101 protein-coding genes and 2 pseudogenes (2 of these 103 only partly in view) are annotated in these 113,462 nt (G+C 72.0%); 40 read left to right on the top strand and 63 right to left on the bottom strand.

Going from position 1 to position 113,462, the window contains the following annotated elements; translation table 11 throughout:
- Nucleotides 1-970 carry the 3' portion of a VOC family protein gene (locus DJ476_RS27670; RefSeq protein WP_112492643.1) on the top strand. 65 nt of this gene lie to the left of the window's left edge, so the window shows 970 of its 1,035 coding nt (coding positions 66-1,035); its start codon lies off the left edge, out of view; it ends in the stop codon at nt 968-970.
- Here DJ476_RS27670 and DJ476_RS27665 read toward each other — a convergent pair.
- Nucleotides 946-2,016: an alkene reductase gene (locus DJ476_RS27665; protein ID WP_103418764.1), complete on the bottom strand. Its 1,071-nt coding sequence runs from the start codon at nt 2,014-2,016 to the stop codon at nt 946-948. The two genes, DJ476_RS27670 and DJ476_RS27665, sit on opposite strands and share 25 nt — an antisense overlap.
- Nucleotides 2,017-2,253: 237 nt before the next feature.
- Here DJ476_RS27665 and DJ476_RS27660 point away from each other — a divergent pair, with 237 nt between their 5' ends.
- Complete coding sequence (locus tag DJ476_RS27660) at nt 2,254-2,766, top strand: MarR family winged helix-turn-helix transcriptional regulator (RefSeq protein WP_103418763.1); 513 nt, start codon at nt 2,254-2,256, stop codon at nt 2,764-2,766.
- Here the strand turns inward: DJ476_RS27660 and DJ476_RS27655 are convergent.
- From DJ476_RS27655 to DJ476_RS27640, 4 genes are all read right to left on the bottom strand, one after another.
- Nucleotides 2,763-3,845, bottom strand: a complete 1,083-nt coding sequence (locus DJ476_RS27655; RefSeq protein ID WP_112491799.1) for an aminotransferase class V-fold PLP-dependent enzyme — start codon at nt 3,843-3,845, stop codon at nt 2,763-2,765. The two genes, DJ476_RS27660 and DJ476_RS27655, sit on opposite strands and share 4 nt — an antisense overlap.
- Before the next feature lie 146 nt (nt 3,846-3,991).
- On the bottom strand, nt 3,992-4,708 hold the full coding sequence (locus tag DJ476_RS27650) for a DsbA family oxidoreductase (protein WP_112491798.1): 717 nt from the start codon (nt 4,706-4,708) through the stop codon (nt 3,992-3,994).
- A 159-nt stretch (nt 4,709-4,867) separates the two neighbouring features.
- Nucleotides 4,868-6,427, bottom strand: coding sequence for a hypothetical protein (locus DJ476_RS27645; RefSeq protein WP_162638800.1), 1,560 nt, complete (start codon nt 6,425-6,427; stop codon nt 4,868-4,870).
- A gap of 51 nt (nt 6,428-6,478) precedes the next feature.
- Nucleotides 6,479-7,999, bottom strand: a complete 1,521-nt coding sequence (locus DJ476_RS27640; RefSeq protein ID WP_103418812.1) for an aldehyde dehydrogenase (NADP(+)) — start codon at nt 7,997-7,999, stop codon at nt 6,479-6,481.
- A gap of 144 nt (nt 8,000-8,143) precedes the next feature.
- On the opposite strand from DJ476_RS27640, the gene DJ476_RS27635 reads away from it, so the two are divergent.
- The 3 genes from DJ476_RS27635 (at nt 8,144) to DJ476_RS27625 (ending at nt 11,564) form a co-directional block, all read left to right on the top strand.
- The gene (locus DJ476_RS27635) at nt 8,144-8,914 is read left to right on the top strand and encodes an IclR family transcriptional regulator (RefSeq protein WP_070203764.1); all 771 of its coding nucleotides are present in this window, start codon (nt 8,144-8,146) and stop codon (nt 8,912-8,914) included.
- A 96-nt stretch (nt 8,915-9,010) separates the two neighbouring features.
- A complete protein-coding gene (locus DJ476_RS27630; RefSeq protein WP_112491796.1) occupies nt 9,011-10,462 on the top strand; it encodes a peptidoglycan D,D-transpeptidase FtsI family protein in 1,452 nt (483 codons plus the stop codon).
- A gap of 163 nt (nt 10,463-10,625) precedes the next feature.
- Complete coding sequence (locus tag DJ476_RS27625; protein ID WP_112491795.1) at nt 10,626-11,564, top strand: alpha/beta fold hydrolase; 939 nt, start codon at nt 10,626-10,628, stop codon at nt 11,562-11,564.
- A 158-nt stretch (nt 11,565-11,722) separates the two neighbouring features.
- Here the strand turns inward: DJ476_RS27625 and DJ476_RS27620 are convergent, their stop codons facing one another.
- Both DJ476_RS27620 and DJ476_RS27615 read right to left on the bottom strand, forming a co-directional pair.
- The gene (locus DJ476_RS27620; protein WP_112491794.1) at nt 11,723-12,877 is read right to left on the bottom strand and encodes an LLM class flavin-dependent oxidoreductase; all 1,155 of its coding nucleotides are present in this window, start codon (nt 12,875-12,877) and stop codon (nt 11,723-11,725) included.
- Between the two features lie 26 nt (nt 12,878-12,903).
- Nucleotides 12,904-13,869: pseudogene (locus DJ476_RS27615) on the bottom strand (SfnB family sulfur acquisition oxidoreductase); the annotation flags it as partial.
- A gap of 6 nt (nt 13,870-13,875) precedes the next feature.
- Here DJ476_RS27615 and DJ476_RS27610 point away from each other — a divergent pair.
- On the top strand, nt 13,876-14,202 hold the full coding sequence (locus DJ476_RS27610; protein ID WP_404827596.1) for a LysR substrate-binding domain-containing protein: 327 nt from the start codon (nt 13,876-13,878) through the stop codon (nt 14,200-14,202).
- Between the two features lie 79 nt (nt 14,203-14,281).
- Nucleotides 14,282-15,490 carry a TerD family protein gene (locus tag DJ476_RS27605; protein ID WP_208853536.1) on the top strand — a complete coding sequence of 403 codons (1,209 nt, stop codon included), beginning with the start codon at nt 14,282-14,284 and terminating at the stop codon, nt 15,488-15,490.
- A gap of 62 nt (nt 15,491-15,552) precedes the next feature.
- Here DJ476_RS27605 and DJ476_RS34660 read toward each other — a convergent pair whose 3' ends face one another.
- From DJ476_RS34660 to DJ476_RS27590, 4 genes are all read right to left on the bottom strand, one after another.
- Complete coding sequence (locus DJ476_RS34660; protein ID WP_003969918.1) at nt 15,553-15,783, bottom strand: hypothetical protein; 231 nt, start codon at nt 15,781-15,783, stop codon at nt 15,553-15,555.
- 261 nt (nt 15,784-16,044) lie between these two features.
- Nucleotides 16,045-17,517 (bottom strand): hypothetical protein, encoded by a 1,473-nt coding sequence (locus DJ476_RS27600; RefSeq protein ID WP_112491793.1) that lies wholly within the window; start codon nt 17,515-17,517, stop codon nt 16,045-16,047.
- A 97-nt stretch (nt 17,518-17,614) separates the two neighbouring features.
- Nucleotides 17,615-18,325, bottom strand: coding sequence for an antibiotic biosynthesis monooxygenase (locus tag DJ476_RS27595; protein ID WP_112491792.1), 711 nt, complete (start codon nt 18,323-18,325; stop codon nt 17,615-17,617).
- A gap of 182 nt (nt 18,326-18,507) precedes the next feature.
- Nucleotides 18,508-19,116 (bottom strand): DUF4232 domain-containing protein, encoded by a 609-nt coding sequence (locus DJ476_RS27590; protein WP_112491791.1) that lies wholly within the window; start codon nt 19,114-19,116, stop codon nt 18,508-18,510.
- Between the two features lie 218 nt (nt 19,117-19,334).
- On the opposite strand from DJ476_RS27590, the gene dapA reads away from it, so the two are divergent.
- Entirely contained in the window at nt 19,335-20,222 is an 888-nt protein-coding gene (gene dapA / locus DJ476_RS27585; RefSeq protein WP_112491790.1) for a 4-hydroxy-tetrahydrodipicolinate synthase, read from the top strand.
- A 19-nt stretch (nt 20,223-20,241) separates the two neighbouring features.
- On the opposite strand, the pseudogene dapD reads toward dapA, so the two are convergent.
- Nucleotides 20,242-21,239: pseudogene (gene dapD, locus DJ476_RS27580) on the bottom strand (2,3,4,5-tetrahydropyridine-2,6-dicarboxylate N-succinyltransferase).
- A gap of 10 nt (nt 21,240-21,249) precedes the next feature.
- Nucleotides 21,250-22,494, bottom strand: coding sequence for an MFS transporter (locus DJ476_RS27575; RefSeq protein WP_112491789.1), 1,245 nt, complete (start codon nt 22,492-22,494; stop codon nt 21,250-21,252).
- Between the two features lie 118 nt (nt 22,495-22,612).
- On the opposite strand from DJ476_RS27575, the gene DJ476_RS27570 reads away from it, so the two are divergent.
- Nucleotides 22,613-23,488, top strand: coding sequence for a winged helix-turn-helix transcriptional regulator (locus DJ476_RS27570; RefSeq protein ID WP_103418745.1), 876 nt, complete (start codon nt 22,613-22,615; stop codon nt 23,486-23,488).
- Nucleotides 23,489-23,588: 100 nt separating this feature from the next.
- On the opposite strand, the gene DJ476_RS27565 is transcribed toward DJ476_RS27570, so the two are convergent.
- Nucleotides 23,589-24,161, bottom strand: a complete 573-nt coding sequence (locus tag DJ476_RS27565) for a TetR/AcrR family transcriptional regulator (RefSeq protein WP_103418744.1) — start codon at nt 24,159-24,161, stop codon at nt 23,589-23,591.
- A complete protein-coding gene (locus tag DJ476_RS27560) occupies nt 24,161-24,487 on the bottom strand; it encodes a DMT family transporter (protein ID WP_018488143.1) in 327 nt (108 codons plus the stop codon). The genes DJ476_RS27565 and DJ476_RS27560 overlap by 1 nt, the downstream gene beginning before the upstream one ends.
- Nucleotides 24,488-24,861: 374 nt before the next feature.
- Here DJ476_RS27560 and DJ476_RS27550 point away from each other — a divergent pair, with 374 nt between their 5' ends.
- A complete protein-coding gene (locus DJ476_RS27550; protein WP_112491787.1) occupies nt 24,862-25,845 on the top strand; it encodes a hypothetical protein in 984 nt (327 codons plus the stop codon).
- A 9-nt stretch (nt 25,846-25,854) separates the two neighbouring features.
- On the opposite strand, the gene DJ476_RS27545 is transcribed toward DJ476_RS27550, so the two are convergent.
- The 9 genes from DJ476_RS27545 to DJ476_RS27505 form a co-directional block, all read right to left on the bottom strand.
- Entirely contained in the window at nt 25,855-26,220 is a 366-nt protein-coding gene (locus DJ476_RS27545; RefSeq protein ID WP_103418741.1) for a VOC family protein, read from the bottom strand.
- 52 nt (nt 26,221-26,272) lie between these two features.
- Complete coding sequence (locus DJ476_RS27540) at nt 26,273-26,611, bottom strand: metal-sulfur cluster assembly factor (protein WP_003969897.1); 339 nt, start codon at nt 26,609-26,611, stop codon at nt 26,273-26,275.
- Complete coding sequence (gene sufU / locus DJ476_RS27535; protein ID WP_277627680.1) at nt 26,608-27,063, bottom strand: Fe-S cluster assembly sulfur transfer protein SufU; 456 nt, start codon at nt 27,061-27,063, stop codon at nt 26,608-26,610. The genes DJ476_RS27540 and sufU overlap by 4 nt, the downstream gene beginning before the upstream one ends.
- A 10-nt stretch (nt 27,064-27,073) precedes the next feature.
- Nucleotides 27,074-28,342, bottom strand: a complete 1,269-nt coding sequence (locus DJ476_RS27530) for a cysteine desulfurase (RefSeq protein WP_103418739.1) — start codon at nt 28,340-28,342, stop codon at nt 27,074-27,076.
- Nucleotides 28,339-29,103 (bottom strand): Fe-S cluster assembly ATPase SufC, encoded by a 765-nt coding sequence (gene sufC / locus DJ476_RS27525; protein WP_018488138.1) that lies wholly within the window; start codon nt 29,101-29,103, stop codon nt 28,339-28,341. Before sufC ends, DJ476_RS27530 begins: the two co-directional genes overlap by 4 nt.
- 7 nt (nt 29,104-29,110) lie before the next feature.
- Nucleotides 29,111-29,428: a bifunctional 3-phenylpropionate/cinnamic acid dioxygenase ferredoxin subunit gene (locus tag DJ476_RS27520; RefSeq protein WP_018488137.1), complete on the bottom strand. Its 318-nt coding sequence runs from the start codon at nt 29,426-29,428 to the stop codon at nt 29,111-29,113.
- Nucleotides 29,428-30,609 carry a Fe-S cluster assembly protein SufD gene (gene sufD / locus DJ476_RS27515; RefSeq protein ID WP_103418738.1) on the bottom strand — a complete coding sequence of 394 codons (1,182 nt, stop codon included), beginning with the start codon at nt 30,607-30,609 and terminating at the stop codon, nt 29,428-29,430. Before sufD ends, DJ476_RS27520 begins: the two co-directional genes overlap by 1 nt.
- A gap of 100 nt (nt 30,610-30,709) precedes the next feature.
- Nucleotides 30,710-32,131, bottom strand: a complete 1,422-nt coding sequence (gene sufB, locus DJ476_RS27510) for a Fe-S cluster assembly protein SufB (protein ID WP_103418737.1) — start codon at nt 32,129-32,131, stop codon at nt 30,710-30,712.
- A complete protein-coding gene (locus DJ476_RS27505) occupies nt 32,128-32,871 on the bottom strand; it encodes a helix-turn-helix transcriptional regulator (RefSeq protein ID WP_070203746.1) in 744 nt (247 codons plus the stop codon). Before DJ476_RS27505 ends, sufB begins: the two co-directional genes overlap by 4 nt.
- A gap of 136 nt (nt 32,872-33,007) precedes the next feature.
- On the opposite strand from DJ476_RS27505, the gene DJ476_RS27500 reads away from it, so the two are divergent.
- From DJ476_RS27500 to DJ476_RS27490, 3 genes are all read left to right on the top strand, one after another.
- Nucleotides 33,008-33,934: an ABC transporter ATP-binding protein gene (locus tag DJ476_RS27500; protein WP_103418735.1), complete on the top strand. Its 927-nt coding sequence runs from the start codon at nt 33,008-33,010 to the stop codon at nt 33,932-33,934.
- Entirely contained in the window at nt 33,931-34,698 is a 768-nt protein-coding gene (locus tag DJ476_RS27495; RefSeq protein ID WP_112491786.1) for an ABC transporter permease, read from the top strand. The genes DJ476_RS27500 and DJ476_RS27495 overlap by 4 nt, the downstream gene beginning before the upstream one ends.
- Nucleotides 34,699-34,784: 86 nt before the next feature.
- Nucleotides 34,785-35,792: a COX15/CtaA family protein gene (locus DJ476_RS27490; RefSeq protein ID WP_093749370.1), complete on the top strand. Its 1,008-nt coding sequence runs from the start codon at nt 34,785-34,787 to the stop codon at nt 35,790-35,792.
- A 58-nt stretch (nt 35,793-35,850) separates the two neighbouring features.
- Here DJ476_RS27490 and DJ476_RS27485 read toward each other — a convergent pair whose 3' ends face one another.
- Together DJ476_RS27485 and DJ476_RS27480 are read right to left on the bottom strand one after the other, a co-directional pair.
- Nucleotides 35,851-36,228 (bottom strand): hypothetical protein, encoded by a 378-nt coding sequence (locus DJ476_RS27485; protein WP_093749371.1) that lies wholly within the window; start codon nt 36,226-36,228, stop codon nt 35,851-35,853.
- A gap of 97 nt (nt 36,229-36,325) precedes the next feature.
- Nucleotides 36,326-37,279: a heme o synthase gene (locus tag DJ476_RS27480; protein ID WP_029395063.1), complete on the bottom strand. Its 954-nt coding sequence runs from the start codon at nt 37,277-37,279 to the stop codon at nt 36,326-36,328.
- 288 nt (nt 37,280-37,567) lie between these two features.
- Here DJ476_RS27480 and tkt point away from each other — a divergent pair, with 288 nt between their 5' ends.
- The 6 genes from tkt (at nt 37,568) to DJ476_RS27450 (ending at nt 44,585) form a co-directional block, all read left to right on the top strand.
- On the top strand, nt 37,568-39,655 hold the full coding sequence (gene tkt / locus DJ476_RS27475; protein WP_112491785.1) for a transketolase: 2,088 nt from the start codon (nt 37,568-37,570) through the stop codon (nt 39,653-39,655).
- 34 nt (nt 39,656-39,689) lie between these two features.
- The gene (tal, locus tag DJ476_RS27470; protein ID WP_070203741.1) at nt 39,690-40,808 is read left to right on the top strand and encodes a transaldolase; all 1,119 of its coding nucleotides are present in this window, start codon (nt 39,690-39,692) and stop codon (nt 40,806-40,808) included.
- 5 nt (nt 40,809-40,813) lie between these two features.
- Nucleotides 40,814-42,346 carry a glucose-6-phosphate dehydrogenase gene (zwf, locus tag DJ476_RS27465; protein ID WP_103418732.1) on the top strand — a complete coding sequence of 511 codons (1,533 nt, stop codon included), beginning with the start codon at nt 40,814-40,816 and terminating at the stop codon, nt 42,344-42,346.
- Complete coding sequence (gene opcA, locus DJ476_RS27460) at nt 42,343-43,371, top strand: glucose-6-phosphate dehydrogenase assembly protein OpcA (protein WP_103418731.1); 1,029 nt, start codon at nt 42,343-42,345, stop codon at nt 43,369-43,371. Before zwf ends, opcA begins: the two co-directional genes overlap by 4 nt.
- On the top strand, nt 43,368-44,150 hold the full coding sequence (pgl, locus tag DJ476_RS27455; RefSeq protein WP_112491784.1) for a 6-phosphogluconolactonase: 783 nt from the start codon (nt 43,368-43,370) through the stop codon (nt 44,148-44,150). The genes opcA and pgl overlap by 4 nt, the downstream gene beginning before the upstream one ends.
- 72 nt (nt 44,151-44,222) lie before the next feature.
- Entirely contained in the window at nt 44,223-44,585 is a 363-nt protein-coding gene (locus DJ476_RS27450; protein WP_103418729.1) for a VOC family protein, read from the top strand.
- 21 nt (nt 44,586-44,606) lie between these two features.
- Here the strand turns inward: DJ476_RS27450 and DJ476_RS27445 are convergent, their stop codons facing one another.
- From DJ476_RS27445 to DJ476_RS27375, 15 genes are all read right to left on the bottom strand, one after another.
- Nucleotides 44,607-45,446 (bottom strand): poly-gamma-glutamate hydrolase family protein, encoded by an 840-nt coding sequence (locus DJ476_RS27445; RefSeq protein WP_103418728.1) that lies wholly within the window; start codon nt 45,444-45,446, stop codon nt 44,607-44,609.
- A 71-nt stretch (nt 45,447-45,517) separates the two neighbouring features.
- Nucleotides 45,518-47,083 (bottom strand): PH domain-containing protein, encoded by a 1,566-nt coding sequence (locus DJ476_RS27440; protein WP_112491783.1) that lies wholly within the window; start codon nt 47,081-47,083, stop codon nt 45,518-45,520.
- Complete coding sequence (locus DJ476_RS27435; RefSeq protein WP_103418726.1) at nt 47,080-47,589, bottom strand: PH domain-containing protein; 510 nt, start codon at nt 47,587-47,589, stop codon at nt 47,080-47,082. Before DJ476_RS27435 ends, DJ476_RS27440 begins: the two co-directional genes overlap by 4 nt.
- Before the next feature lie 4 nt (nt 47,590-47,593).
- Nucleotides 47,594-49,255: a glucose-6-phosphate isomerase gene (gene pgi / locus DJ476_RS27430; RefSeq protein ID WP_112491782.1), complete on the bottom strand. Its 1,662-nt coding sequence runs from the start codon at nt 49,253-49,255 to the stop codon at nt 47,594-47,596.
- A gap of 167 nt (nt 49,256-49,422) precedes the next feature.
- Nucleotides 49,423-49,758: an RNA polymerase-binding protein RbpA gene (locus DJ476_RS27425; protein ID WP_073217477.1), complete on the bottom strand. Its 336-nt coding sequence runs from the start codon at nt 49,756-49,758 to the stop codon at nt 49,423-49,425.
- Between the two features lie 107 nt (nt 49,759-49,865).
- The gene (gene secG, locus DJ476_RS27420) at nt 49,866-50,102 is read right to left on the bottom strand and encodes a preprotein translocase subunit SecG (RefSeq protein WP_026237546.1); all 237 of its coding nucleotides are present in this window, start codon (nt 50,100-50,102) and stop codon (nt 49,866-49,868) included.
- Nucleotides 50,103-50,219: 117 nt separating this feature from the next.
- Entirely contained in the window at nt 50,220-50,996 is a 777-nt protein-coding gene (gene tpiA / locus DJ476_RS27415) for a triose-phosphate isomerase (protein WP_112491781.1), read from the bottom strand.
- 5 nt (nt 50,997-51,001) lie between these two features.
- Nucleotides 51,002-52,213 (bottom strand): phosphoglycerate kinase, encoded by a 1,212-nt coding sequence (locus tag DJ476_RS27410; RefSeq protein ID WP_112491780.1) that lies wholly within the window; start codon nt 52,211-52,213, stop codon nt 51,002-51,004.
- Nucleotides 52,214-52,325: 112 nt separating this feature from the next.
- Nucleotides 52,326-53,336 carry a type I glyceraldehyde-3-phosphate dehydrogenase gene (gene gap, locus DJ476_RS27405; RefSeq protein WP_018488114.1) on the bottom strand — a complete coding sequence of 337 codons (1,011 nt, stop codon included), beginning with the start codon at nt 53,334-53,336 and terminating at the stop codon, nt 52,326-52,328.
- Between the two features lie 240 nt (nt 53,337-53,576).
- Entirely contained in the window at nt 53,577-54,566 is a 990-nt protein-coding gene (gene whiA, locus DJ476_RS27400; RefSeq protein WP_026237545.1) for a DNA-binding protein WhiA, read from the bottom strand.
- Nucleotides 54,557-55,591 (bottom strand): gluconeogenesis factor YvcK family protein, encoded by a 1,035-nt coding sequence (locus tag DJ476_RS27395; RefSeq protein ID WP_053561695.1) that lies wholly within the window; start codon nt 55,589-55,591, stop codon nt 54,557-54,559. Before DJ476_RS27395 ends, whiA begins: the two co-directional genes overlap by 10 nt.
- Entirely contained in the window at nt 55,588-56,607 is a 1,020-nt protein-coding gene (rapZ, locus tag DJ476_RS27390; protein ID WP_241565590.1) for an RNase adapter RapZ, read from the bottom strand. The genes DJ476_RS27395 and rapZ overlap by 4 nt, the downstream gene beginning before the upstream one ends.
- Nucleotides 56,604-58,832: an excinuclease ABC subunit UvrC gene (uvrC, locus tag DJ476_RS27385; protein WP_112491779.1), complete on the bottom strand. Its 2,229-nt coding sequence runs from the start codon at nt 58,830-58,832 to the stop codon at nt 56,604-56,606. Before uvrC ends, rapZ begins: the two co-directional genes overlap by 4 nt.
- Nucleotides 58,833-58,988: 156 nt before the next feature.
- Complete coding sequence (locus DJ476_RS27380; RefSeq protein ID WP_112491778.1) at nt 58,989-59,906, bottom strand: hypothetical protein; 918 nt, start codon at nt 59,904-59,906, stop codon at nt 58,989-58,991.
- A 4-nt stretch (nt 59,907-59,910) separates the two neighbouring features.
- Entirely contained in the window at nt 59,911-60,522 is a 612-nt protein-coding gene (locus DJ476_RS27375) for a papain-like cysteine protease family protein (protein WP_103418719.1), read from the bottom strand.
- Nucleotides 60,523-60,749: 227 nt separating this feature from the next.
- Between DJ476_RS27375 and DJ476_RS27370 the strand changes: the two genes are divergently transcribed.
- The gene (locus DJ476_RS27370) at nt 60,750-61,676 is read left to right on the top strand and encodes a hypothetical protein (RefSeq protein ID WP_103418718.1); all 927 of its coding nucleotides are present in this window, start codon (nt 60,750-60,752) and stop codon (nt 61,674-61,676) included.
- A 121-nt stretch (nt 61,677-61,797) separates the two neighbouring features.
- Here the strand turns inward: DJ476_RS27370 and DJ476_RS27365 are convergent, their stop codons facing one another.
- Together DJ476_RS27365 and uvrA are read right to left on the bottom strand one after the other, a co-directional pair.
- A complete protein-coding gene (locus tag DJ476_RS27365; protein WP_019764263.1) occupies nt 61,798-62,226 on the bottom strand; it encodes a Rieske (2Fe-2S) protein in 429 nt (142 codons plus the stop codon).
- Between the two features lie 229 nt (nt 62,227-62,455).
- Complete coding sequence (gene uvrA / locus DJ476_RS27360; protein WP_112491777.1) at nt 62,456-65,455, bottom strand: excinuclease ABC subunit UvrA; 3,000 nt, start codon at nt 65,453-65,455, stop codon at nt 62,456-62,458.
- A gap of 176 nt (nt 65,456-65,631) precedes the next feature.
- Between uvrA and DJ476_RS27355 the strand changes: the two genes are divergently transcribed.
- Together DJ476_RS27355 and DJ476_RS27350 are read left to right on the top strand one after the other, a co-directional pair.
- Nucleotides 65,632-66,321, top strand: coding sequence for a maleylpyruvate isomerase family mycothiol-dependent enzyme (locus DJ476_RS27355; protein WP_103418716.1), 690 nt, complete (start codon nt 65,632-65,634; stop codon nt 66,319-66,321).
- A gap of 28 nt (nt 66,322-66,349) precedes the next feature.
- Nucleotides 66,350-67,006 carry an MBL fold metallo-hydrolase gene (locus DJ476_RS27350; RefSeq protein ID WP_070203722.1) on the top strand — a complete coding sequence of 219 codons (657 nt, stop codon included), beginning with the start codon at nt 66,350-66,352 and terminating at the stop codon, nt 67,004-67,006.
- Between the two features lie 169 nt (nt 67,007-67,175).
- Here DJ476_RS27350 and DJ476_RS27345 read toward each other — a convergent pair whose 3' ends face one another.
- From DJ476_RS27345 to DJ476_RS27325, 5 genes are all read right to left on the bottom strand, one after another.
- Complete coding sequence (locus DJ476_RS27345; RefSeq protein WP_112491776.1) at nt 67,176-68,195, bottom strand: TerC family protein; 1,020 nt, start codon at nt 68,193-68,195, stop codon at nt 67,176-67,178.
- A 243-nt stretch (nt 68,196-68,438) separates the two neighbouring features.
- A complete protein-coding gene (locus DJ476_RS27340) occupies nt 68,439-70,496 on the bottom strand; it encodes a TerD family protein (protein ID WP_112491775.1) in 2,058 nt (685 codons plus the stop codon).
- Between the two features lie 116 nt (nt 70,497-70,612).
- Nucleotides 70,613-71,191 carry a TerD family protein gene (locus DJ476_RS27335; RefSeq protein WP_026237542.1) on the bottom strand — a complete coding sequence of 193 codons (579 nt, stop codon included), beginning with the start codon at nt 71,189-71,191 and terminating at the stop codon, nt 70,613-70,615.
- A gap of 193 nt (nt 71,192-71,384) precedes the next feature.
- Nucleotides 71,385-73,532: an excinuclease ABC subunit UvrB gene (uvrB, locus tag DJ476_RS27330; RefSeq protein ID WP_112491774.1), complete on the bottom strand. Its 2,148-nt coding sequence runs from the start codon at nt 73,530-73,532 to the stop codon at nt 71,385-71,387.
- Nucleotides 73,533-73,643: 111 nt separating this feature from the next.
- Nucleotides 73,644-74,354: an MHYT domain-containing protein gene (locus DJ476_RS27325; RefSeq protein WP_112491773.1), complete on the bottom strand. Its 711-nt coding sequence runs from the start codon at nt 74,352-74,354 to the stop codon at nt 73,644-73,646.
- 192 nt (nt 74,355-74,546) lie between these two features.
- Between DJ476_RS27325 and DJ476_RS27320 the strand changes: the two genes are divergently transcribed.
- The 3 genes from DJ476_RS27320 (at nt 74,547) to DJ476_RS27310 (ending at nt 77,663) form a co-directional block, all read left to right on the top strand.
- Nucleotides 74,547-75,458, top strand: a complete 912-nt coding sequence (locus tag DJ476_RS27320) for a glycerophosphodiester phosphodiesterase family protein (RefSeq protein WP_112491772.1) — start codon at nt 74,547-74,549, stop codon at nt 75,456-75,458.
- 109 nt (nt 75,459-75,567) lie between these two features.
- On the top strand, nt 75,568-76,125 hold the full coding sequence (locus tag DJ476_RS27315) for a methylated-DNA--[protein]-cysteine S-methyltransferase (protein WP_112492641.1): 558 nt from the start codon (nt 75,568-75,570) through the stop codon (nt 76,123-76,125).
- Between the two features lie 326 nt (nt 76,126-76,451).
- Nucleotides 76,452-77,663 carry an MFS transporter gene (locus DJ476_RS27310; RefSeq protein ID WP_112492640.1) on the top strand — a complete coding sequence of 404 codons (1,212 nt, stop codon included), beginning with the start codon at nt 76,452-76,454 and terminating at the stop codon, nt 77,661-77,663.
- A 95-nt stretch (nt 77,664-77,758) separates the two neighbouring features.
- Here DJ476_RS27310 and DJ476_RS27305 read toward each other — a convergent pair whose 3' ends face one another.
- Nucleotides 77,759-78,121 carry a cupin domain-containing protein gene (locus DJ476_RS27305; protein WP_103421391.1) on the bottom strand — a complete coding sequence of 121 codons (363 nt, stop codon included), beginning with the start codon at nt 78,119-78,121 and terminating at the stop codon, nt 77,759-77,761.
- A 105-nt stretch (nt 78,122-78,226) separates the two neighbouring features.
- Between DJ476_RS27305 and DJ476_RS27300 the strand changes: the two genes are divergently transcribed.
- Both DJ476_RS27300 and DJ476_RS27295 read left to right on the top strand, forming a co-directional pair.
- Nucleotides 78,227-79,159 (top strand): pseudouridine-5'-phosphate glycosidase, encoded by a 933-nt coding sequence (locus DJ476_RS27300; RefSeq protein WP_103421390.1) that lies wholly within the window; start codon nt 78,227-78,229, stop codon nt 79,157-79,159.
- A 56-nt stretch (nt 79,160-79,215) separates the two neighbouring features.
- Entirely contained in the window at nt 79,216-80,148 is a 933-nt protein-coding gene (locus tag DJ476_RS27295) for a carbohydrate kinase family protein (protein WP_112492639.1), read from the top strand.
- Between the two features lie 196 nt (nt 80,149-80,344).
- Here the strand turns inward: DJ476_RS27295 and DJ476_RS27290 are convergent, their stop codons facing one another.
- Complete coding sequence (locus DJ476_RS27290) at nt 80,345-80,989, bottom strand: nucleoside/nucleotide kinase family protein (RefSeq protein WP_112491771.1); 645 nt, start codon at nt 80,987-80,989, stop codon at nt 80,345-80,347.
- Nucleotides 80,990-81,142: 153 nt separating this feature from the next.
- Complete coding sequence (locus DJ476_RS27285; protein ID WP_318294806.1) at nt 81,143-81,820, bottom strand: winged helix-turn-helix transcriptional regulator; 678 nt, start codon at nt 81,818-81,820, stop codon at nt 81,143-81,145.
- A gap of 86 nt (nt 81,821-81,906) precedes the next feature.
- On the opposite strand from DJ476_RS27285, the gene DJ476_RS27280 reads away from it, so the two are divergent.
- Both DJ476_RS27280 and DJ476_RS27275 read left to right on the top strand, forming a co-directional pair.
- Nucleotides 81,907-83,118, top strand: coding sequence for a pyridoxal phosphate-dependent aminotransferase (locus DJ476_RS27280; protein WP_112491769.1), 1,212 nt, complete (start codon nt 81,907-81,909; stop codon nt 83,116-83,118).
- Nucleotides 83,115-83,762, top strand: coding sequence for a cysteine peptidase family C39 domain-containing protein (locus DJ476_RS27275; RefSeq protein ID WP_112491768.1), 648 nt, complete (start codon nt 83,115-83,117; stop codon nt 83,760-83,762). Before DJ476_RS27280 ends, DJ476_RS27275 begins: the two co-directional genes overlap by 4 nt.
- 376 nt (nt 83,763-84,138) lie before the next feature.
- Here DJ476_RS27275 and DJ476_RS27270 read toward each other — a convergent pair whose 3' ends face one another.
- The 3 genes from DJ476_RS27270 to DJ476_RS27260 all read right to left on the bottom strand — a co-directional run bounded on the left by DJ476_RS27270 (nt 84,139) and on the right by DJ476_RS27260 (nt 89,479).
- A complete protein-coding gene (locus DJ476_RS27270; protein ID WP_019763392.1) occupies nt 84,139-84,870 on the bottom strand; it encodes a DUF7873 family protein in 732 nt (243 codons plus the stop codon).
- 111 nt (nt 84,871-84,981) lie between these two features.
- Nucleotides 84,982-86,403, bottom strand: coding sequence for an SWIM zinc finger family protein (locus DJ476_RS27265; protein ID WP_404827549.1), 1,422 nt, complete (start codon nt 86,401-86,403; stop codon nt 84,982-84,984).
- Nucleotides 86,404-86,434: 31 nt separating this feature from the next.
- Nucleotides 86,435-89,479, bottom strand: coding sequence for a DEAD/DEAH box helicase (locus DJ476_RS27260; RefSeq protein ID WP_103421398.1), 3,045 nt, complete (start codon nt 89,477-89,479; stop codon nt 86,435-86,437).
- Between the two features lie 461 nt (nt 89,480-89,940).
- Here DJ476_RS27260 and DJ476_RS27255 point away from each other — a divergent pair, with 461 nt between their 5' ends.
- Nucleotides 89,941-90,297, top strand: coding sequence for a hypothetical protein (locus tag DJ476_RS27255; RefSeq protein WP_103421383.1), 357 nt, complete (start codon nt 89,941-89,943; stop codon nt 90,295-90,297).
- Between the two features lie 9 nt (nt 90,298-90,306).
- Here DJ476_RS27255 and DJ476_RS27250 read toward each other — a convergent pair whose 3' ends face one another.
- On the bottom strand, nt 90,307-91,038 hold the full coding sequence (locus DJ476_RS27250; protein WP_103421382.1) for a class I SAM-dependent methyltransferase: 732 nt from the start codon (nt 91,036-91,038) through the stop codon (nt 90,307-90,309).
- A gap of 56 nt (nt 91,039-91,094) precedes the next feature.
- Here DJ476_RS27250 and DJ476_RS27245 point away from each other — a divergent pair, with 56 nt between their 5' ends.
- On the top strand, nt 91,095-91,427 hold the full coding sequence (locus tag DJ476_RS27245; RefSeq protein ID WP_053561673.1) for a DUF6343 family protein: 333 nt from the start codon (nt 91,095-91,097) through the stop codon (nt 91,425-91,427).
- Nucleotides 91,428-91,469: 42 nt separating this feature from the next.
- Here the strand turns inward: DJ476_RS27245 and DJ476_RS27240 are convergent, their stop codons facing one another.
- From DJ476_RS27240 to DJ476_RS27230, 3 genes are all read right to left on the bottom strand, one after another.
- Nucleotides 91,470-91,838, bottom strand: coding sequence for a tetratricopeptide repeat protein (locus DJ476_RS27240; protein ID WP_070203119.1), 369 nt, complete (start codon nt 91,836-91,838; stop codon nt 91,470-91,472).
- Between the two features lie 189 nt (nt 91,839-92,027).
- A complete protein-coding gene (gene coaE / locus DJ476_RS27235) occupies nt 92,028-92,636 on the bottom strand; it encodes a dephospho-CoA kinase (RefSeq protein ID WP_112491767.1) in 609 nt (202 codons plus the stop codon).
- 31 nt (nt 92,637-92,667) lie between these two features.
- Nucleotides 92,668-93,606 (bottom strand): PAC2 family protein, encoded by a 939-nt coding sequence (locus tag DJ476_RS27230; protein ID WP_026237535.1) that lies wholly within the window; start codon nt 93,604-93,606, stop codon nt 92,668-92,670.
- A gap of 269 nt (nt 93,607-93,875) precedes the next feature.
- On the opposite strand from DJ476_RS27230, the gene DJ476_RS27225 reads away from it, so the two are divergent.
- The gene (locus tag DJ476_RS27225; RefSeq protein ID WP_103421380.1) at nt 93,876-94,835 is read left to right on the top strand and encodes a right-handed parallel beta-helix repeat-containing protein; all 960 of its coding nucleotides are present in this window, start codon (nt 93,876-93,878) and stop codon (nt 94,833-94,835) included.
- Between the two features lie 110 nt (nt 94,836-94,945).
- Here the strand turns inward: DJ476_RS27225 and rpsA are convergent, their stop codons facing one another.
- Nucleotides 94,946-96,457 (bottom strand): 30S ribosomal protein S1, encoded by a 1,512-nt coding sequence (gene rpsA / locus DJ476_RS27220; protein WP_018512105.1) that lies wholly within the window; start codon nt 96,455-96,457, stop codon nt 94,946-94,948.
- 424 nt (nt 96,458-96,881) lie between these two features.
- Between rpsA and DJ476_RS27215 the strand changes: the two genes are divergently transcribed.
- Nucleotides 96,882-97,712, top strand: coding sequence for a class I SAM-dependent methyltransferase (locus DJ476_RS27215; RefSeq protein ID WP_103421379.1), 831 nt, complete (start codon nt 96,882-96,884; stop codon nt 97,710-97,712).
- 87 nt (nt 97,713-97,799) lie between these two features.
- A complete protein-coding gene (locus tag DJ476_RS27210; protein WP_112491766.1) occupies nt 97,800-100,469 on the top strand; it encodes an ATP-dependent RNA helicase in 2,670 nt (889 codons plus the stop codon).
- Here the strand turns inward: DJ476_RS27210 and DJ476_RS27205 are convergent.
- From DJ476_RS27205 to DJ476_RS27195, 3 genes are all read right to left on the bottom strand, one after another.
- Nucleotides 100,456-101,436 (bottom strand): DUF3068 domain-containing protein, encoded by a 981-nt coding sequence (locus tag DJ476_RS27205; protein WP_103421377.1) that lies wholly within the window; start codon nt 101,434-101,436, stop codon nt 100,456-100,458. The genes DJ476_RS27210 and DJ476_RS27205 overlap by 14 nt on opposite strands.
- A gap of 25 nt (nt 101,437-101,461) precedes the next feature.
- Nucleotides 101,462-101,599: an SPW_0924 family protein gene (locus DJ476_RS27200; protein ID WP_103421376.1), complete on the bottom strand. Its 138-nt coding sequence runs from the start codon at nt 101,597-101,599 to the stop codon at nt 101,462-101,464.
- Between the two features lie 207 nt (nt 101,600-101,806).
- Nucleotides 101,807-103,540, bottom strand: coding sequence for a lytic transglycosylase domain-containing protein (locus DJ476_RS27195; protein ID WP_103421375.1), 1,734 nt, complete (start codon nt 103,538-103,540; stop codon nt 101,807-101,809).
- Between the two features lie 203 nt (nt 103,541-103,743).
- On the opposite strand from DJ476_RS27195, the gene DJ476_RS27190 reads away from it, so the two are divergent.
- The gene (locus DJ476_RS27190; RefSeq protein WP_103421374.1) at nt 103,744-104,622 is read left to right on the top strand and encodes a DUF4184 family protein; all 879 of its coding nucleotides are present in this window, start codon (nt 103,744-103,746) and stop codon (nt 104,620-104,622) included.
- Between the two features lie 96 nt (nt 104,623-104,718).
- Here DJ476_RS27190 and polA read toward each other — a convergent pair whose 3' ends face one another.
- A complete protein-coding gene (polA, locus tag DJ476_RS27185; protein ID WP_103421373.1) occupies nt 104,719-107,430 on the bottom strand; it encodes a DNA polymerase I in 2,712 nt (903 codons plus the stop codon).
- Between the two features lie 208 nt (nt 107,431-107,638).
- Between polA and DJ476_RS27180 the strand changes: the two genes are divergently transcribed.
- The 5 genes from DJ476_RS27180 to DJ476_RS27160 all read left to right on the top strand — a co-directional run.
- Nucleotides 107,639-109,939, top strand: coding sequence for an FdhF/YdeP family oxidoreductase (locus DJ476_RS27180; protein WP_112491765.1), 2,301 nt, complete (start codon nt 107,639-107,641; stop codon nt 109,937-109,939).
- Between the two features lie 89 nt (nt 109,940-110,028).
- Nucleotides 110,029-110,499, top strand: coding sequence for a PaaI family thioesterase (locus DJ476_RS27175; RefSeq protein WP_103421371.1), 471 nt, complete (start codon nt 110,029-110,031; stop codon nt 110,497-110,499).
- Between the two features lie 651 nt (nt 110,500-111,150).
- Nucleotides 111,151-112,383 carry a branched-chain amino acid ABC transporter substrate-binding protein gene (locus tag DJ476_RS27170; RefSeq protein WP_070203129.1) on the top strand — a complete coding sequence of 411 codons (1,233 nt, stop codon included), beginning with the start codon at nt 111,151-111,153 and terminating at the stop codon, nt 112,381-112,383.
- A gap of 99 nt (nt 112,384-112,482) precedes the next feature.
- Nucleotides 112,483-113,412 (top strand): branched-chain amino acid ABC transporter permease, encoded by a 930-nt coding sequence (locus DJ476_RS27165; protein WP_028419266.1) that lies wholly within the window; start codon nt 112,483-112,485, stop codon nt 113,410-113,412.
- Nucleotides 113,409-113,462 carry the 5' portion of a branched-chain amino acid ABC transporter permease gene (locus DJ476_RS27160; protein ID WP_181006681.1) on the top strand. It continues 1,785 nt past the right edge of the window, so 54 of the gene's 1,839 nt are visible here — the first part of the coding sequence; its start codon is at nt 113,409-113,411; its stop codon lies off the right edge, out of view. Before DJ476_RS27165 ends, DJ476_RS27160 begins: the two co-directional genes overlap by 4 nt.

Genomic DNA, 113,462 nt, shown 5'->3' with positions numbered 1-113,462 from the left:
GTCCCGGGTGCTCGGCGCGCCGCTGGCCTCGGACGACTTCCCCGGCGACCCGGAAGCCCTGCTGGAGACCCCCGGCGCGGCGATCCTCTTCGTCCGGAGCGACGACCCGAAGACCGTCAAGAACCGGGTCCACCTGGACATCCAGCCGCAGGACCGCACCCGGGACGAGGAGGTGGAGCGGCTGCTGGTGCTCGGGGCCACCTTGGTGGGCGACCACCGCAGACCGGACGGGCGTGGGTGGGCGACCCTGGCGGACCCTGAGGGGAACGAGTTCTGCGTGGAGTGTTCGGCCGCCGAGCGGGCCGCGCTGACCGGGGGCCGGCTGCCGGTGACCGCCGACGATGTGACCACCGCCGTGCGGCTCGCGGTGGATGCGCTGGCCGGGGCCCCGGCGGAGGGGTGGGAGACGCCCGCGGGGACGCTGGAATGGACCTGCTGGGAGACGGTGGAGCACCTGAGCGACGATCTCTTCGCGTACGCCGTCCAGTTGGGCCCGCGTACGCCCCCGCTCGACGGTGAGGTGCCCTACCGGTGGGCGCCCGAGCGGCAGGGCGGGCCGTACAACGCGGTCTTCGCGGACCGGGCGGCCGGACCCGCCGGGCTGCTGGCCACCCTGGAGGCGAGCGGTGCGCTGCTGGCCTCGATGGCGCGGACGACGCCGCCGCAGGTGCGCTCGTACCACGGGTTCGGCATCTCCGACCCGGAGGGGTTCGCCGCGATGGGGGTGGTGGAGACCCTGGTGCACACCCATGACGTCGCGGAGGGGCTGGGGCTGGACTGGGCGCCGCCCGCCGCGCTCTGCGACCGGGCGCTGGCCCGGCTCTTCCCCGACGCCCCGGCGGGCGGCGACCGGTGGACCGTGCTGCTCTGGGCCACCGGCCGCGCCGGACTGCCGGGCCACCCGCGCCGCACGAAGTGGCGGTGGGACGGGCGGCCCCTGGGGGATCAGACGGCGTCGAGCGCCGGGTAGTCCGTGTAGCCCTTGGCGTCGCCGCCGAAGAAGGTCGACGGGTCGGGGGTGTTGAAGGGGCCCCCGGCCTTGAGGCGGGCGGGCAGGTCCGGGTTGGCGAGGAAGAGCGCGCCGTACGAGATGAGGTCGGCGATCCCGTCCTCGATCACGGTGAGGTGGTCCGGCCCGGTCGGCCCGTCGGAGTGCACGTTGATCAGGACGGGGCCGGTGAACACCTTGCGCAGGGCGAGGGTCAGCTCGCGGATCGGGGCGCCTTCCAGGATGTGCAGGTAGGCGAGGCCGAGCGGCTCGATCTCCTGGGCCAGCGCGGTGTAGACGGCTTCCGGGGCGGGCTCGTCGATGTCGTTGTAGCCGTTCGAGGGCGAGATGCGCAGGGCGGTACGGGCCCCGCCGATCTCGGCCGCGACCGCCTTGACGACCTCCGCGGCGAACCGGACGCGGCCCTCGTCGGAGCCGCCCCACCCGTCGGTGCGCAGGTTGGTGTTGGGCGCGAGGAACTGGTGGATCAGATAGCCGTTGGCGCCGTGCAGCTCCACCCCGTCGAACCCGGCCTCGATGGCGTTGCGGGAGGCGGAGACGAAGTCGGCGATGGTCTGCCGGATCTCGGCGTCGGTCAGCTCGTGCGGCTCGACGAAGTCCTTGGGGCCCTCGGCGGTGAAGACCTGGCCCGCGGCCCTGACCGGGGAGGGGGCGACCGGGACGAGTCCGTCGGGGAGCAGGACCGGGTGGCCGATGCGGCCCGCGTGCATGATCTGGGCGAAGATCCGGCCGCCCTCGGCGTGCACCGCGTCGGTGACCTTGCGCCAGGAGGCGACCTGCTCGGCGCTGTGCAGTCCGGGGGTGAAGGGGTAGCCCTGGCCGACCACGGAGGGCTGGATGCCCTCGGTGACGATCAGCCCGGCGGAGGCGCGCTGGGCGTAGTAGGCGGCGGTCAGCTCGGTGGCCGTACCGCCCTCGCCCGCCCGGCTGCGGGTCATCGGGGCCATCACGATGCGGTTGGCCAGGGGGGTGCCGGCCAGGTCGATCGGGTCGAAAGCGGTGGTCATGCGGACTCCCGGAAAAGGTAGGTAATTGACCGATCAACGAAGTATGTGGTCGGCCAAGTATTAGCACTGCCGTCACTGTAGCTCATTAATTGGCCGACCAAGGTAAAGTGTGGGCAAGCCGCGGGCGTCATCGGGCCCCGGAAGCCGCCATCAGCCCTCAGGCCCCGAAACCGCCAGGAACCGAACCCGTCAGGAAACACCGGAAGCCCCGCCGGAGCCGTATCGAAGGAGCACGCCATGAACACCGGTCACGCCAGCACCGCGGAAGCCGCCTGTACCGACGCGCTGCCCGGAGCAGCGCTCAGCGGGCCCGTGAGCCACGCCGTCTCCCGCGTCGCCCGGCTGCACAGGATCGCGGCGGGGAAGCTGCTGAAGGGGCTGGGGCTCTACCCGGGGCAGGAGCTGCTGATGATGCACCTGTGGGACGCGGGGCCGGTACGCCAGTCCGAGCTGATCAGGACGCTGGACCTGGACCCGTCCACGGTGACCAAGATGCTCCAGCGCCTGGAGCAGACCGGCCATGTGCGCCGCCGCCCCGACCCGGACGACCGGCGGGCCGTGCTGGTCGAGGCGACGGAGGCGAGCTGCGCGCTGCACCGGGCGGTACGGGACGCGTGGGGCAGCCTGGAGGAGCACACGCTCGCCGGGCTGGACGACGGCGAGCGTACGGAGCTGACGCGGCTGCTGGCGAAGGTGGAGGCGAACCTCTGCCAGGAGACGGAGGGCTGCCCGGAGCGTCAGGCCCTCTAGGCGCTTGGCCGGGGCTCCCGGTGGCCCAGGACCTCCAGCACCCGGTCCACATCGGCCTCGGTGTTGTAGAGGTGGCAGGAGATCCGCAGGTTCCCGGCGGGCGCCGAGACCGCGATCCCGGCCTCGGCCAGCTCCGGCTGCCGGCCCTCCAGCCCCGGCACGGAGACGATCGCGGACTCCCCCGGCACCACCTCGTACCCCCGCTCCACCAGCCCCGCCCGCAGCCGGGCGGCCAGCGAGGTGGCGTGGGCGTACAGCGCGTCGGTGCCGATCTCCCCGAGCAGCGCGAGGGAGTGCTCGGCCCCGTGGTACGAGAGGAAGGCGGGCGGCTCGTCGAACCCCCGGGCCCCGGGGGCGAGATGCTCCAGCGGACCGTAGTTGCTCGTCCAGGGCGCCCCGGCGGCGACCCAGCCCGCGAAGAGCTTCGGCAAGGTCTCCTGCGCCTCCTCGGTCACGGTCAGGAACGACGTACCCCGGGGGCAGAGCAGGAATTTGAAGCCGCCCGCGACGGTGTAGTCGTACGCCCCCGCGTCCAGCGGGAACCAGCCCGCCGACTGCGTGGCGTCCAGCAGGGTCCGGGCCCCGTGGGCGGCGGCGGCCGCGCGGACGGCGGCGAGATCGGCGACCCGGCCGTCGGCCGACTGGACCGAGGAGAAGGCGACGAGCGCGGTCGTGGGGCGTACGGCGTCGGCCAGCTCCGCGAGGGGGACGTACCGCATCCGCAGATCCCCCCGGAGCGCGAACGGGCTGACGACGGAGGTGAACTCCCCCTCGGGCGCCAGGACTTCGGCCTCGGCCGGGAGCGAGGCGGCGACCAGCCCGACATGGACGGTGACCGAGCTACCGGTGGCGACCCGGTCCGGCCGGACCCCGGCGAGCCGGGCGAAGCCGGCCCGGGCCGCCTCCACCGCATCGAAACTGCCCGCGCCGATCCGGCGGCCGACGGCGTTCTCGTCGGCGAGGGCCTTGACGGCGGCGATGGTCCGGCGGGGTAGCAGCCCCCAGCTGGAGGTGTTGAGGTAGGTGACCTCGGGCGCGAACTCGGCGGCGGCGGCCCGGCTGAGCGGAGAGATCGTCATGGGCTCAGCCTGGAGCCGCCGCACCTCATAGTCAATAACCGAATTTTACGTCGCAAACCCAAGGATTCCTTATGAGGGCGAGGGTTGCCCCCGCGCGGGACGAGGGTTCAGCCGCCCGGAGCGGGGTCAGCCGCGCGACACGGGGGTCAGCCGCGCGGGACCTCGCAGGCGCCGTCCTTGTCGCAGGCCTCCGCGTCGCCGCCGACGGTGGTGAGGGCGGTGACCGGACGGTCCTTCCATGCCTGCTCCAGCGCCTGGACGAAGACCTCGGAGGGCTGGCCTCCGGAGATGCCGTACCGGCGGTCGAGCACGAAGAACGGCACCGCGTTGGCGCCCAGTTCGGCCGCCTCCCGCTCGTCCGCCCGGACCTCGTCCGCGTACGCCTCGGGGTCGGCCAGCACCGCCCGCGCCTCCTCGCCGTCGAGCCCGGCCTCCACGGCGAGGGCGAGCAGCACGTCGTCGTCGAAGACGGACCGCTCCTCGGCGAAGTTGGCCCGGTAGGCGAGGGTCAGCAGCTCGTCCTGGCGGCCGCGGGCCTTGGCCAGGTGCAGCAGCCGGTGGATGTCGAAGGTGGAGCCGTGGTCCCGGCCCTCGGTCCGGTACCCGAGCCCCTCGGCCCGCGCGTTGGCCGCGACGTTGGCCTCCATCCCGGCGGCCTCCTCGCGGGTCCGCCCGTACTTGGCGGCCAGCATGTCGATGACCTGCTCCCGCTCGCCCTTGGCCCGCCCGGGGTCCAGCTCGAACGACCGGTGCACGACCTCGACCTGGTCCCGGTGGGCGAACTCGGCGAGCCCCTTCTCGAAACGGGCCTTGCCGATGTAGCACCAGGGACAGGCGATGTCCGACCAGATCTCGACGCGCATGACTCTTCTTCTCTCCAGGGGCCGCGGACGGGCGCGGCGGACAGTGGGCGGTGTGTGGGGCGCGGTGGGCGAAGGGTCGCTCCGCCGTACCGGCCTCCCGTGCGAACACCGAACCTGACCTGGTCATTCCCCGGGTCCGTCCGTGCCTGCCGGGACGGTTCACGACGAGGGTGCGCAACTCTTCGGGGGCTTGTCCACCGGGACGATACGGAGCTTGTCCATGGGCAGCTTGAGCGCGCCCTTCTCGGCGGGGTCCCAGAGCACCACGGTCCCCGACGCGTCACCGATCCTCAGATACGGGCGGGCCGGGCGGAACTCCCCTCCGTCGGCATGGATGCCGTCCGCCGGGCCGACGGGGCGCACGCACACCCACTGCGGGCCGATGCCGTAGTAGGCGTCCACGGCCTGCCGTGATGCCGCCGCCCTCACCGCGTCGTTCCCGGCGCGAGCGGCTGTTTCGAGCCCGAGGCCCCAGCCGCCGGTCCACAGCAGGAACAGGGCGAAGAAGCCCAGCAGGGTGTAGGCGGGCCATCGGTCGCGTACGCACCAGTGGAGATGCTGCAGATACCCGAACCCGGCCAGGGCGATGAGCCAGAGGTTGACCGCGAGCCCCAGCCTGACCGTCGCGATGAGCTGCCAGAGCCTCGGGATCTCCACGTCCTCCAGGTTCAGGCCGAAAGCATCGAGGTAGAGCGCGTGGAGTCCCAGGCCCAGGGAGGGGAAGAAGCCCAGGACGAGCGGCAGCAGCGCGGGAAGCAGCCAGGGGGCGACGATGCGCCAGCTCCACTGGCGTACCAGCAGGCGGATCCCCGTGAAGACCACATAGCCGGCGGCGACGAAGACGAGACCCAGGGCCCCCGAGGGCCCGCCGGACCCCCCGGAGGCCTCGATCATGGTCCCGATCGCGGCGGTGAACACGCCGAGCCCCAGGGCCGCTCCCAGGGCGGCCCCGGGCTTGCCGGGCATGAACCTGATCAGCCAGTGGGCGGCCAGCCCCAGAGTCGTCACCGCCACCAGGCCCAGCACCCACCACGCGGCGTAGCCCTGCGGCCAGAGACGGGCGATCAGCGACGACGTGACCAAGAGGACCGCCGCGGCGTGGCAGAGCCGGAAGATCTCGCGGTCCGCTCCCCGCCTGCGCCCGGTCACGGCCCCGGGTTCCGGGTCCGGGGTCCCGATGGGCCGGCGGACCGTGACGCGCGGCGAGGGCGTGGCCGTGCCCGGCAGCGTGCGCGTGGCGAGTTCCTGGGCGCGCGTGCGGTTCAACGCGGAGATATGGCGTCCCGTGCGGTAGGGCGCGAGCCGCTCCGCGCACCACCGCCGGACCCGCCTCCGCCACCGCGCCCGGCGCGTCGGAGGGCCGGCCGGAGGATCGTCGGCCGCCGGACGCTCGTAGGCGAACCAGGCAGGTCGCTCCTCGGGGTCCCTGACCACCAGGTCGGTGACCTCCACGTTGAGATCGAGCTGCAGCTCGTCCCCCACCACCTCGATGCGCTCCCGCGCTCCGCGCCGGGCGTTGGTCCGGCTGCCGGGGAACCGGCACTCCAGCAGATACCGGGTCGTCCGTGCGGTCATCGCCGTGGCGGGGCCGCCCTCCTTCTGGAGAACCGGCCACCCTCTCTCCTCCAGCGCCTGCTCGAAGTCGTCGCACTCCGTCGTCGTTCCCAGCAGCTCCACCACGGCTGTCGCCCGCTGGTCGAATCTCCGTCTCGCCGGCACCCGCCGACCCCCCGTTCTCTCCGCGTGCTCCGGGCCGTGTTCAGCCCGGGATCAGGCCCGGCGGCCGTCGACCAGCCGGGGCAGAGCCAGCGGGTTGGCCTCGCGCAGCTCCGGCGGGAGGAGTGCGTCGGGGGTGTTCTGGTACGTCACCGGGCGCAGCCAGCGCTCGATCGCCGTCGCGCCGACCGAGGTGGTGGGCGAGGTGGTGGCCGGGTACGGGCCGCCGTGGTGCTGGGCGGGGGCGACGGCGACCCCGGTGGGCCAGCCGTTGACCAGGATGCGCCCGGCGAGCGGGGTGAGGGCGGCCAGCAGCCCGGCCGCCCCTGGGTCCTCGCCCTCCGTCGCGGTCTGGAGGGTGGCGGTGAGGTTGCCGGGGAGCCGGGCGAGCACGGCGGCGACCTCGTCCCGGGTGGCGTACCGGGCGATCACGGTGACCGGGCCGAAGCACTCCTCCAGGAGCGCGTCGTGCGGGCCGTCGGCGGTCAGGCGGTCGGCGGGCACCGTGAGGAACCCGGCCGAGACCGTGTGCTCACCTGCCGCGCCGGGGGTGACGGGCGCCTCGACGCCGGGGAGCCCGGCCCTCTCCCGTACGCCCGCGAGGAACGCGTCCCGCATCCGGTGGTCCAGCATCACGCCGGAGCCGGTGGAGCTGACCGTCTCGGTGAGGGCCTTGACCAGCCGGTCGCCCGCACCGCCCGCCGGGGCGAGGACGAACCCCGGCTTCGTGCAGAACTGGCCGGTGCCCAGGGTCATGGAGGCGCCGAGCCCCGCGCCGATCTCCGCCGCCCGCTCGGCGGCGGCCGCCTCGGTGACCACGACCGGGTTGAGCGAGCCGAGTTCGCCGTGGAAGGGGATCGGGACGGGCCGGGCGGCCGCCGCGTCGAACAGGGCGCGGCCGCCGCGCACCGAGCCGGTGAACCCCGCCGCGCTCACCAGCGGGTGGCGGATCAGCCCGACGCCCGCGTCGAACCCGTGGACCAGGGTCACCACGTCCTCGGGCAGCCCGGTGCGGGCGGCGGCGCGGCGGAGGACCGAGGCGCAGAGTTCGGAGGTGGCGGGGTGGCCGGGGTGGGCCTTGATCACGACCGGGCAGCCCGCGGCCAGCGCGCTGGCGGTGTCGCCGCCGGGGACGGAGAAGGCGAGCGGGAAGTTGCTCGCCGCGTAGACGGCGACGACCCCGAGCGGGATCTTCCAGCGGCGCAGGTCGGGCCAGGGCGGGGTGCGGGAGCCGTCCTCGTGGTCGATGCGGATGTCGAGGTGCCCGCCCTCCTCCACGACCTCCGCGAAGGCCCGCAACTGGGCTGCCGTGCGCGCGAGTTCCCCGGTGAGACGGGCCGGGCCGAGGGCGGTCTCCGCGTCGGCGGCCTCGATGATGTGTGCGCCGGACTCCTCCAGCAGCTCCGCCGCCGTACGCAGGAACGCGACGCGTGCCGTGCGGTCGGCCAGGGCGTCCCGTACGGAGTGGGCCGCCCGGACCGCCCGGTCGACCTCCTCGGCGGTGGCCTCCACCGCGACCTGTTCACGCGGGTTCCCGCTGCGGGGGTCGACGCTCCAGACTGGTGCTGCGCTCACCGTGGTTCCCCTCGGGTCCTGGAACACCGGCCGGAAACGTTCGTTATTCTGAACGGAGTTCCTGATCGTGAATGTCCTCGGACTCTATTTCCGGGCCTTCCGTGTTGGCAATGGCCGCAGAAGCCGAAGAAGGAGCGTGGGGCGATGTCGGTCGCCGAGTCCGGTGGTGCACCGGTCAAGTCCGCGGTACGCACGGTGGAGTTGCTGGAGTACTTCGCGGGGCGCCCCGGGATGCACTCGCTCGCCACCGTCCAGGAGGCCGTGGGCTACCCCAAGTCCAGCCTCTACATGCTGCTGCGGACCCTGGTCGAGCTGGGCTGGGTGGAGACGGACGCCACGGGCACGCGGTACGGGATCGGGGTGCGCGCCCTGCTGGTGGGCACCTCCTACATCGACGGCGACGAGGTGGTGGCCGCCGCCCGCCCCACCCTGGACCGGCTGGCCGACGACACCACGGAGACCATCCACCTGGCCCGGCTCGACGGCACGAACGTGGTCTACCTCGCCACCCGCCAGTCCCAGCACTATCTGCGCCCCTTCACCCGGGTCGGCCGCCGGCTCCCCGCCCACTCCACCGCGCTCGGCAAGGCGCTGCTGGCCACCCACACCGACGAGCAGGTCCGCAAGCTGCTCCCCGAGACGCTGCCCGCACTGACCGAGCACACCGTCACCGACCGCGAGCGGCTCATCGAGGAGCTGCGCCTGGTCCGTGAGCAGGGGTACGCGGTGGACCGCGAGGAGAACACCCTCGGCCTGCGCTGCTTCGGCGTGGCCATCCCGTACCGGACCCCGGCCCGTGACGCGGTCAGCTGCTCGGTGCCGGTCGCCCGGCTCACCCCCGGCCATGAGCAGACGGTCAAGGACGCCCTGCTCGACGCCCGCGACCGGCTGACCCTGGCGACGCGCAGGCTCTGAGTCCCGTCGGCGGCGCCTCCGTACGCCGGGTGAGAAATCGGTGAGAAGCGGCACAAGCGGGAACGGGCGGAACGGCCCCGCTCGTCCTCCAGCGGGATGAACAAGACAATCAGGCGCGCTTCGGTCTGCTGCCTGCTCGCGGTGCTCGCCCTGCTGGTGCGGGCGACGTGGGTGCAGGGCTACCAGGCCAAGGCGCTCGCAGACGACGAGCACAACCGGCGGAACATCATCGCGCAGTACGCGCAGCCGCTCGGGGACATCATCGTGGCCGGTTCGCCGGTCACCGGATCGAAGGGGACCAGTGGCGGCGACCTCCGGTACAAGAGGACCTACCCCCAGGGCGAGCTGTACGCGGCCGTCACGGGGTACAGCTCGCAGGCGTACGGGGCGACCCAGCTGGAGGGCATCTACAGCCATGTCCTGGACGGCACGGACGACCGCCTGAAGAACCCGGCCGACCTGATCACCGGCAAGCAGGCCGCCCCGGGCAACGTCCTGACCACCATCGACCCGGACGTCCAGAAGGCGGCGTACGAGGCGCTCGGCGGCGACAAGGGCGCGGCGGTGGCCATCGACCCGAAGACCGGCCGCATCCTGGGCATGGTCTCCACCCCTTCGTACGATCCCTCCACCATCAGCGGTACGGACGACGGCGACACCTGGAAGAAGCTGCTGGCCGACGAGGACAAGCCACTGGTCAACCGGGCGCTGCGGCAGCCGCTGGCACCGGGCTCCACGTTCAAGCTGGTGGTCGCGGCGGCCGCGCTGGAGAACGGGCTGTACGGCTCGGTCGACGAGGCCACCGACAGCCCCGACCCGTACACCCTCCCCGGCACCCGGACGATCCTGCGCAACGAGAACGCCTCCGCCCCCTGCGAGAACGCCACCCTGCGCACCGCCCTCCAGTACTCCTGCAACAACGTCTTCGCCAAGGCGGCGGCCGATCTCGGCCAGGACAAGGTCAAGGAGATGGCGGACGCGTTCGGGTTCGACACCGAGAAGCTGGACGTCCCGGTGCGGGCGGCCAAGAGCGTCTACCCGACCGGCATGGACAAGGCGCAGACGGCGCTGACCGGCATCGGCCAGTTCGAGGTCACCGCGACCCCGCTGCAGATGGCGATGGTCACCGCGGCCCTCGCCAACGGCGGTGAGCTGGCCGCGCCGCACATGGTCTCGTCGGTGGCGGACGGCGACGGTTCGACGCTGGAGGAGACCGACGGCGGGAAGACCGAGCGGGTGGTGAAGGAGTCCACCGCCGAGCAGCTGCGCAGCGCGATGGTGACCGTCGTCGAGAAGGGCACCGGCACCAACGCGAAGATCGCCGGGGCCGAGGTCGGCGGAAAGACCGGGACCGCGCAGAACGGCGTGGACAACAGCAACACCCCGTACGCCTGGTTCACCTCGTACGCGAAGGACGACAGCAGCGGCAAGGAGGTCGCCGTCGCGGTGATCGTCGAGGACTCCGGCTCGGCGCGCTCCGAGGTCAGCGGCAACGGGCTGGCGGCGCCGATCGCCCAGAAGATGATGAAGGCGGCGCTGGAGCGGTGAGCGGGACGCACGGAAACCCGAGCAGGGCACCCCGGAACCCGAGCGGGACACTCCGGAACCTGAACGGCACACTCCGGCGCGCAACTTAGGTTACCCTTGCCTTACTTGGCGCCCCGGACGGTCCCGGGGCGCCAACGCACGGACGCGTGCGGGAGGTACGGGGATGGGTCCGGCGGAGCACGGTACGGGGCCCGGCACCGACGCCCCGGTCCACAGCCAGGGCGAGGCGGGCCGGGCCCGCACCCGCGACGGGCGCGAGCTGTACTACCAGCGGCTGCCGGGGCCTGCCGGTGCGGAGACCGTGCCCACCGTGGTCTTCGAGGGCGGGCTCGCCGCGGGCCGCTCGTACTGGGCAGGGGTCCAGGCCGCACTGGCCGATGTCGCGCCGACGGTGGTGTACGACCGCAGCGGTCTCGGCCGCAGCCCCGCCGCCCCGCCCGGGGTCTCGCGCCGACTGCACGCCCTCGCCGACGACCTGGGCGATCTGCTGGACCACCTGGACGGCCCCGACGGTGACCGTCAGGGCCCGTACGTCCTGGTCGGGCACAGCTGGGGCGGGCCGCTGGTGCGGCTGGCCGCCGCCGCCCGGCCCGCACGGGTGGCCGGGCTGGTGCTCGTGGACCCCTCCGACGAGGCGTGCGAGCTGCTGTTCCAGCCCGCGATGCGGCGGGCCGAGCGGGTCGGCCAGCTGGCCACGGTCTGGCTGGCCCGGCTCGGGCTGCTGGGCCGCGCCTACCGCCCGCTCACCGCCGCCCTGCCGCCCGACGCCGCCGCCGACATGCGCGCCGAGGGGTTCACGGTCGCCATGACCCGCACCCGGGGCCGCGAGCTGGAGGACGCGGCGGGCGACCTGCGGGCCCTCCTGGAGAACCCGCCGGGGCTGGCGGGGCTGCCGGTGACGGTGGTGTCGGCGGGGCGGGTCTCCCCCGGCATGCCGAAGGCCGTACGGGAACGGGCCACGGTCTCGCACGCGTACCGGGCCCGTCAGTCGCCGCACGGACGGCATATGGTGCTGCCGGAGGCGGACCACATGGTGCTGACCACCTCGGCGGCGGAACTGGCGGAGGAGGTAAGGCGGCTGGTGGTCCCAACCGGCGGCTAGCGCCGACGGCCGGTACACCGCTGGCAGCCGACCCCGGCAGCCGGGTACACCGCTGGCAGCTGGCCCCGGCAGCCGGGAGGCCGTTCACCGCGCCCCGTGCTCCTGCCACTCGCCGCCTGCGCCCACCTCCCGCCTCCCGCCTCCCGCCGAATCCCTGCCTACCGCGCCGCGCCCGCGAACGGGATCTCCGTGGCGGGCGCCGGGCCGACCGGGCCCGCCGGGTGCGTCCAGAGGCCCGCCTCCGCCAGCCGGGGCAGCACGCCCTCCCCGAACCAGTACGCCTCCTCCAGATGCGGGTAGCCGGAGAGCACGAACTCGTCGATGCCCAGGGCGTGGTACTCCCGGATCCGGTCCGCGACCTCCGCGTGGCTGCCGACCAGGGCCGTGCCCGCGCCGCCCCGGACGAGGCCGATACCGGCCCACAGGTTGGGGTTGACCTCCAGCCCGTCCCGGCCGCCGCCGTGCAGCTCCAGCATCCGCCGCTGGCCCTCCGACTCGCTGCGCCGCAGCCCCTCCTGGACCGAGCGTACGGTCTCCGGGTCGAACCCCGCGAGCAGCCGGTCCGCCTCCGCCCAGGCCGCCTCGGAGGTGTCGCGGGTGATCACGTGCAGCCGGATGCCGAACCGCAGGGTACGGCCCTGCTCGGCGGCGAGCTTCCCTATCCACGCGATCTTCTCCGCGACCTGGGCCGGGGGTTCGCCCCAGGTGAGGTAGACGTCCGCGTGGCGGGCGGCGACCTGACCGGCGGCCGGGGAGGAGCCGCCGAAGTAGACCTCCGGCACGGGGTCGGGGAGCCGGGTGAGCCGGGCCTGCTCGACGCGCAGGTGGTCGCCGTCCAGGTCGACGGTCCTGCCGTCCCACAACTGCCGGACGATCTGCAGGAATTCGCCGGTGCGGGCGTAGCGGGCGTCCTTGTCCAGGAAGTCGCCGTACGCGCGCTGCTCCTGGCTCTCGCCGCCGGTGACGACGTTGAGCAGCAGTCGGCCGCCGGTCTGCCGCTGGTAGGTGGCGGCCATCTGGGCGGCCAGGGTCGGGGAGACGAAGCCGGGGCGGAAGGCGACCAGGAACTTCAGCCGTTCGGTGTGCTGGCTGACCATCGCGGTGGTGAGCCAGGCGTCCTCGCACCAGGCGCCGGTGGGGGTGAGCACCCCGGTGAAGCCGACGTCCTCGGCGGCGCGGGCGATCTGGGCGAGGTAGCGGACGGTCGGCGGACGGTCGCCGCCCGCCGCCGTGACCGGGGTTCCGTGACCGCCGCCGACGACATGGCGGCTGTCGCCGTTGGTGGGCAGGAACCAGTGGAAGGTCAGGGACATCGTTTCTCCGAACAGGGGGTGGGAGGTCAGAGCAGGCCGTGGCGGGGCGGGCGGGTGCCGTTGAGGACGTACCGCCCGAGGTGCTGGATCTTCCAGCGCGCGGGGTCGTGCGGGGTGTGGGTGCGGGCGTCGCGCCCGTGCCGGTGAAGGTTGAGGCTGTCGAGCGCGGCCCGGGTGCCGGAGACCTCGAAGAGCGCGTCCGCGATCTCCAGGGCCGCGCTCCCGGCGTACGCCTTCGCCGCCGCGACCGCGATGGACGCCTCGGCCGCGCTGTCGTCGTCGAGGTCCGCGCGTGCCGCGTCCACGGCCCGGGCGGCGGTGGCGAGCAGGGCGTCGGCGGCCCGGCGGCGGAGGTCGAGTTCACCGAAGCGCTGGATGAGGAGGGGGTCCTCGGCGGCGGTGTCGTACCCGCTCTCGAACCAGGACCGGCTCCGCGTCCTCACGAATTCCACCGCCTCGGCCAGCGCGCCCGCCGCGATCCCGACGCCGATGGCGGTGTGCAGCAACTGGGCCAGGGCGCCGTGGAGTTGGGGGCCGGTGAAGGTGAGGTGGTGCGGGACGACGTGGGCCGCCGGGACCGTGACGTCCGCCAGCTCGACCGTGCCGCTCGCGGTCGTGCGCTGGCCCATGCCGTCCCAGTCGTCGGTGACGATGAGGCCGGGGGCGTCGGCGGGGACGTACGCGACATGGAGCAGGTCGTCGTCGGCGCGGGCGAGGACGGGGATCCAGTCGGCGAAGAGGGCGCCGGTGGAGTAGTTCTTCACGCCGGTCAGCAGGTACGAGCCGTCTTCGCCGCGCACCAGCCGGGTGCGGATGTCCTGGAGGTGTCTGGTCCCGGCCTCGGACTGGGCGTTGCCGAAGCGGCGGCCGGCCAGCACCTCCGCGAAGAAGAAGGCCTGCTGCTCCGGACTCCCCTGCTGCCGCAGGACGTTGACGTACGCGAAGTGGCTCTGCGGGATCTGGGCGAGGCTGGCGTCGGCGGAGGCGAGCAGATCGTGATGCGCTCCGGCTATCTGATGCACCGCTTCACGCACCGGCTGCTGAAGGGCCGGACGCCCTCGTTCTCGTACTCCGCCGACGGCGCGGAGATGGGCAAGCTGATGGTGGCGGAGGGGCTGGGCGTCACCGTGCTGCCGGACTACAGCGTGATCGGGGACCCTCTGGAGCGCACCGGCGCGATCACCGCACGCCCGCTGCGGGACGACACCACCACGGTCCTCCTGGTGGTGCAGCGCAGCCGCTCGGGCTCGGTGACCCGGGCCGCCCGCGATCTGCACCGGATCTTCGTGGAGCGCGCGGAGGCGCACCGTACGAGCGGCTCGTAGCTGCCGCGGTGGCGCTCGGGGACGAGGATGAGGGGAAAGGTAAGGGAACGGCAAAGCGGGGTCGTTCGTTACCCCGTGCATGACCGCAATGACCCCCGGCTCGAACATTCCTCTCTCCGCCGCCCGTGTGGCGGTGGACGTCGCCGCTCCGGTGCGGCTCGACGTCTCGGGCCTGCTGCTCACCGCCGACGGCAAGGTGCGCTCCGACGACGACTTCATCTTCTACAACCAGCCCTCGGGCCCGGGTGTGACCTATCGCGGCGGTGGCGGCTCCGCGCCCGACGCGATCGTGGTGGACACCGCCGCGGTCCCGCCGGGCATCGAGAAGATCGTCGTCACCGCGAGCCCCGACGCCGCAGGACAGACCTTCCAGGGCATCGAGCCCACCGCCACCGTGCGCAACGCCGACGACGGCACCCCGCTGGCCACGTTCACCCCGCCTCAGCTGAGCGACGAGACGGCGCTCGTGGTCATCGAGATCTATCTGCGCAACGGTGCCTGGAAGGCCCGCGCGGTGGGCCAGGGCTATGCGAACGGGCTGGCGGGCATCGCCACGGACTTCGGCGTCTCGGTCGAGGAGGAGCCGGCCGCCCCGCCGGTCCCGGCCGCCGTCCCGCCGGCTCCGGTGGCCGCGCCGGTCGACCCGCGGATCGCCCCTCCGGCCCCCGCCGCTCCCCCGGCCCCGCCCGCCGCGCCGCCCGCGGCCGCCGGGAAGATCAACCTCGACAAGGGCCGGGTCAACCTCCAGAAGAACCAGACCGTCTCCCTGGTCAAGGGCGGCGCCCCGCTCCTCTCCCGGGTCCGGATGGGCCTGGGCTGGGAGCCGGCGTTCCGGGGCAAGGACATCGACCTGGACGCCTCGGTCATCGCCTACGGCCCCAACCGCAACCACCTGGACAGCTGCTACTTCGGCAAGCTGACCATCCTGAACGGGGCGATCAAGCACTCCGGCGACAACCTCACGGGCGAGGGCGCGGGCGACGACGAGACGATCGTCGTGGACCTGGGCCGGATCCCGGCCGAGGCGACGGGCCTGGTCTTCACGGTCAACTCGTTCACCGGCCAGAAGTTCAACGAGGTCGCCAAGGCCTACTGCCGCCTGATCGACGACGCCTCCGGCGAGGAGCTGGTCCGCTTCGACCTCACCGGCGCCGAGCCGCAGACCGGCGTCATGATGGCCAAGCTGATCAAGCAGTTCAGCGGTGAGTGGGAGATGACGGCCATGGGCGAGTTCGTGAAGTCACGCACCGTACGCGGCATGGTGAAGCCCGCCGCCCAGGCGCTCTAGACGCGTCCGGGGCACCTGAACCAGTGGTTCAGGTGCCCCGGACCGGACGGAAGACGGGCTTCTCAGAGCTTGGTGAGCTTGGAGTAGGGGCTCAGGATCCTTCCCTGGCGCCCCGAGAAGTCGATGAGGACCGCGTCGTTGTCGCCCTCGACAGCAAGAATCCTGCCGAGTCCGAACTGGTCGTGCGACACCCTGTCGCCCACATCGAAGCATTCGACCGGTGGGGCCTCCTGGGCCGGGCGGTTGAAGGGACTGGACGGCAGGTGACGCCGGGAGCCGGCTGATTGTTTCATCAGGTCGAGTATGCGCCTTGTGAAGGCCCGACGCCATGCCCGTTTGCCGCCCGACCCCCAGACGTACCGCATTCGTGACCCGCACCCACCGGCGCCGGTCAGCGCTTTCCCCGGGCCCTGAGCGGCGGAACCACACGGAACGGGGCCCCGGAAAGCACCCCCGAACGTGTGGCGTTTCCGCCGCCGACATCGGCTTCACCACCGACATCTGCTTGGTAGGAGCAGAGCTCGGCAGCAGAGCTACGCCCTGCGCTCCCCTCCTCAGCCGCCCGCCCGCGACCGCGCCTTGAACGCGGCCTTCCGGGCGTCCTTGGCCGCCTTCTTGTCGCTGTGCAGGCGGCCCATGGCCTCCAGCACCTCGGCGGTGGCCGGGTGGTCGACGCGCCAGACCTCGTCGAAGAAGCCGGTGTGCTGGGCGGAGAGGCCCTCGACCAGACCCTGGAGTTCGTCGAGTTCGCCGTCGGCGTCGAGCTGGGCCGCGATGGTGTCGATGGCCAGCCAGAAGACCATGGTCTCCGAGGGGGCCGGGACGTCGGTCGCGCCGTGCTCGGCCAGCCAGACCCGGGCCAGGCCACCCAGTTCCGGATCGCCGAGGACCGCGCGTACGGCGGGTTCGGCCTCCTCACCGGCGAGGGCGAGCGCCTGCTGGCAGTGGAGGCGGCGCAGCGGCGCGCCCTCGTCCGTACCGCGTGCCGCAGCCAGCAGCTCGGCCGCCGCCGGAACCGCTCCGTCGGCGCCGCGCCCGGCCAGCCAGAGCTGGATCTCGGCGCGGGCGGCGGCCTCGGGGTAGTAGGCGATGCCGTCGAGGAGGGCGTCGGCGCCCTTGTCCGCGAGGTCACCGACGGCGGGAGCGGCCGCCCCGGCCTCCAGCATCCGGGCCCGGATGCCGTACAGGCCGAGGGGGGTGAGCCGGACCATCCCGTACCGGGTGACGTCCTCCTCGTCGGCCCCGGCGGCGGTGTCCGCCGGGTCGCCCGCCTCGGCCATCAGCGCCTCGTCCACCGGCTGGTACTCGACGATCCCGATGGGTTCGAGCAGCCGGAACTGGTCGTCGAGGCGCATCATCGCCTCCGAGACCTGCTCCAGGATGTCGTCGGTGGGCTCGCCCATGTCGTCGGGGACGATCATGGACGCGGCGAGAGCGGGCAGCGGCACGGGCGCGTCGCCCGCGCCGTTGTCCGCGAGGGTGAGGAGGTAGAGGTTGCCGAGGACCCCGTCGAGGAACTCCGCCTCCTCCTCCGGGTCCCAGTCCAGGGCGTCGAAGTCGATCGACCCGTCCTCGCCGACGAGGTCCGCGAAGTCGTCCAGGAGGGGGGCGGTGGCGTCGGCGTGCACGGCGTCCAGGCCGTCCAGCCAGATGGCCAGGATCTCCTGCGGGGAGCCGGTGGTGAGCAGCGCCAGGTTCTCGCCCGCGGTGACGGTGCCCTCGGCCTCGTCGTCCTCCCCCTCGCCCTCGGGGTCGGTGACGTCGAGGAGGCCGGTGTCGACGGCGAGGCGCCAGGCCTCGCTGGCGTACGCGGCGCCCTCATCGTCGGCCGGGAGGCCGAGGTGCTCGGCGGCGGCGGGCAGTTGGGCCTCGACGAGTTCGCCGCCCGCGCCGACCCGGGTCTCGGGACCGGCCCAGCGGGCGAGGCGGACGGCCCGGACGAACAGCGGCGCGGCGAGCGCGTCCCGCGCCAGTTCGGCCTCGGAGTTCAGCCGTACCGGCGGCAGGACGGGGCGCTCTGCGGACATCGGGGGTTCTCCTCGGTGCGTGCTCGGGGGCGTACGGAGCGCGTACGCGTTCAGCCGCCCCAGCCTATGCGCATTTCGCCGTGCGCCGACCCGGCTCTCACCCCGCCCGCATGCTGAGCGCGGGCGTGTACCGGTGCACGCCCCCACCGGTCATCCCCGGGTACGTCTGGACGCGTTCCCACAGCGGTGACGGGGAGCCGATCCCCTCACCGGGTGCGGCGAGGGCCGCGATGTGGTGCCCGGCACTCTCCCACTCCGCGTAGTTGAGGACCCGGGTGCCGTCGGTGCCGGTGTGGAAGTACGCGGCGATGGCCCCCTCGGGCGACCGGGCCTCGCTGCCGAGCGCCTCGAACACGGCGTCGATCCAGGCGCGTTGCCGGTCCGGGTCGGGCCCGTCGAACTCCACGTCCACGATCACGACGCACCCGGGCTCACGGATGTCGCCCTCGGCCCGGAACCCGGAGCGGTACAGCTCGTACGTGTGGAGCGCCAGGCGTTCGATGCCGGGAACGGCCGCGTCGATGTCGGCGTTGCGGGTGTCCCGGCCCTCCCGGACGAAGTCCTGGTAGGCCTGTTCGCCGGTCCACTGGGAGTAGTGCAGCAGGGTCGTCCCGTTCTCGCCCGCGTGGACGCTGTACGAGAGCAGCCCGGGGTGCGGCCACTCCCGGCCCTCCCACGCCGTCCGGATGGCGTCGACGGCCTGCCGCTGCCGCTCGGGCGTACCGACGTCCCAGGTGCTGACCTTGGCGATGGCGGCATCGGCGCGGGCCGGATCCGGGCGGTCGGTGAACTGCGTGGTCGCGGTCATGGTGGCGCTCCCCTGGTATCGCGCTGTCGCGCGCACCGGTCGGTGCGGCGTCACCACCACCGTCACACCTCAAGTCCGGTCGAGGTCAAGGGCGGTCGCTGGGGGGGGCAGGGACGGTCACTGAGAGGACAGGGTCGCTCACTGGAGGGGAGGCAGGGTCGGTCACTGGGGGGCAAGGACGGTCACTCGGGCAGCTCGGCCCGCCAGGCCGTCATGTTCAGCTCGTCCATGTACCGGATGTCGTGGCCCTCCAGCCGGTAGACCCGCGCCCCGGCGTCGGGAGCGGCGGCCAGCTCCAGGGCGTCGGCCATGACGAGTTCGCCGCCCTCCTGGGTGGAGACCCAGGCGAGGACCGACCGCGCGGTGCCGCCCGGTTTCAGGGTGAGCGCCTCGGGACCGTGGTCGCGGCCGAACTTCGAGCCCGCCGGGTTGACCTTCACCGGGAGGCGCTCGCCGTCCTCGCCGAGCGCCTGGACCGAGGGGTAGCCGTCGACCCGGTAGGGCGTGGAGCCGCAGTTGGTCAGGGTGAGGACGACCGCGCGGCTCATCAGCAGGGCCTGCACCTCCCCCATGGTCACCACGGCCCCGGAGGCGGGGCACTCCTCGGTGGGGGTGGGGGACGGGTCGGGTTCCTCCGCGACCGGCGCAGCGGCAGCGGGCGGACGGGGCGTAGCGGCGGCGGAGAGAGTGGGTGCGGGCGTCGGGGTGGGCTCGGGTTCCCCCTCGCCGGCCGGAACCAGAAATCCCGCACAGCCGGTCAGCACCAGGGCGGCCACCGCCGCCAGCAGCACCCCCGCCGGAGGAACCGGCCCCCGCGTCCGCTCGCCCGTACCGTTCACCGTTGCTCGCCCGCCCCTCACCGCAGCCCCCGCCGTACACGCCGTACGCCGTCCAGTTGTTCGATCATGTCAGTGCCGGGCGCCCCCATCACACTGTTCAGCATCTCTTCTCGATCCCGGCAAGCAGATCTAAGTGGACCTTCACGGTCGCCGGAGCCGACACTTCGGGCATGACTCCCACCGCGCCCCGCCCCCGCCCCTTCGGCCGCACGCTCTGCGCCATGATCACGCCGTTTACCGCCACCGGGGCGCTGGACCTCGGTGCCGCCCGCGCCCACGCCGCGCATCTGGTGGCCGAGGGGTGCGACGGGCTGGTGCTCAGCGGGACCACCGGCGAGTCGCCCACCACCTCGGACGCGGAGAAGGCTGAGCTGCTGCGGGCCGTGCGGGCGGAGGTCGGTGCCGGGGTGCCGCTGCTCTCGGGCGTCGGCAGCGCGGACACCGCGCACGCGGTACGGCTGGCGCGTGAGGCCGAAGAGGCGGGCGCGGACGGGCTGTTGGTGGTGCCCCCGTACTACAGCCGACCGCCGCAGGGGGCCGTGGAGGCGTACTTCCTGCGGATCGCGGAGGCCACCGGCGTACCGCTGATGCTGTACGACATCCCCGGCCGCACCGGCGTCCGGATCGAGCCGGAGACCCTGCTGCGGCTGGCGGACCATCCGCGGATCGTGGCGGTAAAGGACTGCGCGTACGACCTGCTCGGGTCGACGAAGGTGCTGGCGCGGACCTCGCTGGCGTACTACTCGGGGTGCGAGGAGCTGAACCTCCCGCTGTACGCGGTCGGCGGCGCGGGCTATGTGAGCACCGTCGCCAACGTGGCCCCGCGCCGCATGCGGGCACCGCTGGACGCGTTCGACGCGGGGCGCACCGCCGAGGCCACCCGGCTCAACGGGCTCACGGTCCGGCTGGTCGAGCTGATGATGGCGGGCGGCCTGCCCGGCACCGTCACCGTGAAGGCCCTGCTGGACGCGGGCCCGGTCCGGGAACCGCTGCAGCCCGCCGGCCGCGAGGCGGTCGACGGGCTGCGCGCGGCGTACGAGGAACTCCTCGCGGCCTGATCCTGACCCCGGGAAGGGGTCAGTTGTGGGCGTGCAGGACCTCGTTCAGCCCGCCCCACACCGCGTTGTTCGGGCGGGCCTCGACCGTGCCGGTGACCGAGTTGCGGCGGAAGAGGATGTTGGAGGCGCCGGAGAGTTCGCGGGCCTTGACGACCTGGCCGTCCGGCAGCGTGACGCGGGTGCCGGCGGTGACGTACAGCCCGGCCTCCACGACGCACTCGTCGCCGAGCGCGATGCCGACGCCCGCCTCGGCGCCGACCAGGCAGCGCTCACCGATGACGATGCGGACGTTGCCACCGCCGGAGAGGGTGCCCATGGTGGAGGCGCCGCCGCCGATGTCGGAGCCGTCGCCCACGACGACGCCCGCGGAGATGCGGCCCTCGACCATGGAGGTGCCGAGCGTGCCGGCGTTGAAGTTGACGAAGCCCTCGTGCATGACGGTGGTCCCGGCGGCGAGGTGCGCGCCGAGGCGGACCCGGTCGGCGTCCGCGATGCGCACGCCCTTGGGGCCACGTAGTCCGTCATGCGCGGGAACTTGTCGACCGAGGTCACCTGGAGGTGCAGCCCCTCGGCGCGGGCGTTGAGGCGGACCCGCTCCAGGTCGTCGACGGCGACCGGGCCGAGCGAGGTCCAGGCGACGTTGGCGAGCAGGCCGAAGAGGCCGTCCAGGTTCTGGCCGTGCGGCTGGACGAGCCGGTGCGAGAGCAGGTGCAGGCGCAGGTACGCGTCGTGCGCGTCGAGGGGCTTGTCCTCCAGCGAGGAGATGACCGTGGAGACGGCGACGACCTCGACCCCGCGCCGGGCGTCCACGCCGATGGCCTTGGCGGCGCCCTCACCGAGGCGGTTGACGGCCTCGTCCGGGGTGAGCCGCGTCGTACCGGCCGGGCCGGGCTCGGGCGTGAGCTCGGGGGCGGGGAACCAGGTGTCGAGGACGGTGCCGTCACCGGCGACGGTGGCGAGGCCGGCGGCGACGGCGCCGGTGGTACGGGAAGTGGCCTGGGAAGTCGTGTCGGTCATGGACAGAAACCTAACCGGCCGGGGCCCGCTCGGGCGAACCGGTCTCAGCTTCCGGCACGTTCGCCGCGATCCGCGCCTTCTCCCCCGGTCCGGGCAGCCGCCGCGCCGCCAGCACGGCCGCCCCGGCGCCCGCCGCGAGCAGGGCGCACACCGGCCAGAGCAGGGCGGGAGCCACCGCGTACAGGGCGGCGCCCAGGGGTGGCGCGAGGACCTGGCCGCTGATCGATGCACCGGCGTACAGGCTCTGGAAGCGGCCCTGTGCGTGGGCGGGCGCCTGGTCGGCGACGTACGCGGTGGCGGGCGTCTTGTAGAGGACCTCCCCGAGCGTCAGCGAGAGCATCATGGCAACAGCGAAGAGCACGCCCGCCCCGGGGATGAGCACGGCGTAGCCGAGTCCGACGAGGAGCAGCCCCACCCCGACCACACCGAGCGGAGCGCGTCTGCGCAGCACGTGGGCGGCGGGCAGTTCGAGGCAGAGGATGACCCCGCCGTTGATGGCGAGCAGCCAGCCGTAGAGCTGGGGGCCGTGCCCGTGGTCCGCGAGGAAGACAGGCAGGGTCGCGTACTGCTGGCGGTAGACGAGGTCGACGCAGACGATCGCGGCGAGCAGCACCAGCACCGCGGGCCTGGCCCGCAGTTCGCGCCACACGCCCGGCGCGTCCGGGTCGTGGGAGGGCGCGGAGTGGGCGCTGCTCCGGGCGGGCAGGATGCGGGCGGCGTACAGGGCGAAGAGCAGGGTGCCGGCCCCGTCCGCGACGAAGAGCCAGTCGTACGAGAACCGGGTGGCGACCAGAGCGCCGAGCGGCGGGCCGATGGCGAAGCCCCCGTTGGCGGCGAACCGGGTGAGGGCGAAGCTCTGGCGCCGGTCCCCGCCCTCGGGCACCGAGACCGCGACGAGGGCCGCGTTGGCGGAGCGGACGACCCCGGCGGCGTACTGGGCGAACGGCAGCACCCCGTACAGCGCGGCGACCGGCAGGACGGGCAGGACCACGAGGGCGGCCCCGCTGACGCAGGCACCGGCCAGCAGCGCCCGGCGGTGGCCGAGGCGGTCCCCGAACCAGCCGCCGGTGAAGTTCCCCGCGACCAGGCCGATGCCGCCGATCCCGCTGATCACCCCGGCCTGGGTGGTGGAGAGGCCGCGCGGACCGACGAGGTAGAGGAAGAGAAAGACGAACGTGATGCTGACGACGGCGTTGAGGAACACCCCGAGCGCCAGCAGCCGTACTGTCCGCGGCACTCCGCGCACCATGCCCATGGTCGTGACGCCCCCCGTAGTAAGTTCCCTGAGGGAACGGACTATGGCAGCATGGTTCCATCAAGGTCAACCGCATGACGGAGGGCGGTACGCGACAGCGACGGAGAGGACGGGGCCCATGGCTCAGCGCACCAGCCTGGCCGATGCCGACTGCTCGATCGCCCAGGCGCTCGACGTCGTCGGTGACTGGTGGACCCTGCTGATCGTGCGGGACACCGCACGCGGGGTGCACCGGTTCGACGCGCTCCAGCAGGAGCTGGGCGTCTCGCGCAAGGTCCTCACGGAGCGGCTGCGGCTGCTGGTGGAGGCGGGGGTGCTGGCGCGGGAGCCGTACCAGGAGCGCCCGGTGCGGTACGAGTACCGCCTCACCCCGCGCGGCCGCGCGCTGCTGCCCGTCCTGATCGCGCTCCAGGACTGGGGCGACGCGTGGGTACTGGGGGAAGGGGAGACGATGGCGACGACGGCGGAGGCCTCACGGGAGGCGGACCGGGTGGCCGGACTGCTGGGGACGCGGGTGCCGGAGCTGGCGCTCACGGGGGCGGACGGGGAGCGGCACGATCCGGTGGCGGACACCCCGTACACCGTTCTGTACTGCTTCCCCAGCGCCTACGCCCGCGCGGACGCCTATCCGCCAGGGTGGGCCGGGATCCCGGGGGCGAGCGGCTGCACCCTCGAATCGTGCACGTACCGCGACCAGTTGGCCGAGTTCACGGCCGCCGGAGCCACCGTGCACGGGGTCTCCGTGCAGCGCCCGGACGAGCAGCGCGCCTTCGCGGAGAAGGAGGGGCTGCGCTTCCCGCTGCTCTCGGACGCGGACCTGACGCTGACGGCGGCCCTGCGGCTGCCGACGTTCCGGGCGGCGGGGGTGAGCCGGCTCAAGCGGCTGACGCTGGTGGTGGACCGGGAGCGGACGGTCCGGCAGGTGCTGTACCCGATCACGGACATCGAGGCGAGCGTGCGGACGGCGCTGGAGACGGTACGGGCGCTGGGCTGACCCCGCACGGGGCGTGGCCGGACGGGCCAGTGGGGCCGGGCGGACCGGTGGGGACAGGCGGGATCACCCCGCCGAGCAGCGCCGGTCCAGGCGAACCCCCTCAGGCGCACCCGTCCACGACCCGGGTCAGCATCTCGCGGGTGTACTCCGCGTCGAAGGCGGAGCCGGTCAGCAGCACCTGGAGGCAGACGCCGTCCATCAGCGCGACCAGCGCCCGCGCGGTGGCCGGGTCGGTCCGCGTGGACAGCAGCTCGACCGCCGACGTGGTCCACTCGGCGGCGACGGGGCGCAGGGCCGGGCGGCGCAGGGCGGCGAGATACAGCTCGTACTCCAGCTCGATCGCACCCCGCTCCCCCGCGAACCACTCCCCCAGCAACCGGGTCAGCTCATCGGCGAGCCGGGCACCGGAGGAGGCACCCTCACCCCCGTCCGCGTCACCGGCGCAGACCTCGCTGTCACGCAGCGCCTGGGCGAAGTTCTCGTTGGACCGGCGCAGGGCGGCCGTCAGCAGCTCGTCGAGCGAACCGAAGTGGTACGTGGTCGAGCCGAGCGGCACGTCCGCCTCGGCGGCCACGGACCGGTGGCTGAGCCCGGCTATCCCGTCGGCCACGATCACCCGCAGCGCCGCGTCGATGATCCGCGTACGCCGGTCGGGGTCGTACCGGCGGGCCATCAGTGCGCTCCCCCCAGATTGAGCACGACGACCCCGACGACGATCAGACCGACCCCCACGATCTTGACCAGACTGCTGGACTCCCCCATGAACAGGATGCCGATGAGGGCCACGGCCGCTGTGCCGACACCGGCCCAGATCGCGTAGGCGGTGCCCACGGAGAGGGTCTTGAGGGTCTGGGCGAGCAGGGTGAAGGCGATGAGATAGCCCACCGCCGTGCCGATCGAGGGCCAGAGCCGGGTGAAGCCCTCGCTGTACTTCATGGCCGTCGTCCCGGCCACCTCCGCCGCGATCGCAGCGGCCAGCAGTCCGTATGCGTATCCCATGTGTACGAGAGTACGCATCGTTGCGTACGAATGTACATATCATCGGCCCACGTCGGGGGCGCTACGGTGTCCCGACCGACGGAACGGAACGGCCCGGCACCCAGCACGGGCCGACGAGATCACGGGGAGACGCAGTGGCGCAGGACGCAGGGTGGGGCGGTGGCCCGCAGGGGGCCGCGCCCCACGGTGGGGGACCCTCCCACGGGGGTGCGCAGGGACCGGGCGGACCAGGACAAGGCGGACCAGGACAAGGCGGACCAGGGCCGGGCGGACCGGGCGGGTACGGCCCCGGCCCGGGGCCCGGCGGCTGGTACGGCGGCTGGGCGCCGCCCAAGCCGGGGGTGATACCCCTGGCGCCGCTGAGGGTCTCGGACATGCTCAGCGGCGCCTTCACCACGATCGGCCGCTACTGGAAGCCGCTGGTCGGCATCGCCCTGGCGCTCTTCGGCGCGGCGACGGTGGTGATGGGCATCGGGGTGGCCATCGCCTTCTCCACCGTCGCGGCCAACTGGGACGACCTCACCGGCCCCGGCGACCCGGACACCGCCCAACTGGTCCCGCTGGGCATCGCGTTCGGCGTCCTGATGGTCCTGGGCGTCCTCGCCTACCTGCTGGCGTCGGCCGTCGTCCAGGCGGCGGTCCCGGTGGTCCTCCAGGAGGCCGTCCTCGGCCGCCCGATCGGCTTCGGCACCGTCTGGCGCCGCGCCTGGTCCCGGGTCTGGGCGATGATCGGGACGGTGTTCCTGGTGGGGCTGATCATCTTCGTCCCCTTCGTGCTCGCGATGGCGACGATGGTGGCGGCCGTGATCTACCTGGTCACCCTGGGCGACACGGACTCCGTGCTTCCGCTGCTGCTCTCCGCCCTTCTCGGCTGGCTCGCCCTCACCCCGCTCGCCGTCTGGCTGATGGTGAAGTTCTCGCTGGCCCCCACGATCGTGGTCTTCGAGGGACAGCGGCCGGTCGCGGCCCTGCGCCGCTCGGCCGAGTTGGTCCGCGGCGACTGGTGGCGGGTCTTCGGCGTCGGCCTGCTCGCCTACGCCCTCGCCTCCATGGTCGGCTACCTGGTCCAGCTGCCGTTCCAGGCGATGGGGATGCTCCCCGGCGCGTTCGAGGACCCCAACACGATGGGTGAACCGAGCGGCGGCGAGATCATCGCCCTGTTCGCGGGCTTCATGGTGCTGTCCATGGTCAGCGGCCTGGTGAGCCAGCTCTTCTCGTCGATCTTCCCGCCGCTGGTGACCGGCCTGCTCTACGTGGACCTGCGTATCCGCAAGGAGAACCTGGCCCAGGTCCTGACGGAGGCGGCGGCCCAGCCCCCGCCCGAGCAGTACGGCCCGCCGCCGGCCGCCCCCGCGTAGGGCCCGGTCTCAGTCCGTCAGCGTCCGCTTGGGCCGCAGCACGCAGAACTCGTTGCCCTCGGGATCTGCCAGCACCACCCAGGTGGATTCCGGCCCCTGCCCGACGTCCAGCCGCCGTGCGCCGAGCGCGATGATCCGCTCGACCTCGGCGGCCTGGTCGTCGGGGGTCAGATCGATGTGCAGCCGGTTCTTGACGGTCTTCTCCTCCGGCACAGGGAGGAAGCACATGCCGGGCAGCGCGGTCTCGTGGGCGCCGATGACGATCTCGTGCTCGTCCTCGTAGAGGATCTTCCAGTCGAGTACCGCGCTCCAGAAGCGGGCCATGAGCGGCAGGTCGTGGGAGTCGACGGCGAGGTGGTACAGGGATACGGCCATGCCCGCCAGTATGACTGGCGGGCATGGCCGTATCCGTGATGCTCAGGGCGCGTCAGACGTTGAACCCCAGCGCGCGCAGCTGCTCGCGGCCGTCGTCCGTGATCTTGTCCGGGCCCCACGGCGGCATCCAGACCCAGTTGATCCGGAGCTCGTTGACGATGCCGTCCGTGGCGGACTTCGCCTGGTCCTCGATGACGTCGGTCAGCGGGCAGGCCGCGGACGTGAGGGTCATGTCGAGGGTGGCGATGTTGGCGTCGTCGACGTGGATGCCGTAGATCAGGCCCAGGTTGACGACGTCGATGCCCAGCTCGGGGTCGACGACGTCGTACAGCGCCTCGCGGACCTCCTCCTCGGAGGCCGGCTTCATGGTCGCGGTCTCGTTGTCGCTCATGCGGTCTTCCCTTCGGACAGCGCCTTGGCCGTCGCGTCCTTCCACGCCATCCAGCTCAGCAGCGCGCACTTGACCCGGGCGGGGTACTTGGAGACGCCGGCGAACGCGACCGCGTCCTCCAGCACCTCCTCCATCGCGTCGTCCGGCTCCAGCTGGCCCTTGGACTGCATCAGCTCCAGGAAGGTGTCCTGGATCATCCGCGCCTGGGTCAGCTCCTTGCCGACCAGCAGCTCGTTCAGTACGGAGGCACTGGCCTGGCTGATCGAGCAGCCCTGGCCCTCGTAGCTGACGTCGGCGATGGTCTCGCCGTCGTACTTGACCCGGAGAGTGATCTCGTCGCCGCACGTCGGGTTGACGTGGTGCACCTCGGCGTCGCCGTCCCGCAGGCCGCGCCCGTGGGGGTGCTTGTAGTGGTCCAGGATCACTTCCTGGTACATGGAATCAAGCTTCACCAGTCAGCCCTCAGCCGAAGAAGTTCCGGACGTGCTCCAGCCCGTCCACCAGTGCGTCGACCTCGGCGGGCGTGGAGTACAGATAGAACGACGCTCGCGTCGTCGCGGGAATTCCGTACCGCAGGCAGACCGGGCGGGCACAGTGGTGGCCGACCCGGACGGCGATGCCCAGTTCGTCGAGGACCTGGCCCACGTCGTGCGGGTGGATGTCCCCGAGCGTGAAGGAGATCGTCGCCCCGCGGTCCTCGGCCGTCGCCGGGCCGATGATCCGCAGGTCCGGGACCTCCAGGAGGCGCTTCACCGCGTACTCGGTGATCGCCTTCTCGTGGGCGTGGATCTTCTCCATGCCGATCGAGGAGAGGTAGTCCACGGCCGCGCCGAGGCCGACGGCCTGCGCGATCGGGGGCGTACCGGCCTCGAACTTGTGCGGCGCCGGGGCGTAGGTGGAGGAGTGCATCGAGACGGTCTCGATCATCTCGCCGCCGCCGAGGAACGGCGGCAGGTCCTCCAGCAGCTCCTGCCGTCCCCAGAGCACGCCGATGCCGGTCGGGCCGACCATCTTGTGGCCGGTGAAGGCCACGAAGTCGGCCTGGAGCGCCTGCACGTCCAGCACCATGTGCGGGGCGGCCTGCGAGGCGTCGATGCAGACCAGGGCGCCGACCTGCTGGGCGCGGCGGATGATCTGCTCGACCGGGTTGACGGTGCCCAGGATGTTGGAGACCAGCGTGAAGGAGACGATCTTCGTCTTCTCGGTGATGATCTCGTCGATGTTCGACAGGTCGAGCCGGCCGTCGTCGGTGATGCCGAACCACTTCAGCTTCGCGCCCGTGCGCTGCGAGAGCAGCTGCCAGGGCACGATGTTGGAGTGGTGCTCCATCTCCGTGGTGACGATCTCGGTGTCGCGGTCCACCCGGTAGGGCTCGTCCGCCCAGCCGAGCATGTTGGCCACGAGGTTGAGCGACTCCGAGGCGTTCTTGGTGAAGATCACCTCGTCGCGGCTGGGTGCGTTGATGAAGGCCGCGACCTTGTCACGGGCGCCTTCGTACAGCGCGGTGGCCTCCTCGGCGATCGTGTAGACGCCGCGGTGCACGTTCGCGTTGTGGCGCTCGTAGTACGTGTTGAGCGCGTCGAGGACCTGGCGCGGCTTCTGCGAGGTGGCCGCGGAGTCCAGGTAAACGATCTTCTTGCCGTCGTGGACCGTGCGGTCCAGGAGCGGGAAGTCCTTGCGGATCGCCTCGGTGTCGAGGAGGCCGGTGAGCCCCTGTCGGGCGTCAGTCACGCGGAAGCGCCACCCTTCGTGTATGCCTCGTAGCCCTCGTTCTCCAGCTGGTCGGCCAGCTCGGCGCCACCGGAGGCGGCGATCCTGCCGTTGGCGAACACGTGCACGAAGTCGGGCTGGATGTACTTCAGGATCCGGGTGTAGTGCGTGATCAGCAGCGTGCCGACCTCGCCGGTCGCGCGGACCCGGTTGACGCCCTCGGAGACGGTCTTGAGCGCGTCGACGTCCAGGCCGGAGTCGGTCTCGTCCAGGACGGCGATCTTCGGCTTGAGCAGCTCCAGCTGAAGGATCTCGTGGCGCTTCTTCTCACCGCCGGAGAAGCCCTCGTTGACGTTGCGCTCGGCGAAGGACGGGTCCATCTGGAGCCCGGCCATCGTCTCCTTGACCTCCTTGACCCACGTACGGAGCTTGGGGGCCTCGCCGCGGACGGCGGTGGCGGAGGTGCGCAGGAAGTTGGAGACCGAGACACCGGGGATCTCGACCGGGTACTGCATGGCGAGGAAGAGGCCGGCGCGGGCGCGCTCGTCGACGGACATCTCCAGGACGTCCTCGCCGTCCAGGGTGACCGAACCGCCGGTGATCGTGTACTTGGGGTGACCCGCCAGCGAGTACGCGAGGGTGGACTTGCCGGACCCGTTGGGGCCCATGATGGCGTGGGTCTCGCCCTGCTTCACGGTCAGGTCGACGCCCTTGAGGATCTCCTTCGTGGCGTTGTCGGCCTCGACGGAGACGTGCAGGTCGCGGATTTCAAGCGTTGCCATGGGTGACTCAGGACTCCTGGGTGACGGAGACGAGCACATCGTCCCCTTCGATCTTTACGGGGTATACGGGGACGGGGCGCGTCGCGGGAAGGCCGGACGGCTTGCCGGTGCGGAGGTCGAACGCCGATCCGTGCAGCCAGCACTCGATCGCGCAGTCCTCCACCTCGCCCTCGGAGAGGGAGACGTTCGCGTGCGAGCAGATGTCGTTGATCGCGAACACCTCGCCCTCGGTGCGGACGACGGAGACCGGTGTGCCGTCGAGTTCCACCCGTTTGGGGGTGTCCTCCTCCAGCTCACTCAGCGCACAGGCTTTGACGAAGGCCATCAGACGGACGCCTTCAGCTCGGCCTCGATCTTGTCGATCAGCCGCTCCTCGACGTCCGGCAGGCCGATCTGCTGGACCAGCTCGGCGAAGAAGCCGCGCACGACCAGGCGGCGGGCCTCCTCGGCCGGGATACCGCGGGACTGGAGGTAGAAGAGCTGCTCGTCGTCGAAGCGGCCGGTCGCCGAGGCGTGGCCGGCGCCGACGATCTCGCCGGTCTCGATCTCCAGGTTGGGTACGGAGTCGACCCGGGCGCCGTCGGTGAGGACGAGGTTCCGGTTCATCTCGTAGGTGTCGGTGCCCTCGGCCGCGGCCTGGATGAGGACGTCCCCGATCCAGACGGCGTGGGCGCCGTCGCCCTGGAGTGCGCCCTTGTACACCGCGTTGGACTTGCAGTGCGGGGTGTTGTGGTCGACCAGGAGGCGGTGCTCCTGGTGCTGGCCCTTGTCGGTGAAGTACAGACCGAAGAGCTCCGCCTCGCCGCCGGGCGCCGCGTAGGCGACCCGCGGGTGGAGGCGGACCAGGTCGCCGCCGAAGGTGACGACGATCGACTTGAAGGAGGCGTCCCGGCCGACCAGCGCGTTGTGCTGGCCGACGTGGACGGCCGTGTCGTCCCAGTCCTGGACGGAGACGACGGTCAGCTTGGCGCCGTCGCCCAGCACGTAGTCGACGTTGGCGGCGAGCACCGCGTCACCGGTGTGGTCGATGACGACGACGGCCTCGGCGAAGGGCTTCAGCTCGATGACCTGGTGGCCGAAGGCGGTGCCGCCCTCGCCGTGCACGGCGATCCGGATGGGCTCGGTGAGCACGGCCTCCTTGGCGACGGTGACGACCGAGGCCTGCTCGAAGGAGCTGTACGCCTGGGCGGCGACCCGGTCCACCGGCGTACCGGCCTTGCCGAGCCGGGCGTCGTCGCGGCCGACGGTCTCGACGGTGACGCCCTCGGGCGCCTCGATCGCGACCTTCACGCCGCCGCCGTTCGCGACGGCGGTGCCGTCGTGCAGCCCGCGCAGCCGCTCCAGCGGGGTGAAGCGCCACTCCTCCTCGCGACCGTGCGGGACGGGGAAGTCCGCGACGTCGAAGGACGGGGGTGCGCTCATGCGCGTGGCGACGGTCGACTCGGCGGCCACCGCGATGGAGCCGGCGGTGGTGGAGCCCACCGGGATGTTCTGAGCCTCAGCCATGGCTGTCGTAGTGCTCGCTTTCTCAGTCAAGAAGGGGGTGGTCCGGTAGGGGGCGGGGACGGCCGGTGAACAGCCGTCCCCCAGGGCCTCGCGGGAGGTCCTAGCCGACCGAACCCTCCATCTGCAGCTCGATCAGCCGGTTGAGCTCCAGGGCGTACTCCATGGGCAGCTCCTTCGCGATCGGCTCGACGAAGCCACGCACGATCATCGCCATGGCCTCGAACTCGGTGAGTCCGCGGCTCATCAGGTAGAAGAGCTGGTCCTCGGAGACCTTGGAGACGGTCGCCTCGTGGCCCATCGACACGTCGTCCTCACGGACGTCGACGTACGGGTAGGTGTCCGAGCGGGAGATCGTGTCGACGAGCAGAGCGTCGCAGAGGACGTTGGACTTCGCGCCCGGCGCGCCCTCACCGATCTCGATCAGACCGCGGTAGGAGGTGCGGCCGCCGCCTCGCGCCACCGACTTGGAGACGATGTTCGAGGAGGTGTTCGGAGCCATGTGGACCATCTTGGCGCCGGCGTCCTGGTGCTGGCCCTCGCCCGCGAAGGCGATGGAGAGCGTCTCGCCCTTGGCGTGCTCGCCCATCAGGTAGACGGCCGGGTACTTCATGGTCACCTTGGAGCCGATGTTGCCGTCGACCCACTCCATGGTCGCGCCCTCGTAGGCCACGGCCCGCTTGGTGACCAGGTTGTAGACGTTGTTCGACCAGTTCTGGATGGTCGTGTAGCGGCAGCGGCCGCCCTTCTTCACGATGATCTCGACCACGGCGCTGTGCAGCGAGTCCGAGGAGTAGATCGGGGCGGTGCAGCCCTCGACGTAGTGGACGTAGGCGTCCTCGTCGACGATGATCAGCGTCCGCTCGAACTGGCCCATGTTCTCCGTGTTGATACGGAAGTAGGCCTGGAGCGGGATGTCCACGTGGACGCCCTTGGGCACGTAGATGAACGAGCCGCCGGACCACACGGCCGTGTTCAGCGAGGCGAACTTGTTGTCGCCGACCGGGATGACGGTGCCGAAGTACTCCTTGAAGAGCTCCGGGTGCTCCTTCAGCGCGGTGTCGGTGTCCAGGAAGATGACGCCCTGCTCCTCCAGGTCCTCGCGGATCTGGTGGTAGACGACCTCGGACTCGTACTGCGCGGCGACACCGGCGACGAGGCGCTGCTTCTCCGCCTCGGGGATGCCGAGCTTGTCGTACGTGTTCTTGATGTCCTCGGGCAGGTCCTCCCAGGAGGCGGCCTGCTTCTCCGTGGAGCGCACGAAGTACTTGATGTTGTCGAAGTCGATGCCCGACAGGTCCGAGCCCCAGCTGGGCATGGGCTTCTTGCCGAAGAGCTTCAGACCCTTGAGGCGGAGCTTCAGCATCCACTCCGGCTCGTTCTTCTTCTCCGAGATGTCGCGGACGACCTCCTCGGAGAGGCCGCGCTTGGCCGCCGCGCCTGCCGCGTCGGAGTCGGCCCAGCCGAATTCGTACGTACCCAGACCCTCGAGCTCAGGGTGGGCAGTCTCCGTGGGGAGCGTCATGCGGGGTTCCTCCCGGCCGTGCTTGCAGATGCTGAATGGGTGGTCTGTGGGGGTGCTGTCTGGCCGCTGCGCGGCACGTATGTCGTGCACACGCCGTCGCCATGGGCGAGGGTGGCCAGACGCTGCACATGGGTCCCGAGGAGGCTGGAGAAGAATTCCGTCTCCGCCTCGCACAGCTGTGGGAACTGCTCGGCGACATGCGCCACCGGGCAGTGGTGCTGGCACAGCTGCTCGCCCTGCTGCGGGCCCGGCGCGCTTCGCGCCGTAGCAGCGTACCCGTCGGCGCTCAGAGCCCTGGCGAGGGCCTCCGTGCGCCGCTCGGGCTCCGCGGCCTCGACCGCGGCGCGGTACGCCTCGCCCATCGCGGCCATCCGGGCGCGGGCGAAGGCGATGATCGCCTCGTCCCCGCCGGATTCGGCGATGAAGCGCAGGGCGTCGGCGGCCAGCTTGTCGTAGGACTGGTCGAAGGCGTCCCGGCCGCAGTCCGTCAGGGCGAACACCTTGGCGGGCCTGCCCCGGGTCCGTGCCCCGTAGACCCGCTGTTCACGGGCTTCGACGACATCGTCGGAGACGAGGGCGTCCAGGTGGCGGCGGACGGCGGCCTGGGTGAGGCCGAGGCGCTTGGCAAGGTCCGCGACGGTGGAGGGCCCGTGGTCCAGGATGGAGCGCGCGACCCGGTTGCGCGTCGAGCGCTCACCGGTCGCGAGTTCCTCCTGAGGAGCCCCGCCGTCGTATTTCACAACACCATTGTTGCGTAATTCATTCGGCCCTGACAACCACGGTCCGGAACGATCTACGGTGTGGTTCGTCACTTAGGGTTACCTAATCTGGCCCCGGGACCGGGCCTCCCGGAGCCCCTGCCTAGACTGCCTAGCCATGGAGAACGAGCCCGTCGTACAGGTCACAGGCCTGGTGAAGCGGTACGGCACGAAGACCGCGGTGGACGGCCTCGATCTGGTGGTCCGGACCGGCGCGGTGACCGCCGTCCTCGGCCCGAACGGCGCCGGGAAGACCACCACCGTCGAGACCTGCGAGGGCTACCGCCGCCCCGACGCGGGCACCGTACGCGTCCTCGGGCTCGACCCGGTCGTCGACGCCGAGCGGCTGCGGCCCCGGATCGGGGTCATGCTCCAGTCCGGCGGCGTCTACTCCGGCGCCCGCGCCGACGAGATGCTCCGGCACATGGCGAAGCTGCACGCCCACCCGCTGGACGTGGACGCCCTGATCGAGCGGCTCGGCCTCGGCTCCTGCGGCCGCACCGCCTACCGTCGGCTCTCCGGCGGCCAGCAGCAGCGCCTCGCCCTGGCCCTCGCGGTCGTCGGCCGGCCCGAGCTGGTCTTCCTGGACGAGCCGACCGCCGGGCTCGACCCACAGGCCCGCCGCTCCACCTGGGACCTGGTCCGCGAGCTGCGCGGGGACGGCGTCTCCGTGGTGCTGACCACCCACTTCATGGACGAGGCCGAGGCGCTCGCCGACGACGTGGCGATCATCGACGCGGGCCGGGTCATCGCCCAGGGCTCCCCCGAGCAGCTCTGCCGCGGCGGCGCCGAGAACACCCTGCGCTTCACCGGACGCCCCGGACTCGACCTGGGCTCGCTCGTCAAGGCGCTGCCCGACGGCTCCCAGGCCGCCGAGCCGCTCCCGGGCACGTACCGCATCTCCGGGGCCGTCGACCCGCAGCTGCTGGCCACCGTCACCTCCTGGTGCGCCCAGCACGGTGTGATGCCCGAGGGCATCTCGGTGGAGCGGCACACCCTGGAGGACGTCTTCCTCGAACTGACCGGCAAGGAGCTGCGCGCATGAGCACCGGTACGTACACCCCGCGCCCCGGCGCCGCCCCGCTCCCCCGGATGATCGCCGCGCAGACCGCGCTGGAGACCCGGATGCTGCTGCGCAACGGCGAGCAGCTGCTGCTGACGGTGATCATCCCGACGCTGCTGCTGGTGCTGTTCAGCGCGGTCGACATCGTGGACACCGGCTCGGGCGCGTCGGTCGACTTCCTGGCCCCGGGCATCCTCGCGCTCGCCGTGATGTCCACCGCCTTCACCGGCCAGGCCATCGCCACCGGCTTCGAACGCCGTTACGGGGTCCTCAAGCGGCTCGGGGCCTCCCCGCTGCCGCGCTGGGCGCTGATGACGGCGAAGACCCTGTCGGTGCTGGTCACCGAGGTGCTCCAGATCGTGCTGCTGACGGCGGTCGCCCTCGCGCTCGGCTGGTCGCCGCAGGGCAACCCGCTCTCGGTGCTGCTGCTCCTGGTCCTCGGGACGGCCGCGTTCTCCGGGCTGGGGCTGCTGATGGCCGGGACGCTGAAGGCCGAGGCGACGCTCGCCGCCGCCAACCTGGTCTTCCTGCTGCTGCTGGTCGGCGGCGGGGTCATCGTGCCGCTGGACAAGTTCCCGGACGCGGTGCAGTCGGTGCTGGGGCTGCTGCCCATCTCGGCGCTCTCGGAGGGCCTGCGGGACGTCCTCCAGCACGGCGCGGCGATGCCGTGGGCCGAGGCCGGGATCCTGGCCGTGTGGGCGGTGCTGGGGCTGGGCGCGGCGGCGAAGTTCTTCCACTGGGAGTAGCGCGCGGCGGACCGCCGTACGGGATCTTCCCGGGCAAGAGGCACGAACCCACCCCTCGTGAAAACGTGCACAAGCCACCTCCTACGATGGTCCGCGTGGAAACCCCCATCTCTGCCATCGCCAAGCGCTGGACGCCGTCCACCAGGATCGTCAAGCGTGCCGCGCTCTCCGCCGTCATGATGAGCGTCCTGATCATCGTCACCGGCGGTGCCGTCCGGCTGACCGGTTCGGGCCTCGGCTGCGACACCTGGCCCAAGTGCACCGACGACAGTCTGTTCGCCACCCCCGAGCAGGGGCTGCACGGCGCGATCGAGTTCGGCAACCGGATGCTGACGTACGTCCTGTCGGCGGCCGTCGGCTGGGCGATCGTCGCCGTCAGTTCGATGAAGCCGCGCCGCCGCAAGCTGACCCGGCTGGCCTGGTCGCAGTTCTGGATCGTGCTGGGCAACGCCGTCCTCGGCGGCATCACCGTCTGGGCGGGGCTCAACCCGTGGACGGTGGCCGGGCACTTCCTGCTCGCCAACGCGCTGCTCGCGGTCACCGTGATCACCTGGGTCCGGATCGGCGAGGGCGACGGCCCGGCCCGCCCCCGCGCGCCCCTGCCGGTGCGCCGGCTCGCCTGGGCGATCGTGGCGACCACCGTGGTCCTCATCGTGCTGGGCACCTCGGTGACCGGCTCCGGCAAGCACGCGGGCGACAGCAGCGACGTACCGCGCATGCCGTGGGACTGGTCGGCCGCCGCCCATGTGCACGCCATCTCCGCCTGGGTGGTCTGCGCGCTCGCCATCGCCATGTGGCTGGCCCTGCGCGTGGTCGACGCCCCCGCCGACACCCGGGCCCGCGCCCGCGACCTGCTGGTGGTGCTGCTCGCCCAAGGCGCGATCGGGTACGTCCAGTACTTCACCGACGTCCCCGAGATCCTGGTCGGCATCCACATGTTCGGCTCGGCCATCATGTGGATCGCCGTGATCCGCCTGGTGATGAGCATGCGCGAGCGCGGCGACGACGCCCCGGCCCCGCTGCCGGGCCCGTCCTCCGCCGGGGAGCGCGGGCAGCAGGAGCAGCAGCCCTCGGCGTCCGCGCAGGCGGTCTAGGAGTTAGTACGACGAAGGGGCGGCGGGCCGTGTGCCCGCCGCCCCTTTCGCGTACGGCTCAGCTGTCGTTGGACGGGCCGCCGACCTGGATCCCGGCCATCCGCGACCACTCGTACGGGCCGGTGCGGACCTTGAGGGCGAAGTCGCCGTCGAACTCCTCGTGGACCGTGATGCCGGACTTCTCCACCGCGTTCTCGGCCACGGCGTACGTCGGGGCCACCAGGTCGCCCCAGGCGCCGTCCTGGCCGACCAGGACGATGCGGGCGCCGGCCTCACCGATGTAGGCGAGCTGCCCCTCGGCGCCGCCGTGCTCCTTGGCGAAGGCCCCGATCTCGCGGGCCAGCCTCGCCGCCCTGCGCTCCGCGCGGGCCGCCTTCCGGGCGTCGCTCCGGGAGGTCTGCCCGGTCTCTGCTGCGTCTGCTGCCGTCTCTGCCATGAACAAGATGCTACCGACGAGTAGTTCGAACGGCGACGGGCGGGTCGCGTGGCTTCTGCCACGTGACCCGCCCGTAGAGGCCGGGGGCCGGACTTCCCTAGCGGAGGAAGGGGTCCACCGCGACGGCCAGGAAGAGCAGCGAGACGTAGGTGATGGACCAGTGGAACAGCCGCATCTCCTTGAGCTTGGCGCCGGTCACCCCGGCCCTGGCCCGGTTCTGCAGCCCGTGGGCCTCCCAGAGCCAGAAGCCGCCCGCGAGCAGCGCCACCGAGAGGTAGAACCAGCCGGTGTAGCCCAGCGGGGTGAGGAGCAGCGAGACGCCGACCATCACCCAGCTGTAGAGGACGATCTGCCGGGCGACCACCTGGTTGGAGGCGATGACCGGGAGCATCGGGACGCCGACCCGGGCGTAGTCGTCCTTGACCTTCATGGAGAGCGGCCAGTAGTGCGGCGGCGTCCAGAAGAAGATGACGGCGAAGAGGATGACGGCGGCCCAGGAGAGGGAGTTCGTCACGGAGGACCAGCCGATGAGCACCGGCAGGCAGCCGGCGATGCCGCCCCAGATGATGTTCTGGGAGGTGCGGCGCTTCAGGAGCATCGTGTAGACGACGACGTAGAAGAGCAGCGCCCCGAGGGCGAGTCCGGCGGACAGCCAGTTGACGAGCAGTCCGAACCAGAGGGTCGAGATCACCGCGAGGGAGATGCCGAAGACGAGGCACTCGCGCGGGCTGACCATCCCGGTGACCAGCGGACGCTGCGACGTGCGGTCCATCAGCGCGTCGATGTCGCGGTCGATGTACATGTTGAGCGCGTTGGCGCCGCCCGCCGAGAGATATCCCCCGAAGGTGGTGGCGAACACCAGCCACAGGTCGGGTACGCCCTGGGCGGCGAGGAACATCACCGGAATCGTGGTGATGAGCAACAGCTCGATGATCCGTGGCTTCGTAAGCGCCACGAATGCCTTGACACGGGCCCCGTACGGGCGATGGCCCCCTGGGCTGGGAGTCAAGGCGACCCCGGCGGGTCGGGACTCGACGGCCGTCACGCACACCCCTGACAGAGAAATCCCAGCAAGCTCCGGGCCGAGGGGCCCTTGTGAAGACTTGCGCGAACCCGACCACTGTAGACGTTGGGCCTACACCGTCCTTCGCCGGGGTGGGGTCGTGTTGGGGGTGACTGTGGGATGTACGGAGAAGGTCCGCCGGGAGGCGAAGTGCCCGCGTCGCCCGCACCCTGGAAAGAGCCGGGAGGTGTGGGCCCCGGCGAGGGTAGGCTCGGCAGCGCCCGGTGCGGTATCAGCCACCGGCCTACGAACAGTGGAGAGGAGCCCTGACGCAGGGTGAGCATCAAGCCGACCACCTCAGACCTCCAGTGGACCGATTTGGACCAGCGGGCGGTGGACACCGCCCGCGTCCTCGCCGCGGACGCCGTACAGAAAGTCGGAAACGGCCACCCGGGCACGGCGATGAGCCTGGCCCCCGCCGCGTACACCCTGTTCCAGAAAGTCATGCGGCACGACCCGGCGGACGCGGAGTGGACCGGCCGCGACCGGTTCGTCCTGTCGGCGGGTCACTCCAGCCTGACCCTCTACATCCAGCTCTACCTGGCCGGTTACGGCCTGGAGCTGGACGACCTGAAGGCGTTCCGGACGTGGGGCTCCAAGACCCCGGGCCACCCGGAGTACGGCCACACGACCGGTGTCGAGACGACGACGGGCCCGCTGGGCCAGGGTGTCGCCAACGCGGTGGGCATGGCCATGGCCGCCCGCTACGAGCGCGGCCTCTTCGACCCGGAGGCGGCCCCCGGCACCTCCCCGTTCGACCACACCGTCTGGGTCGTCGCCGGTGACGGCTGCCTCCAGGAGGGCATCGCCGCCGAGGCATCCTCGCTGGCCGGGCACCAGAAGCTGGGCAACCTGGTCCTGCTCTGGGACGACAACCACATCTCCATCGAGGGCGACACCGAGACCGCGGTCTCCGAGGACACCCTCAAGCGGTACGAGGCGTACGGCTGGCACGTCCAGCGCGTCGAGCAGCAGGCCAACGGCGACCTGGACCCGGCGGGCCTGTACGCGGCGCTCCAGGCGGCCAGGGCCGAGACCGAGCGCCCCTCGTTCATCGCGGCCCGCTCGATCATCGCCTGGCCCGCCCCGAACGCCCAGAACACCGAGGCCGCCCACGGTTCGGCCCTCGGCGAGGCGGAGATCGCGGCCACCAAGCGGGTCCTGGGCTTCGACCCGGAGCAGACCTTCGAGGTCTCCGACGAGGTCATCGGCCACACCCGCCAGGCCCTGGACCGCGGCCGTGAGGCCCGTGCCGAGTGGGACAAGGCGTTCGCCGCGTGGCGCACCGCCAACCCCGAGCGCGCCGCCGACTTCGACCGGATCGCGGCGGGCGAGCTGCCCGCGGGCTGGGAGGACAAGCTCCCGGTCTTCGAGCCCGGCAAGTCCCTGGCCACCCGCGCCGCCTCCGGCAAGGTCCTCCAGGCGCTGGGCGAGATCGTGCCCGAGCTGTGGGGCGGCTCCGCCGACCTCGCGGGCTCGAACAACACCACGATCGACAAGACGTCCTCGTTCCTCCCGGTCGGCAACCCGCTGCCCGAGGCCGACCCGTACGGCCGCACGATCCACTTCGGGATCCGCGAGCACGCGATGGCCGCCGCCATGAACGGCATCGCGCTGCACGGCAACACCCGTATCTACGGCGGGACCTTCCTGGTCTTCTCCGACTACATGCGCAACGCGGTGCGCCTCTCCGCGCTGATGCACCTGCCGGTGACGTACGTGTGGACGCACGACTCGATCGGCCTCGGCGAGGACGGCCCGACCCACCAGCCCGTCGAGCACCTGGCCTCGCTGCGCGCCATCCCGGGGCTGAACATCGTCCGCCCGGCCGACGCCAACGAGACGTCCATCGCCTGGGCCGAGATCCTGCGCCGCTACACCAAGGTGTTCGGCAAGGGCACCCCGCACGGTCTGGCGCTGACCCGCCAGGGCGTGCCGACGTACGAGCCCAACGAGGACGCGGCCAAGGGCGGTTACGTCCTGTTCGAGGCCGAAGGTGGCGAGCCGCAGGTGCTGCTCATCGCGACCGGCTCCGAGGTCCACGTCGCTGTCGAGGCGCGCGAGCAGCTCCAAGCGGCCGGTGTGCCGACCCGGGTGGTCTCGATGCCGTCCGTCGAGTGGTTCGAGGAGCAGGATCAGGGTTACAAGGAGAGCGTGCTCCCGCCGTCGGTCAAGGCGCGGGTCGCCGTGGAGGCGGGCATCGGCCTGACCTGGCACCGGTACGTCGGGGACGCCGGCCGGATCGTCTCGCTCGAGCACTTCGGCGCCTCGGCCGACGCCAAGGTCCTCTTCCGCGAGTTCGGCTTCACCCCCGAGAACGTGGCCGCCGCCGCACGGGAATCTCTCGAAGCCGCAGCACGCTGACGCCGGTAGATACCACTAGTAGGAGATGCAACTCATGACAGACGCACTCAAGCGCCTCTCCGACGAGGGCGTGGCGATCTGGCTCGACGACCTGTCGCGCAAGCGGATCACGTCCGGCAACCTCGCCGAGCTGATCGACCAGAGCCATGTCGTCGGCGTCACCACCAACCCGTCGATCTTCCAGAAGGCGATCTCCTCGGGCGACGGCTACGAGCAGCAGCTCACCGACCTCGCCGCCCGCAAGGTCACCGTCGAGGAGGCCCTGCGCATGATCACGACGGCGGACGTCCGCGACGCCGCCGACATCCTGCGCCCGGTCTTCGACGCCACCGACGGCCAGGACGGCCGGGTCTCCATCGAGGTGGACCCGCGCCTGGCGCACAACACCACGGCCACCGTCGCCGAGGCCAAGCAGCTGGCGTGGCTGGTCGACCGGCCGAACACGCTCATCAAGATCCCGGCCACCAAGGCGGGCCTCCCGGCCATCACCGAAACGATCGGCCGGGGCATCAGCGTCAATGTGACGCTGATCTTCTCGCTGGAGCGGTACCGCGCGGTCATGGACGCCTACCTGGCCGGTCTGGAGAAGGCGAAGGCCGCGGGCCTGGACCTGTCCAAGATCCACTCGGTGGCGTCCTTCTTCGTGTCCCGCGTGGACACCGAGATCGACAAGCGGCTGGACGCCATCGGCTCCGACGAGGCGAAGGCCGCCAAGGGCAAGTCCGCCCTGGCCAACGCGCGCCTGGCCTACGAGGCGTACGAGGAGGTCTTCTCCTCCGACCGCTGGGCCGCGCTCGACAAGGCGCAGGCCAACAAGCAGCGCCCGCTCTGGGCCTCGACCGGCGTGAAGGACCCGTCCCTCAAGGACACCCTGTACGTCGACGAGCTGGTCGCCCCCAACACGGTCAACACCATGCCGGAGGCGACCCTGGAGGCCGTGGCGGACCACGGCGAGATCACCGGCAACACCGTCGCCGGCGGCTACGACCGGGCCCGCGCCGACCTCGACGCGATCAAGAAACTCGGCGTCTCGTACGACGAGGTCGTGCAGGTGCTGGAGGACGAGGGCGTCGAGAAGTTCGAGGCGTCCTGGAACGACCTGCTCAAGTCGACCGAGGCGGAGCTTTCGCGCCTCGCCCCCTCGGAGGGCTGACCACTTTGTCTGCTGTTCCCGGAGCCAACCCGCTCCGTGACGCACAGGACCGACGGCTCCCGCGTATCGCGGGGCCGTCGGGCCTGGTCATCTTCGGCGTCACGGGCGATTTGTCCCGTAAAAAGCTGATGCCTGCCGTCTACGACCTGGCCAACCGCGGCCTGCTGCCACCGGGCTTCTCGCTCATCGGCTTCGCCCGCCGCGACTGGGAGGACGAGGACTTCGCACAGGTCGTCCACGACGCCGTCAAGGAGCACGCCCGTACGCCGTTCCGCGAGGAGGTCTGGCAGCAGCTCATCCAGGGGATGCGCTTCGTCCAGGGCAACTTCGACGACGACGAGGCGTTCGAGACGCTGAAGGCGACCATCCAGGAGCTGGACCAGGCGCAGGGGACGGGAGGCAACTTCGCCTTCTACCTCTCCGTGCCGCCGAAGTTCTTCCCCAAGGTCGTCCAGCAGCTCAAGAAGCACGGCCTGGCCGACCAGACCGAGGGCTCCTGGCGACGGGCCGTCATCGAGAAGCCGTTCGGCCACGACCTGGCCAGCGCGCAGGAGCTCAACCAGCTCGTGCACGACGTCTTCCCGCCCAACGAGGTCTTCCGGATCGACCACTACCTGGGCAAGGAGACGGTCCAGAACATCCTGGCGCTGCGGTTCGCCAACACGATGTTCGAGCCGATCTGGAACCGGTCCTACGTCGACCACGTGCAGATCACGATGGCCGAGGACATCGGCATCGGCGGCCGCGCCGGCTACTACGACGGCATCGGCGCCGCCCGTGACGTCATCCAGAACCACCTGCTCCAGCTGCTGGCGCTCACCGCGATGGAGGAGCCCGGCTCCTTCCACCCCAAGGCCCTGGTCGCCGAGAAGCTCAAGGTGCTCACCGCCGTCGAGCTGCCCGAGGACCTCGGCCTGCACACCGTGCGCGCCCAGTACGAGCACGCCTGGCAGGGCGGCCAGGAGGTCCTCGGCTACTGCGAGGAGGAGGGCATCGACCCCAAGTCGACGACCGACACCTACGCGGCGATCAAGCTGACGATCAACAACCGCCGCTGGGCGGGCGTGCCGTTCTACCTCCGGACCGGGAAGCGGCTCGGCCGCCGGGTCACGGAGATCGCGGTCGTCTTCAAGCGCGCCCCCTACCTCCCCTTCGAGTCCGGTGCCACGGAGGAGCTGGGCGGCAACGCCCTGGTCATCCGGGTCCAGCCCGACGAGGGTGTGACCGTGCGCTTCGGCTCCAAGGTGCCCGGCACCTCGATGGAGGTCCGGGACGTCACGATGGACTTCGCGTACGGCGAGTCCTTCACGGAGTCCAGCCCGGAGGCGTACGAGCGGCTCCTGCTGGACGTGCTGCTCGGGGACGCCAACCTCTTCCCGCGCCACCAGGAGGTCGAACTCTCCTGGACCATCCTCGACCCGATCGAGGAGTACTGGGCCAAGCACGGCAAGCCCGCCAAGTACGCGGCCGGCACCTGGGGTCCGGCGGAGGCCGACGAAATGCTCGCACGGGACGGACGGAGCTGGAGGCGGCCATGAAGATCGATCTCACGGAGACCACATCCAGCCAGATCAACCAGGCGCTGGTCTCGGCCCGCCGGGCGATCGGCACCCCCGCCATCGGCATGGTGCTCACGCTGGTCATCGTCACCGACGAGGAGAACGCGTACGACGCGCTCAAGTCGGCCGGTGACGCGTCGCGCGAGCACCCCTCGCGGATCATCGCGGTGATCAAGCGGGTCAGCCGCTCGCCGCGCGCCCGGCGCGACGCCCGCCTGGACGCCGAGGTCCGGGTCGGCTCGGACGCCGGGACCGGCGAGACCGTCGTCCTGCGCCTCCACGGCGAACTGGCCAACCACGCCCAGTCGGTGGTGCTCCCGCTGCTGCTCCCCGACGCCCCGGTCGTGGTCTGGTGGCCGGAGGACGCCCCCGCCGACCCGGCGAAGGACCCGCTGGGCGCGCTCGCCCAGCGCCGGATCACCGACACCTACTCCGCCGAGGCCCCGCTCGACGAGCTGGCGGTGCGGGCGGCGGCGTACAGCCCCGGCGACACCGATCTGGCCTGGACCCGGATCACGCCGTGGCGCTCCATGCTGGCCGCCGCCCTGGACCAGCAGCCGGCGACCGTGATCGGCGCGATCGTCGAGGGCGAGAGCGACAACCCGAGCTGCGAACTGCTCGCGATGTGGCTCGCGGACCGGCTCGGCGTCCCGGTGGAGCGCACGCTCTCCGCCGGCCCCGGGCTGACCGCCGTCCGGCTGGAGACGAAGAACGGCGTCATCGTGCTCGACCGGGCCGACGGCTCGCTGGCCACGCTCTCCATGCAGGGCCAGCCGGACCGCGCGGTGGCGCTCAAGCGGCGCGAGACCGCCGAGCTGCTGGCGGAGGAGCTGCGCCGGCTGGACCCGGACAACACCTATGAGTCCGCGGTGAAGTTCGGGGTGGAGAAGCTCCACGCGGGCGGCGAGGCGAAGGCCGCGGCCGACGGGGAGAAGCCGGCGGAGGGCGAGCGCAAGGCGCCTGCGGCCAAGAAGGCCCCGGCGAAGAAGGCGGCCGCCAAGTGACGTCTCCCCAACTGGTCGTGCACCGCGACAAGGAGCTGATGGCGCAGGCCGCGGCGGCCCGGCTGATCACGAGGATCGTGGACGCCCAGGCCGCCCGGGGTCATGCCTCGGTGGTGCTGACCGGCGGGCGCAACGGCAACGGTCTGCTGGCCGCGCTCGCCGCCGCCCCCGCCCGGGACGCGGTCGACTGGTCGCGCCTGGACCTGTGGTGGGGCGACGAGCGGTTCCTGCCCGAGGGCGACCCCGAGCGGAACGTCACCCAGGCCCGGGAGGCGCTGCTCGACGCGGTGCCCCTGGACCCGGCCCGGGTGCACGCCATGCCGGCCTCGGACGGCCCGTACGGCAAGGACGTGGACGAGGCGGCGGCGGCGTACGCGGCCGAACTCGCCGCCGCCGCGGGGCCGGAGGACCACGGTCCGGTGCCCTCCTTCGACGTGCTGATGCTGGGCGTCGGCCCGGACACGCATGTGGCCTCGCTCTTCCCGGAGCTGCCCGCGGTACGGGAGACCGAGCGCACCGTCGTCGGTGTGCACGGGGCCCCCAAACCGCCGCCGGTCCGGATCTCGCTCACGCTCCCCGCGATCCGCGCGGCGCGTGAGGTGTGGCTGCTGGCGGCGGGCGAGGACAAGGCGGAGGCGGCGGCCATCGCACTGTCCGGCGCCGGGGAGATCCAGGCCCCGGCGGCGGGCGCGTACGGACGCAGCCGCACGCTCTGGCTGCTGGACGCGGCGGCGGCCTCGCAACTGCCGCGCGCGCTGTATCCACCGGCGTCGGCCTGAACGTTGACACCCTGAGGGCCCGGCCCGCTTTTCACAAGCGGGCCGGGCCTTCTACATGAAAAGCTCGCGCCCATGGTGCATATCGGAACCGTGGTGATGGGCGCGAGTGACGTGGCGCGGGCCGCCGCCTTCTGGAAGGCGGCGCTCACGTACACCGAGCGCGAGCCGGGGACGGACGACTGGGTGGTCCTGGTCCCGGCCGAGGGGCCCGGGGTCGGGGTGGCGCTGGGGCGCTCCGCCTCCCCCGTGCAGGAGGTCCCCCGGGTCCACCTCGACCTCTACTCGGACGAGCAGGAGGCCGAGGTGGCGCGGCTGATCGGTCTCGGCGCCGAGCGGGTGGCGTGGGAGCTGTACCCGCCGGACCCGGACTTCGTGGTCCTGGCCGACCCCGAGGGCAACCGCTTCTGCGTCATCGACACGACGCACGGCGGCTGAGGAGACCCCGGCCCCCCTGCCTCAGAGGATGACCTGGTCCGCGCCCTGGTGCAGCTTGGTGATCGCGGCCCGGCAGGCGCCGACGAAGCGGTCGAAGACCGGGGTCGTGGAGCCGGCCCGGCCCGCGCGGGTGTTGTTGGTGAACATGGCGGCGCGCAGCTCGGTGGTCAGCTCCAGCTGACCGCCCTTGGACAGCATCGTGCGGTTGACCGGGTTGTTGGGGTTGACCCCGGCCAGGTCGGGCGTCTCGTTCCCGTCCCGCCAGGCGATGCCCACCGCGTCGAACTCCGCCTTGAGCAGGGTCTTGAAACGGGTGTTGAGGCCGCCGACCACCACGGCCTGCGGGACGGTGCCCGCCTGCGCCGACGTACAGCCGTGCAGGCTCAGGACGTTGAGGCTGCCGAACGCCATGGAGAGCGCGACATGGTCGTCACAGTTCTTGGCGGTGACGTGCAGATCGCGGTTGCCCGAGGTGCGCAGCCCCTCGAACATCCAGTAGTCGTGCACCCCGTGGCCGTCCTGGAGCGGGGCGAGCGTGGCGGGGTGGTATCCGGCTATGGCGAGGCAGAGTTCGGAGGTGCCCATCTCGATGCCGCCGCCGTGCAGGGCCATGACGGTGGTCCGGTTGTACGGGTACTTCTGCGGGGTCGAGTCGTCGACGTACTCATGTCTCTTGTAGCGGCGGGCGAACTCGACGCCCTCCTTGCCCGCGAGCTTCTTGTAGAGGTCGGTGTTGGAGGTGTAGATGTCCAGGTCGCCGGTGGCGTGGGCGGGGGTCGCGGTGAGCGAGCCGAGCAGCGGGCCGCTGACGGCGGCGGTGGCGAGGGCGGTGAGCACCGTACGACGGTGGGTGAAGGTCATGATCGATATCGTCGCCCACGCGGGGTCACGAATACAACGCCGGGATTGTGCTCTCTGTCACGGACTGCCTGTCACAAGCCCTCTGTCACGGACCGTCTGTCTTGTCCCGGGACCCGTTCGTCCGCCGCGGCGTCGGCGCGCTCCAGGAACGGCTCCAGCAGCCCCGGGACGGCCTCGGCGGCGAAGGCGAGGCCCTCGGTCGCGTCGGTGTCGTACGCCGTGTACGCGCCCCCTCCGGCGGCCGTGGTGGCCGTGATGGTGAGCAGCCCGGCCCGCCGCTGGAAGTACGACTGCTTGACGGTCCAGCCGATCACCCCGGCCCGCTCCAGGGCGGCCGTCGAGCGGCGGAGCGTGCCGGAGCGGGTCACCAGGTAGCGGCCGGAGATCGCGTGGCCGAGCCCCCGGTACGCGTCCAGCGCCAGCGCCACCGCGAGCGGCAGGGACACCGCCGCGAGGCCGAGCGCGATCCAGAGAAGTACGGAGGTGAGCAGCGCCCCGAGGAAGGTGAGGAGCAGGACGGGGGCGAGGGCGGCGGCGAGCGACCAGCGCAGCCTGCGGCCCCGGGCGGCGCGCGGGTGGCGGGTCAGCGCGGCGCCGGTCGGGGTGACCGCCTCCCGGAGCACGTCGGCGGCGACGGAGTCGGCCAGCGGGCGCGGCACCGCCGGGAGGACGGTGTTGTGGTCGGCGTTCTTCGCCTCGTGGTCCTGGGCGAGGCCGGTGGTGATGGCGTCCAGCCGGGCGGCGCCGAACAGCCGTACGCCCAGGGGTTCGACCAGGTCGACCCCGCGGAGCCGGGCCTCCTCCACGGAGATCGACCGGGAGGTGAAGAGCCCGCGCCGCACCCGCAGGGTGCCGCCTGGCTCGCGCTCCAGGCGGTAGTTCCACCACATCTCGATCCAGAGGCCGAGCGCCCCGATCGCCCCGGCGGCCAGGGCGGCGGCCAACAGTATGACGATCACCCAGAGGAGCGGGGTCTCCTGGAAGCGGTCCCCGGCCCAGGCGATGACCTCGCCCTGGGCGCCGAGCCAGTCGCTGATCTGCATGACCGCGCCGACGGCCGCGCCGCCGAGCATGGGGGCGACGAAGGAGACCGGGGCGTAGCGGATCCAGCGCGGATCGAGGGCGGCCAGTTCGCCGTCGCGGTGGACTCCGGGCGGGGTGGTGGCGGTGCGTTCGAGGAGGAGGCGGCGGAGCCGTTCGCCCTCGGCGCGGGTGACCGGGTCCAGCTCCAGGGTGGATTCGCCGCCCTGTTCGCCGGTGCCGATCCTGACGGTGACCAGGCCGAGGAGGCGCAGCAGCAGGTTGGCGGTGAGGTCGACCGTACGGATGCGGCTGCGGGCCAGGGAGCGGCGTTTGACGAGGAGGAGGCCGGTGTGGAGGTCGACGTGCTCCTCGCCGATGCGGTAGCGGGTGCGGTGCCAGCGGACCCGGTCGGCGCCCGCCGCCACCGCGACGATCAGGAGGCCCGCTCCGGCCACCGTGAACGCCGCGCCGGGGAGGCCGAGCCAGCGGGAGAGGCCGAGGGCGGCGGGCAGGGCCGCGCCCGCGACGACGCCCGCCACGACGAGGGCGGAGACCAGGACCGTACGGGGGTCGAGGCGGCGCCAGTCGTCGTACGGGGTCCGCGGGGTGCTCATGTGGCGTCGCCGGGGGTGTTACGGGTGATGCGGGTGAGGCGTTCGGCCAGTTCGGCGGCGACCTCGTGGTCCAGGCCCTCGATGCGGACCGCGCCCCGGGAGGAGGCGGTGGTGACCGTGACGGTGGCGAGCCGGTAGAGCTGTTCCAGCGGGCCGCGCACGGTGTCCACGGTCTGGATGCGGGACATGGGCGCGATCCGCCACTCCTGCCAGAAGAACCCGGTGCGTACGTAGACCGCGTCCTCGGTCACCTCCCAGCGGTGCGTCCGGAACCACCAGAGCGGGAGGAGCAGGGCGGAGGCCGCGCCCGCCGCGGCGATCACCGCGGCGGGCAGCAGCAGCCAGAAGCGGGCGGGCCCGATGAGCGCGCCGAGCACGGCGAGCGGGACGACGGGGACGAGGGTCATCAGCAGCCACTGGACCCGCCACCAGCCGACCGCCCGCTCGTTCAGCGTGTTGCGCGGCGGCCGCAGCCGTATCTCCGCACCCGTCCCGTCCGCCGGCATGGGGTCAGCGCCCCCGCAGCGTGCGGTAGGCGGCGACCAGGGCGGCGGTGGAGCTGTCCAGCTCCCCGGCGCCTTCGGTCCCGGCGTCGCCGGTCAGGACGGGCTCGATCTTCTTGGCGAGGACCTTGCCGAGTTCGACGCCCCACTGGTCGAAGGAGTCGATGTCCCAGATGGCGCCCTGGACGAAGACCTTGTGTTCGTAGAGCGCGATGAGCTGGCCGAGGACCGAGGGGGTCAGCCGGTCGGCGAGGATCGTGGTCGTCGGGTGGTTGCCGCGGAACGTCTTGTGCGGGACCAGTTCCTCGGGCACGCCCTCCGCGCGGACCTCGTCGGGCGTCTTGCCGAAGGCGAGCGCCTGGGTCTGGGCGAAGAAATTGGCCATCAGCAGGTCGTGCTGAGCGATCAGGCCGGGCAGCAGGTCGTGGACCGGGGCGGCGAAGCCGATGAAGTCCGCCGGGATCATCTTGGTGCCCTGGTGGATCAACTGGTAGTACGCGTGCTGCCCGTTGGTGCCGGGGGTGCCCCAGACGACCGGTCCGGTCTGCCAGTCCACCCGGTCGCCCTGGCGGTCCACGGACTTGCCGTTGGACTCCATGTCGAGCTGCTGGAGGTAGGCGGTGAACTTGGACAGGTAGTGGCTGTAGGGCAGCACCGCGTGCGACTGGGCGTCGAAGAAGTTGCCGTACCAGACGCCGAGCAGGCCCAGCAGGAGCGGGGCGTTCTCCTCGGCGGGGGCGGTGCGGAAGTGCTCGTCGACGAGGTGGAAGCCGTCGAGCATCTCGCGGAACCGGTCCGGGCCGATGGCGATCATCAGCGAGAGGCCGATCGCGGAGTCGTAGGAGTAGCGGCCGCCGACCCAGTCCCAGAACTCGAACATGTTGGCCGTGTCGATACCGAACTCCTCGACCTTCTCCGCGTTGGTCGACAGCGCCACGAAGTGCTGGGCGACGGCGTCCTGACCGGCGCGCAGCTCGGTGAGGAGCCAGTCGCGGGCGGAGGTGGCGTTGGTGATCGTCTCGATGGTGGTGAAGGTCTTCGAGGCGATGATGAAGAGCGTCTCGGCCGGGTCCAGGTCGCGGACCGCCTCGTGGAGGTCGGCGCCGTCGACGTTGGAGACGAACCGGACGGTGAGCGAGCGGTCCGTGAAGGAGCGCAGCACCTCGTACGCCATGGCGGGGCCGAGGTCGGAGCCGCCGATGCCGACGTTGACGATGTTCTTGATGGGCTTGCCGGTGTGGCCGGTCCACTCCCCCGCCCGGACCTTCTCCGCGAAGGCCACCATCCTGTCCAGCACGGCGTGGACGGCGGGCACCACGTTCTCGCCGTCGACCTCGATCACCGCGTCGCGCGGGGCGCGGAGCGCGGTGTGCAGGACCGCCCGGCCCTCGGTGGTGTTGATCTTCTCGCCGCGGAACATGGCGTCCCGCAGCTCCGCGACCCCGGTGGCGGCGGCGAGTTCACGCAGCAGGCGCAGCGTCTCGTCGGTGACCAGGTGTTTGGAGTAGTCGAGGTGGAGGTCACCGACCCGGAGGGTGTAGGCGGTGCCACGGTCCGGCGCCTGCGCGAACAGCTCGCGCAGTCCGGTGGCGCCGAACTCCTCGCGGTGCTTGGCGAGAGCCGTCCACTCGGGGGTCTGGTTGAGCTTGGTTCGGCTTGCTGCGTTCATCCCGGATATCAGCCCACTTCTTCTTGTACGTCAGCATCCCCGCTGCCCCTCCAACCTAATTGATCGAGGAGGCGCGCAGGCGCGGACGCGGGGCGTACGGCGGAAAAGCGGTCCGGCCGGACACCCGTGGGGTGTCCGGCCGGTGAACGACTGGGGTGGTGCGTGGGTCAGATCTCGCCGCGGAGCTTGGCCAGCGCCTCGGCGAGGATCGCCTCGCCGTCCTCGTCGCTGCGCCGCTCCCGTACGTACGCGAGGTGCGTCTTGTACGGCTCGGTGCGGGGCGGGTCCGGGGGGCTGTCCTTGTCCTGGCCGGCCGGGAAGCCGCAGCGCGGGCAGTCCCAGGTGTCCGGCACCTGCGCGTCATGGGCGAAGCTGGGCTGTGTCTCGTGCCCGTTCGAGCACCAGAAGGAGATGCGCAGGCGCGGCGCGGACTCGCCCCGCTCGGCCTCACCCATCGGCCCCGCTCCGACCCGGCTTCCCCGGATCGCGTTGCCACTTGCCACGGTCGTAACTCCCTGCCTGATGGTGCTCGACGAAGCCTCAGTCTACGTAAGGCCCAACGCACGTCCAGTGAAAGGAGTTACACCGTCACCGGGAATCGCGGGCGGGGTCAGTCCCCGAGCTTGACCAGCAGACCGAGGACGACGACACAGGCGAACCAGATCAGGCCGACCACGACGGTGATGCGGTCGAGGTTGCGCTCGGCCACCGAGGAGCCGCCGACGGAGGACTGCATTCCGCCACCGAACATGTCGGAGAGGCCGCCGCCCTTGCCCTTGTGCATGAGCACCAGCAGCATCAGCAGCAGGCTGAAGACGATCAGAGCGATCTGGAACGCCATAACCACGGCTGGTCCCTACTTTCCGGAATTCTCGACTACTGCCTGTACGTACTGCGGGGGCCGGAAGGGTGGACAACCCTCTCGGCCCCCGCAAGGGTACGACGGATCCGCGCTACCGCATACTCACTGGTCGCGGAAGCGGACGATCTTGACGAACTCGTCGGCGTCCAGCGCCGCGCCGCCGATCAGGGCACCGTCGACGTCGGGCTGGGCCATGATGGCCGCCACGTTGCCGGACTTCACCGAGCCGCCGTACTGGATGCGGACGGCGTCGGCCAGCTCCTGCGAGTACAGCTCGGCCAGCCGGCGGCGGATCGCCCCGCAGACCTCCTGGGCGTCCTCGGGGGTGGCGACCTCGCCGGTGCCGATGGCCCAGACGGGCTCGTAGGCGATGACGATGGACTCGGCCTGCTCGGCCGGGAGGTCCTTCAGGGCGCCGTCGAGCTGCGCCAGGGTGTACGGGACCTGGTCACCGGCCTTGCGGACGTCCAGGCCCTCGCCGACGCAGAGGATCGGGGTCAGGCCGTGCTTGTAGGCGACCTTCACCTTGGCGTTGCAGATCTCGTCACTCTCGCCGTGGTACTGGCGGCGCTCGCTGTGCCCGACGGCCACGTACGTACAGCGCAGCTTGGCGAGCATCGGGCCGGAGATCTCGCCCGTGTACGCGCCGGAGTCGTGCGCCGAGATGTCCTGGGCGCCGTACTTGATCTTCAGCTTGTCGCCGTCCACCAGGGTCTGCACGGAGCGCAGGTCGGTGAAGGGCGGCAGGACGGCGACCTCGACGGCGTCGTAGTCCTTGTCGGTGAGGGCGAAGGAGAGCTTCTGGACGTGGGCGATGGCCTCGAGGTGGTTGAGGTTCATCTTCCAGTTGCCCGCCATCAGCGGGGTGCGGGTGGTCATCGGGGTTAGCCCTCCAGTGCGGCGAGGCCGGGAAGCGTCTTGCCCTCGAGGTATTCGAGGCTGGCACCGCCACCGGTCGAAATGTGTCCGAAAGCGTTCTCGTCGAAGCCCAGGATGCGGACGGCGGCGGCGGAGTCACCGCCACCGACGACGGTGAACGCCGGGGAGTCGATGAGCGCCTGGGCGACCGCGCGGGTGCCCTCGGCGTAGTCGGGGTGCTCGAAGACGCCCATCGGGCCGTTCCAGAAGACGGTGGCCGTGTCGGCGAGCTTCGAGGCGTAGAGCTTGCGGGACTCGGGGCCGATGTCCAGGCCCATCTGTCCGGCGGGGATGGCGTCGGCGGCCACCGTGGCGGGGTGCGCCGGGGCCTTGGTCTTCATGTCCGGGAACTCCCCGGCGACCAGCACGTCGACGGGGAGGACGAACTCCACACCACGCTCCTTCGCCCGCTCGATGTACTCCTTGACGACCGGGATCTGGTCCTCCTGGAGCAGCGAGGCGCCGACCTCGTGGCCCTGGGCGGCGAGGAAGGTGAAGACCATGCCGCCGCCGATCAGGATGCGGTCGGCCTTCTCCAGCAGGTGGTCGATGACGCCGAGCTTGTCGGAGACCTTGGCCCCGCCGAGGACGACGGCGTACGGGCGCTTGACGTCGGTGGTGAGCTTCTTCAGCACACCGACCTCGGTGGCGATGAGGTAGCCCGCGTAGTGCGGGAGGCGCGCCGGGAGGTCGTAGACGGAGGCGTGCTTGCGGTGTACGGCCCCGAAGCCGTCGCCCACGTACACATCGGCCAGCTCGGCCAGCCGGTCGGCGAAGGCGCCGCGCTCGGCGTCGTCCTTGGAGGTCTCACCGGCGTTGAAGCGGAGGTTCTCGAGGACGGCGACCTGGCCGTCGGTGAGGCCGTCGACGGTGGCGCGGGCGGAGTCTCCCACGGTGTCGGTGGCGAAGGCGACGTCGGCGCCGAGGAGTTCGCCCAGGCGCGCGGCGGCGGGCGCCAGCGAGAACGCCGGGTCCGGGGCGCCCTTGGGGCGGCCCAGGTGCGAGGCGACGACGACGCGCGCGCCGGCCTCCGCGAGCTTGGCGACGGTCGGCAGGACGGCGCGGATCCGGCCGTCGTCGGTGATGGTGGTGCCGTCCAGCGGCACATTGAGGTCGGCGCGGACGAATACCCGCCTGCCGGCGACCCCTTCGGTGAGAAGTTCGTCGATCGTCTTCATCTGTTCCGTTTACTCCTTGGAAGGACCGATGAGCATGCTAAGGGGCCCGACCGGCGCGTCGTTGCGCCGGTCGAGCCCCTTGCTCACATCGATGTGCCTGCCGACCCGAGGATCAGAGCTGGTTGCCGACGAAGACCGTGAGGTCGACGAGGCGGTTGGAGTAGCCCCACTCGTTGTCGTACCAGCCGAGGATCTTCACCGTGTTCCCCTCCTGGACCATGGTCAGGGAGGAGTCGAAGGTGCAGGACGACGGGTCACCGACGATGTCCGAGGAGACGATCGGGTCCTCGGTGTACGTCAGGAAGCCCTTGAGGGCGCCGTCGTCGGAGGCCTTCTTGAACGCGGCGTTGACCTCGTCCTTGGTGACCTCGCGGTCCAGCGTGACGACGAGGTCGGTGGCGGAACCGGTCGGGACCGGGACGCGCATGGCGATGCCGTCGAGCTTGCCCTTGAGCTGCGGGAGGACCAGGGCGGTGGCCTTGGCGGCACCCGTCGTGGTCGGAATGATGTTCTCGGCGGCGGCGCGGGCGCGACGCAGGTCCGAGTGCGGGAAGTCCAGGATGCGCTGGTCGTTGGTGTACGCGTGGACCGTCGTCATCAGGCCCTTGACGATGCCGAAGTTCTCGTCGAGAACCTTGGCCATCGGCGCCACACAGTTCGTGGTGCAGGAGGCGTTGGAGATGACGTGGTGGTTGGCCGCGTCGTACTTGTCCTGGTTGACGCCCATGACGATGGTGATGTCCTCGTCCTTGGCCGGAGCCGAGATGAGGACCTTCTTGGCGCCACCGGCGATGTGCTTCTCGGCGTCGGCCTTCTTGGTGAAGATGCCGGTCGACTCGATGACGATGTCGACGCCCAGCTCACCCCAGGGGATGTCGGCCGGGTTGCGCTCGGAGAGCACCTTGATCGTGTGACCATCGACGGTGATGGTGTCGGCGGTGTGGCTGACCTCTGCCTTGAGACGACCCAGGATGGTGTCGTACTTCAGCAGGTGGGCCGTGGTCGCAGTGTCACCCAGGTCGTTGACAGCCACGATCTCGATGTCCGCACCCTGCTCGAGCAGCGCGCGGAAGTAGTTGCGACCGATGCGGCCGAAGCCGTTGATGCCTACGCGGATCGTCACGAACCGATCTCCTCGTATAAGTACGCCGGTTTCTGAAGCCGACGAGGTGTATAGGGATGTCCCCGACCGCTATCGACCCTACCTCTCCGAGGCCCCTGGGGTGACATCGAGAGGGCCCGTACACGCCACGGGAAAACGGCGGGAGGCCCGTACTCCCCAGTAGGGTGCACGGGCCTCCGGACGGGCTCGGGACCAACGTCCCGGAGCGGCCCGGGACGTTGGTCCCGGGCCGTCGGCGACTCAGCCGACCAGACCGTCCGCCATCTCCTCGCTGAGCGTCGCCTCGGTGCCGGGGATGCCGAGATCCTGGGCGCGCTTGTCGGCCATGGCCAGCAGCCGGCGGATCCGCCCGGCGACGGCGTCCTTGGTGAGCGGCGGGTCCGCCAGCGCGCCCAGCTCCTCCAGCGATGCCTGCTTGTGCTCCATGCGCAGCCGGCCGGCCGCCGCGAGGTGCTCGGGGACCTCCTCGCCGAGGATCTCCAGCGCACGTCCGACCCGGGCCCCGGCGGCGACGGCCGCGCGGGCCGAGCGGCGCAGGTTGGCGTCGTCGAAGTTGGCCAGCCGGTTGGCCGTGGCGCGGACCTCGCGCCGCATCCGGCGCTCCTCCCAGGCCAGCACCGACTCATGGGCGCCGAGCCGGGTGAGCAGGGCGCCGATGGCGTCGCCGTCGCGGACGACGACCCGGTCCACCCCGCGCACCTCACGGGCCTTGGCGGCGATGGAGAGCCTGCGCGCCGCGCCGACCAGGGCGAGGGCCGCCTCCGGGCCGGGGCAGGTGACCTCCAGCGAGGAGGAGCGGCCGGGCTCGGTGAGCGAGCCGTGTGCGAGGAACGCCCCGCGCCAGGCGGCCTCGGCGTCGCAGGTGGCCCCCGAGACCACCTGCGGCGGCAGCCCGCGGATGGGGCGGCCGCGGCCGTCCACCAGGCCGGTCTGGCGAGCCAACTGGTCGCCGCCAGCCACCACCCGTACGACGTAGCGCGAGCCGCGCCGCAGCCCGCCGGGGGCCATCACGATCAGCTCCGAGCTGTGCCCGAAGATTTCGAGGATGTCGCGCTTGAGCCGGCGCGCCGCCATCGCGGTGTCCAGCTCGGCCTCGATCACAATGCGGCCGCTCACCAGGTGCAGCCCGCCCGCGAACCGAAGAATCGCCGAGACCTCTGCCTTCCTGCAGCAGGTCCGGGTGACGGGAAGCCGAGAGATTTCGTCCTTCACCGCTGGCGTCATCGCCATGGGCCGATCCTTCCATGCATCCGAAAAATACGGTCGTACGCGGCGGCCAACAGCTCCTGATCATGGACCGGAACGCCGTCGGGCGATGCCACCGGCGCCAGCTCGACCGCCGCCCCGAGCCGCTGGGCGGCGTCGTCGAGCGATGCGCGGTCGGGCACGGCTGCCTCGTCGGCCAGCACCACGTCCAAGGCGAGTTTAGGGGCGTGTCGTCCCAAAACCTCCAAATGACGCTGCGGTGAGAACCCCTCGGTTTCACCGGGCTGTGGTGCGAGATTCAACGAGAGGACCTTGCGGGCCTTGGTGGTGACCAGTGCGTCGAGCAGTTCCGGCACCAGGAGGTGCGGGATCACCGAGGAGAACCAGGAGCCGGGGCCGAGGACCACCCAGTCGGCGTCCAGGACGGCGGCGACCGCCTCCGGGACGGCCGGCGGGTCGGGCGGGACGACGTGCACCGACTGCACCTCGCCCGGGGTGAGCGCCACGGTGGCCTGGCCGCGCACGGTGACGATCGCGTCGGGCAGCTCGGGGTCGTGGCCCTTGACCAGCGCCTGGAGCTCCAGCGGCACGGCGGACATGGGCAGCACCCGGCCGTGCGCGCCGAGCAGCTTGCCGACCAGGTCGAGCGCCTGGACATGGTCGCCGAGCTGCTCCCAGAGGGCCACGATCAGCAGATTGCCGACCGCGTGGCCGTGCAGGTCGCCCTTGGACTCGAAGCGGTGCTGGACCACCCGGGACCAGGTGCGGCCCCAGTCGTCGTCGCCGCAGAGCGCGGCGAGCGCCTTGCGCAGGTCGCCGGGGGGCAGGACGCCCAGCTCCTCGCGCAGCCGGCCGCTGGAGCCGCCGTCGTCCGCGACGGTGACCACGGCCGTGAGGTCGCCGGTGATCCGGCGCAGCGCCGCCAGGGACGCCGAGAGGCCCATGCCGCCGCCGAGCGCGACGACCTTGGGCTGCCCACCGCGTCTGCGGCCGGAGAGCGCCGCGCCGGCGCGGCTCAGCCGGCGCATCCGCAGATTGCGACCGGTCACTCGCGCCCCATGTCCCGGTGGACGAGGACGGTCTCGATACCTTCGGCGGCCAGGCGGGCCGACAGCTTCTCCGACATGGCGACGGAGCGGTGCTTGCCGCCCGTGCAGCCCACGGCGATGGTCACGTACCGCTTGCCCTCGCGGCGGTAACCGGCGGCGATCAGCTGGAGCAGCTCCGTGTACTGGTTGAGGAACTCCTTGGCGCCCGGCTGGTCGAAGACGTAACCGGAGACCTCCTCGTTGAGGCCGGTGAAGGGGCGCAGCTCGGGGACCCAGTGCGGGTTGGGCAGGAAGCGGCAGTCGACGACGAGGTCGGCGTCGACGGGCAGGCCGTACTTGTAGCCGAAGGACATCACGGTGGCGCGCAGCTCCGGCTCGGACTCGCCCGCGAACTGGGCGTCCATCTTGGCCCGCAGCTCGTGCACGTTGAGGCTGGAGGTGTCGATGACCAGGTCGGCGTCGCCGCGCAGCTCGCGCAGCAGGTCGCGCTCGGCGGCGATGCCGTCGACGATGCGGCCGTCGCCCTGGAGGGGGTGCGGGCGGCGGACCGACTCGAAGCGGCGGACCAGGGCGTCGTCGGAGGACTCCAGGAAAACGATCCGCCGGGTGACGTGCTTGGCCTCCAGGTCCGCGAGGGATTCGCGGAGGTTGTCGAAGAAGCGGCGGCCGCGCACGTCGACGACGACGGCGATCCGCGCCACGTTCCCCTGGGAGCGGGCGCCCAGCTCCACCATGGTGGGGATCAGCGCGGGCGGCAGGTTGTCGACGACGAACCAGCCGAGGTCCTCCAGACACTTGGCGGCGGTGCTGCGGCCGGCGCCGGACATGCCGGAGATGATCACCAGCTCGGGGATGGCCGGCACCGCTGCCTCGCCCGTCTCGTTCGTGGTGTTCGTACTCACGTCTGCTCCGTCTGCTCGGTCTGTTCGTTCGTGCTGCTGATGCTGCTGGTGGCCGGGGTCTCCGGGGTGGGCGGTGGTGCCCTGGTGGGCGGCCCGGCCGGTGGGTTCGGTCATGACGTGCCCCCGTCGTCCTCTTCCATGATCTCTCCTGTGGCCGTGTTCACGGCAGGGGCGGCGGGAGCGGCCGAGGCGAGGGCGGCCGCCACCGATTCGGCCGTCCGGCGCCCTATCCCGGGGACCTGGCAGATCTCCTCGATTGTCGCCTGCCGGAGCTTCTTCACGGAGCCGAAATGCTTGATCAGCGCCTGTTTGCGGGTCTCGCCGAGCCCGGCCACGTCGTCCAGGGGGCTGGAGCGGATGCGCTTGGCCCGCTTGGAGCGCTGGTAGGTGATGGCGAAGCGGTGGGCCTCGTCGCGGACGCGCTGGAGGAGGTAGAGGCCCTCGCTGGAGCGGGGCAGGACCACGGGGTCGTCGTCATCGGGCAGCCAGACCTCTTCGAGGCGCTTGGCCAGGCCGCAGACGGCGATGTCGTCGATGCCCAGCTCGTCCAGGGCGCGCCGGGCGGCGGCGACCTGGGGCTGCCCGCCGTCGACCACGACGAGCTGCGGCGGATAGGCGAACCGCTTGGGGCGGCCGTCGTCCTCGCGGCCGTCGTCCCCGCGGGGGTCGGTGTCGCTAGGGTCGGTGGCGTCGGCGGCCGGGGCAGGGGTGCCCTGCGGGGAGGCCGGGAGCGAGGGGACCTGGGCGGAGCCGGGGGCCGAGGGGGCCTGGGCAGGGTGCGGGGCCGAGGCGCTCTCCTCGGCGGAGCCCGGGAGCGGGGAGACCTGCGTGGGGTCCGAGGCCGAGGGGACCTGCGTGGGGTCCGGAGCCAGAGGGCTCTGCGCGGGGTGCGGAGCCTCCCCGGAGACCGATGGGGTCTGCTCCCACTCCCCCGTGCGCTCCTTCTCCTGGAGGTAGCGCTTGAAGCGGCGGCCGATCACCTCGTGCATCGAGCGGACGTCGTCCTGGCCCTCGAAGCCCTTGATCTGGAAACGGCGGTACTCGCTCTTGCGGGCGAGGCCGTCCTCGAAGACCACCATGGAGGCCACCACGTCGTCGCCCTGGAGGTGGGAGATGTCGTAGCACTCGATGCGCAGCGGGGCGGCGTCCAGACCGAGCGCCTCCGCGATCTCCTCCAGCGCCCGGGAGCGGGTGGTCAGGTCGGAGGCGCGCTTGGTCTTGTGCAGGCCGAGCGCCTGCTGGGCGTTGCGCTGGACCGTCGCCATGAGGTCCTTCTTGTCGCCGCGCTGCGGGATGCGCAGGCTGACCTGGGAGCCCCGGCGCTCGGCGAGCCACTGGGAGACCGCCGCGGTGTCCTCGGGCAGGGCAGGGACCAGGACCTCCTTGGGGACGGCGTCGCCGCGCTCCTCCCCGTACAGCTGCTGGAGGGCGTGTTCGACGAGGCCGGCGGTGTCGACCGCCTCGACCTTGTCGGTGACCCAGCCGCGCTGGCCGCGGACCCGGCCGCCGCGCACGTGGAAGATCTGGAGGGCGGCCTCCAGCTCGTCCTCCGCGACGGCGATCAGATCGGCGTCGGTGGCGTCCGCGAGGACGACGGCGCTCTTCTCCATGGCCCGCTTGAGGGCCCCGGCATCGTCACGGAGGCGGGCGGCGCGCTCGTACTCCATCTCCTCCGCCGCCTGCATCATGTCCTTCTCCAGGCGGCGGATGTAGGTGCCGGTGCGCCCGGCCATGAAGTCGCAGAAGTCCTCGGCCAGCTCCCGGTGTTCCTTGGGGGTGACCCGGCCGACGCAGGGGGCCGAGCACTTGTCGATGTACCCGAGGAGGCAGGGGCGGCCGGTTCGGGCGGCGTTCTTGAAGACCCCGGCGGAGCAGGTGCGGACGGGGAAGACCCGGAGCATCAGGTCGACCGTCTCGCGGATCGCCCAGGCGTGCCCGTACGGACCGAAGTAGCGCACGCCCTTCTTCTTGGCGCCGCGCATCACCTGGACGCGGGGGAACTCCTCGTTCAGCGTGACGGCGAGGTAGGGATAGCTCTTGTCGTCCCGGTACTTGACGTTGAACCGGGGGTCGAACTCCTTGATCCAGGTGTACTCCAGCTGGAGCGCCTCGACCTCGGTGGAGACGACCGTCCACTCGACGGAGGCGGCGGTCGTGACCATGGTGCGCGTACGCGGGTGGAGATGGGCCAGGTCCTGGAAGTAGTTGGCGACGCGCTGGCGGAGGTTCTTGGCCTTCCCGACGTAGATCACCCGGCGGTGCTCGTCGCGGAACTTGTAGACCCCCGGGGAGTCGGGGATCTGCCCCGGGCTGGGGCGGTAGCTGGAGGGGTCTGCCATGCCTCACACCCTACTTGCGGGGTGTGACAGTGCGTCGTCCTCCGGGTGACCGGTGCGCTCCGGGGCGCCGGGGGTGGCGGCGGCCCCGGAGCGCGGGTTCGCGGCCGTGGGTGCGCTCCGGGGGCGTACAGGGCGTACGGCCCCGGAGCGCCTCGCTCAGGCGTCCGGCGCGGGGCTGCGCCGGGTGCGGATCCGGTGGCGTAGGGCGGTGGCGCCGCCGAGGGCCAGGGCGAGCAGGGCCCCGGCCCCGGCCATCGTGGAGACGGTGGTCAGGGCGGTGTCCGGGGTGCCGGTGCCCGCCGCGTCGGCGAGCGCGGGACCGGGGGCCGGGGCGGCTTCCGGTGCCTGGACGCCGGGGGCGGGTGCCGGGGCCTGTCCGGTGTCCGCGCCCGCCGCCTCGGGGCCGTAACCCCCCGCCTTGCCGGACTTCGCGTAGCCGGAACCGGGCAGCTTGTCGCCGTACGCCTCCTTCACCCGGGCCCGGTAGGCGTCAAGCGTGATTCCCTTGGCGCCCACGGCGGCCTTCGCGTCCTGGTCCAGCGGCAGGACCCGGGAGGCGTCGTGGACGTACCAGGCGTCGATCTGCGGTTCGCGGAAGACCGTGCCGCCGGGGAGCGCACGGGCCCCCTGGGCGGTGTAGCGGGCTTCGTCGTCGCCGGTGGCGATGTTCACCACCTGCCATTTCCCGCCGTCGCCGGAGCCGGGCACGGTCCACAGGGAGGCCTTCTGGCCGTCGGAGGAGACGGCGGTGGCGGCGAGGTAGTCCAGGGTGCTCGGCGCGGCCCCCGGCTTCCCGGCGACGAACTCCGCCGAGAGCGTCCGTACGGGGACGGTCTTCGCCTCGATGCGCGGTGCGGCCGCCGTACGGGCCACCGCCCCCTCGCGGGCGAAGAACCGGGACAGGGTGTCCAGGGTCGCCGGTGCGGAGGCCGCCTCGTGGGCGGCTTCGAGCGTGGCGGCGGTCAGCTTCGGCGGGGCGGGGGTTCCGTCGGCGGAGGCCACGGGCGCGGCGGCGAGCAGGGCGGTGGCGGCGAGTGCGGTGGCGACGGCGAGGCGCCGGGTGGTCGCGGTCATGTCCTCACGCCCCGATCCGGTAGAGCGAGTGGGTCCAGGAGAACTGGTTGTTGTTCACGTACCAGGAGTGGGAGGCCCAGTTGTAGCGGTCGCTGGAGGGCCACGGGTCGCCCCAGTAGACCCAGCTGTTGGCGTCGTCGTACCCGTAGATGACGTGCATGTGCCCGCCGCCGGACGACCACTGGATGCGGGTCTCGATGGGCCGCCGGGCGTTTATCTCGCTCTGCACGGTCGCGTAGCGCAGCCAGCCGGTGACGTAGCTGCCGGGCCGGACGCCGGTCCAGGACAGCCCGGTCTGGACGTTGCCGAGGGTGGCCTGCGAGTTGGGGCACTCGGTGTTCTGGTTCCGGTTGAAGGAGGCGTTGCAGAACTGGTTCTGGGAGTAGTTGCGGCCGAACCAGGCGGCGATGGTGTTGCCGCCGGCCGCCCAGCACCAGTTGCTCTTCTGCTGTGCCTGCATGGTGATGTTGAGGCGCTGGGCGGCGGCGATGGCGACCCCGCCGTCCTGGGCAGCGGGCTCTGCTGCCGTGGCGGTGGCCGCGGGGACGGCGAGGAGGGCGGCGGCCAGGAGGGCGGTGAACGAGAGCCTTCGGGGCCGGATTCTTCGGTTGCGCATGGCGTTCCTCCCAAGGCGGGGGGCGGGGATCGGAGGAGCGCGTCCGGACGCTGATGAGAAGGATCGATCGTTGTCCGGAGCAGGTCAACACGCTTCAATACGGAGTGACATCACGGTGTGAACGGCGCGACGCCCGTGTGAACGGCGCAGCCCTGTCACCTGCTCCCCCGCATCCCCCGGGGGCGGTGTCCCCTCTCCCCCACGTGAACGTTCACCGGAGGCGCCCTATGCGGCACACCGAGAGAGAACTGGCCCGCATCCTGCACACCGGCCCCTTCCATCTGGCCCTGCGCACCGCCCTCTCGGTGCGCGGGCTCCCCCTCCACCGGGTGCAGCACCATCTGGCCCACCGGGGCGTCAAGCTCGGGGTGACCAGCCTGAGTTACTGGCAGCAGGGCGTACGCCGGCCCCGCCGCCCGGAGTCGCTGCGGGCCGTCCGCGCGCTGGAGGAGGTGCTGGCGCTGCCGGACGACTCGCTGCTGCGGCTGCTGCGGGACGGTGGTCCGGGTACGGACGGGGAGCGTCCGGCGGCCCGCCCGTACCGCTCGCTGCTGGAGTCCTCGGGCGCGGTGGAACGGCTGCTGGCGGCGATGGAGTCACCGGTGGACGGCGGGCTGCACACCGTGGACCACCAGGAGCGGGTGCGGATCGGGGCGCGGCGGGAGCTGGCGGGCCGCACCTCGCTCCATCTCGTACGCGCCCACCGGGACGGGATCGACCGCTATCTGGCCATCCACCGCGGGGATCCGGGGTGCGACCCGTCGCGGATCGCGGTGCGGGCCGGGGAGAACTGCCGGACCGGGCGGGTGCGCTGGGACGCGGAGGCGGGGGTGCTGGTGGCGGAGCTGCTCTTCGACACCCGGCTGCGGTCGGGCGAGACGTACCTCTTCGGCTACGGCTTCGAGGACGGTACGGGAGGGCCCAGCGACGAATACGTACGGGGCTTCACCTTCGGCGGTGGGCAGTACGTGCTCCAGATCGGCTTCGACGAGGCCGCGCTGCCGGTGCGGTGCCGCCGGTTCGAGCAGTCCTCGGCGGGGGCGGCCCGCGCGGCCCGCCGGGACCTCACGCTGACGGGCCTCCACCGGACCGTGCACGTGGTGGAGGAAGACGTACGGCGGGGGCTCGTCGGCATCGACTGGGACTGGGACTGACGGCCCCGGGGGCGCGGGGCGGCGCCCGGTCCGCCGGGCCGCATGCGGCGGGGCCGGGCTGTGAGCCGTGAGCCGTGAGCCGTACGGAGGTGGCCTCAGGCGTGCGGGCCGGACGGGGGTCTCAGGCGTCCGGGCCCGCGACGAGCTTTCCGCCCTCGGCCGTGACCGGGACGGCGGGCAGCGGCACGGTGGCCGGGCCCTGGAGGACCTCGCCGGTGGTCGTGTCGAACCGGCTGCCGTGGCAGGCGCAGTGGCCCTCGGTGCCCTCGATCTTGGTCAGGACGCAGCCGCCGTGGGTGCACTGGGCGCTGAACGCCTTGTACTCGCCCTTGGCCGGGCAGCTGACGACGAGGCGCTGCTCGCGGTAGAGCTTGGCACCGCCGACGGGCACCTCGGAGGCCTCACCGAGGGCGACGGGGGCGGTGGGCGTGGGCTCCTTGGCGTGACCGAGCTTGGACTCGGTCGAGCAGGCAGCGGCCCCCAGCCCGGCGGCACCGGCGAGCGCGGCGCCCTTCAGCACGGTACGACGGGCGGCGGGCAGGCCGGGCATGCGGACTCCACGGATCGTTGTTCGGGGTGGGGCGGGATGGTGCGGGTGTCTCCGGACAGGCGGGGAGGCGACGGACGAGAGCCGCGGCCGACCCGTTCCCCATCGGTGACGGAACCGACGATACCGGCGGGGAACGGACGGCCTGCGGCCGGGCCCGGTCACCGCCGGGCCCGCCTCCCGGACATGGCGGTGGCCCCTTCCCGGGCGGGAGGGGGCCACCGCCATCGGCTCACGCCTTGCGGGCGCGCGTCGCCTTCTTCGCGGTGGCCTTGGTGGCCGCCGTCTTCTTGGTCGCCGCGGACTTGGCCGCCGCGGCCTTCTTGGTGGCGGTGGCGGTCTTACGGGCCGCACCCCGCCCCGACGGCACCGCCGCTTCGCTGATCCGGTCCGCGTCCAGGATCCCCTGGAGGAACTTCCCGGTGTGGCTGGCGGGGACCGAGGCGACCTGCTCCGGCGTGCCCTCGGCCACGACCATGCCACCGCCGTTGCCCCCTTCGGGGCCCATGTCGATGACCCAGTCCGCGGTCTTGATGACGTCCAGGTTGTGCTCGATGACGATCACCGAGTTGCCCTTGTCGACCAGGCCGGAGAGGACGGTGATCAGCTTGCTGATGTCCTCGAAGTGGAGACCGGTGGTCGGCTCGTCCAGGACGTAGACCGTGCGCCCGGTGGAGCGCTTCTGCAGCTCGCTCGCCAGCTTGACGCGCTGCGCCTCACCGCCGGAGAGGGTCGGCGCGGACTGGCCGAGCCGGACGTACCCCAGACCCACGTCGTTGAGCGTACGGAGGTGGCGGGCGATCGCCGGGACGGCCTCGAAGAACTCCAGGCCCTCCTCGATCGGCATGTCCAGCACCTCGGCGATGGACTTGCCCTTGTAGTGGACCTCCAGGGTCTCCCGGTTGTAGCGCGCACCGTGGCAGACCTCGCACGGGACGTAGACGTCCGGCAGGAAGTTCATCTCGATCTTGATGGTGCCGTCGCCGGAGCAGTTCTCGCAGCGGCCGCCCTTGACGTTGAAGGAGAAGCGGCCCGGCAGATAGCCGCGCACCTTCGCCTCCATCGTCTCCGCGAAGAGCCTGCGGACGTGGTCGAAGACTCCGGTGTACGTCGCCGGGTTGGACCGGGGGGTCCGGCCGATCGGGGACTGGTCGACGTGGACCACCTTGTCGACGAGGTCGTCGCCGTCGACCCGGGTGTGGCGGCCGGGGACCGACTTGGCGCCGTTCAGCTCGCGGGCCAGGTGGGTGTAGAGGATGTCGTTGACCAGGGTCGACTTCCCGGAGCCGGAGACTCCGGTGACGGCGGTGAGCACGCCGAGCGGGAAGGAGACGTCGATGTCGTGGAGGTTGTTCTCGCGGGCACCGTGCACGGTGAGGCTGCGGGCCGGGTCGACCGGGCGGCGGACGTCCGGCGTCGGGATGGACCGCTTGCCGGACAGATACTGCCCGGTGACCGACTCCTTGTTGGAGAGCAGCTCCTTGAGCGAGCCGGAGTGGACGACCTTGCCGCCGTGCTCACCGGCGCCGGGGCCGATGTCGACGACCCAGTCGGCCACCTTGATGGTGTCCTCGTCGTGCTCGACGACGATGAGCGTGTTGCCCATGTCGCGGAGGCGGACCAGGGTCTCGATCAGCCGGTGGTTGTCGCGCTGGTGGAGGCCGATGGACGGCTCGTCCAGGACGTACAGCACGCCGACCAGGCCGGAGCCGATCTGGGTGGCCAGCCGGATGCGCTGGGCCTCGCCGCCGGAGAGGGTGCCGGCCGCGCGGTTGAGCGAGAGGTAGTCCAGGCCGACGTCGACCAGGAACTTCAGCCGCTCGTTGACCTCCTTGAGGACCCGCTCGGCGATCTTCTTGTCGCGGGCGTTCAGCTTGAGGCGGCCGAGGAACTCGGCGCACTCGCTGATCGACATGGCGGAGACCTCGGCGATGGACTTCTCCATCACCGTCACCGCGAGGACGATCGGCTTGAGCCGGGAGCCCTCACAGGTGGGGCAGGGCACCTCGCGCATGTAGCCCTCGAAGCGCTCGCGACTGGAGTCGCTCTCGGCCTCGGTGTGGCGCCGCTTGACGAACTGGACCGCGCCCTCGAAGGCGGGCGTGGTGTAGGCGCGCTCGCGCCCGTACCGGTTGCGGTAGCGGACCTCGGTCTGGATCTTGTGGCCGTGGAGCAGGGCCTTCTTGGCGCGCTGAGGCAGTCCGGCCCAGGGGATGTCCGTACGGAAGCCGAGGGCCTTGGCGAGGGCGCCGATCAGCCGGCCGAAGTACTCCTTGGTGTGGCCGTGGGACCAGGGGTGGATCGCCCCTTCGTCGAGGGACTTCTCCTCGTCCGGGACGATCAGCTCCGGGTCGACCTCCATGCGGGTGCCGATGCCGGTGCAGTCCGGGCAGGCGCCGAAGGGCGAGTTGAAGGAGAAGGAGCGCGGCTCCAGCTCCTCGAAGGAGAGGTCGTCGTAGGCGCAGTAGAGGTGCTCCGAATACATCCGCTCGCGCTCGGGGTCGTCCTCGGGGAGGTCGACGAAGTCGAGGACGACCATGCCGCCGGAGAGGCCGAGGGCGGTCTCCACCGAGTCGGTGAGGCGGCGCTTGGCGCTGTCCTTGACGGTGAGGCGGTCGACGACCACCTCGATGGTGTGCTTCTCCTGCTTCTTGAGCGTGGGCGGCTCGGAGAGCTGGATGGTGGCGCCGTCGACCCGGGCGCGGCTGTACCCCTTGGTCTGGAGGTCGGCGAAGAGGTCGACGAACTCGCCCTTGCGCTCGCGGACGAGCGGCGAGAGGACCTGGAAGCGGCTGCCCTCGGGCAGGCCGAGGACCTTGTCCACGATGGCCTGCGGCGACTGGCGGGCGATGGGGCGGCCGCACTCGGGGCAGTGCGGCTTGCCGATCCGGGCGAAGAGCAGGCGGAGGTAGTCGTAGACCTCCGTGATGGTGCCGACCGTCGAGCGCGGGTTGCGCGAGGTCGACTTCTGGTCGATGGAGACGGCCGGGGAGAGACCCTCGATGAAATCGACGTCCGGCTTGTCCATCTGGCCGAGGAACTGCCGGGCGTACGAGGAGAGGGACTCCACGTAGCGCCGCTGGCCCTCGGCGAAGATCGTGTCGAACGCGAGGGACGACTTGCCCGACCCGGAGAGCCCGGTGAAGACGATGAGGGAGTCACGGGGGAGATCGAGCGAGACGTTCTTCAGGTTGTGCTCGCGCGCGCCACGGACGATGAGACGGTCGGCCACGCCGGTCCGCACCTTTCTGGAGAGAGACGGGGGAACTGAGCCCCCGGTCCAGGTTATGGGGGGCGCCACAGCGGTGGGGAAGCTTTGTCTCCTCCGAGCGTATAGCACGCACATTCGATTTACGGTCGCCCTGGGACACCTTCACCCGAACGGGTGGCGGAGCTAGGCTCGGCCGCATGATGGATCATGCGCATGACCTGGGAGCTGTACGCGAAGCGACCGATCGGCTGCTCGGTGAAGTGGGCAAGTGGGACGAGGCCGCACTCGCCGAGCCGTCGCGGCTGCCCGGATGGAGCCGGGGCCATGTTCTGGCCCACCTGTCACGTAACGCCGACGCGCTCGGAAATGTTCTCCGGGGGCTGCCGATGTACGCGAGCAGCGAAACCCGGGACGCCGACATCGCCTCCGGCGCCACCCGCTCCCCGGCCGAGCAGCTGGCCGACCTCCGGGAGAGCGCGGACGGCTTCCAGGCCGTGGCCGCCGAACCGGCGGACTGGTCCCGTACGGTCACCCTGCGCAACGGCGTGACGGACTCCGCGTCCCGGGTCCCCTTCCGCCGGCTGATCGAGCTGGAGATCCACCACGTCGACCTGGACGTCGGCTACGAGCTGGAGGACCTGCCGGCCGGCTTCACCGAGCGGGAGATCGTCTTCCTCACCGACCGCTTCACCGGCCACCCGGACGTCCCCGCCACCAGGGTGACCGCCGAGGACGGCCGGACCTGGACCACGGGCGGCGGCGCGGAGGGCCCGGCCGTGTCGGTACGGGGCACGGCGGCCGACCTCCTCGGCTGGCTGGCCGGCCGCCGCGACGGCTCCACCCTGACGGTGACCGGCGGCCCCCTGCCCGCCCTTCCCCCGCTGTAGGCGAACGAGAGGCCCTAGGGTGATCCGTATGACGTACAGCGGAGCGGTGAAGGTCGGCGGACCGGCGAGCGTGCACGAACTGGCGGATCTGATGATCTCCAAGGTCGCTGTCGGCGGAATGGACAACAACGCCTATCTGCTGCGGTGCCGGGCCACCGGCGAGCAGCTCCTGATCGACGCGGCGGCCGAGCCCGCCACCCTGCTCTCCCTGATCGGTGACGACTCCATCGCGTCCGTCGTCACCACCCACCGCCACGGCGACCACTGGCAGGCCCTGGCCGAGGTGGTGGCGGCCACCGGCGCCCGTACGTACGCGGGCCGGTACGACGCCGAGGGCATCCCGGTCCCCACGGACGTCCTCGTGGAGGACGGTGACACGATCACCGTCGGCCGGGTGGAGCTGACCGCCCGCCATCTGACCGGTCACACCCCCGGCTCGATCGCCCTGGTCTACGACGACCCGCACGGGGCCCCGCACCTGTTCACCGGGGACTGCCTCTTCCCCGGCGGGATCGGCAACACCCACCAGGACCCCGAGGCCTTCGCGAGCCTCCTGAACGACGTCGAGACGAAGCTCTTCGACCGGCTCCCCGACGAGACCTGGGTCTACCCGGGCCACGGCAACGACACGACCCTCGGCGCCGAGCGCCCGCACCTGCCGGAGTGGCGGGCGCGGGGCTGGTAGCCGCCCGCTCCTCGGCGCCCGGGGCTGGTGACCCCGGCCCCTTCGGCCCGGAGCCGGTGCGGCTCCGGGCCCCTCTCCCCTACACGCACAGCGGCCGGGGTGGACGGCTTCCGCCGTTCCGCCCCGGCCGCTGCCGGTGGTTCCCCGTGCCGCTCCGGGCGGCCCGGGGTCAGCTGCTGACGCTCTCCGGCTGCTCGTCGGTCGCCTCGACGCTCTTCGCCTTGGCCGCCGCCTCGGCCTCGGCCGCCTCCTGCTTCTTGTTGGCGATCAGGCTGGTGATCGTGGTGACCACCAGGACGCCGCAGATGACGGTGAGGGAGAACGGGATGGAGATCTCGGGCACGTGCACCCCGGACTCGTGCAGGGCGTGCAGCACCAGCTTGACGCCGATGAAGCCGAGGATCACCGACAGGCCGTAGCTGAGGTGGACCAGCTTCTTCAGCAGACCGCCGATGAGGAAGTACAGCTGGCGCAGGCCCATCAGCGCGAACGCGTTGGCCGTGAAGACGATGTACGGGTCCTGGGTCAGGCCGAAGATCGCCGGGATCGAGTCCAGCGCGAACAGGACGTCGGTGGTGCCGATGGCGAGCATGACCACCATCAGCGGGGTCATGACGCGCTTGCCGTGCTTCTGGATGAAGAGCTTCGTGCCGTGGTACTGATCGGAGACCCCGAAGCGCTTCTCGATCGACTTGAGGAGACGGTTCTCCTCGAACTCCTCTTCCTCCTCGCCGGCCCTCGCCTCCTGGATGAGCTTCCAGGCGGTGTAGATCAGGAACGCGCCGAAGATGTAGAACACCCACGAGAAGTTCGCGATCACGGCGGCACCGGCCGCGATGAAGACCGCCCGGAGCACCAGGGCGATCAGCACACCGATGAGCAGCACCCGCTGCTGGAGGTGCGAGGGCACCGAGAACTTCGCCATGATCAGGACGAAGACGAAGAGGTTGTCGACGCTCAGCGACTTCTCGGTGATGAATCCGGCGAAGAACTCGCCGGAGGCCTGGCTGTTGCCGAACACCAGCAGGCCGAGGCCGAAGAGAACGGCCAGCGCGATCCAGACGACCGTCCAGATCCCGGCTTCCTTGGTCGACACGTCATGGGGCTTGCGCCCGATGAAGAAGTCGACGGCGATCAGGGCGGAGAGACCGATGATGGTCACAGCCCAAAGAGTCCATGAAACGTCCACTGCGCCTCCGGCAGTTCGCTACGGCTACTGATCAGCGTCGTCGCTGCCGGAGGTCTCTTCCACCCTGGCGACACGGGATGCGCGCCGGGCCGACGCCCCGGGACCGGTCACGGTCCGTACTGACGGGACGTCGCGTAAGGAGTACTCCCCTCCGTGGACCGAACAGTACAGGCAAGGCCAAGCATAGGTAAAGAAAATAGTAAAGATATGACAAAATGTGCAGGTCAGGATGGTGTGCGGTGATCAGCGGCCGGCGGCTCTGCGGGCCGTCGTGACCGCCGCGAGGACCTGTTCCAGGACGCCGCTGCCCGGCGGCACCACCGGCGGCTCATATGTCCACGCGTGACCGACCCAGGGGTCCGCGAGGTGGTTGTCCGCGACCGGGGTGATCCGCAGCAGCGAACGCCACAGCGGGTCCAGCACCGGACCGTACGCACTCGCATCTTCGCGGTCCGCCACCATCAGCAGATGGACACCGACGGCCGGGCCCTCGTCGGCGAGGTAGCGGAGCTGGGTGACGGCCCGGTCGTCGAAGCCGTGCGGGAAGTCGTTGACGACCAGGAGCTGCTCGCCGGTGTCCAGGTCCGGCGGGAGCGAGTCGGCCGCACCGGCCCGGACCGCCATCTGCACCAGGTCCACCCGGCGGGTCAGGTGGGCCAGGACCGAGGCCACCCCCTGCGCCCCGGCGGCCGGGGGCCCGGCGAGGACGCCCGCGTCGACCAGCGGCGCGAGCGGGCCCGCCGCCGCGCCCGCCGGGTCGATGACGTGCACCGAGAACTCCCCGGGCGGATAGACCGAGAGCAGCCGGGCCGCGTGCAGGACCGCGGTCTCCATCGCCTGGCGGCGGAGCCGGTCGCCGTCCATGAGCGCGGCGGCCTCGGAGGCCGTACGCCCGCTGTCCACCCACATCCCCCGCTCCAGCGGCAGCCGGACCAGCAGCGGGATGCGCAGGTCGGCGCGCTCGGGCAGATGGAGGTCGCCCAGGCGCAGGGCCATCGGCAGCTCCATCGGGATGCGGTGGGCGTGCCAGACGGGGTTGTCCCAACCGGCGTACGCGGCCGGGAGCGCGGGCTCGACGACGGCGGCCTCGGCGGCCAGCTGGCCGAGGTCCCGGTCCAGGACCTCCCGGGCCCGGGCCGTCAGCTCGTCGCGCTTGGCACGGGCCTCCTCACGGGCCCGGTCGCCCGCGCCGCCGATCCGGTTGCGCGGGTCGGAGAGGGCGCGGTCCAGCTCCTGGCCCATCCGGGACTCGGCGAAGTCCACGGCGCTGCGGTAGGCGGCGACGGCCCGGGCCAGGTCCTCGAACATCCCCCAGATCTGGTTGTAGAGCCGCTCGTCCATCGACCAGCCGGTGGCGTCCCCGGCCACCGGCTGCGGCGCCTGCCCGGGCTGCGCGGGCGCCGGGGTGGGCGGCGGCGCGGGTGGGGCGGGCGGCGCGCTGGGCCGGCGCCGGGGGTGCGCGTAGTTGATGGGGCCGGTGGGGGCGGTGGTGCCCGCGGCGGCAGGGGTGGGCGTGCCCGGGGCCGGTGTGGTGGGTGTGCCCGGGGTGGGGGCGCCTGCGGTGGGCGTGGCCGGGTCTGTTGCAGGGCCCGTGCCGGGGCCGGGGCTTGTGCCGGTGACGGGGCTTATGCCGGTGACGGACGGCGTCGTGGGGCCGGACGGCGCAGGGGGCGGTGCGTGCGGGCCCGACGTCTGCCGTACGCGGTCGGCCTCGGGGGTGCGGGGCGGTGGCGGGGCGACCGAGCGGGCCAGGGAGCGGGCGACCGCCTCCTGGATGGTGGCGGCCAGCTCGGCGGCACTCGGCAGGCCCTGGTCGGTGAGCATCCCGGCCAGCCCCGTCGCGTACCCCTGTCCGACGGCCCGGACCTTCCAGGCGCCCTGGCGGCGGTACAGCTCCAGGGCGTTGACGGCGGTCTCGGCGTCCAGACCGGTAAGCGTGAAGGTGGCGATCTCGGTGCCGTCGAGTCCGGTGACGGCGGCGAAGGGCGCGGCGGTGGCGCCGAACCTGGCCGGTCCTCCGGTGCCCACCGGGAGGGCGAGCAGCACGGTGACCCGGTGCACCGCCTCGGGCAGGGCCTCCAGGTCGACGGCGAGGCGGTGGCCGGCCGCGGCCTGCCGGGAGACCTCCAGGCCGGGGAGCCGGTGGGCGCCGGGGTGGGCGACCCACTCGGCGCCGCGTACCGTACCGCTCTCGTCGGCGAGGGTGGCACCGGCCACGACGGGTGAACCCGCCGAGATCCGGATCTCCAGACGGGTCTGGGGCAAGGTGTGGTTCTGCCCCCGGACCAGCTCGGCCGTCATTGCGCTGTCCCCCTCGACGATGTGTGGTGCGCCGGGCACCGAGCGGTGCAGCTCCCGGAGGCGGGTGCCTCCGGGAGCTGCACGTGCCGGTGCCGGCCTGTTCCGGTCCGGTCCGCCTACAGGTGCGGAAGGATGGACGGCATCAGGTCCTGGAACGTGCGGCCGTTGGCCGGGTTCCCGAGGGCGGTCATCTGCCATCCGCCGCCCGCGCGGTGGACCTTGGCCATGATCTGGGCGGTGTACTGGCCGCCGCCGTCCAGGGTGTACCGGGCCAGCTCCTGGCCGTTGGTCTCGTCGACGATGCGGCAGAAGGCGTTCTGGACCTCCTGGAACGTCTGGCCGGTGAAGGAGTTCACCGTGAAGACGATCTGGTCGATGTGGACCGGGACGCGCTGGAGGTCGACGAGGATCGCCTCGTCGTCGCCGCCGGAGCCGGCGCCGCCGACCAGGTTGTCGCCGGTGTGCTTGACCGAGCCGTCGTCGCTGACCAGGTGGCGGAAGAAGACGACGTCGACCGGCTGCTTGTCGGCGAAGAGCACCGCCGAGGCGTCCAGGTCGATCTCCCGGGTGCGCGAGCCGAACAGACCGCGGCGCGGAGCCGCCTGCCAGCCGAGCCCCATCCGTACCGCGGTCAGGGTCCCCCCGTCGCTCTTCTGCAGGCTGATGGCCTGACCCTTGGTCATATTGACCGTCACGCGCTGTCCCCTCTCCGCATTGCCCCGCAACCGTCCGTGTGCGGTTTCCCCGCACCCTACGCATTCCCCCCGGCGCGGCAGGAGGTTCGGTCCGTTTTTGTGTCGGTCTTGCAACACACCGGGCGGTCCACGGCTCACGGCGGTCGCCGCGCCCCGGGTGGGCCGCCCGGTGGCGTACCCGGAGGGCCGGGCCTCAGGCGAGGCCCGCCTCCTTCATCTGGCGCAGCTCCTTCTTCAGTTCGCCCACCTCGTCGCGGAGCCGGGCGGCCACCTCGAACTGGAGGTCGGCGGCGGCGGCCCGCATCCGGTCGGTCATCTCCTCGATGATCCCGGCCAGTTCGGTCGCGGGACGGTCACCGACCACGGCACCGGCCGAGGCCCCCTTGCCCTTGCCCTTGGTGCCCGCCTTGGCGCCGCCCTTGGCCGTCTGGGTGGAGAGCGTCGGGACCGGGGTCTTGGGCTCCTTGCCCTGGCGGAAGCCCGTGCCGAGCAGCTGCTCGGTGTCGATCTCCTCGCGGGCGATGGTCGCGACGATGTCGTTGATCTTCTTGCGCAGCGGCTGCGGGTCGATGCCGCGCTCGGTGTTGTAGGCGATCTGCTTCTCGCGGCGGCGGTTGGTCTCGTCGATGGCCTGCGCCATCGCCGGGGTGACCTTGTCCGCGTACATATGGACCTGGCCGGAGACGTTGCGCGCGGCGCGGCCGATGGTCTGGATGAGCGAGGTGCCGGAGCGCAGGAAGCCCTGCTTGTCGGCGTCGAGGATGGCCACGAGGGAGACCTCGGGGAGGTCGAGCCCCTCACGGAGGAGGTTGATGCCGACCAGGACGTCGTACTCACCGGAGCGCAGCTCGCGCAGCAGCTCGATGCGGCGCAGGGTGTCGACGTCGCTGTGGAGATAGCGGACCTGGATGCCGAGCTCCAGGAAGTAGTCGGTCAGGTCCTCGGCCATCTTCTTGGTGAGGGTGGTGACCAGGACCCGCTCGTCGCGCTCGGCGCGGGTGCGGATCTCGTGGACCAGGTCGTCGATCTGGCCCTCGGTGGGCTTGACGACGATCTCGGGGTCGACCAGGCCGGTGGGGCGGATGATCTGCTCGACGAACCCGTCGCCCCGCGACAGCTCGTACTTCCCCGGGGTGGCGGAGAGATAGACGGTCTGGTCGATCCGCTTCAGGAACTCCTCCCACTTCAGGGGGCGGTTGTCCATGGCGGAGGGCAGCCGGAAGCCGTGGTCGACGAGGGTCCGCTTGCGGGAGGCGTCGCCCTCGTACATCGCGCCGATCTGCGGCACGGTGACGTGCGACTCGTCGAGGACGAGCAGGAAGTCCTCGGGGAAGTAGTCGAGGAGGGTGTTGGGGGCGGTGCCGGGGGCCCGCTCGTCGAAGTGCATCGAGTAGTTCTCGACGCCGGAGCAACTGCCGATCTGGCGGAGCATCTCGATGTCGTACGTCGTCCGCATCCGGAGCCGCTGGGCCTCCAGCATCTTGCCCTGCTTCTCCAGCTCGGCCAGCCGCTCCTCCAGCTCCTGCTCGATGCCCGTCACGGCCCGCTCCAGCCGCTCGGGGCCCGCGACGTAGTGGCTGGCGGGGAAGACGTGGACCACGGGGTCCTCGCTGATGACCTCGCCGGTGAGCGGGTGGAGGGTGGAGAGGGCCTCGATCTCGTCCCCGAACATCTCGATGCGGACGGCCAGCTCCTCGTAGACCGGGAAGATCTCGATGGTGTCGCCGCGGACCCGGAAGGTGCCGCGGGTGAAGGCGAGGTCGTTGCGCGTGTACTGCATCTCGACGAAGCGGCGCAGCAGCTGGTCGCGGTCGATCTCCTCGCCGACCTTGAGCTGGACCATGCGGTCCACGTACTCCTGGGGGGTGCCGAGGCCGTAGATGCAGGAGACGGAGGCGACCACGACGACATCGCGCCGGGTGAGCAGCGAGTTCGTGGCGGAGTGGCGCAGCCGCTCGACCTCCTCGTTGATGGAGGAGTCCTTCTCGATGTAGGTGTCCGACTGCGGGACGTACGCCTCGGGCTGGTAGTAGTCGTAGTACGAGACGAAGTACTCCACCGCGTTGTTCGGCAGGAGCTCGCGGAACTCGTTGGCCAGCTGGGCGGCGAGTGTCTTGTTCGGCGCCATGACCAGGGTGGGGCGCTGCAGCTTCTCGATCATCCAGGCGGTGGTCGCCGACTTGCCGGTGCCGGTCGCGCCGAGCAGGACGACATCCTTCTCACCTGCGCGGATACGCCGGTCCAGCTCGGCGATGGCCGCCGGCTGGTCGCCGCTGGGCTGGTAGGGACTGACGACCTCGAAGGGCGCCACCGAACGTTCGATCTTGGAAACGGGCCGCATGCAACCACCGTACGGCCCCCCACTGACAACGGCCTCGGATCCGCGCCACGCGGGCCCTCCGGTCGGCGCCGCGCAGGCCGTACGGTGCCCTCGCGCGGGCGGCGGAAGCGGTCAGTCCGCCGGTGGGTCGGCGGAGACGACGGAGGGCACACCGGGCTGGAGCTGTACGCCGAGCGCGGCCATGCCGGTGTAGTGCATCCCGGTCACCGCGAGGGCCATCATGACGCCCGCGCCCAGGCCGGAGAGGAGGGTGCGGGTGGAGAGCGCGGCCCGGAGAGCGGCGGTGGCGGCGGTGGCGGCGATCAGGACCGAGAGGACGACGAGCGGTGTCTCGTACGTGAAGTGCCCCTGGAAGCGGATGCCCGCCATGCCGAGATAGTGCGTGGAGGCGATGCCGAGGCCGGTGAGGGCGCCGCCCGTGATCAGCGCCATGCGGGTGGCGCCCCGGTAGCCGACGACGAAGAGGCCGACGCCTGCCATCACGACGACCACGACCAGGCCGATGAGCACATGGGGCCGGTCACGGGAGAGGGGCGCCTCCACGACGCTGAAGCCCGTGATGGCCACGTGGTGCATGATCCAGATGCCGAAGCCGACGGAGAGCGCGCCGAGCAGCAGCCGGACGGTGCCAGAGCCGGAGGGGCGCCCCTTGCGTGTCGTACGAGGGCCTCCCGTGCGTGTCTCACGAGGGCGTCCGGTGCGTGCCGTACGGGACGGCCTGATGGCGCAGCGGAGGCCCACGGCGGCCCCCAGGCAGGCCACGAGGAAGGCCAGGGCCAGGATCGCCGGGCCATGGGTGAATCCGTCGACCGTTCCCCGCACGCTGGCACACCCTTCCGAAGGCCCGGTTTCGAGAGGGTCCCCAGGGGACGGACTCGGCAGACAGATATTAGGACAAGCATTCTATAGTTGCGAGACCTCCGACGTTCACGCCGCGGTCACCGCTGCCGTACCCCGCGTTGGCAGGCCACCGCCACGCTTGTTGTGGCCCCCACCCCGGTACGAGGAGTCGACGTGTCCGTCCGCACCACAACCGCCCTGGCCGCAGCCGCCGTCGTGCTCGGCACGGCCGCCGCGAGCGTGTTCGGCGTCGGCGCCCTGCTGCCCGGCGCCCAGCCGCGGACGGCGGACGCCCTGACCCCGGACCGGCCGGCGGGCCCCGTCGTCCTGGCCCACCGGGGCGCCTCGGGCTACGCGCCGGAGAACACGCTCGCCGCCGTGGACGCCGCGAAGGAGCTCGGCATCGACTGGGTGGAGAACGATGTCCAGCGCACGAAGGACGGTGTGCTGGTGGTGGTGCACGACACCGACCTGAAGCGCACGACGGACGTCGAGCAGATCTTCCCCGGCCGTGCGCCGTGGGCGGTCAAGGACTTCACCGCAGCCGAGATCGCGAAACTCGACGCGGGCAGCTGGTTCGGGGAGCGGTTCGCGGAGGCCCGGGTGCCGACGCTCACCCAGTTCCTGCACCGCCTGGAGCGCAACCGGCAGAAGCTGCTCCTGGAGATCAAGAGCCCGGCCACCTACCCGGGCATCGAGCGGGACATCCTGCGCGTGCTGCGCAAGGAGGGGTGGCTCGACCCCTCGCACGTACGGAACCGGCTGGTCATCCAGAGCTTCGGCGCCGACAGCATCAAGGAGGTGCACGCCCTGCGCCCGGACGTCACCACCGGCTTCCTGGGCACCCCCGAGGTGGCCGACCTGCCCTCCTACGCGGCCTTCACCGACCAGATCAACCCCTCGTACAAGACGATCGGCGCCGACTACGTGGCGGCCGTGCAGCGGCTCAAGGGCCCCCACGGCAAGCGGCTGCGGGTGAACACCTGGACGGTCGACAGCGCGGCGGACGCGGCGAAGGTCCACGCCTACGGCGTGGACGGCATCATCACCAACTACCCGGACGTGGTGCGCGACGCCACCCGCTGACCCCATCCGCCCGACCGCCCCGGGGTGGCGGGCGGGCGGGGACGTTGTCGGCGGGCGGGACGTCGGCGGAGGGCGGGCGTTGTCAGTGGGCGGTCGTACCGTGGACGGCATGAACAGCTACGGGCCCGGTGGAGAGCCGGCCGTCGAATGGTCCGTCGTGGCGAGCGCCGTCGGACCGCTGCTGCTCGCCGCGACCCCGGCCGGCCTGGTCACCGTGGCCTTCCACGCCCGGCCCGACGTCCGGGACGCGGCGCTCTCCCGGCTGAGGACGCGGCTGGGCGCGGAGCCGGTGGAGGCGCCCGGCTCGGCGCGGCTGGCCGAGCCGATACGCAGGCTCGCGGCTTACTTCGCGGGTGAGCTGCGGGACTTCGGCCTGGAGCTGGACTGGTCGCTGACGGCCGGTTTCCCCCGCGAGGTGCTCCGCGAGCTGGCGTCCGGGGTCCCGTACGGGACGGTCGTCGGGTACGGGGAGCTGGCCGCCCGGGCCGGCCGGCCGGAGGGGGCGCAGGCGGTGGGGGCCGCCATGGGCTCCAACCCGCTGCCCGTGGTGGTGCCCTGCCACCGGGTGGTGGAGAGCGACGGCGGCCTCGGGGGGTTCGGCGGCGGGCTGGAGACGAAGCGGCGGCTGCTGGCCCTGGAGGGGGTGCTCCCGCAGCCGCTGTTCTAGCAGTCGCTTCCCGCAGTCGCTGTTACAAGCCTCTGTTCCAGAGGGGTGCCGGTCCGGAACCACTGGTCCGGGGAGCGTCGGTCCGGGGAGCGTCGGCACGGGGCCTGCTCCGGGGAGCGTCGGCACGGGCCTGTTCCAGGAGGTGCCGGTTCGGAGCGTCTTCAGAGGTGGCGATCCGGACGCCTCATCGGCCGGTTCACCCGTACGGGTGCAACACGCCGTTCACGTAATGGCACACTGCGCCGGTGACACCACCACTCCCCCGCTCCGTCGTCCCGCCCGTCACGGCCGCCGGGCTGCCCGCACTCCAGCGCCGTACCTCGGCCGTGCTCGTCGTCAGCCAGATTCTCGGCGGCCTCGGTGTGGCCATCGGCATCGCCCTGGCTCCGATGCTGGCCACCGAGGTGACCGGCACCGAGGCCCTGTCCGGTCTGGCCCCGACCGCCTCCGTCGCCGGTACGGCGCTGCTGTCACTGCCGCTGGCCGCCCTGATGACCTCGCGCGGCCGGCGCCCCGGTCTGGTGCTCGCCTATCTGATCGGCGCACTCGGCGGCGCCCTGGTGGTCATCGGCACGGTGGTCCGCAGCTTCCCGCTGCTGCTGCTCGGGATGGCGGCGTTCGGCGCCGGGTCGTCCGCCAACCTCCAGGCCCGGTTCGCGGCGGCCGACCTGGTCGGGCCGGAACGGCGTGGCCGGGCGATCTCCACCGTCGTCTGGGCCACCACGATCGGCTCGGTGGTCGGCCCCAACATCGCGGCCCCGGCGGGCCGGGTGTTCCGCGGCAGCCCGGTGCCCGAGACCGCGGGCCCCTACCTCTGGTCCGCGGTCGCCTTCCTGCTCGCCGGAGCGGTCGTGGCCGTGCTCCTGCGCCCCGACCCGCTGCTCACGGCGCGCGCCCTGGCCCCGCAGAGCCCGCAGGGACGGCAGAAGCGGTCCCTGCGGGCCGGGGTCGCGGCGGTCCGCGCGTCGCCCATGGCCAAGCTGGCCCTGGGGACCGTGACCGTGTCGCACACCGCGATGGTGTCGATCATGGTCATGACCCCGGTCCATCTGGGCGGGCACGGCGCCGGTCTCCAGCTGATCGGGCTGGTCATCAGCGGCCACATCGCGGGCATGTACGCGTTCTCGCCGGTGATGGGGTGGCTGGCCGACCGGTTCGGCCGACTCTCGGTGATCGGCCTCGCGGTCGGTCTGCTGAGCGGCGCCGCCCTGCTCGCGGGGACGGCGGGGCCCCGGCACGGCCAGACCGCCCTGGGCCTGTTCCTCCTCGGCCTCGGCTGGTCGGCGGGGATGATCGCCGGTTCGGCGCTGCTCACCGACTCCGTACCGCAGGACGCCCGGGCGGCCGTGCAGGGCCTGTCGGACCTGACCATGAACGCGGCCGCGGGCATCGGCGGCGCGACGGCCGGGGTGATCGTCGCCCAGTGGGGGTACGGCCCGCTGAACGCGACCGGCGCCGCCCTGCTCCTGCCGGTGGCCGCGCTCGCCCTGCGCCGGAGCCTGAAGGGGGCGGAGCGGCCGGGGGTCACCAAGGTGTGAGGGTGCGAAGGCGCCCGTGCCTCTCGGGAGCCTTCCCACCGCGAACCTCGCAGGCCTCAGAGAGCTCAGAGGCTGTCTCAGAGACCTCAGAGACCTCAGAGGCTGATGTGGTACGCCTTGCGGAGCGTCTCGTGGACCGTCCAGGTCGTCCGGTCGCCCTCGCGCAGTACGCAGGCGTCCCCCGGCCCGATCTCCAGGGTCGCGCCGCCCTCGACCGCCACGGTCGCCCGTCCGCTGACGACCACGAACAGCTCGTTCGCCTCGGTGTCGGTGACCACGCCCGGGGTGATCTGCCAGATCCCGCGCACCTGCCTGCCGTCGGCGGACTCCCACAGCACCTTGCCCGTCACCACGGGCTCGCCCGAGACGATCTGGGCCGGATCGAGGGGCTCCGGTTCGAGGTCGGCGTCCGGGATGTGTACGGCGAAGGAGGCGGGGGCCTGGTCGTTTGTCGTCATGGCCGGTCACCTTAGCGACCACTTCCGGCCGACCCGCCACCAGGACGGGCCGGAACCCGTCCCCCCGTGGTTTGCGGCCCTCCCGCCCGCGACAGGGATGGGGACATGCCACAGAACATCGACACCTCCTACGAGCCGGTCCTCTCCGCCGAGGTACGCGCGGCCCTGGCCGACGGCCTCCCCGTCGTGGCCCTGGAGTCGACGATCATCGCGCACGGGCTGCCGCGCCCCCGCAACCTCCGGGTGGCGCTCGAACTGGAAGGGATCGTCCGGTCCGCCGGGGCGGTCCCGGCCACCATCGCCGTGCTGGACGGCCGGGCCCATGTGGGGCTGGAGAAGGACCAGTTGGAGCGGGTAGCCACCGATCCGGCGGTCCGGAAGCTGGGCCACCGCGATCTGGCCGCCGCGCTCGCGCTCGGGGCGAGCGGAGCGACGACGGTCTCCGCGACCGCGTTCCTGGCGGCGCGGGCGGGGCTGCGCTTCTTCGCCACCGGCGGGCTCGGGGGCGTACACCGGGAGTGGGCCGAGAACCAGGACGAGTCCGCCGATCTGCGGCTGCTCGCCCGGACCGGGATCACGGTGGTCTGCGCGGGGGTGAAGTCGATCCTCGACGTCCCCGCCACGCTCCAGCGGCTGGAGACCCTGGGGGTGGGCATCGTCGGCTACAAAACCACGCACTTCCCGGGCTTCTATCTGAGCAGCTCGGGCCACCCGGTCGACTGGACCGTGCACAGCCCCGGGGAGGTGGTGGAGGTGGTGCGGGCTAAGGAGGCGCTGGGCGGCCCGGAGGCGGCGCTGATCGTCGCCAACCCCGTACCGGAAGCGGACCAGTTGGACCCCGCCCTGCACGACCGGGTGCTGGCGGAGGCGCTCGACGCGTGCCGGGAGCGCGGGATCACCGGGCAGGGCGTGACCCCGTTCCTGCTGGACCAGTTGATGCGGCGGACCGAGAGCGCGTCGCTGGAGGCGAACCTGGCGGCGGTGCGCGGGAACGTACGGCTGGCGGCGGAGATCGCCGCGGCAGCGGCCGTACGGTGAACCTCCCCGACAGGGGCAGCCGTACGGTGAACCTCCCCGGGAATGACGGACGTACGGTGGACCTCCCCCGGGCAGACAGCGGTGCCGTCCCCGCCCCGGGGCGCGGGCTCCTCGTGGTCGGGGACGTGGTCACGGATGTCGTGGCGCTGCACGGCTCCCCGCTCGTCCACGGCACGGACACCGCCGCCCGGATCCGGAGCGTGCCCGGTGGCGCGGGGGCCAACGTCGCCTGCTGGGCGGTGCGTTCGGGGTGCCGGGAGGTGGCGCTGCTGGCCCGGGCCGGGGCGGAGTCCGCCGACTGGCACCGGGAGGCGCTGGAGCGGGCCGGGGTGCGGGCGCTGCTGGCGGTGGACGACGAGGTGGCGACGGCGACGGTCATCGCGCTGGTGGACGCCGCCGCCGAGCGGACGTTCCTCACCGACAGCGGGGCCGTCCTGCGGCTCGCCGCCGAGGACTTCGCGCCCTCGATGCTCGACGGCATGGGGTGGCTGCACCTCTCCGGCTACCTCCTGTTCGCCGCCACCAGCCGCGCCGCCGCCCTGCTCGCCCTCGGGACCGCCCTGGAGCGCGGGGTTCCGGTGAGCGTGGACCCGGCGTCGGCGGGGTTCCTGGCGGAGCTGGGCCCGAAACGGTTCCTGGAGTACGCCGAGGGCGCCGAGCTGCTGCTGCCGAACGCGGACGAGGCCCGGCTGCTGACCGGGCTGCCCGAACCGGCCGAGTCGGCGGCCGAGTTGAGCCGTACGTTCCCCCGGGTCGTCGTCACCCTGGGCGGCGGGGGCGCGGTGGTGGCGGCCGGGGGCCGGGTGACGGGACAGGTCGGTGCCCGGCCGGTCCCCGTCCCGGTCGACTCCACGGGCGCGGGCGACGCGTTCACCGGCGGGTTCCTCGCGGCCGTGCTGGCCGGGGCGGACGACCGGACCGCCGCGGTGGAGGGCTGCCGGGCCGGGGCCGAGGCGGTCGCCACGGTGGGCGGGAGGCCGCCCCCGTAGTCGCCACGGTGGGCGGCCGGCCATCCCCATAGCCGCCACGTGGGCGGCCGGCCACGCCCGTAGTCGCCACGGCGGCAGCCTCCCGCGCGGCCGGTAGTCGGAACAGCCGGAACAGTCGGACGGAAGCGGGCGCCCGGAACCGCCCCGGCCTCCCGCGGACCGCTGAGCCCCCACACCGGACGGTCGCCTCAAGCCCCTAGGACTCGCCCACCCCCGACCACGCCGGATGCCCCGGGTCGTCGGCGCGCACGACCACGTCCGCGCGTTCGGCGGGCGCCGCCTCCTCCTCGTACCGGGCGAAGGCGGGCAGCGTCCACCGCTCCGCCTCCGGCGTGCGCCGTCGCAACGCGCCCTCCGAGAGCCGCACATGGACGCTCAGCGCGAACGGGAACCAGTGGCCGAGCAGCAGCGGCCCGTGCACGATCACCACCCCGCCCTCCGGCACCTCCCGGTACGGGGTGCGCGTGGCCCGGTCCGTCACCGGGTCCCACAGGTCGGGCAGCACCCGTCCGGAGCCGCCCGCCTCCAGCGGCCCGAACACCTCGCGCCAGAGCGCGCCCGTGTCGAACCAGCTGTCCGCGTACGAGTCCGGGTCCTCCCTCCCGTACTCGAACCGCAGGCTCGCCGGGCGCAGGAACCCCTCGGTGGGGACCACGAGCACCGAGCGGCCGCGCAGCCGCAGTTCATCGGCGACGCGTTCGGCCAGGTCGGCGGTGCGGGCGGCCGGGGCACCGTCGATGCCGAAAGCGGGCCGGGGTGATCCGTCGGGGGCGGTCAGGCCGTCCGCGTGCCGGGCCAGCTCACCGGCCAGCCGTTCCCAGGTGATCGCTTCGAGTCGCACGCCCCCATCATCCATGCCGGAGGCCACGGACCGGAGACCATGGATCCGGAGAACACGGAACCGGAGAACACGGATCGGAGGTCCCGACCCGGAGATCCCAGCCCGGAGCCACAGCCCGCCGGACACCACCCGGAAGCCACGGCCCCGCGCGCCTCACCCGCCCCGCAGCTCGGCGGCGAGCGGCCCCTCCCCCGTCACCTCGATCCGCCCGCCCTTGACCGCCTCCGCGAGGGTGACCTCGCCGCGCCCCAGCTCCAGGCAGAGTTCGGCGTCGAGGGTGATGCGGGCGTCGGGCCGGGGTGCCGGGCCGAATCCGTACGGCTCGCCCTCCGGCCCGGCCGCCGCGCCCCCTCCCGTACGGACGTGGAACTCGCCCTCGTCCAGACAGACTTCGAGGACGCCCTCCTGGGTGAGCCCGGCGAGTGCGCGCAGCAGGGGCAGGGCGAACCAGTGGGCGCGTACGGCGTCGGTGGGGCGGCGTTCGGTGAGGGCCGGGGCGCCCCACTCGGCCAGGGCGGTGAGGACGGGGAGCAGACCGTGGCCGCGCTCGGTCAGTTCGTAGACCGAGGCGGCGGCTGGCGGCGGGAGCTTGCGGCGCACGGCGAGGCCGCCCTGCTCCATGTCCTTGAGGCGGGAGGCCAGGACGTCGGTGGAGACGCCGGGCAGATCGGCGTGGAGGTCGGTGTAGCGGCGGGGTCCGGCGAGCAGTTCGCGGACGATCAGCAGCGTCCACCGGTCGCCCACGGAGTCGAGGGCGCGGGCGGAGGCGCAGAACTGGTCGTAGCTCCGGCGTCTGACGGGGCGTTGGGCGGCGGGCTGCTGACGTGGCATACGACGCAGTCTAGACATGTTGTTGGACTTTCCAAGCTCCAGCTTGGTAAAACCAAGTATCGCAGTTCGACTCGGGGAGGCACCGCATGGAGTTCCGGCAGTCCAGCAAGCTCAACGAGGTCTGTTACGAGATCCGGGGCCCGGTCATCGAGCACGCCAACGCCCTGGAGGAGGCGGGCCACAGCGTGCTCCGGCTCAACACGGGCAACCCGGCACTCTTCGGCTTCGAGGCGCCGGAGGAGATCGTCCAGGACATGATCCGGATGCTGCCCCGGGCCCACGGCTACACCGATTCGCGCGGCATCCTCTCCGCGCGGCGGGCGGTGGCCCAGCGCTACCAGTCCATGGGGCTGACCGAGGTCGGCGTGGACGACGTCTTCCTGGGCAACGGAGTCTCCGAGCTGATCTCGATGGCCGTTCAGGCGCTGCTGGAGGACGGCGACGAGGTGCTGATCCCGGCCCCGGACTTCCCGCTCTGGACGGCGGTGACCACGCTCGCGGGCGGCAAGGCCGTGCACTACATCTGCGACGAGGGCTCCGACTGGAACCCGGACCTCGCCGACATGGCGTCGAAGATCACCGATCGCACCAAGGCCGTCGTGATCATCAACCCGAACAACCCGACGGGCGCGGTCTATCCGCGCGAGATCCTCGAAGGCATTCTGGATCTGGCCCGTCGGCACAATCTGATGGTCTTCGCGGACGAGATCTACGACCAGATCCTGTACGACGGCGCCGAGCACCACAGCGCGGCCGTCCTCGCCCCGGACCTGGTCTGCCTCACCTTCAGCGGGCTCTCGAAGACGTACCGGGTGGCGGGGTTCCGCTCCGGCTGGATGGTGGTCTCCGGGCCGCGGCAGCACGCCCGCAACTATCTGGAGGGCCTGACCATGCTGGCCTCCATGCGGCTCTGCCCCAACGCGCCCGCGCAGTACGCCATCCAGGCCGCGCTCGGCGGGCGGCAGTCCATCCGGGAGTTGGTGGCGCCGGGCGGCAGGCTGCACGAGCAGCGGAACCGGGCGTGGGAGCGGCTGAACGAGATCCCCGGGGTCTCGTGCGTGAAGCCGAAGGGCGCGCTGTACGCGTTCCCGCGCATCGATCCGAAGGTGCACCCCATCGTCGACGACGAGAAGTTCGTGCTGGACCTGCTGTTGCGCGAGAAGATCCAGGTGGTGCAGGGCACGGGCTTCAGCTGGCCGCGCCCGGACCACTTCCGCATCCTGACCCTGCCGTACGCCGACGACCTCGACTCGGCGATCAGCCGCATCGGCCGCTTCCTGAACGGATATCGCCAGTGACCTGTGCCCTCTGCTCCGTCCCCGTCCACACCCAGTTCGCCACGCCGGAGTTGGTGGGGGCGATCGTGAAGGGCGGTCTCGACCCGGCCGAGGACCCGGGCTGGGCGGAGTCGGGGGCGTCGTCGCCCGGCGAGTACGCGCGCTGGGCAGGTCATCTGTGCGGTATGACCTGCCTGCGCATGGCGCTCGGCGCCGGTGCCCCTTCGCTGTTCGAGCTGCGGGACGGGGCTCTGAAGTACGGGGCGTACACGGAGGACGCGGACGGAACGATCCGGGGACTGGTCTACGCGCCCTTCGCGGAGTACGTCGGCGAGGTGTACGGGCGCGAGGCCACGGTCCACCGGCACCTGGGCGTGGACGAGATCCCGGGGCTGCTGGACGCGGGCCGGACCGTGCTGGTCTCCGTCCACTACGGGATCCGGCATCCGGAGCGACCGGCTCCGGGGCGGGGCGGGCATCTGGTGCTGGTGACCACCCGGACGGCCGACGGGTCCGGCCTCCACTTCCACAACCCGTCGGGGACGGACGCCGGGACGCGCGCGGCCGTGCTGCCGGTGGCGGAGTTCGAGCGGTTCTTCGCGGGGCGGGGCGTGTCGCTGGGAGCGGCGGAGGCCCCGGGAACGGGAGCGGGCCCGGAGGCGTAGCCGGCCTCCGGGCCCTGAGTGTGCCGCCCATCGGGCACGCCGGCACGTTTAAGGGTCCGGGTCAGTCATGATGTCGTCGCGTCCTGCCTTTGGACCACCGCAGATCGGAGCTCTGCGGGCCGGACTTGAACCGGCATCTCGACGCGCGCGGGCCCGGGCCCGTTCGATCCGGCGATCGGCGGCGAATGCTGAGTCTGGAGCAAGAGTCTGAGATTGACGGCGGTCTGCCTCTGCCTGCTTGGGCTACTCCGGCCCGTGCCGGAGGGAGGAGTCGAACCTCCACTGGAACCGCGCCTTCACGACAAGCTTCAGTTTCAGCTTGCGCTCCTCGCGCACCCCGGTCACCGTCATCGGCGGCCGGGGAATCCATGGTCGGTCACCCGAAGAGGTAACCGAATACCGCATCACCCACCCGCTGGTCGGTGACCTCCGCGCCGTTGGCCTCCTCGCGGGCGAACTTCACGGCCTGCTGGAGCTTCTCGACCCGGTCCAGCAGTTCGTTGACGCGCCGTGCGGGCAGCGCACCGGAGAACTTGACGGTCGTCCAGTAACCGATCGGGATGTCCTCGTAGTACACCTCGACCTGGGCCGGGTGCTTCTCGGTGGCCTCCGCCTTGACGTGGTTGCGGGGCACCTTCTTCGTACGGACCGTGCGGACCGGCTCGGTCTTCCAGGCGTCGGTGGACGGGTCCTGCACCCAGGCCTCGGCCGCGTCCAGCACCGGGAGCTTGCGGATGAAGGTGTTGAGGTCGGTCAGCTGCTTCTCCAGGAAGAGCAGATACGACACCGGCACCTCGGCCACCAGCACCCGGCCGTCGACCTTCACATCGGCCCGGGCCGAGCAGTTGGCCCAGTCCTTGGTGGCGGTCACGTCGAAGAGCCGGGTGAGCGTGGCGGCGGTCTCCCGCAGCACGTCCTCGGTCCTGACCTGGACCAGGGTCGACTCGGGCGGAAGCTGCTCGCCCTCCTCGTCCTTGGGCTGGTAGGTCCGGGAGATGCCGGCCAGCAGCGCGGCCTTCTGCAGGCCGTGATGTGCTGCCGTCAGGTCCTGGTGCGCCTTGGACTTGACGCCCTTCTCCACTGCGATGATCTGATTGAGTTTCGCCACGTCGAGGACGCTAACAGGGCCAACTGGGCGGTGGCCAAAGGTTTTACCGCCCGTGCCGGCTGCACCGCCCGTGCCCGCTCGCCATCCGCGCCCGTGCCCCGGGCGCGCGGTTCAGCGGACGTACGACGGGGTGTCCTCCGGGTCCGGGACCGCGTCGCCGGCCAGCAGTGCTTCGAGGGCGGCGACCGGGTCGTGCTGCGGGGCGGCGCGGGGCCACCAGTCGTCGGCGCCGGGGTCGGACTCGTAGCCGTACCAGCGCATGTCGTGGCCGAAGCGGAGCTGGAGCGAGCCGTCGGGGTGGGTGAGGTGGTTGCGCCGGGGCGTGAAGCGCGGGAACCCGGCGGCGGCCAGCAGCGGTCTGGCCCGGTCGAAGGGGCCGGCCGGCGGGTCCCAGGGCTCCCCCAGGACCGCGAGCCCCTCGGCTCCGCCCTGCCGCCAGGCGGCCACCGCGCGGGCCAGGTCGGTGGTGTTGCGGCCGGTGGCGTGGGCCAGCTCCCGGTAGAGCGCGCGGGTGGTGGCGGTGAGCCCGGCGGTGGGGCGGGAGGCGGCGATCCGGACGGCGTCCTGCCAGGGGGTGAGCCCGGCCAGCGGGTCGCGGCCCGTCGTGAGGAGCGCGTGGGCGCGGGCGGCCGCGTCGGTGGCGAGGTGGTCCAGGCCCAGCGGGTCGCGCGCGCCCGGCAGGTCCGGGTAGGACGGCGGCCGGTCGGGGTGCGGTGGTACGGGAAGGGGCGGCGGGAGCGGCGGCAGGAACCGGTCCGCCAGGGCTTCCGCCGCGGGGAGCGACGGGGGGACGGGCGGGGCGGCGGGGCGTTCGCGGGCGGAGTGCTCGGCGTTGCGGCGGCCCAGCTCGTCCAGCAGCTCGCGCTCGCCCCGGCCCCTCATCAGCAGCAGGACGAACGGGTCGCTGTCGAGCAGCCGTGCGGTCTGGTAGCAGAGGGCGGCGACATGCTTGCAGGGGCGGCCGTGGTCGGGGCACGTACAGCTCGGGTCCAGGTCGTCCCCGCCGGGCAGCAGCCGGACGTCGGCGTCCCGGGCGGTGTCGGCCAGGGAATGCGGCATCTCCTTGGCCAGCAGCGCGGAGAGGTGGCCGGGGTGGGCGGCGACCGCGTCGAGCAGGGTGTCCCAGCCGGTGTCGGTGAAGGTGCGCAGCCGCAGCTCCGAGCGGTAGGGGCGGGGGCGGCTGCCGTGCACATAGGCGACGACCCGGCCGGGGGTGACGGTGATCGCGGCGACCTTGCCCTCGTCGGCGTAGGCCCGGCCGCGGGCGAGCCGGGCCCCGTCCATCGACAGCGACTCCAGGGCGGCCACCCAGGCGCGGCCCCACCAGCTGTCCGCGAAGGGCTCGCCCTCCCGCGCGGTCCGGGCGGGCACCGCGTCGAAGGTACGCCGCAGATCGTCGGGGCCCGGCCGCGCACGCGGCGCCGAACGGGGTGCGGTGCGGGACGTCGAGCGGGATGCCGCGGCCGGGCCGGGTGCCGCCCCGGATGCCGCTGCCGGTCGCGGCCGGGAACCGGGGGCCGGGCGCGGGCTCATGCGGGCCTCCGCAACGAGACGAGGAGCAGGCTCATGCAGGCCTCCGCAGTGAGACGAGGTCGGCCAGATCGCGGTCGCTCAGCTCGGTCAGGGCGGTCTCGCCCGTGCCGAGGACCGCGTCCGCCAGGGCCCGCTTGGACTCCAGCAGCTCGCCGATCCGGTCCTCCACCGTGCCCTCCGCGACGAGGCGGTGGACCTGCACGGGCTGGGTCTGGCCGATGCGGTACGCCCGGTCGGTGGCCTGCTCCTCCACGGCCGGGTTCCACCAGCGGTCGTAGTGGACGACATGGGCGGCGCGGGTCAGGTTGAGCCCGGTGCCCGCGGCCTTGAGGGAGAGCAGGAAGACGGGAACCTGACCGGACTGGAAGCGGTCCACCATCCGCTCCCGCTCGGCCACCGGCGTGCCGCCGTGCAGGAGTTGGGAGGGGACCGCCCGGGAGGCGAGGTGCGCGGAGAGGAGCCGGGCCATGGTCACGTACTGGGTGAAGATCAGGACCGAGCCGTCCTCGGCCAGGATCGTGTCGAGCAGTTCGTCGAGCAGGGCGAGCTTGCCGGAGCGGCCGGTGAGCCGGGTGGGCTCCTCCTTCAGATACTGCGCGGGGTGGTTGCAGATCTGCTTGAGCGCGGTCAGCAGCTTCATGACGAGCCCGCGGCGGGCGATGCCCTCGGCCCCCTCGATCTGCGCCATCGTCTCGCGCACCGCCGCCTCGTAGAGCGTGGCCTGCTCCCGGGTGAGGGAGACGGGGTGGTCGGTCTCCGTCTTGGGCGGCAGCTCGGGGGCGATGCCGGGGTCGGACTTCTTACGGCGGAGCAGGAAGGGGCGGACCAGCCGGGCGAGCCGCTCGACCGCCTCCTCGTTGCCGAGGCCCGCGGCGGTGTCCGTGCTCTCCACGATCCGGGCGTGCCGGGCCCGGAACGCCTTGAGCGGGCCGAGCAGTCCGGGGGTCGTCCAGTCGAGCAGGGCCCACAGCTCGGAGAGGTTGTTCTCCACGGGGGTGCCGGTCAGGGCGACCCTGGCCTGGGCGGGGATGGTGCGCAGGGCCTTGGCCGTGGAGGAGTGCGGGTTCTTGACGTGCTGGGCCTCGTCGGCGACGACCAGCCCCCAGGTGTGCGCGGCGAGCTGCCCGGCGCTGGAGCGCATCGTGCCGTACGTGGTGAGGACGAAGCCGCCGTCCTGCCCGCCCAGCTCCCGGTCGGTGCCGTGGAAACGGCGGACGGGGACGCCGGGGGCGAAGCGGTTGATCTCCCGGTGCCAGTTGCCGAGGAGGGAGGCGGGGCAGACGACGAGCGTGGGGGCCTGCCGGGCCCGGTGCAGATGGAGGGCGATGAGGGTGATCGTCTTGCCGAGGCCCATGTCGTCCGCCAGACAGCCGCCCAGCCCGAGCGAGGTCATCCGGTCCAGCCAGGCCAGACCGCGCAGCTGGTAGTCGCGCAGGGTCGCGTCGAGCCCGGGCGGCGGGGCGATCGTGGTGTCCTCGTCGAGGAGCCGCGTACGGAGGGCGGCGAGGGCTCCGGCGGGCACGGCCTCGACCTGCTCGCCGTCCACCTCGGCGCTCCCGGTGAGGGCGACGGCCAGCGCGTCCACCGGGTCCAGCAGCCCCAGCTCCCGCTTGCGCGCCTTCCGTACGAGGCCGGGATCGACGACCACCCACTGGTCGCGCAGCCGCACCACCGGGCGGTGGGCCTCGGCCAGGGCGTCCATCTCGGCCTCGGTCAGCCGCTCGTCGCCCAGGGAGAGCTGCCAGTCGAAGGCGAAGAGCTGCTCGGCGTCGAAGAACGAAGTGCCGTCGGTGGCCGATCCGGGCGCGGGCCGCACGACGGCGGCCGCGGTGAGCGAACGGGCCAGCTCACGCGGCCAGTGCACCTGGACCCCGGCGGCCGCCAGCCGGGCCCCCGCGTCGCTCAGCAGCTCGTACAGCTCGTCCTCGGTGATCGCGAGCACATCGGGGACGGGCTGGTCCAGCAGCCGTTCCAGCGGGGGCCAGACCCGGGCGGCCCGGCGCAGCGCCAGCACCGCGTCGACCTGCGAGCGCGGCCCGAACGGCTCGCCCGCGAGCCCGTTCCACAGAGCGGCGGCGTCGACCACGTACGTCGGGTCGGCGAGGCTGTGCACCTGCACGACGGCCGCGGCGGCATGGCGGTGCGCCGGGTCGTCGGGGTGCACGGGATCGCGGGGGTGCGCCGGGTCGTCGGGGTGTGAGGCGTGCTCCGGGGCGTCCTCCCCCGCGGCCGTGACGGCGTAGGTGTCGGCGGTGTCGAACAGCTCGTAGGCGGAGAGGTCGAGCCGGAGCGAGACCCGCACCCCCGCGTCCACGCCCGAGGCCACCTCGACGGCCCAGGCGGCGGCGTGGGGCAGGTGCTGCGGCTCGCGGGCGGCGAAGGGCGCGCCCATCGCGAAGGCGGCGGCGGGGGTGCGCGGGAGGGTGTCGGCCACCGCGTCCAGGAAGGAGCCGATCAGCGCCTCCGGGTCGGGGAGCCGGGGCGGGTCCAGCCCCGGGAGCGGCACCGCGTGCCCCTCGGGCGGCAGCGCGGCGGCGGTGGCCCGCAGGTGTGCGACGTCCTCGGCATCGCGGGGGCCCGCCCGCCAGGCGTCGTGGGCGTCCGCCGTGAGACCGGGCAGGAGCCTGCCGCGCGCGACCAGGTGGAGGGCGTGCAGGGCGGCCGCGCCCCAGCAGCGGGTGGCGGGGTGGGCGGACGCCTGGTGCCGGGCGCGGACGAGCACGGGCAGCGCGTCGGCCACGGAGAGCAGAGCGGCGGGCACCTCGACGCTCCGGACCCCGGGCGGCCCGGCGGCCGGGGCCCCGCCCTCGGGGCCGGTCTCCCGCCGGACCACGGTGATCTCGGCCGGACGGTACGGCACGGTGTCGGCCGGGGCCCGGTCGTCGGAGTGGGCCGTGTTCGCGTACACGAAGGACGACGGGCCCACGGGGCCCTCGGCATGCGGGTCCCAGAAGGCGAACAGGCCGTCCCTCGGGACGGAGCCGGGCAGGAATACCGCCGCACAGCGCAGCAGACGGCCGGCGTCCGCCTCCCGCGGCTCGCCCCCGCCCGGAGCACGCGCACCCTGAGCAGCCATTCCGATCACCCCCCTCCCGCCTGATCCACCGGTCCACCCCGGTCCACCCGATCCACGGGGTCGTACCGGTCCGGTCCAGCACCGTTCATTGCTGACTCTGCGAGTCTAGGCGCGGGGTCTGACAATGCCGTCCACGGCCGTATCACCGCAGGTCGGAGCGGGGTACGGCAGGAGCGGAGCCGCTCGGCACCGGACACGCTGAGTGAGGGGCGAGCGGCGTCCCCGTACCGGCGCGGGGTGGCCCTCCGCCGTCCGGCCGCCCGTGCGGGATGTCCCTGCCCGGCCCCGCCCCTCGCCCGGTCGGCCGCGCACCGGATGCCCGGAGGGTGCGGAGCGGGCAGGGTGGCCAGCGCCAGCACGTCTCCGCGGCGCACCGATGAGAGCCGAAGGCGTACCGAACGAACCGGACGAGCACCGGTGAGAGCCGGACGAGCACCGGACGAGCAGACGAGGACCCGCCCATGTCCGTGACCGCGCCCGATCCCCGCCGCCGACGCCGTCTCGGCGCCGTCGCCGCAGCCTCGCTCCTCGCCCTCACCGTCTCGGGCTGCTCGGGCCTCGGCCGTACCGCCGTCGGCCCGGTGACCTATCACACCGACCGCGACGCGGTGGTGCAGGTGAACAGCCCCTCCGTACGCGGCTGCCACCGGCTCGCCCCCAGCGGGGCCCGGGAGATCGAGAACGGCACGCTGGTCGACATCGTCCTCTACCCCACCCGCGACTGCACCGGTAAGGGGACGGCCTATGTGGCCACCCGGTTCAGCGATGTGGCGGCCGAGAGCGGCCCGCCGTGGCGCAGCTACACCTTCGTGCACTGAGCGAACCCGTCACAGAAGCCGCGGATCAGCGGAGGAGGCGGGTCGGCCGAGAGAGCGGGCCAGCAGCCAGGTGCCGTCGTCGGTGAGGGCGCGGTCCACCGTCAGCCCCGCCGCCGCCAGGTGTCCGGCGAGCTGCCCGTCGGACAGCTCGCGTGACCGGAACGTCTGGGTCCACCGGACGTCACCGACGTCGTACTCCGCGCGCACCGACCTCACCCCGTCCCCCACCGGCTCGGCGGAGACGATCCGGATACGGCAGCCGGAGGCGTCGACCCGCTCCCACGGCAGCTCCGAGCGGTGGGCCACGCCCTCGCGCTGGATGAGGACGATCCCGTCGTCCTTCACCTGCCGGCGGCAGACGCGCAGCATGCCGTCCCGCACCCGGTGCTCGCCCGCGTGGACCAGGAACGAGCCGAGCAGCACGACGTCGAAGCGCTCGGTGCCGAGGTCCAGCGTCTCGATGGGGCTGCGCACCGTGCGCGCGCCGACGATGTGCGCCAGCATCTCCGCCGACTCGTCCACCGCCGTCACGGCGAAGCCGCGCTCGACGAGCGGGTGGGTCACCCGGCCCGCGCCGCAGCCCAGCTCCAGGATGCTCGCGCCGGGCGGGGCCACCGAGGCGATCACGTCCGGCTCGGCGCCGACGGCGAGCCGCCGGTACAGCTCGACGGCGCAGCCGTCCGGAGTGATGGCTCCCGGGCCCGTCCCCGCGTATCCCTCACGCACCGGTGATTCGCTCATGGAGGAGCGACGGACCGCCGGGCGGCCCTGGTTCCCGGCCGGGGCGTGCGGGGTCCATGCTGGAGGGTGAGGTGATCGCCATGCGTACCGGCAGTGAGCCCGCGACCGCCCGCAGTCCGCTGCGGCTACGGCTCTGGCTGAGTCTCTGGGGGACGTTCTGGGCGCTCTTCGGCCTGCTGGCCTTCTCGCTGACCGGGCGGCCGGGCTGGGCGGTGGCGTGCGCGGTGCTCCTGGCCCTCACGGTGCTGGACCTCTGCGTGGTCACGTACCGCATGCGTCAGGGGGCGCACTACCAGCCGGGGCGGGACGTGCCGCCGTACGAACCCGACCGGGGCGGCCGCCCCCAGTGGCGCAGGCCGGACCCCGGGGACGGCACGAAACCTCCGTGAGGCCCCTGCCTGGGGCACCCCGGGAGGTGCCGGGGACAGCGCTCAGTCCTCGGCCTCGAACCGGGCCGCCTTCAGATACTCCGGCTTCGGGTCGAGCGCCGCCGCGAGCCGGAAGTGCCGCGTCGCCGCGTCCGGGCGCCCCGCCCGCTCGAAGGTGCGGGCCAGGGCGTAGTGGGCGAAGGCGTTGTCCGGCTCGCGCTCCAGCACCAGCTCGAACTCCAGCTCGGCCGGGCGCAGTTGGGCGGCGGCGAAGAAGGCGCGGGCCCGGAGCAGCCGGGCGGCGGTGTTCTCCGGGTGGGCGGCGATCACCGAGTCGAGGAGTTTGACCGCGCCCCGGGGGTCCCGGGCGTCGAGCAGCTGCTCGGCCGCCCGGAAGTCGATGACATGGGTTTCCGGGTTGCTCTCGGGCACGGTCGCATCCTTCCCTTCGCTCCCGCGTTTTCAACATCCGGCCGGTGGCCGCTATTCCGGCCCGGACTCGGCCGGTGATGGCCGGGTCCAGCCGGTGGTGGCGCCCTGGTTCAGCCGATGAAGCCCGGATCCAGCCGGTGGCACCCCGGTTCGGCCGGTGATGGCTGATGCGGTCCGCGGTGCCCGGGGTCAGCCGGTGGTGGCGGCCGCCCGGCGCAGCAGTTCCTCCCAGACCCCGCGGACCTGCGGCTCCAGGGCCTCCAGCGGTCCGTCGTTGTCCACGGTCAGATCGGCGACGGCGAGGCGTTCCTCGCGGGTCGCCTGGGCGGCCATCCGGGCACGCGCGTCGGACTCGGTCATTCCGCGCAGGTTCACCAGCCGGTCGAGCTGGGTCTCGGCGGACGCGTCCACGACGACGACCAGGTCGTAGAGGGGCGCGAGGCCGTTCTCGGCCAGCAGCGGTACGTCATGGATGACGACGGCCTCCGCGCCCGCCTCCCGCTCCAGCTCGGCGGCGCGGGCGCCGACCAGGGGGTGGACGATCGCGTTGAGCGCGGCGCGGCGGTCCGGGTCGGCGAAGACGACCGCGCCGAGCGCCGCACGGTCCAGGGTCCCGTCGGGGGCCAGGATGTCCGGCCCGAACTCCTCGACCACGGCCGCGAGTCCGGGGGTTCCGGGCTCGACGACCTCGCGCGCGATCCGGTCGGAGTCGATCAGCACGGCCCCGTACGAGACGAGCAGCCGCGACACTTCGCTCTTGCCGGCGCCGATCCCGCCGGTCAGGCCCACTTTCAGCATGGGCCGCAGCCTACGGCCCCGGCCGGGGCGCTCAGCCGTCGCCCTCCCGCTCCGCGAGGAAGCGCTCGAACTCGCGGCCGATCTCGTCGGCGGAGGGCAGGTCCACCGGTTCGGCGACCAGGTTGCCGCGCGTCTCGGAGCCGGCGACCGCGTCGTACTGGTGCTCCAGGCCCTCGACGAGGGAGACCAGTTCCTCGTCGCCCTGGCGGATCTGCCGGTCGATCTCGGTCTGGGTGCGGTGGGCCTCGGTGCGCAGGGAGTGCGCGAGGGCGGGCAGGACCAGGCCGGTCGCGGCGGTGATCGCCTCCAGCGCGGTCAGGGCCGCGTCCGGGTAGGCGGAGCGGGCCACGTAGTGCGGGACGTGGGTGGCGACCCCGAGGACGTCGTGGCCGGCCTCCATCAGCCGGTACTCGATGAGGGACTCCGCCGAGCCGGGTACCTGGGCCTCGTCGAAGGGGCTGCGGTGGCCCGGCATCAGGTCGGTGCGGTTGCCGTGCGGGGTGATGCCGACGGGGCGGGTGTGCGGGACGCCCATGGGGATGCCGTGGAAGTTGACCGTGAGGCGGACGCCGAGGCGCTCGACGATCTGCTCGACGGCGGCGGCGAACCGCTCCCACTCCACGTCCGGCTCCGGGCCCGACAGCAGCAGGAAGGGCGCTCCGGTGGCGTCCTGGACGACCCGGACCTCCAGGGTCGGGGCCTCGAAGGCGGTCCAGCGGTCGCGCCGGAAGGTCAGCAGGGGGCGCCGGGCCCGGTAGTCGACGAGCCGGTCGTGGTCGAAGCGGGCCACGACCTGGTGGGGCAGCGTTTCGAGCAGGCCCTCGACGATCTGCTCGCCGGTCTCGCCCGCGTCGATGTATCCGTCGAAGTGGTAGAGCATGACCAGGCCGGCCGACTCCTGGGCCAGCGCCATGTCGACGACGGCCAGGCCCTTCGGCTCCCATTCGTACAAACTCTGCGGATCAGGCACGGTTACCGCTCCTCCTCGTGTTCCCTGGGAAGAACGCGGCCGGCTCCATGAGCATTCCCCGCGACCGCACCTTCCGGCAACGGGACTTCGCGGGAGGCCAGTTGAGACACACCTGAGGCGCCCCGGCCAGGGCACACCCATTATTGGTCCAGACCTTGACGCACCCCGCCGCCGTCCCTACCGTCACTGGGCAACACGTTCAGGGATGCGCCCTCCATTCATGTACGGGAACATTCCGGACCCTCCGATTCCGACGGGAAGGCTCCCCCATGCGCCCCCGCACCCCCCTCACCGCCCTGCTGACCGCCGTCCTCGCCTCCGGCGGGCTGGTCCTGACCGGCGCCGGGCCCGCGCACGCGGCCGTGATCGACGTGTCCACCGCCGCCCAGCTGAAGTCGGCGCTCACCACCGTCTCCCCCGGCGACACGATCCGGCTCGCCGACGGCACCTACACCGGGAACTTCAAGGCCACCCGTCCCGGCACCTCCGGCGCCCGTATCATCCTCACCGGCTCCAGCAGGGCCGTCCTGACGGCGGGCGGCGGCTACGGGCTGCACCTCAACGGCGCCTCGTACTGGACGGTCCACGGGGTGACCATCAAGGGCGGCCAGAAGGGGATCATGGCCGACGCGGCGAACGGCGTCGTCATCGACTCGGTCACCGTCCACGACCTCGACATGGAGGGCGTCCACTTCCGCAAGTCCAGCCGCGACGGCGTGCTGAAGAACTCCCGCATCTACGACACGGGGCAGAACGGGCGCGGGATGGGCGAGGGCGTGTACGTCGGGACGGCGAACGACCTCACCGACCGGAGCGACAACGCGCAGATCCTGAACAACACCATCGGGCCGGATGTCCGCGGCGAGAACGTCGACATCAAGGAAGGCACCACCGGCGCCCGGATCATCGGCAACACCTTCGACGGCAGCGGGCTCACCGGCGCCAACTACGACGACTCCTGGGTCGATGTGAAGGGCAACGACGTCCTGGTGGAGGGCAATCGGGGCACCCGTACCACCAACAACGGCTACGAGACCCACACCCAGCGGCCCGGATGGGGCTGCGGCACCGTCTTCCGCAACAACACCTCGGACCTGACCGGCGCCACCGGGGACCGCCGGCTCGCCATCAACGTCACCAACAACAGCGCCACCTGCCGCACCACGGTCCACGCGAGCAACACCGTCACCGGAGGCAACGGACTCACCAACATCGCTGTCACGCCCTGACCAGTACCCCTGTACGCGCATGAGGCCCGCCCCCCGAAGGGGACGGGCCTCACTCAGTGCTCTACAACTCGGGCTCTACCGCAGCCGATGAGCCGTCGGGGGTCAGAGCGTCAGCTCTGGCCGCCCGCCAGCTTCTCGCGCAGCGCGGCCAGGGCCTCGTCCGACGCCAGGGCGCCGGAGTTGTCCGCCGACTCCGAGGAGTACGAACCGCCACCGGAGCCGCCCGAGGCGGCCGGAGCGGCGCCGGCCGGGGCGGCAGCGCCCTCGGCAGCGGCGGCCTCGTCGGCCTCGCGGCTCTTGATGACCTGGGCCTGGTGCTGCTCGAAGCGCTGCTGCGCCTCGGCGTACTGGGTCTCCCAGACCTCGCGCTGCGCCTCGAAGCCCTCGAGCCAGTCGTTGGTCTCGGGGTCGAAGCCCTCGGGGTAGATGTAGTTGCCCTGGTCGTCGTAGGACGCGGCCATGCCGTACAGGGTCGGGTCGAACTCGACCGAGGCCGGGTCGCCACCGAAGGACTCGTTGGCCTGCTTCAGCGAGAGGCTGATGCGGCGGCGCTCGAGGTCGATGTCGATGACCTTGACGAAGATCTCGTCGTTGACCTGGACGACCTGCTCCGGGATCTCCACGTGGCGCTCGGCCAGCTCGGAGATGTGGACCAGACCCTCGATGCCCTCGTCGACGCGGACGAACGCACCGAACGGAACGAGCTTGGTGACCTTACCCGGGACGACCTGACCGATCTGGTGCGTCCGGGCGAACTGCTGCCACGGGTCTTCCTGCGTCGCCTTGAGCGACAGGGAGACGCGCTCGCGGTCCATGTCGACGTCGAGGACCTCGACGGTGACTTCCTGACCGACCTCGACGACCTCGGAGGGGTGGTCGATGTGCTTCCAGGAGAGCTCGGAGACGTGCACGAGACCGTCGACGCCGCCCAGGTCCACGAAGGCACCGAAGTTGACAATCGAGGAGACGACGCCGGAGCGGACCTGACCCTTCTGCAGGGTGGTGAGGAACGTCTGGCGAACCTCGGACTGGGTCTGCTCGAGCCAGGCACGGCGGGACAGGACCACGTTGTTGCGGTTCTTGTCCAGCTCAATGATCTTCGCCTCGAGCTCCTTGCCCACGTAGGGCTGGAGGTCGCGGACACGACGCATCTCGACGAGCGACGCCGGGAGGAAGCCGCGGAGGCCGATGTCGAGGATGAGACCACCCTTGACGACCTCGATGACGGTACCGGTGACGATGCCGTCCTCTTCCTTGATCTTCTCGATGGTGCCCCAGGCACGCTCGTACTGAGCGCGCTTCTTCGAGAGGATCAGGCGGCCTTCCTTGTCCTCCTTCTGGAGAACCAGGGCCTCGATCTCGTCGCCGACCTTGACGACCTCGTTCGGGTCGACGTCGTGCTTGATCGAGAGCTCGCGGCTCGGGATGACACCTTCGGTCTTGTAACCGATGTCGAGGAGAACCTCGTCCCGGTCAACCTTGACGATGACACCGTCAACGATGTCGCCGTCGTTGAAGTACTTGATCGTCTCGTCGATCGCCGCGAGGAACGCGTCCGCGTCGCCGATGTCGTTGACCGCAACCTGCGGAGTGGTGGCGGTGGTCTCGGTGCTGCTCGTCATGTGGGAAAGGGCTCCGGTACGGACAGAGAGTCGTAGGTACTGCTACGCCGAAAGCCCGTATCGCCTCTGCAGAAGCCGGACAGCCTGGAAAGCGCGCAATCCGTTTCCGGAGAGACGCCTCGACAACCGAGGGGACATGCAACAGACGCGAGCGCGGCCTGCTAGGTCTGAGGCGCGCAGGCTCGCAGCGCAACTTGTAGCATACGGGGGCAGCCGGACAGGGTCAATGCGCGCAGGCGCGAACCGAGGGGCACCACGGCCCCGTACCGGAGCAACTCCTGTTCTCCGAGGCGTGTTCGGGCCGATCGACCCGTACACAATACGGCAGTGCGGCAAGACGTCGCGCACACGCGTCCCTCTCGCGGTACCGCCTCTGGTCCGTACCGCGTGCGGCGAGTGAAGGCAAACTACAACGACGGGCACGATGAGCCAAGAGATCCACGGCACCCACTCCGGCGAACCTGCGGAGCCCGAAGCGACCCGGCGCGCGGCCGACGAGGCGGAGAGCAGCCGCGCCAGCCGCGGCTGGTGGGACCGGAACGCCGACGAGTACCAGAACGACCACGGCGGCTTCCTGGGGGACGACCGCTTCGTCTGGGGCCCCGAGGGGCTCGACGAGGCCGAGGCCGGCCTGCTGGGGCCCGCCGCCTCCCTCAAGGGGCTGGACATCCTGGAGATCGGCGCCGGGGCCGCCCAGTGCTCGCGCTGGCTGGCCGCGCAGGGCGCCCGCCCGGTGGCGCTCGACCTCTCCCACCGCCAGCTCCAGCACGCCCTGCGCATCGGCGAGGGGATCCCGCTGGTGGAGGCGGACGCGGGCCGGCTGCCGTTCCGGGACGCCTCCTTCGACCTGGCCTGCTCCGCGTACGGGGCGGTGCCCTTCGTCGCCGATCCCGTACGGGTCTTCCGCGAGGTCCACCGGGTGCTGCGGCCCGGCGGGCGGTGGGTCTTCTCCGTGACGCACCCGATCCGCTGGGCGTTCCCGGACGAGCCGGGGCCCGAGGGCCTCTCCGTCGCCGCCTCCTACTTCGACCGGGTCCCCTACGTCGAGCAGGACGAGGACGGCAACGCGGTCTATGTGGAACACCACCGCACGCTCGGTGACCGGGTGCGGGACGTGGTGGCGGGCGGTTTCCGGCTGCTCGACCTGGTCGAACCGGAATGGCCCGAGTGGAACGACCAGGAGTGGGGCGGCTGGTCCCCGCTCCGGGGCAACCTGATCCCGGGAACGGCGATCTTCGTGTGCGAGCGGGACTGAGACTCTTCCTCTGCGAGCGGGACCGAGGCTTCGTGTGCGGGCGGGACCGACCGTCCGCACCGGAAGCGCCCGTACGACACTGGGACCGTGATCCGCACCGAAGCCCTGGACCGCCTCCCCGTCCGCACCGCCGTCCCCGCCCTGGAGCGCGCGCTCGACGACCGGGGCGTCGCCGTCCTCTGCGCCCCGCCCGGCACCGGCAAGACGACCCTCGTGCCGCTGGTCCTGGCCGGGCTGACCGGGGACGGGCCGGTGCGGCGGGTCGTGGTGGCCGAGCCGCGGCGGATCGCCGCGCGGGCGGCGGCGCGGCGGATGGCCTGGCTGCTCGGGGAGCGGCCGGGCGGCCGGGTCGGCTTCACCGTGCGCGGCGAGCGCGTGGTGGGCCCGGACACCGTGGTGGAGGTCGTGACCACCGGGGTGCTGCTCCAGCGGCTCCAGCGCGACCAGGAGCTGGCCGGGGTGGACGTGGTGATCATCGACGAGTGCCACGAGCGCCATCTGGACGCGGACACGGTGGCCGCCTTCCTCCTCGACGTACGGGAGGCGATCCGGCCCGATCTGCGGCTGGTGGCGGCCTCCGCGACGACGGACGCGGAGGGGTGGGCGCGGCTGCTGGGCGATGCCCCGGTGGTCGAGGCCGAGGGGGTCTCGTATCCGGTGGAGGTGGTCTGGGCGCCGCCCGCGCGGCCGGTGAAGCCTCCGCACGGGATGCGCGTCGATCCGGCGTTGCTGACGCATGTGGCGGCGACTGTGCGGCGGGCGCTCGGTGAGCGGGAGGGGGACGTGCTCTGCTTCCTGCCGGGTGTCGGGGAGATCGCGCGGGTGGCCGGGCAGCTGGCCGGGGTGGACGCGGAGGTGCTCCAGGTGCACGGGCGCGCCCCGGCCGCCGTGCAGGACGCGGTGCTGGCCGGGTCGTCCGGCGTACGGCGGGTGGTGCTGGCGACCTCGGTGGCGGAGTCGTCGCTGACGGTGCCCGGCGTGCGGGTCGTCGTCGACTCGGGTCTGGCCCGCGAGCCCCGTACCGACCATGCCCGGGGGCTGAGTGCCCTGACCACCGTACGGGCCTCGCAGGCGGCCGGGCGGCAGCGGGCGGGCCGGGCGGGGCGGGAGGCGGCCGGTGCGGTGTACCGGTGCTGGGAGCAGGCCGAGGACGGGCGGCTCTCGCGCTTCCCGACCCCGGAGATCAAGGTGGCCGACCTCGCCGCGTTCGCGCTGCAGGCGGCGTGCTGGGGCGATCCGGAGGCCTCCTCGCTCGCCCTGCTGGACCCGCCGCCCGCCGGGGCGATGGCCGCCGCCCGGGAGGTGCTGGGAGCGATCGGGGCCGTGGACGCGGCGGGCCGGGTCACCGACCGGGGCGTACGGATGTCCCGCCTCGGGCTGCACCCCCGGCTGGCGCGGGCGCTCCTCGACGGGGCCGCGGAGGTCGGGGCGCGGCGGGCGGCGGAGGTGGTGGCGCTGCTGAGCGAGGAGCCGCCGAGGGAGTACGGGGACGATCTGGCGGCGGCGCTGCGGACGGCCCGCCGGGGCCAGGACGGGTACGCGGGCCGCTGGAAGCAGGAGGTGCGGCGGCTGTCGGCCCAGGTGGACGGCGCGGGCTCCGGCACCGGCACCGGGAAATCGCCGGGCACGGGCTCCGGGGCCGCGCCAGGTACAGGGGCGGGCTCCAGGTCCGGTTCGGGCTCCGGGGCCGCGCCGGGCACAAGCGCGGGCTCCAGGTCCGGTTCGGGCTCCGGGGCCGTGCCGGGCACAAGCGCGGGCTCCGGCTCCGGTGAGGGGCGCTCCGATGACGCCGTTGTCGGGCTCGTCGCCGCCCTGGCCTTTCCCGAGCGGGTGGCGCGGGCCCGGGGCGAGGGGGCGTTCCTCATGGTGTCGGGGACGGGCGCGGAGCTGGGGGACTCCTCGCGGCTGCGCAGCGCGCCCTGGCTCGCCGTCGCCGTCGCGGACCGGCCCGCCCACGCGGCCTCGGCGCGCGTACGGCTGGCGGCGGTGATCGACGAGGGGACCGCGCTCCTGGCCGCCGGGCAGCTGCGGGTGCGCGGCGAGGAGGTCCGGTGGGCCGACGGTGATGTGGTGGCCCGGTCGGTGGCCCGGGTGGGGGCGGTGGAGCTGGCGGTCCGCCCGCTGAAGCAGCCCGATCCGGAGCTGGTGCGCGGGGCCCTGCTGGAGGGGCTGGAACGGGAGGGGCTCGGGCTGCTGCGGTGGAGCCGGGACAGTGAGCAGTTGCGGCTGCGGCTGGCGTTCCTGCACCGGGTGGTGGGGGCGCCGTGGCCGGACGTGTCGGACGGGGCGCTCCTCGCGGACCCGGGCGCCTGGCTGGAGCCGGAGCTGTCCCGGGCCCGCCGCAGGGCGGACCTGGGGCGGATCGACGCGGGCCAGGCGCTGCGCCGGCTGCTGCCGTGGGCGACGGGCGAGGCCGTACGGCTGGACGAGCTGGCGCCGGAGCGGATCGAGGTGCCGAGCGGCTCCCGTATCCGTATCGAGTACGGCGGCGAACAGCCCGTACTGGCGGTGAAACTCCAGGAGTTGTTCGGGCTGGCCGAGACGCCCCGGGTGGCCGGGGTGCCGGTCCTGGTCCACCTCCTCTCCCCCGCCGGGCGACCCGCGGCCGTGACGGCGGACCTGGCGTCGTTCTGGCAGGACGGCTACAAGGCCGTACGCGCGGAGCTGCGCGGCCGCTACCCGAAGCATCCGTGGCCGGAGGACCCCGCGACCGTACAGGCGACGCGGTACACCTCGGCGCGGCTCAAGCGCTCGTAGGGCCTTCCGGCCGCGGGCTCACCGGCTGCCGCGAGCGCGCCTCCAGCCAGAGCGCCAGTGCGAGCAGTCCGATGCCCAGGCCCAGGAAGCCCCAGGGCAGGTACGAGGTGAGGAGCAGGACCAGGACGCGCTGGGACTTCACCAGCTCGACGGTGTCGGCGATGTAGTCCTCGCGCATCTTCACATGGCCGTCGAACGCGGTGACGGTGTCCTCGGACATGCCCATCTTCTTGGCGTCACGCAGCTCCTCGGTGTGGATCTCCTCGCCGTTGACCGGCGCCCCGGTGACGGGTTCGACCCAGAACATGCGCTTGGTGGTGTACCAGCGGGTGATGCCGGTCTGCGCGATCTGCTCGGCGGTGATGCCCTCGATGGGCATCTTCTTCGGCATCGGGACCTTGGTCCAGGGGATGGTCTGCTCGAAGTAGTAGACCTCCAGACCGCGGAAGGTGCGGGTGCCCTTGTAGTGGATGGGCGCGGTGGTACGGGTCTGGGCGTCGAAGTACTCGTAGTCCCGTTTCTCCGTGAGGAAGGGCCATTTGAACTCGATGCCGGTGCGGCGGACGGGGTCGCCGTCGACCATCTCTCCGGTGGCGTTGACGGGGGCCTGGGTGTGGGCGTCGAAAATGTAGCGCTCGGGGATGGCGGAGACCATTTTCCCGTCGGGACCCTCGATGTAGGAGAGCGCGTCCCAGACGACGACGTCCCGCCCGGCGCTCCGCTCGATCCGCTCGGACTCCTCCACATTGCCCTTGAGCGTCTGGACGATGGTGACCTTCTCGACCTCCTTCGCCCGGAGGGTCGTGTAGTCGAGGAGGGTGGCGGGCTTCGCCTCCAGGACGACCTCCTGGTACTGGTTCGGCGGCACCTTGGCCAGCCGGGGGAAGGCGTACCAGCGCAGCAGCGGGGACAGAGCGGCGAAGAAGACGGCGAAGGCCAGGAGTACGAGACCGGCTCGGCGGCGCATGGTGGTGACCTCTCCCTCTGCGGTGCTACCTCTTGGGGCCCGGGACCGTGGTGAGCAGGGGCTCGGGCGAGGTCTCCCCTGGCGGGGAGCCGACGGCGGAGAGGGTGAGCACGAGCGCGAAGGCGGCGGCCAGCCCGATGGCGGCGGCGACGAGAGCACGCATGCCCGACCTCCCGGGACGGTGTTCCGATGACGGCGGCGGCCTGATGACCTGTGGCTGACGGTTCGTCAGGGGTGGGGCACCGTAGCAACCCGGGCGCGAGATGAGAACAGCGCGGACAGCCCCCGCGCCGGGTGGGCGCGGGGGCTGTCGTCGAAGCGGTGAAGCGGTGGAGCAGATCGAGCGGTAGGGGCCGGTGGGGCCGCCGGGTCAGGCCTCGGGGGTCTCCGTCTCCTCCGGGGCCTGGACGGTCAGCTCGATGACGAGCGTGGCGCCGCCCTCGGTGGTGAGGCGCAGCTTGTACGTGCCCGGGTTCTCGTCGGCGAAGAGGTCCGGGAGCCGGAGCAGGCCGTCGGCGTTAGTGGTGAGGTCCAGGGTGCGCAGCGGGTTGCCGTCCGCGTCCTTGAAGTACGGGCCCTTGTCGTTGTCGATGAGCCCCAGACTGTCCTTGACCAGGGTGGCGGTGACGGCCACTCCGCCCGCGGCGGCGCCCTTGTGGGTGGCCTTGACCTCGACGGCGTTCGCGAACTTCTCGCCGGGCGCGGCGACCAGTGCCTCGTCACCGACGCGGACGATCTTGTCGGCCTGGCGGGCGGTGACGCTCGCCGCGTAGGTCAGGGTGCGCGGCCGGGTGGTGCCCGCAGTGGCGGTGACGGTGAACTCGCCGGTCTTCTCGCCCGCCTTGAGCGCGGGTGCGGTGGCGGTGCCGTCGGCCTTGCTGATGACGGTGACCGTCTTCTTCCCGCCCTCGAAGAGGGTGCCGGTAGTGCCGGTGACGGTGAAGGTGACGGGCACCTCGGCCATGGGTGCGCCGAGGGCGTTGCGGGCGCGGACGGAGACCCGCTCCTCGAACGTGCCGCCCGCGGTGGCGGTGAGGGGGCCGGTGCCCGCGTTCTCCAGGGAGCCGAAGGTCTCCGACGGGGAGGGGGTCGGCGTCGGCGTCGGAGTGGGGGTCGGCGTGGGGGTGGGCGTCGGCGTCGGGGTGGGGCTGGTGGAGCCGTCGCCGGGCTTGGAGGGGCTCGGGCTCGGCTTGGTGGTGCCGGGCTTCGAGGGGGACGGCGTCGGGCTCGGCGTACCGGCCGGGGTGGGGGTGGGGTTCGGTGTCGGGGTGCTGGGCGCGGTGGGGAGGATGCCGCTGCCGTCGGGCACCTCGTGCGTGCCGCGCTGGTAGTACGCGAACCAGGAGCGGACCGTACGCAGGTACTCCGTCGACCGGTTGTAGCTGAGCACAGCCCGGTCGAGGTCGGCGGCGACGGCCAGGTTCCGGCCGCCCGCGCAGAGGTAGCGGCCGGCGGCGAGCGCCGCGTCGTAGATGTTGTTGGGGTCCTTGCGGCCGTCACCGTTGGCGTCCTGGCCCCAGGTGGCCCAGGTGGACGGGATGAACTGCATCGGGCCGACCGCGCGGTCGTGGACGGCGTCGCCGTCGTACGCCCCGCCGTCGGTGTCCTTGATGAGCGCGAAGCCCTGGCCGTTGAGGGCCGGGCCGAGGATCGGGGAGGGGGTGGTGCCGTCGGCGTCCACCCGGCCGCCGCGGGCGTGGCCGGACTCGACCTTGCCGATCGCGGCGAGGAGTTGCCAGGGGAGCCGGCAGGCCGCGTCGGTGGAGGCCACGGTCCGCTCGGCCTGCTGGTAGGCGGCCAGGACGGTCGCCGGGATGCCCGCCTCGGCGCTGCCGGTGGCGATCGGGAGGTTGCTGGACGAACCGGGCCGATCGGGCGTGACGAGCGGGGGAAGGTCGGTGTAGTACGGGGAGTTGCCGGTGGCCGCGCCGTCCTCGGGGCCGCCCGACTCACCGCCGGCGGTCTGCTGGTCGCCACCGCCCACGGGCCCCTCGGCCATCGGGGCTGCGGGTGCCTGGGAAGCCGCGAGCGCCGCCACGGCGGCCGCCGCCACCGCAGTGGTCGTGGCCCCCTTGCGCAGTCGTCGGCGAATGTGCGCTGCCATACGTTCCGGTTCCTCCCCCTCGACGGCCGCTCCCGCGCTCCCCCGCACGAGACCCCAGCGACCCTACGGCACCCTGTGGCGCCGAGGCACCGCACCCTGACCGCTTCTTACTGTTTTTTCACGTCCCTTCATACACGTTGTCCAAGAGGGCAACGGAGGGTGCCCCGACGAGCGGTCCGGACCGCTCGCGCATACTTGCCGCCATGCCGTTCACCCTCAGCCATGCCGCCGCCGTGCTCCCGGCGATCCGCCGGAACGGGACCGGCCGCCTGGGCCTGTTCCCCTCGGCCCTGATCGCCGGTTCGTTCGCGCCCGACGTCACCTACTTCGCGGACACGGTGCTGCCCGGAGCGATGGAGTTCGGTGATTTCACCCACACCCTGCTCGGAGTGGTCACGGTGGACGTGCTGATCGCCGCCGTGCTGGTGGCGGTGTGGGTGGCGCTGCGCGAGCCGCTGGTGGCGCTGGTTCCGGTACGCGTACGGGGCCGCGTCCACGCCTTCGTCCGGGGGCGGCGGTGGACACGGGAGACGCTCGGGCCGTCGGCCTGGCTGTGGTTCGCGGGGTCCGCCGCGCTCGGGGCGGCGACGCATGTGGTGTGGGACGCGTTCACCCATCACAGCCGGTGGGGGACGGAGTTGCTGCCGTTCCTGAACCGGAGCGTGGGCGGCTTCCCTCTCTACCAGTTCGCGCAGTACGGCAGTTCGGCCCTGGCGCTCGTGGTGCTCGGCTGGTTCGTGGCCACCGGGCTGCGGCGCACGGTGGCCGCCCCGGTGCCGGAGGCGCTCCCGGCGCTCGGGCGGGGCGAACGGCTGGGCGCGCTCGCCCTGCTGGCCGGCTGTGTGGTGGCGGGGACCGTCCACCGGTGCGTGCGGTGGTACGCCCACTTCGGACGGGTGGAGAGCCCGCTCGACATCATCCCGACCGCCTGCTTCGGGGCGGGCGCGGGGCTGGCGGTCGGACTGCTGCTGTACGGGGTGTGGATGCGGCTGGCCCACGGAGGGCGGCGGCCGGAGAACCGGGAGCCGGAGCCCGTACCGGACGGTCCCCGTGCGGACGTGTCCGCCGCCGAACGGAAGTAACCCCGGACCGGCGTCACGGCATGGCGAAGGGCCCGGGACCGCGGCGCGGTTCCGGGCCCTTCGGTCATGTCTCGGCTCCTCGACCGTGGCCGTGGCTCAGTGGGCCGCCGACTCCCAGTCCTTGCCGACGCCGATCGAGACGTCGAGCGGGGCGCGCAGCTCGACCGCGTCCTTCATCTCGCGGCGGAGGATCCCCTCCACCTGCTTCCGCTCGCCCCCGGCGATCTCCAGGACGATTTCGTCGTGGACCTGGAGCAGCATCCGCGAGGTCAGCTCCGCCTCCCGCAGCGCCCGGTCCACCCGGAGCATGGCCACCTTCACGATGTCGGCGGCGGTGCCCTGGATCGGGGCGTTGAGCGCCATCCGCTCGGCGGCCTCGCGGCGCTGGCGGTTGTCGCTGTTCAGGTCGGGGAGATAGCGGCGGCGGCCGAGGATCGTCTCCGTGTAGCCGGTGGCGCGGGCCTCCTCGACGACCCGGTGGAGATAGTCCCGTACGCCGCCGAACCGCTCGAAGTAGGTGTCCATCAGCACCCGGGCCTCGGCGGGGTCGATGGTCAGCTGCTGGGAGAGGCCGAACGCGGAGAGGCCGTAGGCCAGACCGTACGACATGGCCTTGATCTTGCGGCGCATCTCCGGGTCGACCGCGCTCTTGTCGACGCCGAAGACCTGGGAGGCGACCGTGGTGTGCAGGTCCTCGCCGGAGGTGAACGCCTCGATGAGCCCGGCGTCCTCGGAGAGGTGGGCCATGACCCGCAGCTCGATCTGGCTGTAGTCCGCCGTCATCAGCGTCTCGAAGCCCTCGCCGACGACGAAGCCCCGGCGGATCGCCCGGCCCTCGTCGGTGCGGACGGGGATGTTCTGCAGGTTGGGCTCGGTGGAGGAGAGCCGGCCGGTCGCCGCGACCGTCTGGTTGAACGTGGTGTGGATACGGCCGTCGGCAGCGATCGTCTTGATCAGGCCCTCGACGGTGACCCGCAGCTTGGCCTGCTCGCGGTGGCGCAGCATCAGCACCGGCAGCTCGTGCTCGGTCTGCGCGGCCAGCCAGGCCAGCGCGTCCGCGTCCGTCGTGTAGCCCGTCTTGGTCTTCTTCGTCTTCGGCAGGCCCAGCTCACCGAAGAGGATCTCCTGGAGCTGCTTGGGCGAACCGAGGTTGAACTCCCGGCCCACCGCCGCGTGCGCCTCCTTCACCGCCTGCTGCACGGTCCCGGCGAACTGCTGCTCCATGGACTCCAGATGGGCCCGGTCGGCGGCGATGCCGTGGCGCTCCAGGCGGGCCAGGAGGATCGAGGTCGGCAGCTCCATGTCGTGGAGCAGCTCGGCGGCGCCGACCTCCTTCAGCCGGGTGGTGAACGCGTCGCCGAGGTCGAGCACGGCCCGGGCCTGCGCCATCAGGGCGTCCTGCTCGGCCCGGTCGTCCGCGCCGAAGGCCAGCTGTCCGTCGGAGGCGGCGGCCGGGGCCAGCTCGCGGCCCAGATACTCCACGGCCAGCGCGTCCAGGGCGAAGGAGCGGCGGCCCGGCTTCACCAGATACGCGGCGAGCGCGGTGTCCATGGTGACGCCTTCGAGCTGCCAGCCGTGCTCGGGGAAGACCCGCATCACGTTCTTGGCGTTGTGCAGGACCTTGGGGCGGGCCGGGTCCGCGACCCAGGCGGCGAACGCCTTCTCGTCGGCCTCGTCGAGCTGGGTCGGGTCCAGCCAGGCGGCGGCCCCTCCGGCGGCGGCGAGGGCGATCTCGGTGACCGTGCCCGCGCCCAGCGACCAGGTGTCGACGGTCGTCATCCCGAGCGGCTGCGCACCGTGCTCCTCCAGCCAGCCGGTGACCTCCCCGGAGCCGAGGACCGTGCCGTCCAGCTCGATCCCGGCGGCCGGGGCGGGCGGCTCGGCCTCCGCCGCACCGGGGTCGACGGCGAAGAGGCGCTCGCGCAGGCTCGGGTTGCGGATCTCCAGTATGTCCAGGATGCCGGTGACCGCCGTGCGGTCGTACGGGGCGCGCTCCAGGTCGGCCGGGGTCTTCGGCAGCTCCACGTCCCGGACCATCTCGGTGAGGACCCGGTTCATCTTGACCGCGTCCAGGTGGTCGCGGAGATTCTGCCCGGCCTTGCCCTTGACCTCGTCCGCCCGCTCCATCAGCTCACCGAACGAACCGAACTGGTTGATCCACTTCGCGGCCGTCTTCTCACCGACGCCGGGGATGCTCGGAAGGTTGTCCGACGGGTCGCCGCGCAGGGCGGCGAAGTCCGGGTACTGCTGCGGGGTGAGCCCGTACTTCTCGACGATCTTCTCCGGGGTGAACCGGGTCAGCTCGGAGACCCCCTTGGTGGGGTACAGCACGGTCACGTTCTCCGTGATCAGCTGGAAGGAGTCCCGGTCGCCGGTGACGATCAGCACCTCGAACCCGGCCGCCTCGGCCTGGGTCGCCAGCGTCGCGATGACGTCGTCAGCCTCGAAGCCGTCCACCGCGAACCGGTCCGCGTGCATCGCGTCCAGCAGCTCGCCGATCAGCTCGACCTGCCCCTTGAACTCGTCGGGGGTCTTGGAGCGGTTCGCCTTGTACTCCGGGAACTCCTGGGCGCGCCAGGTCTTGCGGGACACGTCGAACGCCACCGCGAAGTGCGTGGGCGCCTCGTCACGCAGGGTGTTCGCCAGCATCGACATGAAGCCGTACACGGCGTTCGTCGGCTGGCCCACCGCCGTCGTGAAATTCTCCGCGGGCAGGGCGAAGAACGCCCGGTACGCCAGGGAGTGCCCGTCCATGAGGAGCAGGCGCGGTCGGTTGTCTGCCGTCTTCTTCGATGCCGTCTCAGCCACGCCCCCGATCCTGCCACGCCCCACTGACAATCCGGACCGGGCAACCCCCGTACGGCCCTCAGACCCCCGTGGTACGGCCCTCGCCCGGCCACGCACGGCCCCATGCACCCGTGACCCGGTGCCCGGACGGGTGCGATGTCGGTGGTGCGTGACAGGATCGATACCGAGGCAGAACCCGCGGAAGCAGCGCTCGAAGAGGAGCAGCATCATGGCCAGCAAGCCGCCCACCGGTGACCCGGTCCAGGACGCCCCGCAGGTCGGGGCGGCCCCGCACGCCGCCGCCGGGCTGCCCGCCGTCGCCCACTCCCTGCGCATCGCGAGGCAGCAGATGGGCCTGCGCCGCACCGCGCGGACCCTCCTCAAGGTCAACCAGAAGGACGGCTTCGACTGCCCCGGCTGCGCCTGGCCCGAGGGCGACAAGCGGCACACCGCGGAGTTCTGCGAGAACGGGGCGAAGGCCGTCGCCGAGGAGGCGACACTGCGCCGCGTCACGCCCGACTTCTTCGCCGCCCACCCCGTCACCGACCTCGCCGGGCGCAGCGGGTACTGGCTGGGCCAGCAGGGCAGGATCACCCAGCCGGTGTACCTCCCCGAGGGCGCCGACCGGTACGAGGCGATCACCTGGGAGCGCGCCTTCGGGATCATCGCGGAGGAGCTGACCGCGCTCGACTCCCCCGACGAGGCCCTCTTCTACACCTCGGGCCGCACCAGCAACGAGGCCGCGTTCCTCCTCCAGCTCTTCGCCCGCGAGTTCGGCACCAACAATCTGCCCGACTGCTCCAACATGTGCCACGAGTCGTCCGGCTCGGCGCTCAGCGAGACCATCGGCATCGGCAAGGGCAGCGTCTCCCTGGAGGACATCCACGGGGCCGACCTGATCATCGTCGCCGGACAGAACCCGGGCACCAACCACCCCCGGATGCTCTCCGCCCTGGAGAAGGCCAAGGGCGCCGGGGCCCGGATCATCTCGGTCAACCCGCTCCCCGAAGCCGGCATGGAGCGGTTCAAGAACCCCCAGACCCCGCACGGCATGCTCAAGGGCACCCCGCTCAACGACCTCTTCCTCCAGATCCGCATCGGCGGCGACCAGGCCCTCTTCCGCCTCCTCAACAAGCTGATCCTGGCCACCGAAGGCGCCGTCGACACCGCATTCGTCACCGAACACACCCACGGTTACGAGGAGTTCGCCAAGGCCGCCGAGGACGCCGACTGGGAGCAGACCCTGCGGGCCACCGGCCTCACCCGCGCCGAGATCCAGCAGGCCCTCGCCATGGTCCTCGCCTCGGAACGCACCATCGTCTGCTGGGCCATGGGCCTCACCCAGCACAAGCACTCCGTGCCCACCATCCGCGAAATCGTCAACTTCCTGCTGCTGCGCGGCAACATCGGCCGCCCCGGCGCAGGCGTCTGCCCCGTGCGCGGCCACTCCAACGTCCAGGGCGACCGCACCATGGGCATCTTCGAACGGCCCGCACCCGCCTTCCTGGACGCCCTCGACAAGGAGTTCGGCATCACCTCGCCCCGCCACCACGGGTACGACGTGGTCCGCTCCATCCAGGCGCTGCGCGACGGCGAGGCGAAGGTCTTCTTCGCCATGGGCGGCAACTTCGTCGCCGCCACCCCCGACACGGCGGTAACCGAGGCCGCCATGCGCCGCGCCCGCCTCACCGTCCATGTGTCGACCAAGCTCAACCGCTCCCACGCCGTCACCGGCGCCCGCGCCCTGATCCTGCCCACACTCGGCCGCACCGACAAGGACGTCCAGGCGAGCGGCAAGCAGTTCGTCACCGTCGAGGACTCCATGGGCATGGTCCACGCCTCCCGGGGCAACCTCACCCCCGCGAGCCCCCACCTCCTCTCCGAACCGGCCATCGTCGCCCGCCTCGCCCGCGCGGTCCTCGGCGCCGACTCCCGTACGGAATGGGAGGAGTTCGAGCGGGACTACGCCACCATCCGCGACCGCATCTCCCGCGTCGTCCCCGGCTTCGAGGACTTCAACACCCGCATCGCCCGCCCCGGCGGCTTCACCCTCCCCCACGCCCCCCGCGACGAACGCCGCTTCCCCACCGCCACCGGCCGCGCCAACTTCACCGCCGCCCCCGTCGAGTTCCCCGAACTCCCCGAAGGACGGCTCCTGTTGCAGACCCTGCGCTCCCACGACCAGTACAACACCACCATCTACGGCCTCGACGACCGCTACCGCGGCATCAGAGGCGGCCGCCGCGTCGTCCTGGTCAACCCCGACGACGCCGCCGCCCTCGGCCTCACCGACGGCGCCTACACCGACCTCGTCAGCGAGTGGAAGGACGGCGTCGAACGCCGCGCCGAGGGCTTCCGCATCGTCCACTACCCCACCGCCCGCGGCTGCGCCGCCGCCTACTACCCGGAGACCAACGTCCTGGTCCCCCTCGGCTCCACCGCCGACACCAGCAACACCCCGGCCAGCAAGTCCGTCGTCATCCGCTTCGAGGAGCCCCAGGCCCCCCGGAGCGCCCCCGACGGCGACTGAAAACCGCCACTCCCTAAGCGTCCGCTCAGCCGTCTGGTAAGAACAGTGCACACAGCAATGAACCAGCGCAGACGATCGGAGCCGGCCCCATGGGCGAGCACACCGCACCCACCTTCCCCAAGGAAGTCATCGAGGAGTACGCGGCCCTCGGCATCGACCTCCCCGCCCTCTTCTCCGCCGGTCACCTCGGTGAGCGCATGGGCGTGACCATCGTCGAGGCCGCCGCCGACCGCGTCGTCGGCACCATGCCCGTCGAAGGCAACACCCAGCCCTACGGCCTCCTGCACGGCGGCGCCTCCGCCGTCCTCGCCGAGACCCTCGGCTCCGTCGGCTCCATGCTCCACGGCGGCGCGAACAAGATCGCCGTCGGCGTCGACCTCAACTGCACCCACCACCGGGGCGTCCGCAGCGGCCTCGTCACCGGCGTCGCCACCCCCGTCCACCGGGGCCGCTCGACCGCCACGTACGAGATCGTCATCACCGACGAACAGGACGAGCGGGTCTGCACCGCCCGCCTCACCTGCCTCCTCCGCGACACCCCCCGCCCCGACGCCGGCTGACCCCGCACCCCGCGGCCGCACGCCGCGTCACCCCCGTAACGCCTCGGCACCACCCCGTACCACCGCCGCAAGACCACGCTGCCCGGCCGGAATCGCCCCCCGCATTCCGGCCGGGCAGCGCCATATCCCCACCAAACACAACCGAGTTGATCAACACCCTCGGTCAACACCCTTGACGGTGACGGCCGTTCCATGAGCCACTCAGCAGCCACATTGGCCTCAGCGAACTCGAACGCACCTTCGCCGTTGTAACACTGCGTAACAACCACGAAATGCGAAAACCAGCCGCCCACCCCGGCCCGAGACCCCCGGGGCGCCCCGGCACGCCCGACGCCACCCCCACCCCGCGTCAGCACCATGATCACCCCAAGCCCCTTAGCAGAGCTGCGCGTTCTCACCATGTGGTCATTTCGCACTACGTGCCAAAGCCACACATCCACACCCAGGAACCTCAAGCCTTGCTCAAGGGCATAACAAGAGCGTCACATCCGTCGCCGACCCGTGCCGCACCCCCTCAGCTGCGCTTAGAGTCACCGCCAGTCACCGCGCCGCCGGGCGCGTCTGCTGCACGGCCCTGTACCAACCCAGTACGGCCCGGCGACCGACACGGCACCTCAAGCAGAGGAGGCCGCGCCAGGGAAAGGACTTTTCGTGCGACACCGTTCTTTGCTCATACTCACCGCCGTGCTCACCACCGGAGCACTCACCCTCACCGCCTGCGGTTCGCGCGACGACAGCAACAACAGCAGCGGCGACAGCGGCACCACCACCGTGGTCATCGGCCTCGACGCCCCGCTCACCGGCGACCTCTCCGCCCTCGGCCTCGGCATCAAGAACTCCGCCGACCTCGCCGTCAAGCAGGCCAACGAGAAGAAGTACGTCGAAGGCGTCACCTTCAAGCTCCAGGCCCTCGACGACCAGGCCCAGCCCTCCTCCGGCCAGCAGAACGCCAGCAAGCTCGTCGCCAACAAGGACGTCCTCGGCGTCGTCGGCCCCCTGAACTCCTCCGTCGGCGAATCCATGCAGAAGGTCCTCGCCGACGCCAAGCTCGTCCAGGTCTCCCCCGCCAACACCTCGCCCTCCCTCACCCAGGGCCAGAAGTGGAACGAGGGAACCAAGGAGCGCCCCTTCGCCTCCTACTTCCGCACCGCCACCACCGACGCGGTCCAGGGCCCCTTCGCGGCGCAGTACCTCTTCAACGACGCCAAGAAGAAGAAGGTCTTCGTCATCGACGACAAGAAGACCTACGGCGCCGGCCTCGCCGGCACCTTCAAGGCCGAGTTCGAGAAGCTCGGCGGCACCATCGCCGGCACCGAGCACATCGACCCCGAGACCAAGGACTTCTCCTCGGTCGCCACCAAGGTCAAGAGCTCCGGCGCCGACGTCGTCTACTACGGCGGCGAATACCCCGCGGCCGGCCCCCTCAGCAAGCAGATCAAGAAGGCCGGAGCCAAGATCCCCGTCGTCGGCGGCGACGGCATCTACAGCGGCGAGTACATCAAGCTCTCCGGCGCCGAAGGCGTCGGCGACCTCGCCACCTCCGTCGGTGCCCCCATCGACACCCTGCCGTCCGCCAAGGAGTTCGTCGCGAACTACGAGAAGGCCGGCTACAAGGAGCCCTTCGAGGCCTACGGCGGCTACTCCTACGACGCCGCCTGGTCCATCATCGAGGCCGTCAAGGCCGTCGCCGACGCCAACGACGGCAAGCTCCCCAGCGACGCCCGCGCCAAGGTCGCCGAAGCCGTCGGCAAGGTCGACTTCGAAGGCGTGACCGGCAAGGTCTCCTTCGACGAGTACGGCGACACCACCAACAAGCAGCTCACCGTCTACGAGTACAAGGACGGCGACTGGGTGGCCGTCAAGTCAGGCGAACTCACCAGCTGACACCACCAGCCCGACCGACCTACCACCGGCCGCGCGGGGCGCCGCACACCAGGCGCCCCGCGCGGCTCGATATCCGGCGAAAGACACGGAGGACCCGCGGTGAACGAACTGCCGCAACAGCTGGTCAACGGCCTGCTACTCGGATCGATGTACGGGCTCGTCGCCATTGGCTACACGATGGTCTACGGCATTGTCCAGCTCATCAACTTCGCCCACGGCGAGATCTTCATGACCGGCGGCTTCGGGGCCCTCACGGTCTGGCTCATACTCCCCAGCGGCACCAGCGTGCTGCTCGCACTCCCCCTCATGCTCATCGGCGCGATCGTCGTCGCCACCACCATCGCCATCGGAGCGGAACGATTCGCCTACCGGCCCCTCCGCGGCGGCCCACGCCTGGCACCCCTCATCACCGCCATCGGCCTCTCCCTCGCCCTCCAGCAGGCGGTCTGGGCCTGGTACCCCGGCGCCAAGTCCGCCCGCACCTTCCCCGAGATCCCCGGCGGCCCCTTCGAACTCGGACCCGTCACCATCCAGACCGGTGACGTCTTCCTCCTCATCGCCGCCCCCATCTCCATGGCCATCCTCGGCTACTTCGTCATGAAGACCCGCACCGGCCGCGGCATGCAGGCAACCGCCCAGGACCCCGACACCGCCAAGCTCATGGGCATCAACACCGACCGCATCATCGTGGTCGCCTTCGCCCTCGGCGCCACCTTCGCCGCCATCGGCGCCGTCGCCTACGGCCTCAAGTACGGCGAAGTCCAGTTCCGCATGGGCTTCCTCCTCGGCCTCAAGGCCTTCACCGCAGCCGTACTCGGCGGCATCGGCAACATCTACGGCGCCATGATCGGCGGCCTCACCCTCGGCGTCGCCGAAACCATGGCCGCCGCCTACGTCTCCGAAATCCCCGGCCTCGAACAGCTCGGCGGCCAGTCCTGGGCCAACGCCTGGGCCTTCGTACTCCTCATCCTCGTGCTCCTCTTCCGGCCCCAAGGCATCATGGGCGAGCGCGTCACGGACAGGGCGTGAGCACCATGACCACCACACAGACCACCACCAAGGTCACCGCACCCGCACCG

This window comes from Streptomyces bacillaris (assembly GCF_003268675.1).
GTDB lineage: Bacteria > Actinomycetota > Actinomycetes > Streptomycetales > Streptomycetaceae > Streptomyces > Streptomyces bacillaris.
This window is presented reverse-complemented; position numbering and strand designations above follow the sequence as displayed.

Excerpts from the sequence above, each read along its gene's own strand:
- DJ476_RS27665 (WP_103418764.1), bottom strand. The coding sequence starts at position 2,016 with ATGACCACCGCTTTCGACCCGATCGACCTGGCCGGCACCCCCCTGGCC.
- DJ476_RS27660 (WP_103418763.1), top strand. The coding sequence starts at position 2,254 with ATGAACACCGGTCACGCCAGCACCGCGGAAGCCGCCTGTACCGACGCG.
- DJ476_RS27655 (WP_112491799.1), bottom strand. The coding sequence starts at position 3,845 with ATGACGATCTCTCCGCTCAGCCGGGCCGCCGCCGCCGAGTTCGCGCCC.
- DJ476_RS27650 (WP_112491798.1), bottom strand. The coding sequence starts at position 4,708 with ATGCGCGTCGAGATCTGGTCGGACATCGCCTGTCCCTGGTGCTACATC.
- DJ476_RS27635 (WP_070203764.1), top strand. The coding sequence starts at position 8,144 with ATGTCGGTCGCCGAGTCCGGTGGTGCACCGGTCAAGTCCGCGGTACGC.
- DJ476_RS27630 (WP_112491796.1), top strand. The coding sequence starts at position 9,011 with ATGAACAAGACAATCAGGCGCGCTTCGGTCTGCTGCCTGCTCGCGGTG.
- DJ476_RS27625 (WP_112491795.1), top strand. The coding sequence starts at position 10,626 with ATGGGTCCGGCGGAGCACGGTACGGGGCCCGGCACCGACGCCCCGGTC.
- DJ476_RS27620 (WP_112491794.1), bottom strand. The coding sequence starts at position 12,877 with ATGTCCCTGACCTTCCACTGGTTCCTGCCCACCAACGGCGACAGCCGC.
- DJ476_RS27610 (WP_404827596.1), top strand. The coding sequence starts at position 13,876 with ATGCGCTCCGGCTATCTGATGCACCGCTTCACGCACCGGCTGCTGAAG.
- DJ476_RS27605 (WP_208853536.1), top strand. The coding sequence starts at position 14,282 with ATGACCGCAATGACCCCCGGCTCGAACATTCCTCTCTCCGCCGCCCGT.
- DJ476_RS34660 (WP_003969918.1), bottom strand. The coding sequence starts at position 15,783 with ATGAAACAATCAGCCGGCTCCCGGCGTCACCTGCCGTCCAGTCCCTTC.
- DJ476_RS27600 (WP_112491793.1), bottom strand. The coding sequence starts at position 17,517 with ATGTCCGCAGAGCGCCCCGTCCTGCCGCCGGTACGGCTGAACTCCGAG.
- DJ476_RS27595 (WP_112491792.1), bottom strand. The coding sequence starts at position 18,325 with ATGACCGCGACCACGCAGTTCACCGACCGCCCGGATCCGGCCCGCGCC.
- dapA (WP_112491790.1), top strand. The coding sequence starts at position 19,335 with ATGACTCCCACCGCGCCCCGCCCCCGCCCCTTCGGCCGCACGCTCTGC.
- DJ476_RS27575 (WP_112491789.1), bottom strand. The coding sequence starts at position 22,494 with ATGGGCATGGTGCGCGGAGTGCCGCGGACAGTACGGCTGCTGGCGCTC.
- DJ476_RS27570 (WP_103418745.1), top strand. The coding sequence starts at position 22,613 with ATGGCTCAGCGCACCAGCCTGGCCGATGCCGACTGCTCGATCGCCCAG.
- DJ476_RS27565 (WP_103418744.1), bottom strand. The coding sequence starts at position 24,161 with ATGGCCCGCCGGTACGACCCCGACCGGCGTACGCGGATCATCGACGCG.
- DJ476_RS27560 (WP_018488143.1), bottom strand. The coding sequence starts at position 24,487 with ATGGGATACGCATACGGACTGCTGGCCGCTGCGATCGCGGCGGAGGTG.
- DJ476_RS27550 (WP_112491787.1), top strand. The coding sequence starts at position 24,862 with ATGCTCAGCGGCGCCTTCACCACGATCGGCCGCTACTGGAAGCCGCTG.
- DJ476_RS27545 (WP_103418741.1), bottom strand. The coding sequence starts at position 26,220 with ATGGCCGTATCCCTGTACCACCTCGCCGTCGACTCCCACGACCTGCCG.
- DJ476_RS27540 (WP_003969897.1), bottom strand. The coding sequence starts at position 26,611 with ATGAGCGACAACGAGACCGCGACCATGAAGCCGGCCTCCGAGGAGGAG.
- sufC (WP_018488138.1), bottom strand. The coding sequence starts at position 29,103 with ATGGCAACGCTTGAAATCCGCGACCTGCACGTCTCCGTCGAGGCCGAC.
- DJ476_RS27520 (WP_018488137.1), bottom strand. The coding sequence starts at position 29,428 with ATGGCCTTCGTCAAAGCCTGTGCGCTGAGTGAGCTGGAGGAGGACACC.
- sufD (WP_103418738.1), bottom strand. The coding sequence starts at position 30,609 with ATGGCTGAGGCTCAGAACATCCCGGTGGGCTCCACCACCGCCGGCTCC.
- sufB (WP_103418737.1), bottom strand. The coding sequence starts at position 32,131 with ATGACGCTCCCCACGGAGACTGCCCACCCTGAGCTCGAGGGTCTGGGT.
- DJ476_RS27500 (WP_103418735.1), top strand. The coding sequence starts at position 33,008 with ATGGAGAACGAGCCCGTCGTACAGGTCACAGGCCTGGTGAAGCGGTAC.
- DJ476_RS27495 (WP_112491786.1), top strand. The coding sequence starts at position 33,931 with ATGAGCACCGGTACGTACACCCCGCGCCCCGGCGCCGCCCCGCTCCCC.
- DJ476_RS27490 (WP_093749370.1), top strand. The coding sequence starts at position 34,785 with ATGGTCCGCGTGGAAACCCCCATCTCTGCCATCGCCAAGCGCTGGACG.
- DJ476_RS27485 (WP_093749371.1), bottom strand. The coding sequence starts at position 36,228 with ATGGCAGAGACGGCAGCAGACGCAGCAGAGACCGGGCAGACCTCCCGG.
- tal (WP_070203741.1), top strand. The coding sequence starts at position 39,690 with ATGACAGACGCACTCAAGCGCCTCTCCGACGAGGGCGTGGCGATCTGG.
- opcA (WP_103418731.1), top strand. The coding sequence starts at position 42,343 with ATGAAGATCGATCTCACGGAGACCACATCCAGCCAGATCAACCAGGCG.
- DJ476_RS27450 (WP_103418729.1), top strand. The coding sequence starts at position 44,223 with ATGGTGCATATCGGAACCGTGGTGATGGGCGCGAGTGACGTGGCGCGG.
- DJ476_RS27445 (WP_103418728.1), bottom strand. The coding sequence starts at position 45,446 with ATGACCTTCACCCACCGTCGTACGGTGCTCACCGCCCTCGCCACCGCC.
- DJ476_RS27440 (WP_112491783.1), bottom strand. The coding sequence starts at position 47,083 with ATGAGCACCCCGCGGACCCCGTACGACGACTGGCGCCGCCTCGACCCC.
- DJ476_RS27435 (WP_103418726.1), bottom strand. The coding sequence starts at position 47,589 with ATGCCGGCGGACGGGACGGGTGCGGAGATACGGCTGCGGCCGCCGCGC.
- pgi (WP_112491782.1), bottom strand. The coding sequence starts at position 49,255 with ATGAACGCAGCAAGCCGAACCAAGCTCAACCAGACCCCCGAGTGGACG.
- tpiA (WP_112491781.1), bottom strand. The coding sequence starts at position 50,996 with ATGACCACCCGCACCCCGCTGATGGCGGGCAACTGGAAGATGAACCTC.
- DJ476_RS27410 (WP_112491780.1), bottom strand. The coding sequence starts at position 52,213 with ATGAAGACGATCGACGAACTTCTCACCGAAGGGGTCGCCGGCAGGCGG.
- whiA (WP_026237545.1), bottom strand. The coding sequence starts at position 54,566 with ATGGCGATGACGCCAGCGGTGAAGGACGAAATCTCTCGGCTTCCCGTC.
- rapZ (WP_241565590.1), bottom strand. The coding sequence starts at position 56,607 with ATGACCGAACCCACCGGCCGGGCCGCCCACCAGGGCACCACCGCCCAC.
- uvrC (WP_112491779.1), bottom strand. The coding sequence starts at position 58,832 with ATGGCAGACCCCTCCAGCTACCGCCCCAGCCCGGGGCAGATCCCCGAC.
- DJ476_RS27380 (WP_112491778.1), bottom strand. The coding sequence starts at position 59,906 with ATGACCGCGACCACCCGGCGCCTCGCCGTCGCCACCGCACTCGCCGCC.
- DJ476_RS27375 (WP_103418719.1), bottom strand. The coding sequence starts at position 60,522 with ATGCGCAACCGAAGAATCCGGCCCCGAAGGCTCTCGTTCACCGCCCTC.
- DJ476_RS27370 (WP_103418718.1), top strand. The coding sequence starts at position 60,750 with ATGCGGCACACCGAGAGAGAACTGGCCCGCATCCTGCACACCGGCCCC.
- DJ476_RS27365 (WP_019764263.1), bottom strand. The coding sequence starts at position 62,226 with ATGCCCGGCCTGCCCGCCGCCCGTCGTACCGTGCTGAAGGGCGCCGCG.
- DJ476_RS27355 (WP_103418716.1), top strand. The coding sequence starts at position 65,632 with ATGATGGATCATGCGCATGACCTGGGAGCTGTACGCGAAGCGACCGAT.
- DJ476_RS27350 (WP_070203722.1), top strand. The coding sequence starts at position 66,350 with ATGACGTACAGCGGAGCGGTGAAGGTCGGCGGACCGGCGAGCGTGCAC.
- DJ476_RS27340 (WP_112491775.1), bottom strand. The coding sequence starts at position 70,496 with ATGACGGCCGAGCTGGTCCGGGGGCAGAACCACACCTTGCCCCAGACC.
- uvrB (WP_112491774.1), bottom strand. The coding sequence starts at position 73,532 with ATGCGGCCCGTTTCCAAGATCGAACGTTCGGTGGCGCCCTTCGAGGTC.
- DJ476_RS27315 (WP_112492641.1), top strand. The coding sequence starts at position 75,568 with ATGAACAGCTACGGGCCCGGTGGAGAGCCGGCCGTCGAATGGTCCGTC.
- DJ476_RS27305 (WP_103421391.1), bottom strand. The coding sequence starts at position 78,121 with ATGACGACAAACGACCAGGCCCCCGCCTCCTTCGCCGTACACATCCCG.
- DJ476_RS27300 (WP_103421390.1), top strand. The coding sequence starts at position 78,227 with ATGCCACAGAACATCGACACCTCCTACGAGCCGGTCCTCTCCGCCGAG.
- DJ476_RS27285 (WP_318294806.1), bottom strand. The coding sequence starts at position 81,820 with ATGCCACGTCAGCAGCCCGCCGCCCAACGCCCCGTCAGACGCCGGAGC.
- DJ476_RS27280 (WP_112491769.1), top strand. The coding sequence starts at position 81,907 with ATGGAGTTCCGGCAGTCCAGCAAGCTCAACGAGGTCTGTTACGAGATC.
- DJ476_RS27265 (WP_404827549.1), bottom strand. The coding sequence starts at position 86,403 with ATGAGCCCGCGCCCGGCCCCCGGTTCCCGGCCGCGACCGGCAGCGGCA.
- DJ476_RS27260 (WP_103421398.1), bottom strand. The coding sequence starts at position 89,479 with ATGGCTGCTCAGGGTGCGCGTGCTCCGGGCGGGGGCGAGCCGCGGGAG.
- DJ476_RS27255 (WP_103421383.1), top strand. The coding sequence starts at position 89,941 with ATGTCCGTGACCGCGCCCGATCCCCGCCGCCGACGCCGTCTCGGCGCC.
- DJ476_RS27250 (WP_103421382.1), bottom strand. The coding sequence starts at position 91,038 with ATGAGCGAATCACCGGTGCGTGAGGGATACGCGGGGACGGGCCCGGGA.
- DJ476_RS27245 (WP_053561673.1), top strand. The coding sequence starts at position 91,095 with ATGCTGGAGGGTGAGGTGATCGCCATGCGTACCGGCAGTGAGCCCGCG.
- coaE (WP_112491767.1), bottom strand. The coding sequence starts at position 92,636 with ATGCTGAAAGTGGGCCTGACCGGCGGGATCGGCGCCGGCAAGAGCGAA.
- DJ476_RS27225 (WP_103421380.1), top strand. The coding sequence starts at position 93,876 with ATGCGCCCCCGCACCCCCCTCACCGCCCTGCTGACCGCCGTCCTCGCC.
- rpsA (WP_018512105.1), bottom strand. The coding sequence starts at position 96,457 with ATGACGAGCAGCACCGAGACCACCGCCACCACTCCGCAGGTTGCGGTC.
- DJ476_RS27215 (WP_103421379.1), top strand. The coding sequence starts at position 96,882 with ATGAGCCAAGAGATCCACGGCACCCACTCCGGCGAACCTGCGGAGCCC.
- DJ476_RS27205 (WP_103421377.1), bottom strand. The coding sequence starts at position 101,436 with ATGCGCCGCCGAGCCGGTCTCGTACTCCTGGCCTTCGCCGTCTTCTTC.
- DJ476_RS27200 (WP_103421376.1), bottom strand. The coding sequence starts at position 101,599 with ATGCGTGCTCTCGTCGCCGCCGCCATCGGGCTGGCCGCCGCCTTCGCG.
- DJ476_RS27195 (WP_103421375.1), bottom strand. The coding sequence starts at position 103,540 with ATGGCAGCGCACATTCGCCGACGACTGCGCAAGGGGGCCACGACCACT.
- DJ476_RS27190 (WP_103421374.1), top strand. The coding sequence starts at position 103,744 with ATGCCGTTCACCCTCAGCCATGCCGCCGCCGTGCTCCCGGCGATCCGC.
- DJ476_RS27180 (WP_112491765.1), top strand. The coding sequence starts at position 107,639 with ATGGCCAGCAAGCCGCCCACCGGTGACCCGGTCCAGGACGCCCCGCAG.
- DJ476_RS27175 (WP_103421371.1), top strand. The coding sequence starts at position 110,029 with ATGGGCGAGCACACCGCACCCACCTTCCCCAAGGAAGTCATCGAGGAG.